Annotated in this window: 114 protein-coding genes (1 of these 114 running past the window's edge); 51 read left to right on the plus strand and 63 right to left on the minus strand. The window is 58.2% G+C overall.

All coding sequences use genetic code 11. From position 1 onward, the window contains the following. The first annotated feature begins 6 nt into the window (after positions 1-6). The 4 genes from ACR0AU_RS15660 (at position 7) to aat (ending at position 3,227) form a co-directional block, all read left to right on the plus strand. Complete coding sequence (locus tag ACR0AU_RS15660; RefSeq protein WP_170397176.1) at positions 7-543, plus strand: helix-turn-helix domain-containing protein; 537 nt, start codon at positions 7-9, stop codon at positions 541-543. Positions 544-692: 149 nt separating this feature from the next. Then, complete coding sequence (gene accB, locus ACR0AU_RS15665; RefSeq protein ID WP_170397178.1) at positions 693-1,187, plus strand: acetyl-CoA carboxylase biotin carboxyl carrier protein; 495 nt, start codon at positions 693-695, stop codon at positions 1,185-1,187. A 9-nt stretch (positions 1,188-1,196) separates the two neighbouring features. Then, positions 1,197-2,543, plus strand: coding sequence for an acetyl-CoA carboxylase biotin carboxylase subunit (gene accC, locus ACR0AU_RS15670; RefSeq protein ID WP_170397180.1), 1,347 nt, complete (start codon positions 1,197-1,199; stop codon positions 2,541-2,543). 51 nt (positions 2,544-2,594) lie between these two features. Next, a complete protein-coding gene (aat, locus tag ACR0AU_RS15675; protein WP_170733223.1) occupies positions 2,595-3,227 on the plus strand; it encodes a leucyl/phenylalanyl-tRNA--protein transferase in 633 nt (210 codons plus the stop codon). Here the strand turns inward: aat and ACR0AU_RS15680 are convergent. The 6 genes from ACR0AU_RS15680 to ACR0AU_RS15705 all read right to left on the minus strand — a co-directional run bounded on the left by ACR0AU_RS15680 (position 3,191) and on the right by ACR0AU_RS15705 (position 6,932). Continuing rightward, entirely contained in the window at positions 3,191-3,550 is a 360-nt protein-coding gene (locus ACR0AU_RS15680; RefSeq protein ID WP_170397184.1) for a DUF2155 domain-containing protein, read from the minus strand. The genes aat and ACR0AU_RS15680 overlap by 37 nt on opposite strands. Then, a complete protein-coding gene (mlaD, locus tag ACR0AU_RS15685; protein WP_170597024.1) occupies positions 3,547-3,999 on the minus strand; it encodes an outer membrane lipid asymmetry maintenance protein MlaD in 453 nt (150 codons plus the stop codon). Before mlaD ends, ACR0AU_RS15680 begins: the two co-directional genes overlap by 4 nt. Positions 4,000-4,009: 10 nt before the next feature. After that, a complete protein-coding gene (locus ACR0AU_RS15690) occupies positions 4,010-4,393 on the minus strand; it encodes an NADH:ubiquinone oxidoreductase subunit NDUFA12 (RefSeq protein ID WP_170597023.1) in 384 nt (127 codons plus the stop codon). Between the two features lie 79 nt (positions 4,394-4,472). Beyond that, a complete protein-coding gene (locus ACR0AU_RS15695) occupies positions 4,473-4,835 on the minus strand; it encodes a RidA family protein (protein ID WP_170397754.1) in 363 nt (120 codons plus the stop codon). Between the two features lie 62 nt (positions 4,836-4,897). Then, positions 4,898-6,163, minus strand: a complete 1,266-nt coding sequence (gene clpX, locus ACR0AU_RS15700) for an ATP-dependent Clp protease ATP-binding subunit ClpX (protein ID WP_170397188.1) — start codon at positions 6,161-6,163, stop codon at positions 4,898-4,900. Between the two features lie 136 nt (positions 6,164-6,299). Then, entirely contained in the window at positions 6,300-6,932 is a 633-nt protein-coding gene (locus ACR0AU_RS15705; protein ID WP_039970058.1) for an ATP-dependent Clp protease proteolytic subunit, read from the minus strand. 309 nt (positions 6,933-7,241) lie between these two features. Here ACR0AU_RS15705 and ACR0AU_RS15710 point away from each other — a divergent pair, with 309 nt between their 5' ends. The 3 genes from ACR0AU_RS15710 (at position 7,242) to ACR0AU_RS15720 (ending at position 9,077) form a co-directional block, all read left to right on the plus strand. Further along, on the plus strand, positions 7,242-7,583 hold the full coding sequence (locus tag ACR0AU_RS15710; RefSeq protein ID WP_170397190.1) for an ArsR/SmtB family transcription factor: 342 nt from the start codon (positions 7,242-7,244) through the stop codon (positions 7,581-7,583). A gap of 99 nt (positions 7,584-7,682) precedes the next feature. Beyond that, entirely contained in the window at positions 7,683-7,820 is a 138-nt protein-coding gene (locus tag ACR0AU_RS15715) for an entericidin A/B family lipoprotein (RefSeq protein WP_010443271.1), read from the plus strand. Positions 7,821-8,648: 828 nt separating this feature from the next. Further along, positions 8,649-9,077, plus strand: coding sequence for a type II toxin-antitoxin system Phd/YefM family antitoxin (locus tag ACR0AU_RS15720; RefSeq protein WP_170397191.1), 429 nt, complete (start codon positions 8,649-8,651; stop codon positions 9,075-9,077). Positions 9,078-9,159: 82 nt separating this feature from the next. Here the strand turns inward: ACR0AU_RS15720 and ACR0AU_RS15725 are convergent, their stop codons facing one another. Beyond that, positions 9,160-9,609: a hypothetical protein gene (locus ACR0AU_RS15725; RefSeq protein ID WP_170404170.1), complete on the minus strand. Its 450-nt coding sequence runs from the start codon at positions 9,607-9,609 to the stop codon at positions 9,160-9,162. Positions 9,610-9,739: 130 nt separating this feature from the next. Then, positions 9,740-10,060, minus strand: coding sequence for a hypothetical protein (locus ACR0AU_RS15730; RefSeq protein ID WP_170424197.1), 321 nt, complete (start codon positions 10,058-10,060; stop codon positions 9,740-9,742). Between the two features lie 187 nt (positions 10,061-10,247). Here ACR0AU_RS15730 and ACR0AU_RS15735 point away from each other — a divergent pair, with 187 nt between their 5' ends. Further along, the gene (locus tag ACR0AU_RS15735; RefSeq protein ID WP_480795927.1) at positions 10,248-11,195 is read left to right on the plus strand and encodes an aldo/keto reductase; all 948 of its coding nucleotides are present in this window, start codon (positions 10,248-10,250) and stop codon (positions 11,193-11,195) included. A 28-nt stretch (positions 11,196-11,223) separates the two neighbouring features. Here ACR0AU_RS15735 and lepA read toward each other — a convergent pair whose 3' ends face one another. Next, the gene (gene lepA / locus ACR0AU_RS15740; protein WP_480795928.1) at positions 11,224-13,023 is read right to left on the minus strand and encodes a translation elongation factor 4; all 1,800 of its coding nucleotides are present in this window, start codon (positions 13,021-13,023) and stop codon (positions 11,224-11,226) included. Positions 13,024-13,110: 87 nt separating this feature from the next. Next, the gene (locus ACR0AU_RS15745; RefSeq protein WP_170733227.1) at positions 13,111-13,734 is read right to left on the minus strand and encodes an RNA ligase family protein; all 624 of its coding nucleotides are present in this window, start codon (positions 13,732-13,734) and stop codon (positions 13,111-13,113) included. Between the two features lie 176 nt (positions 13,735-13,910). Here ACR0AU_RS15745 and ACR0AU_RS15750 point away from each other — a divergent pair, with 176 nt between their 5' ends. Next, a complete protein-coding gene (locus ACR0AU_RS15750) occupies positions 13,911-14,219 on the plus strand; it encodes a hypothetical protein (RefSeq protein WP_170404173.1) in 309 nt (102 codons plus the stop codon). A 65-nt stretch (positions 14,220-14,284) separates the two neighbouring features. Then, entirely contained in the window at positions 14,285-15,226 is a 942-nt protein-coding gene (locus ACR0AU_RS15755) for a LysR family transcriptional regulator (protein WP_170733334.1), read from the plus strand. A 106-nt stretch (positions 15,227-15,332) separates the two neighbouring features. On the opposite strand, the gene ACR0AU_RS15760 is transcribed toward ACR0AU_RS15755, so the two are convergent. Further along, positions 15,333-16,136 (minus strand): FkbM family methyltransferase, encoded by an 804-nt coding sequence (locus tag ACR0AU_RS15760; protein WP_170404176.1) that lies wholly within the window; start codon positions 16,134-16,136, stop codon positions 15,333-15,335. A 420-nt stretch (positions 16,137-16,556) separates the two neighbouring features. Continuing rightward, a complete protein-coding gene (locus ACR0AU_RS15765) occupies positions 16,557-17,006 on the minus strand; it encodes a low molecular weight protein-tyrosine-phosphatase (protein ID WP_170511306.1) in 450 nt (149 codons plus the stop codon). A gap of 27 nt (positions 17,007-17,033) precedes the next feature. Here ACR0AU_RS15765 and ACR0AU_RS15770 point away from each other — a divergent pair, with 27 nt between their 5' ends. Continuing rightward, on the plus strand, positions 17,034-17,732 hold the full coding sequence (locus ACR0AU_RS15770) for an NAD-dependent deacylase (protein ID WP_480795929.1): 699 nt from the start codon (positions 17,034-17,036) through the stop codon (positions 17,730-17,732). 61 nt (positions 17,733-17,793) lie between these two features. After that, complete coding sequence (locus ACR0AU_RS15775) at positions 17,794-18,402, plus strand: HdeD family acid-resistance protein (protein ID WP_170397206.1); 609 nt, start codon at positions 17,794-17,796, stop codon at positions 18,400-18,402. Positions 18,403-18,470: 68 nt separating this feature from the next. Here the strand turns inward: ACR0AU_RS15775 and ACR0AU_RS15780 are convergent, their stop codons facing one another. The 5 genes from ACR0AU_RS15780 to meaB all read right to left on the minus strand — a co-directional run bounded on the left by ACR0AU_RS15780 (position 18,471) and on the right by meaB (position 22,484). Continuing rightward, positions 18,471-18,935 (minus strand): copper chaperone PCu(A)C, encoded by a 465-nt coding sequence (locus tag ACR0AU_RS15780; protein WP_170397208.1) that lies wholly within the window; start codon positions 18,933-18,935, stop codon positions 18,471-18,473. Positions 18,936-18,980: 45 nt separating this feature from the next. Then, positions 18,981-19,331, minus strand: coding sequence for a glycosyltransferase family protein (locus ACR0AU_RS15785; protein ID WP_170733230.1), 351 nt, complete (start codon positions 19,329-19,331; stop codon positions 18,981-18,983). 405 nt (positions 19,332-19,736) lie between these two features. Then, positions 19,737-20,024 (minus strand): 50S ribosomal protein L28, encoded by a 288-nt coding sequence (rpmB, locus tag ACR0AU_RS15790; RefSeq protein WP_008756960.1) that lies wholly within the window; start codon positions 20,022-20,024, stop codon positions 19,737-19,739. Between the two features lie 169 nt (positions 20,025-20,193). Beyond that, entirely contained in the window at positions 20,194-21,336 is a 1,143-nt protein-coding gene (locus ACR0AU_RS15795) for a Hint domain-containing protein (RefSeq protein WP_170733231.1), read from the minus strand. 170 nt (positions 21,337-21,506) lie between these two features. Next, the gene (gene meaB / locus ACR0AU_RS15800; RefSeq protein ID WP_170733232.1) at positions 21,507-22,484 is read right to left on the minus strand and encodes a methylmalonyl Co-A mutase-associated GTPase MeaB; all 978 of its coding nucleotides are present in this window, start codon (positions 22,482-22,484) and stop codon (positions 21,507-21,509) included. A 120-nt stretch (positions 22,485-22,604) separates the two neighbouring features. Between meaB and hrpB the strand changes: the two genes are divergently transcribed. From hrpB to ACR0AU_RS15815, 3 genes are all read left to right on the plus strand, one after another. Further along, entirely contained in the window at positions 22,605-25,043 is a 2,439-nt protein-coding gene (gene hrpB, locus ACR0AU_RS15805; RefSeq protein ID WP_480795930.1) for an ATP-dependent helicase HrpB, read from the plus strand. A gap of 194 nt (positions 25,044-25,237) precedes the next feature. Next, positions 25,238-25,696, plus strand: a complete 459-nt coding sequence (locus ACR0AU_RS15810; protein WP_170511319.1) for an NUDIX hydrolase — start codon at positions 25,238-25,240, stop codon at positions 25,694-25,696. An 89-nt stretch (positions 25,697-25,785) separates the two neighbouring features. Beyond that, entirely contained in the window at positions 25,786-27,264 is a 1,479-nt protein-coding gene (locus ACR0AU_RS15815) for an inorganic phosphate transporter (protein ID WP_170397220.1), read from the plus strand. 61 nt (positions 27,265-27,325) lie between these two features. On the opposite strand, the gene ACR0AU_RS15820 is transcribed toward ACR0AU_RS15815, so the two are convergent. Then, positions 27,326-28,300: a 2-dehydropantoate 2-reductase gene (locus ACR0AU_RS15820; protein WP_480795931.1), complete on the minus strand. Its 975-nt coding sequence runs from the start codon at positions 28,298-28,300 to the stop codon at positions 27,326-27,328. A gap of 65 nt (positions 28,301-28,365) precedes the next feature. Continuing rightward, positions 28,366-29,331, minus strand: a complete 966-nt coding sequence (locus ACR0AU_RS15825) for a pirin family protein (RefSeq protein ID WP_170424227.1) — start codon at positions 29,329-29,331, stop codon at positions 28,366-28,368. A 256-nt stretch (positions 29,332-29,587) separates the two neighbouring features. Between ACR0AU_RS15825 and ACR0AU_RS15830 the strand changes: the two genes are divergently transcribed. Both ACR0AU_RS15830 and ACR0AU_RS15835 read left to right on the plus strand, forming a co-directional pair. Beyond that, positions 29,588-30,076, plus strand: coding sequence for a peptidase associated/transthyretin-like domain-containing protein (locus ACR0AU_RS15830; protein WP_170397223.1), 489 nt, complete (start codon positions 29,588-29,590; stop codon positions 30,074-30,076). Between the two features lie 6 nt (positions 30,077-30,082). Continuing rightward, positions 30,083-30,679: a ferric reductase-like transmembrane domain-containing protein gene (locus ACR0AU_RS15835; RefSeq protein WP_480795932.1), complete on the plus strand. Its 597-nt coding sequence runs from the start codon at positions 30,083-30,085 to the stop codon at positions 30,677-30,679. Positions 30,680-30,706: 27 nt separating this feature from the next. Here ACR0AU_RS15835 and ACR0AU_RS15840 read toward each other — a convergent pair whose 3' ends face one another. The 3 genes from ACR0AU_RS15840 to ACR0AU_RS15850 are packed head-to-tail and all read right to left on the minus strand — an operon-like array spanning position 30,707 to position 33,249. Beyond that, positions 30,707-31,051: a tautomerase family protein gene (locus tag ACR0AU_RS15840; RefSeq protein WP_170397231.1), complete on the minus strand. Its 345-nt coding sequence runs from the start codon at positions 31,049-31,051 to the stop codon at positions 30,707-30,709. 56 nt (positions 31,052-31,107) lie between these two features. Further along, a complete protein-coding gene (argF, locus tag ACR0AU_RS15845; protein WP_170564776.1) occupies positions 31,108-32,034 on the minus strand; it encodes an ornithine carbamoyltransferase in 927 nt (308 codons plus the stop codon). Positions 32,035-32,061: 27 nt separating this feature from the next. Then, positions 32,062-33,249, minus strand: coding sequence for an aspartate aminotransferase family protein (locus ACR0AU_RS15850; RefSeq protein ID WP_170404221.1), 1,188 nt, complete (start codon positions 33,247-33,249; stop codon positions 32,062-32,064). Positions 33,250-33,543: 294 nt separating this feature from the next. Between ACR0AU_RS15850 and ACR0AU_RS15855 the strand changes: the two genes are divergently transcribed. Then, on the plus strand, positions 33,544-34,434 hold the full coding sequence (locus tag ACR0AU_RS15855) for a DMT family transporter (protein ID WP_170424239.1): 891 nt from the start codon (positions 33,544-33,546) through the stop codon (positions 34,432-34,434). Here the strand turns inward: ACR0AU_RS15855 and ACR0AU_RS15860 are convergent. Next, positions 34,416-35,219, minus strand: coding sequence for an ABC transporter permease (locus ACR0AU_RS15860; protein ID WP_170397238.1), 804 nt, complete (start codon positions 35,217-35,219; stop codon positions 34,416-34,418). The two genes, ACR0AU_RS15855 and ACR0AU_RS15860, sit on opposite strands and share 19 nt — an antisense overlap. A 126-nt stretch (positions 35,220-35,345) precedes the next feature. Between ACR0AU_RS15860 and ACR0AU_RS15865 the strand changes: the two genes are divergently transcribed. Further along, positions 35,346-35,915, plus strand: a complete 570-nt coding sequence (locus tag ACR0AU_RS15865) for a GcrA family cell cycle regulator (protein WP_170397240.1) — start codon at positions 35,346-35,348, stop codon at positions 35,913-35,915. A 214-nt stretch (positions 35,916-36,129) separates the two neighbouring features. Here ACR0AU_RS15865 and ACR0AU_RS15870 read toward each other — a convergent pair whose 3' ends face one another. The 3 genes from ACR0AU_RS15870 to ACR0AU_RS15880 form a co-directional block, all read right to left on the minus strand. Continuing rightward, positions 36,130-37,050, minus strand: a complete 921-nt coding sequence (locus tag ACR0AU_RS15870) for a hypothetical protein (protein ID WP_170776362.1) — start codon at positions 37,048-37,050, stop codon at positions 36,130-36,132. A gap of 154 nt (positions 37,051-37,204) precedes the next feature. Beyond that, positions 37,205-38,281: a T6SS phospholipase effector Tle1-like catalytic domain-containing protein gene (locus ACR0AU_RS15875; protein ID WP_170733240.1), complete on the minus strand. Its 1,077-nt coding sequence runs from the start codon at positions 38,279-38,281 to the stop codon at positions 37,205-37,207. Continuing rightward, positions 38,259-40,550: a xanthine dehydrogenase family protein molybdopterin-binding subunit gene (locus tag ACR0AU_RS15880; protein ID WP_480795933.1), complete on the minus strand. Its 2,292-nt coding sequence runs from the start codon at positions 40,548-40,550 to the stop codon at positions 38,259-38,261. Before ACR0AU_RS15880 ends, ACR0AU_RS15875 begins: the two co-directional genes overlap by 23 nt. Before the next feature lie 177 nt (positions 40,551-40,727). On the opposite strand from ACR0AU_RS15880, the gene ACR0AU_RS15885 reads away from it, so the two are divergent. The 4 genes from ACR0AU_RS15885 to ACR0AU_RS15900 all read left to right on the plus strand — a co-directional run bounded on the left by ACR0AU_RS15885 (position 40,728) and on the right by ACR0AU_RS15900 (position 46,561). Then, the gene (locus tag ACR0AU_RS15885) at positions 40,728-41,627 is read left to right on the plus strand and encodes a phytanoyl-CoA dioxygenase family protein (RefSeq protein WP_480795934.1); all 900 of its coding nucleotides are present in this window, start codon (positions 40,728-40,730) and stop codon (positions 41,625-41,627) included. A 93-nt stretch (positions 41,628-41,720) separates the two neighbouring features. Further along, positions 41,721-44,882 carry a valine--tRNA ligase gene (locus ACR0AU_RS15890; RefSeq protein WP_170733243.1) on the plus strand — a complete coding sequence of 1,054 codons (3,162 nt, stop codon included), beginning with the start codon at positions 41,721-41,723 and terminating at the stop codon, positions 44,880-44,882. Positions 44,883-45,028: 146 nt separating this feature from the next. Continuing rightward, complete coding sequence (locus ACR0AU_RS15895; protein WP_170424251.1) at positions 45,029-46,189, plus strand: benzoate/H(+) symporter BenE family transporter; 1,161 nt, start codon at positions 45,029-45,031, stop codon at positions 46,187-46,189. A 39-nt stretch (positions 46,190-46,228) separates the two neighbouring features. Continuing rightward, positions 46,229-46,561: a DnaJ family domain-containing protein gene (locus ACR0AU_RS15900; protein ID WP_170511344.1), complete on the plus strand. Its 333-nt coding sequence runs from the start codon at positions 46,229-46,231 to the stop codon at positions 46,559-46,561. On the opposite strand, the gene ACR0AU_RS15905 is transcribed toward ACR0AU_RS15900, so the two are convergent. Then, positions 46,562-47,344, minus strand: coding sequence for a crotonase/enoyl-CoA hydratase family protein (locus tag ACR0AU_RS15905; RefSeq protein ID WP_170733244.1), 783 nt, complete (start codon positions 47,342-47,344; stop codon positions 46,562-46,564). It lies immediately after the preceding gene. 149 nt (positions 47,345-47,493) lie between these two features. Here ACR0AU_RS15905 and ACR0AU_RS15910 point away from each other — a divergent pair, with 149 nt between their 5' ends. After that, positions 47,494-48,603: a pyridoxal phosphate-dependent aminotransferase gene (locus tag ACR0AU_RS15910; protein WP_480795935.1), complete on the plus strand. Its 1,110-nt coding sequence runs from the start codon at positions 47,494-47,496 to the stop codon at positions 48,601-48,603. A gap of 81 nt (positions 48,604-48,684) precedes the next feature. Here ACR0AU_RS15910 and ACR0AU_RS15915 read toward each other — a convergent pair whose 3' ends face one another. The 6 genes from ACR0AU_RS15915 to ACR0AU_RS15940 all read right to left on the minus strand — a co-directional run bounded on the left by ACR0AU_RS15915 (position 48,685) and on the right by ACR0AU_RS15940 (position 57,510). After that, positions 48,685-49,875: an aminotransferase class V-fold PLP-dependent enzyme gene (locus ACR0AU_RS15915; RefSeq protein ID WP_170733246.1), complete on the minus strand. Its 1,191-nt coding sequence runs from the start codon at positions 49,873-49,875 to the stop codon at positions 48,685-48,687. Between the two features lie 51 nt (positions 49,876-49,926). Then, positions 49,927-50,559, minus strand: coding sequence for a bifunctional 4-hydroxy-2-oxoglutarate aldolase/2-dehydro-3-deoxy-phosphogluconate aldolase (locus tag ACR0AU_RS15920; RefSeq protein ID WP_170733247.1), 633 nt, complete (start codon positions 50,557-50,559; stop codon positions 49,927-49,929). Between the two features lie 4 nt (positions 50,560-50,563). Continuing rightward, positions 50,564-52,369 carry a phosphogluconate dehydratase gene (gene edd, locus ACR0AU_RS15925; RefSeq protein WP_480795936.1) on the minus strand — a complete coding sequence of 602 codons (1,806 nt, stop codon included), beginning with the start codon at positions 52,367-52,369 and terminating at the stop codon, positions 50,564-50,566. 2 nt (positions 52,370-52,371) lie between these two features. Continuing rightward, positions 52,372-53,817, minus strand: a complete 1,446-nt coding sequence (gene zwf, locus ACR0AU_RS15930; RefSeq protein WP_170466131.1) for a glucose-6-phosphate dehydrogenase — start codon at positions 53,815-53,817, stop codon at positions 52,372-52,374. Between the two features lie 165 nt (positions 53,818-53,982). Next, the gene (gene ptsP, locus ACR0AU_RS15935; protein ID WP_170397273.1) at positions 53,983-56,226 is read right to left on the minus strand and encodes a phosphoenolpyruvate--protein phosphotransferase; all 2,244 of its coding nucleotides are present in this window, start codon (positions 56,224-56,226) and stop codon (positions 53,983-53,985) included. A 45-nt stretch (positions 56,227-56,271) separates the two neighbouring features. Further along, a complete protein-coding gene (locus tag ACR0AU_RS15940) occupies positions 56,272-57,510 on the minus strand; it encodes an aspartate kinase (protein ID WP_170397275.1) in 1,239 nt (412 codons plus the stop codon). 155 nt (positions 57,511-57,665) lie between these two features. On the opposite strand from ACR0AU_RS15940, the gene ACR0AU_RS15945 reads away from it, so the two are divergent. Beyond that, positions 57,666-58,022 (plus strand): hypothetical protein, encoded by a 357-nt coding sequence (locus ACR0AU_RS15945; RefSeq protein WP_170733248.1) that lies wholly within the window; start codon positions 57,666-57,668, stop codon positions 58,020-58,022. Here ACR0AU_RS15945 and ACR0AU_RS15950 read toward each other — a convergent pair. The 5 genes from ACR0AU_RS15950 to ACR0AU_RS15970 form a co-directional block, all read right to left on the minus strand. Beyond that, the gene (locus ACR0AU_RS15950) at positions 58,016-58,654 is read right to left on the minus strand and encodes an SDR family NAD(P)-dependent oxidoreductase (RefSeq protein WP_170397279.1); all 639 of its coding nucleotides are present in this window, start codon (positions 58,652-58,654) and stop codon (positions 58,016-58,018) included. The genes ACR0AU_RS15945 and ACR0AU_RS15950 overlap by 7 nt on opposite strands. Before the next feature lie 3 nt (positions 58,655-58,657). Further along, the gene (locus ACR0AU_RS15955; RefSeq protein ID WP_170397281.1) at positions 58,658-59,113 is read right to left on the minus strand and encodes a DUF1178 family protein; all 456 of its coding nucleotides are present in this window, start codon (positions 59,111-59,113) and stop codon (positions 58,658-58,660) included. A gap of 71 nt (positions 59,114-59,184) precedes the next feature. Then, a complete protein-coding gene (locus ACR0AU_RS15960; protein ID WP_170733249.1) occupies positions 59,185-59,670 on the minus strand; it encodes an NUDIX hydrolase in 486 nt (161 codons plus the stop codon). 80 nt (positions 59,671-59,750) lie between these two features. Continuing rightward, positions 59,751-60,518: an EcsC family protein gene (locus ACR0AU_RS15965; protein WP_170404266.1), complete on the minus strand. Its 768-nt coding sequence runs from the start codon at positions 60,516-60,518 to the stop codon at positions 59,751-59,753. Between the two features lie 53 nt (positions 60,519-60,571). Continuing rightward, positions 60,572-61,066: a GNAT family N-acetyltransferase gene (locus tag ACR0AU_RS15970; RefSeq protein WP_170397287.1), complete on the minus strand. Its 495-nt coding sequence runs from the start codon at positions 61,064-61,066 to the stop codon at positions 60,572-60,574. 72 nt (positions 61,067-61,138) lie between these two features. On the opposite strand from ACR0AU_RS15970, the gene ACR0AU_RS15975 reads away from it, so the two are divergent. Together ACR0AU_RS15975 and ACR0AU_RS15980 are read left to right on the plus strand one after the other, a co-directional pair. Next, positions 61,139-61,744 carry a flavin reductase family protein gene (locus tag ACR0AU_RS15975; RefSeq protein WP_170511439.1) on the plus strand — a complete coding sequence of 202 codons (606 nt, stop codon included), beginning with the start codon at positions 61,139-61,141 and terminating at the stop codon, positions 61,742-61,744. Next, positions 61,744-62,388: a CatB-related O-acetyltransferase gene (locus ACR0AU_RS15980; RefSeq protein ID WP_480795937.1), complete on the plus strand. Its 645-nt coding sequence runs from the start codon at positions 61,744-61,746 to the stop codon at positions 62,386-62,388. The genes ACR0AU_RS15975 and ACR0AU_RS15980 overlap by 1 nt, the downstream gene beginning before the upstream one ends. A 30-nt stretch (positions 62,389-62,418) precedes the next feature. On the opposite strand, the gene ACR0AU_RS15985 is transcribed toward ACR0AU_RS15980, so the two are convergent. Beyond that, positions 62,419-64,053 carry a SulP family inorganic anion transporter gene (locus ACR0AU_RS15985; protein WP_170404268.1) on the minus strand — a complete coding sequence of 545 codons (1,635 nt, stop codon included), beginning with the start codon at positions 64,051-64,053 and terminating at the stop codon, positions 62,419-62,421. A gap of 205 nt (positions 64,054-64,258) precedes the next feature. Here ACR0AU_RS15985 and ACR0AU_RS15990 point away from each other — a divergent pair, with 205 nt between their 5' ends. Then, entirely contained in the window at positions 64,259-65,131 is an 873-nt protein-coding gene (locus ACR0AU_RS15990; protein WP_480795938.1) for an S-methyl-5'-thioadenosine phosphorylase, read from the plus strand. Between the two features lie 2 nt (positions 65,132-65,133). Here the strand turns inward: ACR0AU_RS15990 and ACR0AU_RS15995 are convergent, their stop codons facing one another. After that, complete coding sequence (locus ACR0AU_RS15995) at positions 65,134-65,991, minus strand: alpha/beta hydrolase (protein ID WP_170733253.1); 858 nt, start codon at positions 65,989-65,991, stop codon at positions 65,134-65,136. A gap of 284 nt (positions 65,992-66,275) precedes the next feature. Here ACR0AU_RS15995 and ACR0AU_RS16000 point away from each other — a divergent pair, with 284 nt between their 5' ends. After that, complete coding sequence (locus ACR0AU_RS16000; RefSeq protein WP_170397298.1) at positions 66,276-66,905, plus strand: LysE family translocator; 630 nt, start codon at positions 66,276-66,278, stop codon at positions 66,903-66,905. Between the two features lie 2 nt (positions 66,906-66,907). Here ACR0AU_RS16000 and ACR0AU_RS16005 read toward each other — a convergent pair whose 3' ends face one another. Beyond that, positions 66,908-67,081, minus strand: a complete 174-nt coding sequence (locus ACR0AU_RS16005) for a hypothetical protein (protein WP_170397300.1) — start codon at positions 67,079-67,081, stop codon at positions 66,908-66,910. A 107-nt stretch (positions 67,082-67,188) separates the two neighbouring features. Between ACR0AU_RS16005 and ACR0AU_RS16010 the strand changes: the two genes are divergently transcribed. From ACR0AU_RS16010 to ACR0AU_RS16020, 3 genes are all read left to right on the plus strand, one after another. Then, positions 67,189-67,323, plus strand: a complete 135-nt coding sequence (locus ACR0AU_RS16010) for a hypothetical protein (protein WP_255612018.1) — start codon at positions 67,189-67,191, stop codon at positions 67,321-67,323. Between the two features lie 82 nt (positions 67,324-67,405). Then, positions 67,406-67,945: an adenine phosphoribosyltransferase gene (locus ACR0AU_RS16015; protein ID WP_010441681.1), complete on the plus strand. Its 540-nt coding sequence runs from the start codon at positions 67,406-67,408 to the stop codon at positions 67,943-67,945. Positions 67,946-68,116: 171 nt separating this feature from the next. Further along, the gene (locus tag ACR0AU_RS16020) at positions 68,117-68,599 is read left to right on the plus strand and encodes a fasciclin domain-containing protein (RefSeq protein WP_170424274.1); all 483 of its coding nucleotides are present in this window, start codon (positions 68,117-68,119) and stop codon (positions 68,597-68,599) included. A gap of 36 nt (positions 68,600-68,635) precedes the next feature. On the opposite strand, the gene ACR0AU_RS16025 is transcribed toward ACR0AU_RS16020, so the two are convergent. From ACR0AU_RS16025 to coxB, 11 genes are all read right to left on the minus strand, one after another. Continuing rightward, positions 68,636-70,051: an FAD-binding oxidoreductase gene (locus ACR0AU_RS16025; protein ID WP_480795939.1), complete on the minus strand. Its 1,416-nt coding sequence runs from the start codon at positions 70,049-70,051 to the stop codon at positions 68,636-68,638. Positions 70,052-70,089: 38 nt separating this feature from the next. Next, complete coding sequence (locus tag ACR0AU_RS16030) at positions 70,090-70,881, minus strand: MBL fold metallo-hydrolase (protein ID WP_480776495.1); 792 nt, start codon at positions 70,879-70,881, stop codon at positions 70,090-70,092. A 128-nt stretch (positions 70,882-71,009) separates the two neighbouring features. Then, a complete protein-coding gene (locus ACR0AU_RS16035; protein ID WP_170397308.1) occupies positions 71,010-71,594 on the minus strand; it encodes a GNAT family N-acetyltransferase in 585 nt (194 codons plus the stop codon). Continuing rightward, positions 71,594-72,856, minus strand: a complete 1,263-nt coding sequence (locus ACR0AU_RS16040; RefSeq protein WP_170397310.1) for a M16 family metallopeptidase — start codon at positions 72,854-72,856, stop codon at positions 71,594-71,596. The genes ACR0AU_RS16035 and ACR0AU_RS16040 overlap by 1 nt, the downstream gene beginning before the upstream one ends. Then, complete coding sequence (thrC, locus tag ACR0AU_RS16045; RefSeq protein WP_170397312.1) at positions 72,853-74,241, minus strand: threonine synthase; 1,389 nt, start codon at positions 74,239-74,241, stop codon at positions 72,853-72,855. The genes ACR0AU_RS16040 and thrC overlap by 4 nt, the downstream gene beginning before the upstream one ends. Then, positions 74,238-74,915: an SURF1 family protein gene (locus tag ACR0AU_RS16050; RefSeq protein ID WP_170733259.1), complete on the minus strand. Its 678-nt coding sequence runs from the start codon at positions 74,913-74,915 to the stop codon at positions 74,238-74,240. The genes thrC and ACR0AU_RS16050 overlap by 4 nt, the downstream gene beginning before the upstream one ends. Positions 74,916-75,071: 156 nt before the next feature. Continuing rightward, the gene (locus ACR0AU_RS16055; RefSeq protein ID WP_170511428.1) at positions 75,072-75,887 is read right to left on the minus strand and encodes a cytochrome c oxidase subunit 3; all 816 of its coding nucleotides are present in this window, start codon (positions 75,885-75,887) and stop codon (positions 75,072-75,074) included. A 22-nt stretch (positions 75,888-75,909) separates the two neighbouring features. Continuing rightward, complete coding sequence (locus ACR0AU_RS16060) at positions 75,910-76,485, minus strand: cytochrome c oxidase assembly protein (protein WP_170404304.1); 576 nt, start codon at positions 76,483-76,485, stop codon at positions 75,910-75,912. Further along, entirely contained in the window at positions 76,485-76,646 is a 162-nt protein-coding gene (locus tag ACR0AU_RS16065) for a hypothetical protein (protein WP_010441671.1), read from the minus strand. The genes ACR0AU_RS16060 and ACR0AU_RS16065 overlap by 1 nt, the downstream gene beginning before the upstream one ends. Continuing rightward, positions 76,643-77,599: a heme o synthase gene (gene cyoE, locus ACR0AU_RS16070; protein WP_480795940.1), complete on the minus strand. Its 957-nt coding sequence runs from the start codon at positions 77,597-77,599 to the stop codon at positions 76,643-76,645. Before cyoE ends, ACR0AU_RS16065 begins: the two co-directional genes overlap by 4 nt. 74 nt (positions 77,600-77,673) lie before the next feature. After that, a complete protein-coding gene (gene coxB, locus ACR0AU_RS16075) occupies positions 77,674-78,585 on the minus strand; it encodes a cytochrome c oxidase subunit II (protein ID WP_170397324.1) in 912 nt (303 codons plus the stop codon). Positions 78,586-78,761: 176 nt separating this feature from the next. Here coxB and tldD point away from each other — a divergent pair, with 176 nt between their 5' ends. The 5 genes from tldD (at position 78,762) to ACR0AU_RS16100 (ending at position 85,777) form a co-directional block, all read left to right on the plus strand. Then, a complete protein-coding gene (gene tldD / locus ACR0AU_RS16080) occupies positions 78,762-80,183 on the plus strand; it encodes a metalloprotease TldD (protein WP_480795941.1) in 1,422 nt (473 codons plus the stop codon). Positions 80,184-80,423: 240 nt separating this feature from the next. Then, entirely contained in the window at positions 80,424-81,560 is a 1,137-nt protein-coding gene (gene dprA, locus ACR0AU_RS16085) for a DNA-processing protein DprA (RefSeq protein ID WP_480795942.1), read from the plus strand. Between the two features lie 169 nt (positions 81,561-81,729). Beyond that, on the plus strand, positions 81,730-84,354 hold the full coding sequence (topA, locus tag ACR0AU_RS16090) for a type I DNA topoisomerase (protein WP_480795943.1): 2,625 nt from the start codon (positions 81,730-81,732) through the stop codon (positions 84,352-84,354). Positions 84,355-84,446: 92 nt separating this feature from the next. Next, complete coding sequence (locus ACR0AU_RS16095; RefSeq protein ID WP_170397331.1) at positions 84,447-85,151, plus strand: CoA transferase subunit A; 705 nt, start codon at positions 84,447-84,449, stop codon at positions 85,149-85,151. Next, entirely contained in the window at positions 85,151-85,777 is a 627-nt protein-coding gene (locus ACR0AU_RS16100) for a 3-oxoacid CoA-transferase subunit B (RefSeq protein WP_170397333.1), read from the plus strand. Before ACR0AU_RS16095 ends, ACR0AU_RS16100 begins: the two co-directional genes overlap by 1 nt. Before the next feature lie 45 nt (positions 85,778-85,822). On the opposite strand, the gene ACR0AU_RS16105 is transcribed toward ACR0AU_RS16100, so the two are convergent. Continuing rightward, the gene (locus ACR0AU_RS16105; RefSeq protein ID WP_170511416.1) at positions 85,823-86,689 is read right to left on the minus strand and encodes a transglycosylase SLT domain-containing protein; all 867 of its coding nucleotides are present in this window, start codon (positions 86,687-86,689) and stop codon (positions 85,823-85,825) included. Between the two features lie 352 nt (positions 86,690-87,041). Between ACR0AU_RS16105 and ACR0AU_RS16110 the strand changes: the two genes are divergently transcribed. From ACR0AU_RS16110 to pdeM, 14 genes are all read left to right on the plus strand, one after another. After that, on the plus strand, positions 87,042-87,236 hold the full coding sequence (locus tag ACR0AU_RS16110) for a hypothetical protein (RefSeq protein ID WP_170511390.1): 195 nt from the start codon (positions 87,042-87,044) through the stop codon (positions 87,234-87,236). A gap of 445 nt (positions 87,237-87,681) precedes the next feature. Next, the gene (gene cpaB / locus ACR0AU_RS16115; protein WP_170397341.1) at positions 87,682-88,563 is read left to right on the plus strand and encodes a Flp pilus assembly protein CpaB; all 882 of its coding nucleotides are present in this window, start codon (positions 87,682-87,684) and stop codon (positions 88,561-88,563) included. Between the two features lie 196 nt (positions 88,564-88,759). Beyond that, complete coding sequence (locus tag ACR0AU_RS16120) at positions 88,760-90,166, plus strand: type II and III secretion system protein family protein (RefSeq protein ID WP_170397343.1); 1,407 nt, start codon at positions 88,760-88,762, stop codon at positions 90,164-90,166. A gap of 17 nt (positions 90,167-90,183) precedes the next feature. Further along, positions 90,184-90,810 (plus strand): OmpA family protein, encoded by a 627-nt coding sequence (locus tag ACR0AU_RS16125; protein ID WP_170397345.1) that lies wholly within the window; start codon positions 90,184-90,186, stop codon positions 90,808-90,810. Positions 90,811-91,011: 201 nt separating this feature from the next. Continuing rightward, the gene (locus ACR0AU_RS16130; RefSeq protein ID WP_170424297.1) at positions 91,012-92,244 is read left to right on the plus strand and encodes a CpaE/TadZ family protein; all 1,233 of its coding nucleotides are present in this window, start codon (positions 91,012-91,014) and stop codon (positions 92,242-92,244) included. 17 nt (positions 92,245-92,261) lie between these two features. Next, a complete protein-coding gene (locus ACR0AU_RS16135; protein WP_170397349.1) occupies positions 92,262-93,701 on the plus strand; it encodes a TadA family conjugal transfer-associated ATPase in 1,440 nt (479 codons plus the stop codon). A gap of 12 nt (positions 93,702-93,713) precedes the next feature. Beyond that, on the plus strand, positions 93,714-94,682 hold the full coding sequence (locus ACR0AU_RS16140; protein WP_170397358.1) for a type II secretion system F family protein: 969 nt from the start codon (positions 93,714-93,716) through the stop codon (positions 94,680-94,682). Positions 94,683-94,693: 11 nt separating this feature from the next. Next, entirely contained in the window at positions 94,694-95,671 is a 978-nt protein-coding gene (locus ACR0AU_RS16145) for a type II secretion system F family protein (protein WP_170397360.1), read from the plus strand. Positions 95,672-95,723: 52 nt separating this feature from the next. Beyond that, on the plus strand, positions 95,724-96,266 hold the full coding sequence (locus ACR0AU_RS16150; protein WP_370644360.1) for a tetratricopeptide repeat protein: 543 nt from the start codon (positions 95,724-95,726) through the stop codon (positions 96,264-96,266). Between the two features lie 30 nt (positions 96,267-96,296). Next, the gene (locus tag ACR0AU_RS16155) at positions 96,297-97,148 is read left to right on the plus strand and encodes a tetratricopeptide repeat protein (protein ID WP_170397362.1); all 852 of its coding nucleotides are present in this window, start codon (positions 96,297-96,299) and stop codon (positions 97,146-97,148) included. Positions 97,149-97,151: 3 nt separating this feature from the next. Then, positions 97,152-97,697, plus strand: a complete 546-nt coding sequence (locus ACR0AU_RS16160; RefSeq protein WP_170733262.1) for a prepilin peptidase — start codon at positions 97,152-97,154, stop codon at positions 97,695-97,697. Positions 97,698-97,813: 116 nt separating this feature from the next. Then, on the plus strand, positions 97,814-99,121 hold the full coding sequence (locus tag ACR0AU_RS16165; protein WP_170397365.1) for an ATPase: 1,308 nt from the start codon (positions 97,814-97,816) through the stop codon (positions 99,119-99,121). Between the two features lie 49 nt (positions 99,122-99,170). Then, a complete protein-coding gene (locus ACR0AU_RS16170; RefSeq protein ID WP_170733263.1) occupies positions 99,171-101,582 on the plus strand; it encodes a ligase-associated DNA damage response DEXH box helicase in 2,412 nt (803 codons plus the stop codon). 40 nt (positions 101,583-101,622) lie between these two features. Further along, the gene (gene pdeM / locus ACR0AU_RS16175) at positions 101,623-102,285 is read left to right on the plus strand and encodes a ligase-associated DNA damage response endonuclease PdeM (protein ID WP_170733264.1); all 663 of its coding nucleotides are present in this window, start codon (positions 101,623-101,625) and stop codon (positions 102,283-102,285) included. Between the two features lie 3 nt (positions 102,286-102,288). On the opposite strand, the gene ACR0AU_RS16180 is transcribed toward pdeM, so the two are convergent. From ACR0AU_RS16180 to tolB, 10 genes are all read right to left on the minus strand, one after another. Beyond that, positions 102,289-102,873, minus strand: coding sequence for a LytTR family DNA-binding domain-containing protein (locus tag ACR0AU_RS16180; protein WP_480795944.1), 585 nt, complete (start codon positions 102,871-102,873; stop codon positions 102,289-102,291). A 374-nt stretch (positions 102,874-103,247) separates the two neighbouring features. Beyond that, complete coding sequence (gene folD / locus ACR0AU_RS16185; RefSeq protein ID WP_170397373.1) at positions 103,248-104,138, minus strand: bifunctional methylenetetrahydrofolate dehydrogenase/methenyltetrahydrofolate cyclohydrolase FolD; 891 nt, start codon at positions 104,136-104,138, stop codon at positions 103,248-103,250. 53 nt (positions 104,139-104,191) lie between these two features. Then, positions 104,192-104,497, minus strand: a complete 306-nt coding sequence (locus tag ACR0AU_RS16190) for a chorismate mutase (RefSeq protein ID WP_170397374.1) — start codon at positions 104,495-104,497, stop codon at positions 104,192-104,194. 57 nt (positions 104,498-104,554) lie between these two features. After that, on the minus strand, positions 104,555-106,231 hold the full coding sequence (locus ACR0AU_RS16195) for a formate--tetrahydrofolate ligase (protein WP_170404366.1): 1,677 nt from the start codon (positions 106,229-106,231) through the stop codon (positions 104,555-104,557). A gap of 166 nt (positions 106,232-106,397) precedes the next feature. Continuing rightward, entirely contained in the window at positions 106,398-106,973 is a 576-nt protein-coding gene (locus tag ACR0AU_RS16200; protein ID WP_480592125.1) for an MOSC domain-containing protein, read from the minus strand. Between the two features lie 95 nt (positions 106,974-107,068). Then, the gene (gene ftsH, locus ACR0AU_RS16205; protein WP_170424311.1) at positions 107,069-108,985 is read right to left on the minus strand and encodes an ATP-dependent zinc metalloprotease FtsH; all 1,917 of its coding nucleotides are present in this window, start codon (positions 108,983-108,985) and stop codon (positions 107,069-107,071) included. A 77-nt stretch (positions 108,986-109,062) separates the two neighbouring features. Beyond that, positions 109,063-110,316 carry a tRNA lysidine(34) synthetase TilS gene (gene tilS, locus ACR0AU_RS16210; RefSeq protein WP_480795945.1) on the minus strand — a complete coding sequence of 418 codons (1,254 nt, stop codon included), beginning with the start codon at positions 110,314-110,316 and terminating at the stop codon, positions 109,063-109,065. Continuing rightward, positions 110,313-111,143: a tol-pal system protein YbgF gene (gene ybgF, locus ACR0AU_RS16215; RefSeq protein WP_170404791.1), complete on the minus strand. Its 831-nt coding sequence runs from the start codon at positions 111,141-111,143 to the stop codon at positions 110,313-110,315. Before ybgF ends, tilS begins: the two co-directional genes overlap by 4 nt. Before the next feature lie 4 nt (positions 111,144-111,147). Further along, positions 111,148-111,651, minus strand: coding sequence for a peptidoglycan-associated lipoprotein Pal (pal, locus tag ACR0AU_RS16220; RefSeq protein WP_170397385.1), 504 nt, complete (start codon positions 111,649-111,651; stop codon positions 111,148-111,150). A gap of 86 nt (positions 111,652-111,737) precedes the next feature. Further along, on the minus strand, positions 111,738-111,806 hold the 3' portion of the coding sequence (gene tolB / locus ACR0AU_RS16225; RefSeq protein WP_170466163.1) for a Tol-Pal system beta propeller repeat protein TolB. The gene runs 1,251 nt beyond the window's last position; 69 of the gene's 1,320 nt are visible here — the last part of the coding sequence; its start codon lies off the right edge, out of view — the gene reads right to left on this strand; the stop codon is at positions 111,738-111,740.

The raw sequence follows: 111,806 nt of genomic DNA on the forward strand, positions 1-111,806 counted from the left end.
AAGAACATGAGCGATCCCGCCTTTGAATACGCCCCCATCGGCCTTGTTGAGCTTGAGAACCGGATCATCCGACGGTGCAATCTGCAATTTGCGCGGACCTTTGGCGGGGATGAGGTTGACTATCGCAACATGCCCCTGCTGCATCTTTATCCTTCGGTCGCCGATTGGGAACGGATCGGCGCGCGTAGTCTGCAGGTGATGCGCGATACAGGCTATTACACAGACGAACGGGTGATGCGGCGACGCGACGGTGACCTGTTCTGGTGCCGCGCGCGGGGGCGTTCGCTGACGCCAGACGATCCGTTCCGGCACGGGATATGGAGCTTTTCGGACATCTCGGAAGAGCGCCCCTTGGTGCAATTGACAACCCGCGAACGCGAAGTGGCCATCCTGTCATGCCGGGGTTTATCCGCGAAGGAAATTGGCGTTGAACTTGGGCTAAGTTACCGCACGATCGAGGCCTATCGCGCCCGACTTTTGGAAAAATACGGAGCCCGCAAGCTACCAGAACTGGTCGCAAAATTGTCTGGAACGCCGCTGTAATCGCGACAGCCCTCGTAATTCGCGCAAAAACCCCCATTTGGCAGGCTTAGACGGCGCTTTTCATGGCCGTCTGCATGGCTTATAACCCTGCGTAATCAAACCAAGCCCGCAGCAAACAGACGGGCATAGGGGAACCTTCGAGGACACTCATGACAGATACCAAACACGAAGCGGATGTCGCGTTTATCAAGGCACTGGCCGAACTGCTGCGCGAGAATGACCTGACCGAATTGCAGGTCAAGCGCGAATATGGCGAGGAAGACAGCCTGAATGTCCGTGTCAGCCGCATGTCGCAGACCGTGGCCGCTCCGGTTCAGGTTGCGGTTCCTGCGGCTGCACCGGTTGCCGCACCTGCTGCCGCGCCGGCCGCTGCCGAAGCACCCGCTGCCGTGGATGATCCCGCCAGCCATCCAGGCGCTGTGACCTCGCCCATGGTGGGTACGGTTTACATGCAACCGGAACCGGGCGCGCCTGCGTTTATCTCGGTCGGTGCATCGGTCTCGGAAGGTGACACGCTATTGATTGTCGAAGCCATGAAGACAATGAACCACATCCACGCACCCAAGTCGGGCACCATCAAACGCATTCTGGTCGGCGATGGTGATGCTGTGGAATTCGGCACGCCTCTGGTCATCGTTGAGTAAGGCGGGCCCATGTTCGACAAAATCCTGATTGCCAACCGAGGCGAGATCGCCCTGCGTGTGATCCGTGCTGCGCGCGAGATGGGGATCAAGACGGTTGCCGTGCACTCCACCGCCGACAGCGATGCGATGCATGTGCGCATGGCGGACGAATCGGTCTGCATCGGCCCCCCGCCCAGCCCGCAAAGCTATCTGTCCGTGCCCGCGATCATCTCGGCCTGTGAAATCACCGGCGCGCAGGCGATCCATCCCGGCTATGGCTTCCTGTCCGAGAATGCCGAGTTCGTGCAGATCGTCGAAGATCACGGCATTACCTTCATCGGACCCACCGCCGAGCATATTCGTGTCATGGGTGACAAGATCACCGCCAAGGACACGATGAAGGAACTGGGTGTACCTTGCGTTCCCGGTTCGGACGGCGGCGTTCCCACGCTGGCCGACGCCAAGCGTATCGGCGAGGAATTCGGCTATCCCGTGATCATCAAGGCCACCGCCGGCGGCGGCGGTCGCGGCATGAAGGTGGCACAAAACGCCGATGAGATGGAAAGCGCCTTCATGACCGCACGCGCCGAGGGCAAGGCCGCCTTTGGCAATGATGAGGTCTATATCGAGAAATATCTGACCACCCCCCGCCATATCGAGATTCAGGTCTTCGGCGATGGCAAGGGAAAGGCAGTGCATTTGGGCGAACGCGACTGTTCGCTGCAGCGTCGCCACCAGAAGGTGTTCGAAGAAGCCCCCGGCCCCAGTATCACGCCGGAAGAACGTGCGAAGATCGGTAAGATCTGCGCCGACGCGGTCGCCAAGATCAACTATATCGGCGCGGGCACCATCGAGTTCCTTTATGAAAATGGCGAGTTCTACTTCATTGAAATGAACACGCGTCTACAAGTGGAACACCCCGTGACCGAAGGCATCTTCGGCGTCGATCTGGTGCGCGAACAAATCCGCGTCGCCGCTGGTGAGGACATGTCGTTCGGTCAGGACGATCTCGAGATCAATGGCCACGCCATCGAGGTTCGCATCAACGCGGAAAAACTGCCGAACTTCTCGCCCTGCCCGGGCAAGATTACGGCCTATCACGCGCCAGGTGGTCTGGGCGTGCGGATGGATTCCGCGCTCTATGACGGCTATTCGATCCCGCCGTATTACGACTCGTTGATCGCCAAACTGATCGTTCAGGGCCGTGACCGGGCTGAAGCTTTGGCCCGTCTGGAACGTGCTTTGGGCGAGTTGATCGTCGACGGTATCGACACCACCGTGCCGCTGTTCCACGCCCTGCTGCAGGAACCTGACCTGCACAGCGGCGAGTACAACATCCACTGGCTGGAGCACTGGCTTGCGGAGAACATGGCCTAATCTGACCAAAGGGCCGAAGGATAACCCCCCTTCGGCCCCGAGGCACCCGGCATGAGCCTTTCCCCTGAACTTCTGCTCCATGGCTATTCCATCGGCATTTTTCCGATGGCCGAGCATCGCGACGACCCCGAGTTGTTCTGGGTCGACCCGAAGTTTCGCGGCGTGTTCCCTCTGGATGGGTTCCACATCTCCCGCAGCCTAGCGCGGCGTATCCGGACCTGTGGGTTTTCGGTAAGCATCAATCGCGATTTTGCGGGCGTCGTGGATGGCTGCGCCGACCGATCGGATACCTGGATCAATCCCGAACTGCGCCGTCTGTATCAGGAACTAAACCGGACCGGCCGCGCGCATTCCCTCGAAGTCTGGGACGGCGCTTCACTGATTGGCGGCGTTTACGGCGTAGTCCTCGGCGCGGCCTTTTTTGGCGAAAGCATGTTCTCGCGTCGCACGGACGCATCGAAGATTGCACTTGCCTATCTGGTGGATCGACTGCGCCAAACCGGGTTCACGCTGTTCGATACGCAGTTTCTGACGGCGCATCTGGCCTCGTTAGGCGCGATCGAGATCCCGCGTGCGGTTTATCATAGCGAATTGAAACAAGCGCTTGACCTGAAAGCAGATTTCACCGCTGATCTGCAGCAGACCCCTCAGGGTGTGATACAACGGATCACCCAGACATCGTAGCGGGCGTGATCCAACGCGTTCAGCGCGGGTGAGGTCGCAATCATCCAGCCATCAAACAGCTGCTGCGCCTTGCCCTGTTCCCAGATAGTCAAATAGGCAAAGGCGTCACCTGTCGGGTTTTCGGCTGGATAGCGACAATCACCCAGCGCGACATCCAGACCAAAGACCGACGTGGTCTCGCCGTTCTGCATTTCGATGTCCACCGTCTGCCCGCTGACCTTGTCCAACCCGCGCAACATGGCGCCGGGGCCGGATTCGACCTTTTGCTGCGCAGCAGCTCCGGTTGCGGTGACTATCAGAGCCACCAGTGCAGCGCGGATCATTCGCTTCCGTCCCCGGCCACGAATTTGACCAGCAACGAGATCAGGCTGACCGCGCCTTGCGTATCGGTAATCTCATCACCCGCCTCAAAATAGAACGGGGAACCGCCCGGCATAACCTCAACAAAGTTGCCACCCAGCAAGCCTTCGGAAGAAATCACAGCGGCGCTATCGTCTGGAATAAGAACACCATCTGCCACGGAAAATCGGGTGTCCGCGCGGTACGTATCAGAGTTTAGCGTAACGCCAGTCACCGTCCCGATCTTGACCCCGGCAAGGCGTACATCCGTGCCGACGCCCACACCTTCGAGCGAGCGGAAAGACGCGCCCAGCTCGTATCCTGCGCCGGATTGAGACAGGCCTGTGGATTGGCTGGCGTAAACACCGAACGCAATGGCGCAGGCCAGCACGGCACCGCCGACGATAACTTCGGTCTTCGTATGATTAGACATCTGGCCTCGCTTATTCCGGGCTCCACGCCTCGTAATCGCTACGTTCAACCGGATCGGCACGACGCAGAGAACCGGCAGGTGCATAGGCCAGCACGGTGCCGGTCAGATTCTCCTGATGCGGTTTTTCCCAGGACTTGTGCGCCAGAGGTTTATCGGTTGGCGGTTCATCCCATGTGCGGTGCAGCCAGCCATGCCAATCGGGATCGATCCGGCTGGCCTCGGCTTCGCCATTGAAAATCACCCAGCGCTTGCTGTCGTCAGCATTGCGATAGAACACGTTGCCCTCGTCGTCCTCACCGACCTTGATCCCCTTGCGCGCAGTGTAGAACTGCGTGTTCAGGGTGGCCCCGTTCCACCAGGTCACGGCCCGCAAAAGACTGTTTAGGATTCCCATCGGCTGCCTCCGGCATTTCTGTCCCCGAAGATATGGACCAAAGGCACGCTAAGGTCCAGTACTGCCAGCGCTACCTGCGTCATTCCGGCAGGATAGCGGTGACTTCAATTTCAATCCGGTATTTCGGATCGATCAATCCGCATTCGATCATCGTCGCTGCAGGAGGGTTCGCACCAAAGGTTTCGGCCAGAATGGGCCAGCAAGGTTCAAATTCGGTTCGATCCGGCAGCATATAAGTGATGCGCACGACATCAGAGAATGAAGCACCCGCCTCGGCCAGCGCGTTTTCGATGATAGACAGCGCCGAGCGGCATTGCTCCACGACCGTTTCACCTTGCCCAACAGTTCCCGCAACATGAACCCAACCACCCGCGACAACCGCGCGGCAATAGCCAACCTTGGCTTCAAACTCACCACCCGAAGAGATACGTCTTACTGTCATCGTGTCCTCAAACGAAAACGGCGCGGACATTGCCGCGCCGTGTGTGCATTGATCTATGCGGTTCAACCCGCCGAAGCCGATTCCGCCGCGTCTGCGTAGATGATCAATGGCTGAGAGTCCGACGTCACAGCCTCTTCGTTGACCACAACTTCGGTCACGTTCTTCATGCCTGGCAGTTCGAACATTGTATCCAGCAGGATGTCTTCCAGAATAGAACGCAGACCACGTGCACCGGTTTTACGCTCGATCGCTTTCTTGGCGATCGCCTTCAGCGCATCATCGGTAAAGGCCAGTTCCGCATCTTCCAACTCAAACAACCGCTGGTATTGCTTGACCAGAGCGTTCTTCGGGCTGGTCAGGATGGTGACCAAAGCGTCTTCGTCCAGATCTTCCAGCGTCGCCAGAACCGGCAGACGGCCGACGAATTCGGGGATCAGGCCAAATTTCAGCAGGTCTTCGGGTTCCAGATCCTTGAAGATCTCGCCCACGCCGCGCTCGTCATTGTCACGCACGTCGGCACCAAAGCCCATGGCCGAGCCTTTGCCACGCTGTGCAATGATCTTGTCTAGTCCGGCGAATGCACCGCCACAGATGAACAGGATGTTCGTGGTATCCACCTGCAGGAATTCCTGCTGCGGATGTTTGCGCCCACCCTGCGGCGGAACGCTGGCCACGGTGCCTTCCATCAGTTTCAGCAGGGCCTGCTGAACGCCCTCGCCCGATACATCGCGGGTGATCGAAGGGTTTTCAGACTTGCGGGTGATCTTATCGACCTCGTCAATATAGACGATGCCGCGCTGTGCGCGTTCGACATTGTATTCGCTGGCCTGCAACAGTTTGAGGATGATGTTTTCAACATCTTCACCCACATAACCGGCTTCGGTAAGCGTGGTCGCGTCCGCCATCGTAAACGGCACGTCAAGAATCCGCGCCAGCGTTTGCGCCAGCAGGGTTTTGCCGCAGCCGGTGGGGCCAATCAGCAAGATGTTGGATTTTGCCAGTTCTATATCGCTGCCCGCTTTCTGGGCATGATTGAGACGCTTGTAGTGGTTATGTACCGCAACCGACAGCACCCGCTTGGCGGTGGCCTGACCGATCACATAGTCATCCAGCACTTCGCAGATATCCTTGGGTGTTGGCACACCGTCCGAGGATTTCAGACCGCTGGCCTTGGTTTCCTCGCGAATGATATCCATGCACAGCTCGACACACTCATCGCAGATGAACACGGTCGGGCCTGCGATCAGCTTACGCACCTCATGCTGGCTTTTGCCGCAAAAGCTGCAATAGAGCGTGTTCTTGCCGTCACCGCCTGAATTCGTCGCCATGCTTTACCCCTCGGGCTCCGTCTCAGCGGCCCCTCTCAAGGGCCGCGCTTGCCGTATATGCCTGCAGCTTAGGCCAGCGTTCTGGCAGCTACAATCTCAAAATCATCCCTCACGCCGGACGCGCGCGGATTTGAACCTAGGCCTCGTCACCATCCATCTTGGCGCGGTTCTCGACGATCTCGTCGATATGGCCCCAATCCTTGGCCTCTTCCGGGCTCATGAAATTGTCACGATCCAGCGCCTTTTCAACCGCCTTTTTGGTCTGCCCGGTATGGCGCACATAGATGTCATACAGGCGATCTTTCAGCTTTTGCGTCTCGGCCGCGTGGATCATGATGTCGCTCGCCTGGCCCTGATAACCGCCGCTGGGCTGGTGCACCATGATCCGGCTGTTAGGCAGCGAAAAGCGCATCCCCTTCTCGCCCCCGGCCAGCAGAACCGAACCCATCGACGCCGCCTGACCGATCACCAATGTGGAACATTTCGGCTTGATATACTGCATTGTGTCGTAAATCGACAAACCACTGGTGACCACGCCACCGGGAGAGTTGATGTAGATCGAGATTTCCTTGTTCGGATTTTCCGCCTCAAGGTGCAGCAGCTGAGCGACCACCAAATGGCTCATACCGTCATGGATGGGGCCGTTGATGAAAATGATCCGCTCTTTCAGAAGGCGCGAGAAGATGTCGTATGCGCGCTCGCCCCGGCTGGTCTGCTCGACGACCATGGGGACGAGTGTGTTCATATATGTATCAACTGGATCGAACATTCGGAACCTGCCTGTTTTGCGATGGATCGGGACATTACCCGAAGAGTAGTTACCCGAGTCTTAGTGCCGCCACAGGGGGGCTGCAAGGGGGGCCGAACGTTCCCACGAATTCCGTCTACCTGCACGACCCGAATGCACACGCCGCTACAGGTCGGTTGACGGATTGCGCGGAAACGTGCTGGTTACATCACGCTATTTTGATCCATGCATATGGAAATACATGCCTGGAAATTGTACCAAGAGTTCTCGCTGCGGATGCGGCGCCGGTCAGGCGCCGGGATTCGGCGGCACTAACGAGGGAATACGATCATGGCTTTTCCGCAAATGACCGAGGATATGTCACCCGGCGACCTTGACCGGATGGTTGAAAACGCGACGCGCGCATCGAACTTTCTGAAAGCCATAAGCCACGAAGGGCGTTTGATGATCCTGTGTCACCTCGTCTCGGGCGAGAAATCCGTTACTGAACTGGAACAATTGCTATCGGCCCGCCAAGCCGCCGTTTCTCAGCAACTGTCGCGGCTCAGACTTGAGGGGCTGGTTGTTCCTCGTCGCGAAGGCAAGGCGATATATTACCGGCTGGCAGATGATCGACCAGCCCGAATACTGGAAGTGGTGTACGAACTGTTTTGCGCTCAGGATGCGACCTGAGCCTAGTATTTAGCCCTTCGAAATCGGCCATGCAAAACCTGTAGCTATGGCCCGGGAAAGCTGCTAGTCAATTCGAAACAAGCACTTATGGAGCAACCGATGATCCGCGCAATTCTGATTGGCCTGGCCCTGTTCACCTTGACCGCATGCGAAACCGCAAAGGGCGCTGGCAAAGATATCGAAAACGCCGGAGATGCCATCCAGAACGCGGCCGAGGACGTGCAGGAAAACATCTGATCGTGACGGGATGTTGCGTTCAGGCAACGCTTACCCGCAATATGTAGTTGCCACACCGACTCAACCCGAGTAGTGTGCCGGTACAGGTGCATAGACGCGGCATTGCATTTCTGACACTTTGACGGGGTTCTTTTGCGCAAGCGAAAGAACCCCGTTCTGGTCCGGAGGGTGGTGCGTGATAGCCTGTATGAACCTTGGGTTCTCAAAAAGGAAAAGGCGTCAGGTGCTCAGACGCGGTCTTTGCATGCATCCTTGCGGACACTCCTGACGCCTTGCCGGTCCGTTCCGCCCGAGGGGCTTCTCGGTCCAGTTGCCTCGGCCCCCGAAGGGACTTTGGCCACTGCCACACGCGCTATGTCGCGTCGCAGTCCGCACGGACCTTCTGAGAGGCTGAGCATCTAACCCGAACCGAAGCCCAGACCACCTGCTCCACCACCGGTAAGCCATTGCAACTAAAAACAAATCCTAAAATCCGCCTTAGCTGCCGTGGCCCCCTTGGCCCTTGCGTCCCGCCCCTGTTCCGAAGATCAGAAGCAGTAACCAGACTGTTACATCAGCGTCATGATCCGGCAAGAAAATAGCACTGCAGCATAAAAATTAGACGGGGATAAGCTGTTGATATCCGCCGGGAGAGCCATGTGGATAACCCGAGAATTCGCGTCATCGCGCAGGCTTGGGGATGGAAAAAGTCAAATATGGATCTCGGGCCAGAATTCGCTTGGTTTCTGCACCTGCGAAGGTCCCGCGCGCTGAATTAGGGGGGTATTGTCCGAGTTGTACAACACTCAAGCCCCCAATCTTTCGAATCGTACAACCGGAGATTCGTCTATGCGCCTGACCATTTCTCAAGCTCGCGCCCGTTTGGGCGAACTGGCCACCTTGTCGCAAGACCCCCGGCAAGTGATCGTGCTGACCCGTTATGGCAAACCGATCGCCGCACTGGTGTCGATGAACGAGGCGCAGCGGATTTGGGAGTTAATGGATGATGACACCATCGGACGCAAACACCCGCTCAGCGGGGTGCGCGGGTGGTGGTCGAAGGGGCGTGGTATTCCGGGGATGGAACCTGGGCCGGACGGTTCTTACCTCACCGCGCGCGACGCCGCGCTGAAGGTCCGCGAGATCCAGATGACCCGTGCCGAGGAACGCCGCATTCTCAAACGCGGGGGTCTGGACCCTGTCGCGGGCGGCGAGATCGCCGCCCGGCCCGTCGCCTCCCTGTGGAGACTGTTGTTTATGAGAAGCGCTCCGACCTGACCGGGGTACCTACTACTCCTGCCGCAGTCACAAATCTCAGCGGCATTAACCCCCTTTAACATCCGATCGGGCCGGAAACGCTTCAGTTCACCTGACGTTCCAGAACTGTGCTGTAGGTCGTTCCGTTCCGCAGGCTACGGAAATCGGCAAAGATCTTGCCATCCTCGTACCGCGCATCGATCAACGCATTGGCGCCAATCACCAGCGGGGAAGTTTCAACGATGCCGATCGAGCCAGACCCATCGAGGCTGATGGTTCCGGTGGCCTCGTATTCATTCCATTCAGTGTCGCCCTCACGGCGCCATTTGCTGGGGCCCCAGAAGACATTGTCTTCCTGCATCTGGACGTCGAGCATCCATTCGGCCTGATTAAAGCGGGGCTGATCCCCCTTGTAATAATGGCTGGGCTGCACGGTCGTATAACTTCCCAACCACGTGCCGCGCAGATCCGGTGTGGTATCGGCCAGTGCTGCGGTTCCGAGGGCGAGGGACGTGGCCAGAGCGGCGGCTCCGGCGGTCATATATCTGGTCATGGGGATCTCCTCCTGAAAGCGACCCTTTGGAGTTCAAAAGCGAACATCCTTGCTGTGGCATACAGATTGGGCGGAGGTGCGCCGGTTACAACTTACCTAAGGGAAACTTCATGAACCGGTAATGTTTGCGTCAGGCCCAGGCCAGCGCGGTGCCGAGGATGACCAGACCGATACCTGCCGCCTCGCGATACGAGAAGTTCTCGCCGAACAGAAAGAATGAGGCGATGGCGATCAGAACAACCTCGGCCCCAAGAATGCCGGTATAGATGATGCCCAGCCGTTCCTCGCGCAGGGCGGCGAGTTCGAGCGTGGCCCCGGCCAGCAGGGTTGCGACGATCAGCAGGCTGAGGCCGATACCGGGGATTTTCCACCAGAACTTCATCGCGATCATGGCAACGGAATAAAGGCCTGCTGATCCAAAAGCGATAAGGGGAACAAGCGATGTAGACATAAGGGCCTCCTGCAAAGGTTGCCGTTAGGTCAACTGTAGCAGATGGGCTGATTTAGGGCTGTGAGGTGGGTCACAGTTTCAGGTTCCATTCTCGCTTTTCTTCTTGTGTTTTTTTGCCCCCGAACTTGCAGTGATGGGTCGACCTGTTCAAAATTCAATTATTCATATGCGACTGGGGAGGGGTGCAATGACAACACTTTGCGAAATAGGTCAAACCGGAGTGCGAATCCCACGAATTGGCTTTGGATCAACCGGTATAGGCAACATTCCACAGATTTACGGTTACGAAGTTGATGAGAATAGGGCGCGCGAGACCATACGTGCCATACTTGCCCGGCCCGACGGGTTTATCGACACCGCCCGAGGCTATGCGTTGGGGCGTAGCGAGGAGCGCATCGGGAGTGTCATCCGTGAACTCGGTGGCTGGCCGAAAGGCCGCGTTCTGTCCACAAAAGTAGACCGTGACATGGAAACGAATGTTTTCGACGCCGCCCAAGCGCGGCGGTCCTTTGAACAAAGCCTCAAGGCTCTTGAGGTAGATCGCGTGGACATCCTTCATCTGCACGACCCGGAATACGCTGGTGACGTAACTGAGATTACCCGCAGCGGAGGTGCGCTGGACGAATTATTCAAAATTAAAGAGGAAGGATTGGCAACTGCAGTTGGTCTGGCGGGCGGGCAGTTGGATGTGTTGATGCCAATGCTGCGCGAACGGGATTTCGACGTGGTGATGACTCACAACCGGCACACGCTTGTAAACATAAATGCGGCGCCGCTGATCGAACTGGCCAACTCGAAGGACGTTACGGTATTGAACGCAGCGCCTTACGCCGGCGGAATCTTGGCCAGAGGCAGCGCAATCCATCATTTCTACGTCTATCGGCCAGCAACAGAAGAAACGCTCGCACCCGTGCGCGCGGTTGAGGAAATCTGTGCCCGCTATGACGTGCCCTTAGGCGCCTTAGCGCTGCAATTCTCGATGCGGGACGCAAAAATTGCGTCAACGGTGTGTGGAGTGACTTGGCCACAGCATATGAGACAAACACTCGAATGGGCGGATTGGGATATCCCAAGAGCGGTTTGGAGTGAACTCGCGGAACTTGGTCAGAGTGACGCTGATCCTGAGGCCGTATAGAACCGATCAACGGAGAGGAAGGACAGCTTTAGCTGTCCATCTTCAACGCTGAAATAAACGCCTCCTGCGGGATATCGACCTTCCCGAACTGGCGCATCTTTTTCTTACCCGCCTTCTGCTTGTCCAGCAGTTTGCGTTTCCGCGTGGCGTCGCCTCCGTAGCATTTGGCGGTCACGTCCTTGCGCAAGGCCGAGAGGGTCTCGCGGGCGATGACCTTGCCTCCGATGGCGGCCTGGATCGGGATTTTGAACATGTGGCGCGGGATCAGGTCCTTGAGCTTTTCGCACATTGCACGGCCCCGCATCTCGGCCCGGTCGCGGTGAACCATGGTCGACAGCGCGTCGACCGGTTCGTCATTCACCAGCACCGACATCTTGACCAGATTGTCCTCGGTGTAGCCGGTCATCTGGTAGTCGAACGAGGCATAGCCCTTGGTCACCGATTTCAGGCGGTCGTAGAAGTCAAAGACGACCTCGTTCAGCGGCAGGTCATAGACGACCATGGCGCGGGTGCCCGCATATGTCAGGTCCAGCTGGATGCCACGGCGGTCTTGGCAGAGTTTCAGCACGTCGCCGAGGTATTCATCCGGCACCAGAATGGTCGCCTTGATGCGCGGCTCCTCGATATGGTCGACCTTGGACGGATCGGGCATGTCGGCGGGGTTGTGCAGCTCGATCATCTCGCCGTCTTTCATGTAGACGTGATAGATCACCGACGGCGCGGTGGTGATGAGCTCGATATCATATTCGCGTTCGATGCGGTCGCGGATGACCTCTAGGTGCAGAAGGCCGAGGAAGCCGCAGCGGAAGCCAAAGCCAAGCGCGGCCGAGGTCTCCATTTCAAAGCTGAAGCTGGCGTCGTTCAGCGCCAGCTTGTCGATCGCATCGCGCAGGTCTTCGAACTCGGAACTGTCGACGGGGAAGAGGCCACAGAACACCACCGGCTGCGCGGGTTTGAATCCCGTCAGGGCCTCTTCAGTGCCGTTGCGGTCATTGGTGATGGTGTCACCAACGCGGGTGTCGCGGACCTGTTTGATCGAAGCGGTGAGGAAGCCGATCTCACCGGGGCCGAGGCTGTCGACCATCTCCATCTCGGGGCGGAAGACGCCAACGCGGTCGACGTGGTGCAGGGTGTTGTTCGACATGAACTTGACCCGCATGCCCTTTTTCAGCGTGCCGTCCATGATGCGGACCAGAACAATGACGCCGAGATAGGCGTCGTACCACGAATCCACCAGCATCGCCTTGAGCGGCGCATCCAGATTGCCCTGCGGCGCGGGCAGTTGCTGCACGATTGCCTCAAGCGTTTCGTGAATGCCCTGCCCCGTCTTGGCACTGACCTGAATGGCATCGGTCGCTTCGATGCCGATCACATCCTCGATCTGTTCGGCCACGCGGTCACAATCGGACGCGGGCAGGTCGATCTTGTTGAGCACCGGCACGATCTCATGATCGGCGTCGATGGCCTGATAGACATTCGCCAGCGTCTGAGCCTCAACCCCTTGGGTCGAGTCCACGACCAGCAGTGAGCCCTCGACCGCGCGCATGGACCGGCTGACCTCATAGGCAAAGTCCACGTGGCCGGGGGTGTCGATCAGGTTCAGCACGTATGCTTCGCCGTTGTCGGCGGTATAGTCGATGCGAACCGTGTTGGCCTTGATGGTGATGCCACGCTCGCGCTCGATATCCATGCTGTCGAGCAGCTGTTCCTTCATGTCGCGATCCTTAACCGTTCCGGTCTCTTGGATGAGCCGGTCAGCAAGGGTGGATTTGCCATGGTCGATATGCGCGACGATGGAGAAATTGCGGATATGAGCGAGGTCTGTCATGGGTTGGGGATATGCGTCGGAAATGGGCTGTGGTCAAGGTGGGACGAAGCCCCAGCGAAACCCTTTGATTGCGAGGCCTCTGACCGTTCAGAGCAACCTGTTTTTGACCAACTCCGCGTTCATCCAATGCGTATCACTTTGCACGTGACCCTCGCGCACGTATTTCGCGAGGTGAGTGGGCATGTCTTCTTCGTTAAACGCTGCAGTTGTGCGAACGACAAAACCCTCCTGAGTATCCAGATCCAGGCCCGCGATCACATCTGCCACAACCTTAACAGAGAACCGTCCGCGATAGAGTTCGGGAACGGCAGTAATCCCCAGCTCGAGAAAGCGTGAAAGCGTCGCGTCCCACGATTGCACGCGCATTGCCTTGATCCAGGCGAAGCCCAGGAAATAAGTCGGCAACGCCGAGTACGCTATCGAGTGGCGCGCAAACAGATATTCACCGACTATGCGCTCATCTTCGTCAAGCTGTGGCGAAATTCCGGTAGCGAAGGCCTTCATCCAATCTCGGGACGGGTGATATCGCGCGTCAATACTGCGAGGGTGGCAGCCCTGACTATGAATCGTTGTATTCTCACCGTCCAGTTTTTCGGTGAAGACGACCTCATCAGCCGAAGCCAGTTTATCAACGCTGGACATGATCTTATCATCGCTGGTGGCCCCGGGAGACTCCGGCAGATGGAACGTGCGCCCGTATTTCTTAAGCATAGTGGTCTCATGAAAGAGATTTAAACAATGTCTGGCCAGAAAACGCGACATCCCAGCCGCGTGCAATCACTTTTTCGAACCACCCAATTGATCCCGAATCCACTTTGATTCATACTCCGCCGCAGACCGAGAGGGGCATAAGACCCGTCCGGGCAGGCAAAAAACGAGGCTCGAGTATGAAACAGTTCCTCTTAATCGCATTTTGTGCGGCATCGCTGACGTCGGTGGCCCACACGGTGGACGCGGCGCAGATCAAGCGGGCGTGTCTGGCATCTGACCGTGAGGCAGCGACGCGGGCGCGGTGCCGGTGTATTCAGCGCGTGGCGGATCAGGCGCTGACGCGTAGTGATCAGAAGACCGTCGCCAAGTGGTTCACCAACCCGCATCAGGCGCAGGAGTTGAAGATGTCGCAGACCGCGCGCGATGATGCGCTGTGGGATCGGTATCAGAACTTTGGCCAGATGGCGCAAGCGATCTGCAACTGAGCCCTGTCAATCCTTGACCTGATGCCTGCTGCGCCTCAGAAATGGCGCAGCGAAAGGTATGTGCGATGGTGATGAAAGGGCTGACCCTGCGGGGCCTTGAGGTGTTCGAGGCGCTGGCGCGGACCGGATCGGTAGCGCAGGCGGCCGAGATCACGGGGCTCAGCCAGCCCTCGGTGTCCCAGCAGTTGCGCAATCTGGAAAAGGCTTTGGGCACCGATCTGGTGGATCACGGGCGGCGACCGATGCGACTGACGCAGGCCGGCCGCAGTTTCCTGGCGCGGGCCGAGGCAGTGCTGGCCGAGTTGCAGATGGCGCAAGGCGAACTGGCGGTGATGGATCTGGGGCATCTGACCACCCTGTCCATCGGCTTGATCGACGATTTCGACAACGACCTGACGCCGCGATTGGCGACGTTGCTGGCCGACAGTCTGACCCGGTCGAAATTCAAGCTGATCACGCTGCCCAGCCTGGACCTGTTTGCCGAGCTGGAAGCGCAGCGCCTGCACATGGCGGTCTCGGCCCATTCTGGCGAGGTGCTGGAGGGCGTGGTCGAATATCCGCTGGTGCAGGATCCGTTCATTCTGGTCGCGCCTAAGAGCGTTGCGCAACCAGTGCAGGATCTGCCCTTTCTGCGCTATGCCCGCGAGCAGTTGATCAGCCGTCAGATCGAAAGCCATCTGGCCCGGCAGCAGCTGGAGTTCGAGGAACGGTTCGAAATCGGCTCACACCTCGCGCTGATGGCGATGGTTGCGCGCGGCCTCGGCTGGGCGATTACCACGCCGCTGGGCTATATGCGCGCCGCCCGCTTCCACGACGGGATGGAGGCGCACCCTGCCCCGTTCGGTGAATTCGCGCGCACCATTTCCTTGTTTACACGGACCGACTGGTCCGATCAGGTACCGCAGGAGGTGGCCGACATGATCCGACGCCTGATGCGCAGCCAGATCGTTGATCCAGCGATTGCGCAATTGCCGTGGTTAGCTGGTCAGTTGAAGGTGGTGGGGTGAACCGGAAAGTGAGCATCCAGGCTCTTTTATTTGAGCCATGCGTGATCCGTCCTGCAAACCAAAAGACGTTTAATGAGCGTTAGTATGTCCGGAATAAAGGCTGTTCTTACCTGCTGAATTCAGCTTCTACTAACGCCTCGTAGGCGTCCAGTTCAGCCTCTTTGACAACGTCGCGATCAGCCAGCACTTCCAGAGCCATAAGTGCGACATCGGGGCTTTGAAACACTGCGTCCGCCAGGATCGCAAGATGTTTCAAGCTTTCTGTCGGTGAGTCCTCCAGTGCGAAGAACCTTTTCAGGAACACGGCGTCGCCATCGATGGCCTGATTGCGCATAGCGCGCATCTTCAGGCGGGACGAGGCACGGGTCTTGACCGCCATCGATTTTAGAAAAAGAAACTTGTGGAAATGAAATCCCTGCGCAGACAACTCGCTCATTTGTGAGTCAAGCAGTGGCTGACCTTTGTAAAGCGGCACCATTGCGATTTCGGATATCACAGCAACCGCATTCTTGAGTTTTTCGCGCGCATTCCTGAATACGTCCAATTCTCCGCCCTGCACGTCAATCTTCAGCAGATCGAACTCTGGCAGCTCTTTCAGGTCGTCCAGCCGATGGGTGGTTATTGGCACAACTTCTTCGACCCGCATTTGCCTGGGCCACCTTCCCATAACTCTGATGAAGTCGGGGTTGGGCTCGAATAGCGAAGTGAAGCCGCTTCCCTTGCAAACATGAAGGCGCTCACTTCCTCCTCTGCCGATCGCATAAGGAAGATAGGTTTCATTTTCTCCTCCCTCTTCAGAGAGCCGTGCAAATGCATCTTGCTGTGGTTCGAAACCCCAGACATCGCATATGCGGTTCTTCAGGAGGGTTGAATATGGGGTAGCGCCAAGAGGATTGGCACCCACATCCACCACTCGCGTTAGCCTTTCCGGTGACAGAATTTCGTGCAGGAACAGCGCGCGCTCGTCGTTCATTTTTTGTCACTAACCTTTGGGGTATTCAGCTGGTTAAACGTGCCTGTGATCATATGTCTAACTCATTTGGATTAGCTGGCTGCAGTCGCTCTTGGAGCTTGGAGATTTATGTGTGCTGATGACAGCCTCGTGCGTGCATCAGGAATTTGTATCATTCCATCAAATGACCATTGGGGATCGGAATACTATTCCATGCACTTAATGCGACTATCTGCATAGGCACAAGGGTATGCGCTTAGAAGGCGGATGGTTTGACCCCTGTCGCTGATTGCGATGCAGCCTGCGGAGGCCAAATAAACGTTGGTTTTGGGCTCAAACATGCTGTCGCTCTGGATTGATTGAATACGCAAGGCAAAACTACCACTGAGCCCGTACATGCGCATCCAGCCCCGCCACGGCCTGTTCGATCAGGTCCAGAACGCCGTCGAAATCCCGGGTGTAGTACGGGTCAGGCACATGGTCGGCACCGGTATGGGGGGCGAAATCGGTCAACAGGCGGACCGGGGTGTCGTTGCCGTCCGGGCGCAAATCTTCGATGTTCGCGATGTTTTCTGCGTCCATTCCGATGATCAGGTCGAAGTGGTTGAAATCCTCGGCCACGAACTGGCGCGCGCGTAGGTCGCTGAGGTCGATATCACGCGCGCGGGCGGCCTTTTGCATTGGGCCGTAGGGCGGGTCTCCGATATGCCAGCCCGAGGTTCCGGCGCTGTCGGTCTGGTGATGCGGGGCGCGGGCGCGAAAAGCACCCTCGGCGGCGGGGGACCGGCAGATATTGCCCAGGCAGACGAAAAGGATACGGTGTGACATAAGAGAGGTTTAGCGCGTGGGGCAGGTATGGAAAAGATCGTCATTCTGACCGGGGCCGGGATTTCCGCCGAAAGCGGGTTGGGCACGTTCCGCGATGAAGGGGGCCTGTGGGCGCAGCACCGGATCGAGGATGTGGCCACGCCCGAGGGCTTTGCCCGCAATCCGTCGCTGGTGCATCAGTTTTACAATGCCCGCCGAGTACAGGCCGCCAAGGCGCAGCCCAACGCGGCGCATCAGGCGCTGGCCCGGCTGCAGCAGGGCTGGCCTGGAGAGGTGATCCTTGTCACCCAGAATGTCGACAGCCTGCACGAGGCAGGAGGGGCCGCGCATGTGATCCATATGCATGGCACCTTGGCTGGGGCTTTGTGTGCGGCGTGCGGATATCGTTGGGCTTCGCCACCCGAAATGGATGTGGGTGAGCCCTGCCCGTCCTGTCACCAGCCCTCGGCCCGGCCCGACGTGGTATGGTTCGGCGAGATGACATATTTCATGGATGAGATCTACGACCATCTGATGGAAGCATCGCTGTTCGCCTCGATCGGCACCTCAGGGCAGGTTTATCCGGCGGCAGGGTTTGTACAAGAGGCGCGGGCCGTGGGCGCGCGGACGATCGAATTGAACCTTGAGCCATCCGCCGGAATTTTTGATGAAACCCGGCTGGGGCCAGCCTCAGAGGCAGTACCGCGCTGGGTCGAAGAGCTGTTGGCGCGAGGCAGCACGCGATAGGGGCAGACAGCGGCGCGTCTTCCCGTCTATGGTGCAGAAAACGCAAACCCGAGTGAGTGACATGACCGATCTACCGCCCAAAGACGGAGAAATCCTTGACGACAGCAGTATCGACGCGCGCGATACGTTAAGTACCAATCTGGCCAGCCTGTGGTGGACCTTTCTGCTGCGTGGAATTCTCGCGGGTCTGATCGGGATTGCAGCGCTGTTCTGGCCGACCAGCAGCATCTCATTACTGCTGCGATTGGTAGGGGCGCTGCTGATTCTGGATGGCGCGCTGACCTGGCTGGGTTTTGGGCGGCGCGGGCTGATCGGAGGCGTCGGTATCGGTGCCGCGCTGATCGGATTGGTGTTGCTGATCTGGCCACAGGGCGTGGCCTGGCTGGCGTTCACCCTCATGGGGGCGATGGCGCTGTTCGTTGCGATCGGCTCGTTCATGGCGCTGCCGCAAATGCATCCACAAGACCCCGAGCGCGCAACGGTGCGTAATTCAGGTATCTTCGCACTCATCGTCGGGCTGGTGCTGATCTTCTGGCCCGGCAGCGGCATGGTGGCGTTGGGCTGGGCAATTGCCTTCTTCGCGCTGACCTCGGCGGTGGTGATGTTCTTTCTGGCGGCACGGTTCAAAAAAGCGGGCGATCGATTGGAGATGAAAACCGTCAACAGATGACGCAACAGGCCGGGCATTGCCCGGCCTGACGTATGGATGATGGCTGTACCACAGCCTGAAGACAGGCGTTAGTTCGAATGGCCGCCTTTGTCCTGGCGCTCAAGATCGACCGGGATCTCGACCGCGACCTCTCCGGCGTTTTCGAAGATCAGTGTGACGGGAACGCTCCCTCCCTGTTCGAAGGGCGCTGTCAGGCCCATGAACATGACGTGATCACCGCCGCGTTTCAGCATGTGGGTTTCGCCCGCCGGAATGGCGAAGCCTTCCTTCACATGCACCATCTTGGCGACACCGTTTTCGTCAACCTTATGAGTGTGCAGTTCCACTCGGGCAGCCGCATCCGAGGTCACGCCGATCAGGCGGTCATCGGTATCGCCTTGATTCTGGATCATCATGAAGGCGGCACCCGCCTTCGCGGTTTTGCCCGAAGACCGTGCATAAGGGTCTTCGACCGAGATGGTATCGGCAGCCAGCGCCGCACCGGTCAGCGAAAAGGTAGTCAGGACTGCAAGCAGGCTGGATTTGAGGGTCATTATGCCTCTCCTTGGTAACTGTCTGATAGAGTTTGGAAACTGGAATCAGGCAGAAACCGGCGGGGCACGAGCTGGGTGTCGCGGCAGCGGCGCGGCAATCAGATGCTGGGAAAGGAGCGACGGCGCGGGGAGCGCGCGCGGCGGGGCCGGAGGTACGGCAACCGAGGCTTCATGGATCGCGCCCAGCAGGTTGAGCGCGTAGTCAGGGCAGTATTGCGGTGCGCGGGTCGGTTGGCCGTCTTCGTCCATATAGACGACGACCGGCCCGCTGCCGGTGCACAAAACCATCTGCCCGACCGCGCGCTCCATACCCCGCGACACGGCCAGTCCCTGCCCGGTAAGGATCACCATCAAGGACAGCGCATAAGGCAGAAATGTGCGGAAAAAGCCTGTCATGTCAGCTTGGTATATACGCCGCCCGCTGAACCGGCTTCAAGCGCAAAGCAGTGGCTGAGACAGTATGGCCTAGCTCAGCTTTTCGGCGGCCTGAACGCCTCGGCATTCATCCCCGTATGCAGTCGGTTTACCCGGCGCTGCATCCGGGTGCAGCGGATCACAGCTTTTGCAATTGATCGTGGCAGTAAAAACAGAAAATTCTTTGCTTTGAGTGACATGGTAACCCCCTCAACATGAATATGCATAAACATATGCGATATTCAGCAGGCGTTCTGTGAACAACGTCACGAAGCGGGGCGTTTTATTACCATTTCAGAGACAATTATTCGCACAGGGGCAGCGAATGCAAAAAAGAAAAGCCCCACACCGCAGGGTGCAGGGCTGAATTCTTGCGTGAGAAAGCGCTTAGGCCGAGGCTTGTGCCTTGGCGATTTCTTTCTTCACTTTCAGGGCGTTCGCCGACAGCTCGTCATCCTTGGCTTTGGCCAGGAACGCGTCCAGACCACCGCGGTGGTCGACCGAGCGCAGGGCAGCTGCCGAGATGCGCAGCTTGACGCCACGACCCAGAGTTTCCGACTGCAGGGTAACGTCGTTCAGGTTGGGCAGAAAACGGCGACGAGTTCTGTTTTTGGCGTGGCTGACATTGTTGCCAGTCATCGGGCCTTTTCCGGTCAGTTCGCAACGGCGCGACATGGTTTCTTCCTTTGTTTCTGGAGGCCGGGTACAAGACCCGCGGCCAAATCACAAGGGGCGCAACCCGAAGTCGCGCCCGAAAACTGGTTGGATGCGTTTAGTGGGAATCGCGCGGAGGGTCAAGACGGCTGCGGCGAAATCTTTGCCCCTTCTTGAATTCCTTGGCAGTTCAGATCCGAGGCATCCGCAACAGTGGCTTATTATTCTTCAAATGCCGCGTGATCAACTGCGCTTGCAGCCGCCCGCCGGGGATCATGCGGGCCGGGTCGGCGCGATAGTCAAGGTCTGTCAGTTCGGGAAAAATCTCGAATATCTCGCGACGCGACGCGGCGCTCAGCATTTTCAGCGCTTCGGGGCCGGTATAGAGGCTTTCGGTTGGCGCATCCTCGGCAAAGATCACCTGATGGCGGTCGAACAGCAGGTGGTAATACTCGACGCTTTCCACGCTTTCATCAACGTAGATATCCGGCATTGCGGTGAGTTTGATGGCCGGAATCAGAACCTCGGTCGTGCCGAACATGCGTTGGGCGATCTTTGAGTGCGCCAGCATCCGATGCTGGCGCGAGACCAGCAGATCGCGATGCGGCAGCCCCTCGCCCAATGCCCCTGCAAGGATACGCACAGGCCAGAGTCTGGGGTTGGCTTCAAGCTGGAAGCGATCAAATTCGCGCCGCCCGATCCAACGGATCGGGTGTAGGCCCTGCCCAAGAGTGTGGACCAGATCACCAGTGCGCAACGACTGGATCAGGGATCGCCCATCCTGTGTCGTGATCAATGTATCGCGCGTGAAACAGGGCATACCCGACCCGTTCTCGAACGCTGAATACGTGACGGTGATGCCTGAAGGCAGGGTAAATGTGCCGCTAGAGACTGAATAACCAACCCCGTCTTCGACCGTAATCACCCCGAAAGTATCATCCGTGATAACAGTGCCCTCAGGGAGGTTCAGCGTGTCGGTTCCGCTGCCGCCGCGAATGTCACCCGACACCGTGGTGCTGGTGAAATTCAGCGTGTCATTACCGGCACCAAGCCGGATATCGCCGACGGTTGACCCGCTGATATCAACCGTATCCGCATCGGACCCGCTAGCGATGCGCCCGCCAACCGTACTGTTGGTGACAATGATCGTGTCGGTGCCTGCATTGCCCAGGACATTGTTGGCAATGGTGCTATTGGTGATGGTGATATCGTCATCGCCGCCACGGCCGCGGATACCGGTCACCGGAGGCGTCGCCGGGTTTCCGTTCAGAGTACCGTTGTCATTTGTGACATCGATATCGTCGTCGCCGTTGGTACCATTGATATTGGGCATTCTGACGTGTCCCGTTCCTCGGAGAATCCGGGCACGATCCGAGCTGACCAAGCCCTTTCTCAACCCGGTTCAAACGCAGTGACTTACACTCAAACACAACAATATATGTAGCTTTAATACACGATTAGCGGTCAGCGCACCAGCCGCGCACGCATCATACCGCCAGAGTGTTACGCGTCGGACAGCCCGGAGAGGATTTGTTCGGCCGCCGCCGATGGGCTGAGGTGGCCCGCACTGACCTGAGCGCCAAGATCGCTCATCCGACTGCGCATCTGTGGCGTTTCGAGACGCGCAAGCAATGCGTGGCGTACCTCTTGCTCGAACCAGTATTGTGCCTGTGTGGCGCGGTTCGATACCCAATGCCCGGCTTCGCGCCGCCAGGTTGTCAGGGCCTGCATCTCGTCCCAGGCCTGTTCCAGCCCATGCTCTTCAACCGCTGAAACGGTCATGGCCTTGGGAAACCCTTCGGGATCCTGCGGGCGTTTGCGCAGCAGACGCAGCGCGCCCGCGTAATCGGCGCAGGTGCGGGTGGCAGTCGCTTTCAGGTCGCCATCCGCCTTGTTGATCAGGATCATGTCAGCCATCTCCATGATGCCGCGCTTGACGCCCTGCAACTCATCGCCGCCCGCCGGGGCCAGCAGCAGCAGGAACAGGTCAGACATCTCGGCCACAACGGTTTCCGATTGGCCCACACCCACGGTTTCAATCAGCACGACGTCAAAACCAGCCGCCTCACAAAGTGCAATCGCTTCGCGTGTGCGTCGCGCCACGCCACCAAGATGGCTCTGGCTGGGGGACGGGCGGATAAAGGCGTTTTTCTCGCGGCTCAGCCTTTCCATGCGAGTCTTGTCGCCCAGGATCGAGCCCCCCGAACGGGCCGAGCTAGGGTCAACTGCAAGAACCGCAACGCGCAGCCCCAGCCCCGTCAGCATCATGCCGAAGCTTTCGATAAAGGTCGATTTGCCTACACCCGGCGTGCCCGACAGGCCGATCCGCAACGCCTGGCGTCCGGCGCCGCTCAATTGATCCAGCAGCGCGGTTGCCTGCGCTCGATGATCTTCACGCCCGCTTTCGACCAGTGTGATCGCACGGGCCAATGCCCTGCGCTCTCCGTTCAAGATCCTGTCGCCAAGCTCGGCAATGTTCATCGGTAAGTCCCCGGCTGGAATTTGCCCTAGATGAGGGGGGATGACCCGGTTTGTCCAGCCCCAACCGGAGCTGAGTTTGGCGACGCTGGACCTTGGCCGAGGCTTTGGCGATAAGGCGATATGACCCGGTTGCCCATTGATGACGCCATTCCCGATCTTCTGAACGCCTTGCGAACGCATGGGCGCGCGGTGCTGCAGGCGCCGCCGGGTGCGGGCAAGACAACCCGCGTGCCGCTTGAGATGCTGCAGGCCGGTCTGTGCGAGGGCCGGATCGTCATGCTGGAACCCCGGCGGCTGGCCGCCCGCGCCGCCGCCGAACGCATGGCTGAGACGCTGGGTGAGCCCGTGGGCCAGACCGTGGGCTATCGTGTCCGTGGAGACGTGAAAGTTTCAAAGGCGACGCACATCGAGGTTGTGACCGAAGGTATCCTGACACGGATGCTGCAATCCGAACCTGACCTGCCCGGCGTAGGTGCTGTGATATTCGATGAATTCCACGAACGGTCCCTGAACGCCGATCTTGGGCTTGCACTGTGCCTTGAGGTGACTGGAGCGTTGCGCGATGACCTGATCTTGCTGGCGATGTCCGCGACGCTGGATGCTGAACCGGTGGGCCAGCTGATGAACGCGCCTCTGGTGACATCCGAAGGGCACAGCTATCCGGTCGAGACCCGCTGGTTGGACCGGCCTTTGGCGCCGCAGGCGCGGCGACTGGACGCGCTGATCGATCTGGTGGTGCGAGCCGAACGGGAAACCAAAGGGGGCATGCTGGTGTTCCTGCCCGGTGAAGGTGAAATTCGGCGGGCCGAGGCGGCTTTGGCCAGCCGTCTACCCGACACCTGTTCAGTGCGGCCTTTGTTCGGAGCACTGCCCTTTGCCGCCCAGCGCGCGGCGATTGCGCCGGTTAAGCAAGGTCGCAAGGTGGTTCTGGCGACGTCGATTGCCGAAACCTCGCTGACTATTCCCGATATCCGCGTGGTGGTCGATATGGGGCAAGCCCGGCGGGCACGGTTCGATCCCGGATCAGGCATGTCGCAGCTGGTGACCGAGCGGGTGACGCGGGCCGAAGCGACGCAGCGCGCAGGCCGTGCGGGGCGTGTGGCCGAAGGTGTCTGCTATCGGTTGTGGTCCAAGGGCGAAGAAGGTGCACTAGCCGCCTACCCGCCTGCCGAGATCGAGGCAGCCGATCTGACCGGGCTGGCGTTGGAATTGTCGCTCTGGGGCGCAGAACCGGGTGATCTTGCGTTTCTGACCGCGCCGCCCGAAGGCACGCTGGCCGAGGCGCGCGCGTTGCTGGCGATGCTGGGTGCCCTGGATGGCAAAGGTAGGATCACCGAACATGGGCGGGCGCTGGCGGCGCTGCCGCTGCATCCTCGGCTGGGGCACATGCTGCTGCACGCGGGACCTGAGGCCGCGACACTGGCGGCGCTGATGGCGGAACGCGATCCGCTGCGGGGCGCGCCGGTCGATCTGTCTTTGAGGCTTGAGGTGCTGCTGGACGTGCGCGCGTTTCAGCGCAATCGGGTCTGGCAGGTCAACATGGGCGCGCTGGATCGGATCAAGGGCGAAGCAAAACGGTTGCGCGCGCAATCTAAGGATGTGGGCGGTCTGAGCCCGGCAGCGATGGCGGCGCTGGCCTATCCCGATCGCATCGGACAGCGACGCAAGGGAGATGTCCCGCGTTATGTCCTGTCGGGTGGCAAAGGCGTCGTGCTGGAAGCCGGTGATACGTTGGCGGGTGCACCCTATCTTGTGGTGACGGATACGGATGGGAACCCGCGTGAAGCGCGCGTGCGCATGGCAGCGCAGATTTCCGAGGGGGAAATTCGCGATCTATTCGGCGATCAGATCGCGTGGGTCGACAGCTGCGACTGGTCGAAACGCGAACGCCGTGTGGTGGCGCGCAGGCAAGAGCGGTTCGGAGCGATCACGCTGGACGACCGCATCTGGAAAGATGTCCCCGGGGATGCATTGGCGCAGGCGATGTTGGACGGGGTGCGCGATCTGGGTGTGCGGCTGACCGGGGCCGCAGCGCGATTGGCCGCTCGGGTCGAGTTGATCCGCGCGGAAGGCGCTGATCTGCCGGACTTCTCGGAAACCGGGCTGATGGAAACGCTGGAAGACTGGCTGCTGCCGATGCTCTCGGGCGTGCGCAATGCCGATGACTGGAAGCGGTTCGACCTGCTGCCCGCGCTGCGCGCCCGGCTGGACTGGGACCAGATGCAGGAACTGGATCGGCGGGCGCCGGGCTCGTTTGTGACTCCGTTGGGCCGCAAGCTGCCAATTGACTATGGCGGTGCTGTGCCCGAAATCTCGGTTAGGCTGCAAGAGGTATTCGGCGTTACGCAACATCCGGTGGTTGGGGGCGAGCCTTTGAAGATCACGCTGCTGTCACCGGCCCAGCGACCGATCCAGATCACCCGTGATCTGCCCGGATTCTGGGCCGGGTCATATGCCGATGTGCGCAAGGACATGCGGGCGCAGTACCCAAAACATCCCTGGCCCGAAGATCCAACTCAGGCGGATCCAACGCTGCGCGCGAAGCGGCGCAAAGGCTAAGTTGATCAGGTGGGCGTTGATAAGCCTCATTGGCGGAAACGGCGGAAAGCGCACAAATTGCTGCAAAAATACACGAAACACTGAAAGTTCAGGCCATATTTTGCGGTTATCCGAGGGCGGTATTGTTAACTCAGCAATACATGATTATGTAACTTCTTCGAATTACAAAAAGAACACGCCCGAGCAGGCCTTACATGACGACATGGATACGCAACATCTGGGAAGAGGTCGCGCGACCGCTGATCCAGCGCCCAAGCCGGGTGCAGGTTGCTGCGTTGTGTACCCGCAAGGCAGGTCCCGGTGACGACGTTTTGTTAATCACCAGTCGGGGCACCGGACGCTGGATTATCCCCAAAGGCTGGCCCATTGATGGGCTCAACGGGCCGGAAACCGCATTGCGGGAAGCCTGGGAAGAGGCTGGCGTGCGTGCAACGGAGGTGCAGAAAGATCCCGTTGGTCATTACTCTTACGACAAAAGGTTGGATGACGGCACGGCGTTGCCGGTTATCACCAGCGTTTATCGGATCGAGGTGACCGGACTGGCGGATGTATTCCCGGAATCCGATCAGCGTAAGCGCTGCTGGGTGTCCCCGAAGGTGGCCGCCGAACGCGTGCAAGAGCCGGAATTGCGCGACTTGCTACTGCAATTGTAACAATATTGTAAAAAACTGATGACAAAGGTTGCCGCGCCCATTGGAACCGTTTAGCGGCGGGCATCATTCAAAACAGCCGTTGTGAACCGATGTCAGACCACCCCACCAAAGCCCGTTGGCACGCACTGGACCGTGACCTACAGCGTATCTCGCGCGTTGAGCACGCCAATGCCCAAGTATCGCGTCCTCTGTTGGCCCCCGGAATTGCACTGGCCTTTATCGCGCTGGCAGGTTTGGCTGCAGCGCTTCTGTTCGGACGGGCCGATGGTGGCGTGATCGTTGTCGCAGCTGCGGCATTCGGCGCTTACATGGCGATCAATATCGGTGCCAACGACGTGGCCAACAATATGGGCCCGGCCGTGGGGGCCAATGCTCTGACCATGGGCGGAGCCATCCTAATTGCCGCCATCGCAGAAAGCGCCGGCGCGTTGCTGGCAGGGGGGGATGTGGTTTCGACCATCTCCAAGGGCATCATCGATCCGATGTCGGTGCAGAACAGCAATGTGTTCATCTGGGCGATGATGGCGGCTCTGATATCGTCGGCACTGTGGGTCAATCTGGCTACCTGGGTCGGGGCACCGGTTTCGACCACGCATTCGGTGGTCGGCGGCGTGATGGGTGCCGGCATTGCTGCGGCAGGCCTAAGTGCGGTGAGCTGGGGCACGATGAGCGCGATTGCCGCCAGCTGGGTGATCTCACCCGTTTTGGGCGGGATGATTGCAGCCGCCTTTCTGGCATTGATCAAACACAAGATCCAGTATCAGGACGACAAGATCGCGGCAGCGCGGCGCTGGGTGCCCATTCTGGTTGCCGTGATGGCAGGGGCGTTTGCCACCTACTTGTCGGTCAAAGGCCTGAAGCGGATCGTCAAAATTGATCTTCAATTTGCCCTTTTGATCGGTCTGACCTTTGGCGGCCTGGTCTGGGCTGCGACGGTACCGTGGGTCAAGCGCAAGTCTGAAGGGTTGGAGAACCGGACCCGGTCGTTGAAGACATTGTTTGGTCTGCCTCTGGTGATTTCGGCCACATTTCTGAGCTTTGCGCATGGGGCCAATGATGTGGCCAATGCGGTGGGTCCATTGGCGGCGATCGTGCATGCGGCCGAGTTCGGAGATTTTGCCACGAAAGTCTCGATCCCGACATGGGTCATGGTGATCGGCGCGTTTGGCATCTCGTTCGGCCTATTCCTGTTCGGTCCCAAGCTGATCCGTATGGTCGGCAGCCAGATCACCAAGCTGAACCCGATGCGGGCGTTCTGTGTCGCGCTATCGGCGGCGATCACGGTTATCGTCGCCAGTTGGCTGGGTCTGCCGGTCAGTTCGACTCATATCGCGGTTGGGGCCGTCTTTGGTGTTGGCTTCTATCGGGAGTGGCATGCAGAACGGCGGTGGAAATACTCGAACCGCCAGCGACCGGCAGAGCTGCGACTGGCGCGCGAGGAACGGCGGCGGCGCAAGCTGGTGCGGCGGTCGCATTTCATGACCATCGTGGCGGCCTGGGTGATCACGGTACCGGCAGCGGCGGTGATGTCGGCGCTAATTTTCTGGGTTTTGACTGCGTTCGCTTGATCGGAATTTGCGAGGCTCTGCCTCGCGCTCCGAGGTATTTTAGACCAGATGAAGAGACGGATCAGGTTATGATCTGGTCGACTGTTAGCGGCGTGTCAGGTGATTGATGGATGAGTTGAGAGACTCGGCTATTGATCGGGGTTGGGATCGCGTACTGTTGGCCGAGTTTGATGATTTCGCCCTGTAGACTGTCGATTTCGGTCGGGCGACCCGCCGTCAGATCATAAGCCATCGAGGTGCGCGCATTGGGGTCGATGGTCAGCATTTTTGCCGCAATTCGTGTAAAAATTGGCGTTGGCAGACGTAGAATGTGCGGTGTCATCCATGCGGGTAGTGGCGTTGTGGAGGTGGCCTCGATCTCGGCGACTTTCAAAACACGCTGCGCCTCGGCCATCTGATCAGCCATCAGGCGACGCCAGTTTCGGTCGAGCAGTTGGTTTTGCAAGGTCAGGCCGGACAATGCGTTCAATGCATTGTTGAGGTTGATCACCAGCTTACCCCATTGCACTGCCTCGATCTGGTCGCTTTCGCTGACGGGTAGATCTGGGGCGCTTAGGCGTTCAGCCAGAGACCGGGAGCCACGCTCGATGACGATCTCGCCCGATGTGGCGCGGTGATAGGTTGCCGGGCCCGTCGGCACCACGTTGAAGGGCACCATTCCAGCCCGAACGTCGCGTCCGGGAAGAGCGGTGCGCAGGGTGCGGGCGTTCTCGAGCCCATTCTGCCAAGACAGAACCGGGGCCGTTTCCGTGGCGTGTGCGGCGATCAGCGTTGCCATCTCGGCGGTCGCGCCGGTTTTTACCGTGACGATGACCAACTCGGCATCCCCGAGACAGGCAGGGTCTTCGCTGAGCGTGAGTTGTGCGGCGGCGACGTGACGATGCAGGTTCGAGAAATCTGTCACCGTCAGCCCCTGTCCCCGGATGGCGTTCAGCACCCGCGCGCGACCCAGCAGTGTCACGCTGTGTCCCGCTGCGGCCAGCAATGCGCCGCAAAAGCAGCCAATGCTGCCTGCACCGGCGATGACAATATTCATGGCTTACCTCCGCTGTGCCTCCAAGGATCGCCGGGATCGTTCAACGGAGCCAGCGTGACGTGAGGTCAGACGCGGGCGCGTCTGGGTCGGGTGCGTTCGAGGTCTTCCGAGATCGGAATGAACTCCTGATCATCACCGGGCGGCAGGTGGAAGGCGCCGTTCGCCCAGTCGGCAGTTTTCCATTCGCGTGTAGCGGTTTCTATCTTCTCCTTCGAGGAGGAGACGAAGTTCCACCAGATGTAGCGATCTTCGTTCAAGGTCGCGCCGCCCAGCAGCAACAGCCGCGCACCCAGTGGTCCGGCCTTCACGGACAGGTGATCGCCGGGGCGGAAGACCATCATGCGACCCGCCTCAAAGCTGTCGCCTGCGATCTCGACCGAGCCTGTGGTGACATAGACACCGCGATCCTCGTGATTGTCGGGCAGCGGGAAGGAGGCACCCGGTTCGAGCTGGACGTCGAGATAAAAGGTCTCGGACAGCATGGTGACCGGGCTGGTTTCGCCATAGGCGGAACCAAGGATCAGGCGGGCGCTGACGCCTGCATCCTGAATATGGGGCAACGCGCCCTGTTTGTGGTGTTCGAAATCGGGGGCCATATCTTCGTGAGTTTCGGGCAGGGCGATCCAAGTCTGGATGCCAAACAGGCTGTGTTTCTTGCCGCGTGTTTGGTCACTGGTACGTTCGGAATGGGTCACACCACGCCCAGCGACCATCCAGTTGACCTCGCCGGGATAGATCATCTGATGCGTGCCGAGACTGTCGCGGTGTTCAAACTCGCCCTGATATAAATAGGTCACGGTACCCAGTCCGATATGGGGATGCGGCCGTACGTCAATACCGCCTTCGGTGATGAATTCGGCCGGACCCATTTGGTCGAAGAAGATGAAGGGGCCGACCAGTTGCCGTTTGACCGAGGGTAGCGCGCGGCGCACCTCGAACCCGCCCAGATCACGGGCACGGGGGATGATCAGGCTGTCCAGCGCCGGGTTCTCGGACCGGCAGTCGGGTGTATGGGTCGGATTCCAGCTCATTCTCGCTCTCCCTTAGGTCAGGATCTGGCTTGGGCTTCAATATGTTTGATAATGTGGAATATAGTATGATTTATTGTCGGGCATAGCGCATGAGTGCACATATACAGTGCACGATGGGCGGAAACGGCGGCAACGCTCACGTGACGGTGATGAAATGACCCGATCTTCAGACCAGCTTAACTCGGCTTTCGCAACAAACGTGCTAGATTGAGTATCAGGCCAGACAACATGCCCGTTATCGAAAGGAGCCCTCTCGATGTCGCACGTTCTTCTTACCCGCCGCAGCGCGTTGGTTACGGCGGGCTGTTTTGCAGCGCTAGGCACGGCCGGGCTGACCACGCCCGCGCGGGCGCAGGGCGTTGCACCGACCCCGTCCATGCGGGGCGGATCGAACAACTATCGCCCCGGCGCCCCTATTGTGCAGCGCATCGGCGGCGGAGGTTTCTGGATGACCGGCACCGTGCGCCGCGCAGGCGACGGAGCCCCCTTGCCCGGCCAGCGTATCCAGATCTGGGCGCATACGACCGAAGGGCACGAGCGCGACCAGCGCAGCCATGGGGCGACGCTGACGGATGCGAACGGTGAATTTCGGCTTGAGATGCCACAAATCGTGCCCGCCTTTGGCCAACCGCACGGGCATCTCGCCTATGACAGCGGCGAATTTGAGACGGTTTTCCTACGCCCGGTGATGTCGAGCGCGAAGGATAAAACGCTTGCCGCGCATTTCGTCTTGCAGCCTGCCTGATACGTGTTGAGGCGCATACTGATCTGGGCAGCGTTGATTGTCGCCCTTCTGGTGCCGGTTATCGCGGCAGCATTCAGCCCTTATCTGGCGTGGCGCGAGCCGATCTACATCCTAGCCGGGTTTGCGGGCATCGTCGGGATGTGCCTTCTGCTGATGCAACCCTTGCTGGCCGGACGATGGTTGCCTGGGCTTTCACCTGTGCGCAGCCGCTTATGGCACAAGCGGTGCGGTCTGGCCCTTGTCGCAGCGATCGTAATCCATGTGGGCGGTTTGTGGATCACGAGCCCGCCGGATGTCGTGGACGCGCTTCTATTCGTATCAGCCACACCCTTTTCCGTCTGGGGTGTGATCGCGATGTGGACGGGTTTTGCTGCAGCAACAATGGGTGTTTTGCGGCTACGCCTGAACCTGCGATTTCGGCTCTGGCGTCTGGGTCACGCCGGACTGGCAGTGGTGACCATACTGGGCAGTGTCGTACACGCCCTGATGATTGAGGGCACAATGGAGATCATGACCAAGATCGCATTGTGTGTGCTGGTAGTTCTGGCGTGCGTCGCTACGCTCGCCAGACTACGGGTCTGGGATGTGACCCGACGCGTTTAGTCATCCCATACGCATGCCGGGGCCGCGTCAGGCTGATAGGCGTTTGGCATAGGTCGCGCGATCTATTTCAACATCCCGCACGGTGATGCTGCCGACCGTGGGCGCAGACGCAGCCAGAACATTCAGAATGATCGCGTTCAACTCGGCGCGCGTTGCCTCATCACGGCCCTGCAGCAACAAGAGCGTGGCATGAATGAACGTCTGCGGTTCGGTCCCGATGCGGAAATACGGAAACGAGGTGGCACGGATTTTGAGTGTTGGGGCATCGAATTCTTCATGCGCGGCGAGCTCGGAATAGAGCTGCTCACAGATGGCTTGAAAATCATGAGTTTTTTCGAGCCCGGCAGAGAATTCCAGAGTGATGTGTGGCATTGGTTGCTCCGAGATTTAAGAGAGCCATCTATGGCTCTCCCAGATTGCTGTCGGCCTCAGACGCCCAGACACCAGCGCATCACGGCTTTTTGCGCATGCAGGCGGTTTTCGGCCTCGTCAAAGATCACCGAGTTCGGGCCGTCCATGACCTCGGATGTGGCCTCTTCTTCGCGGTGCGCAGGCAGGCAGTGCATGAACAACGCATCTGGCTTGGCATGCGACATCAGCTCGGCGTTGACCTGATAGGGCCGCAGCATGTTGTGGCGGCGCTCCTTCGCGGATTGGGAATCGTGCATCGAGACCCAGGTGTCGGCGACTACAAGGTCGGCCCCTTCAACAGCTTTGTGCGGGTCCCGTTCGATCACGATTTTCGAGCCCTTCTGGCGTGCAAGCCCCATGAATTCTTCTTCCGGGTCCAGCTGCGCCGGGCCAGTGAATGTCAGGTCGAAACCGAATTGACCGGCGGCATGCAGAAATGAAGCGCAGACATTGTTGCCATCGCCGGTCCAGACGACCTTTTTTCCTGCGATGGGGCCGCGATGCTCTTCATAGGTCAGCACATCGGCCATGATTTGGCAGGGATGTGTGCGATCGGTCAGACCATTGATGACGGGAACGTCCGAGTATTCGGACATCTCGGTCAGGATGGTTTCATCAAAGGTTCGGATCATGATCATGTCGACATAGCGCGACAGGACCCGGGCGGTGTCGGCGATGGTCTCGCCATGGCCCAGCTGCATGTCCTTGCCGGACAGCACCATGGTCTGCCCGCCCATTTGGCGCACGCCAACATCGAAGGACACGCGGGTCCGCGTTGATGGCTTTTCAAAGATCAGCGCAACCATGCGGCCTGCCAGAGGCTGCTCGTCGTCGGGGGCGGCTTTGGGACGCCCATGGCGCGCCTGTTTCATCGCGCTGGCCTGATCGATCATGTTCCGCAGATCACCTGCGTCAGTTTTGTGGATATCAAGGAAGTGGTTCATTTTAATTCACTTTTCAATCAGGCGAGTTCAGGCCGAAGCCATTGCGTTTTCGACTTGTGCCGCAGTTTTCTCGAGGCGGATCAGGGCTTGTGCGATGTCATCCTCGGTGAGGGTCAGCGGCGGCAGCAGGCGGATCACGTTATCTGCGGCGGGGACCGTTATGACCTCGTTGTCATAGCCAGCGTTGACCACGTCGATATTGGCGGGTTTGCATTTCAGGCCTAGCATCAAGCCTGAGCCGCGCACCTCCTCGAATACTTCGGGGTGGTCCGCGATCAGGCCTTCGAGCTTCTGACGCAGCAGGCCCGCCTTGCGATTCACACCTTCGAGGAAGGCCGGAGTGGCGACCTGATCGATCACCGCGCAGCCTACAGCGCAGCCCAAGGGGTTGCCGCCATAGGTCGAGCCGTGGGTGCCTGCCGTCATGCCGCTGGCGGCCTCTTCGGTGGCCAGAACCGCACCCAGAGGAAAGCCGCCGCCAATGCCTTTGGCGACCATCATGATATCCGGCGTGATGCCGGCCCATTCATGGGCAAAGAGTTTGCCGGTCCGCCCAACGCCGCATTGGACCTCATCGAGGATCAGCAAAAGGCCGTTATCATCGCAAATCTGGCGCAAGGCTTTCAGCTCTGCATCCGGAACGGGGCGGATGCCGCCTTCGCCCTGAACCGGTTCGATCAGGATGGCTGCCGTGGTGTCGGTGATGGCGTTGGTGACGCCGTCGAGGTCTCCGAATGTCAGATGCACAAAGCCGGGAAGCAGCGGTCCAAAGCCTTTGGTCATCTTCTCGGACCCGGCGGCGGCGATACCCGCCGATGACCGGCCATGGAATGAGCCGTCGAAAGTGATGATCTCGACCTTCTCGGGCTGACCTTTGTCATAAAAATACTTGCGGGCCATTTTGACGGCCAATTCGCAGGATTCGGTGCCCGAATTGGTGAAGAACACCGTATCGGCAAAGGTGTGTTCCACCAGCTTGTCCGCCAGTGCCTGCTGTTGCGGGATGTTATAGAGGTTTGAAACATGCCACAGCGCATGCGCCTGTTCCGTCAGGGCCGCCACCAGCGCCGGATGCGCATGACCCAGCGCGTTTACCGCTATGCCCGCGCCCAGATCCAGAAAACGTCGGCCATCCGCCTCGGTCAGCCAGGCGCCTTCGCCCTTCACGAATGTCAGGGGCGCGCGGTTATAGGTCGGCAGAACGGACGGGATCATCGGATCATCCTTTTCGAATAGCTTGAGCCCTGTGAGTGATACACTGGGGCCATGGTCGTCAACTGATTTGGTGGGGTTTGCGCGGATTTGGACAGCGCAAATGGATCAAACGGGCCGATTATGCGGTCAGGCGTCGGCGTCGGAGGCGCAGGATATGTGCGGTATTGATCATGTGAGGCCGTATAGCGGGGTGCACCGGGTCTGAAAACCCCGTTTTTGCGATCGGGGCAAAAATCATTCTGAGACTGGGATTTACCGCTTGTCATTTACCCGACGCTGGCGCACGGCTGAACCATGACACCGATACGTCAGAATCCTGCCCTTGCGGCCCTGCTGATCCTTGCGGCCAGCGCCCTTCTCGCAGGGACCACATTGCTGGCGAAAGCACTGGGGACGGATGTGCTTGGCCCCGCCCTGCATCCGATGCAGATCAGCCATGGACGGTTTCTGTTTGCCTTTCTGGTAATCGTGACAGCCGTCGGCATCATGCGCCCCCGCCTGAGCCGCCCGCATTGGGGTCTGCATATCGGACGGACAAGCTTCGGCTGGCTAGGGATCACGCTGATGTTTGCATCCGTTGCTTTCATACCGATTGCGGATGCGACGGCGATCTCGTTCCTGAACCCGGTCTTTGCCATGATGTTGGCGATCCCGCTGCTGAAAGAAGGTGTCGGCCCGTGGCGCTGGTTGGCCGCCATCGTGGCCTTGATCGGTGCTTTGGTTCTGTTGCGTCCAACGCCCGCTAGCTTTCAACCCGCTGCATTACTGGCCCTGACCGCAGCAGTAATAATTGGGATGGAACTGATCTTTATCAAAAAGCTCTCGGGCCGAGAAATACCGATCCAGATTCTGCTGATCAACAATGCGATGGGTCTGACCATTGCGACAGTCGCGGTAAGTTTCGTTTTCCAGATGCCGACGCCTCAGCAATGGGCGGCGCTGGCCTCGATTGGTGTGCTAATGGCCTGTGCGCAGGCTTGTTTCGTCAACGGAATGGCGCGGGCGGATGCCTCTTTTGTGGCTCCGATCAGCTACGCTACGCTGATCTTCGCTGCCGTCTACGATTTCGCGGTATTCAAGGTGATACCGGATGGGATCAGCCTGATCGGCTCGGCCATCATCCTGACCGGAGGTCTGATTCTGGTCTGGCGCGAGGCGATACACCGTCAGGCCTTGAGCCGGTAGCCGGTGCGCAACATCTGCCAGGTCAATCCTCCAACCAACAATGTCGCGCTGGCGCAGATCGCCATGCCCAACCAAGGAGAGCTGTCGGACACGCCGATCATCCCATAGCGCAACCCGTCAATCAGATAGAAGACCGGGTTCGCATGGCTTAGCCGATTGAGCACTGGCGGTAGCGCCTGCACAGAATAGAAAGTGCCGGACAAGAAAGCCAAAGGCGTGACGATGAAGTTGGTGATCGCCGCCATCTGGTCAAACTTGTTGGCAAAAATCCCGGCAAAAAGCCCAAGCGCGCCCATGAACGCGCCACCTAAAACCACGAATATCAGTGCGATCAGCGGGTTCTGCGGCACGATGCCCAGAACCAACGCCAGAGCGATTGCGACAACAAGGGCGATCAGGATTCCGCGGGCGATGCCTCCGGCCAGATAACCCAACAGGATTTCCAGCGGCGATAGCGGCGGCATCAGCGTATCGACGATATTGCCCTGAACCTTGGCGATCACCATCGATGACGATGTATTGGCAAAGGCGTTCTGAATCACGGTCATCATCATGATGCCCGGTGCCAGAAAGGTCAGAAACGGCACCCCCATCACATCCGGTCGGCTGGGACCAATGGCAATGTTGAAGATCAGCAGGAACAGGCCTGCCGTCACCAGCGGTGCCAGCAGGGTCTGCGTCCACACGGCCAGAAAGCGCAGGGTTTCGCGCTGCGCCAGTGTATAGAGGCCCATCCAATTCACCGCGCCAAAGCGGCGTGCGTCGTGATCCATGAGATTATGCATGCTCTGCCCCATACCTGATTCGAAGACCGCTTGTAACTCGGGCCGCAGTGTTTAGAATAGGGCGCTGAGATGATTTCCCAAGGCGGCCCGAATCCGGGGCCGCTTTCCGCTTTTGAAAGGCAAATGATGTCCTGGACTGACGAGCGTGTAGAGCTGCTGAAAAAGATGTGGGGCGAGGGCCAGTCGGCCAGCCAGATCGCCAAGGAACTGGGCGGCGTGACCCGCAATGCGGTGATCGGCAAGGTGCACCGTCTGGGTCTGTCGAATCGCGCCACCGGTGCAAGCCCGGCAAAGGCCGAGCCTAAGGAAAAACCGGCCCCCGCGCCCAAGGCCGAGGCCAAACCGAAACCGACACCCAAGACTGAACCGGCCCGTCCGGTGCCAGCCCCCGAGGCCAAACCGGTCACCCCGGCCCGTCGCCAGATCATACCCGCCGGCCAGCCGCTGCCTCCGCAACCGTCGGCCAATGAGATCAGCCCCGAGGCTTTGGCCAAGGTCAACGAGATTGAAAAGAAGGCCAAGAAGCTGTCTTTGATGGAGCTGACCGAAAAGACCTGCAAATGGCCTGTCGGCGACCCCGCGACCGAGGATTTCTGGTTCTGCGGCCTGCCCGTCGAGGCAGGCAAACCCTATTGCGAAGCGCATGTGGGCGTGGCGTTCCAGCCAATGAGCTCGCGCCGCGACCGTCGGCGGTGATTGAGAACACAAGAACCTAAATCATTACTATAGAACGTGAAAAGGGCGCAGGCGTTTCGCCACGCCTCTTACCGGAAGCGCTGCATAGTCGGGCTCGACACAAGGCGTAACGAGCTCTTGCAAAGAAAACACCCTCGCTGAAAACTGCGAGGGTGTTTTAGACTGGAACGCCGGCTGTGCGGGACAAACCGGCCGATTTATGCGCACAGCGCGTTCAACGTGTATTGACGACAGGCGGATTTTTGCAACGGCCCAGACAGTAGTGAACTCCCTCGGCCGCGCCAGAAGCAAGCTTTTCAGGCACAATTGGTCCCGGGAACATCATGTCGACACAGGCATCTGGATTGGACCTAAAGTAATCCCTAATGCGCCGAGGACCACCCGAGGCTTTCGTATAAGCCGTCCATTCAATAGGGTCCTTGGCTTCTTTCTCGTTGGCTTCCCAGTAATTAACGATTTCGATATTTGCACCATGCGCATATAGTTTGCGGTCAAACCCGTCTGCCATTCCTTTCGAAACTTCGAGGCCGGTGGCCTTCGCCGCATCTGGGAACACGTTGTCCTCGTTGGTTAAGTCCTTTTCATCGACCGTCGCGGAGGTGGCCTCGATATGGAAATATTGGTATCGGACCTTCTCATTGTCGTTCTGAGGATTGGCTATGATTGTACGCATGATCACGCATAGGCGCAAATTGCCATCTTTGTAGTGATAGCCCGGAATATTCGCATGGAGGCATTCATCTAGGATCTGACCCTTTACCTTTACATCCCATTTGTTTTGTGTGTTTCTACCTCCTTGCGCGGTTCGAAGAAGAGCTCTGCCGGTGATACCGGACAAACTATCTTTGAACGCACGGCCGCCAAAAAAAATACTCCCGCGGCGCTTAGCACAATTCGCGATGTTCTCTCTCGCGCCACAGTTCATTACAGTTTTGAATTGCTGATCCGTCAGATCGCGTACCGACACCATTTTGGGATTTCCGGCCCCAAGTCCGCCAACCATGAATTTCTGATCTGGTACATTTTTGAAATCGATTGATCTGGTTGTCTTCGGGGGCTTTACCGTTGGTGTACAAGCGCCTAGGAGAATTGCAGCAGAAATGGTCGCGGTCATGATCGAAAGGAATTTTCGCACCTTTGGCTCCAAATAATTGTATCCAATGTGGCACAATAACATGGAAATGGCGCGCAAACGAAGTTTTTCTTGGAAAGCGCGAATGGCGCAAAAGGGCTCGAACCTGACATTGTAGTGTCGGTGATCTTGGAACCGCTGGTATATGATTAGCCTTTCACTGCGCTGGATGTGACGGCAAATCCGGCATCGGCACCCAGCCGGGCAGCTCATCCGGTGAGACCGAGACATGCAGCTTCTCTGACCGGTCACGTCCCACTTTGCGATGCTTGCGCAGCAGGAAGATCTTTCCCCAGCCGCGCCATGTGCCAACCGAGCGGGCGTGGGGGTCGGTGGGGAAACGGTCGCGCCAACCTTCGGGCAGGGGCAGGCCGTGCAACTCGGCCTTGTCCAGCATCCAGATCAACGAGATGTTGCTGAGGGGGCGGGCCTCTTCGAACCCGTTTAACTGGCCGCCAACATCGCCGTGGGTGCCGCGGAACCAAACCTGCTCGATATGGCCTTTGAAGTCAGGCGTGCATTTCCACAGCACCGGCTCGAACACCTCGCGGGTCTCGTCCAGCGCCATGGCGTGATAGCCGTGGCGGGTGGCCGGGCCAAGCTGGTGGTTGTGGAAGGCATGGCGTTCCTCGGCCCAGCGCCACAGCAGCGGCAGGCGCAGGCCCAGCGCCTTGACCGTGTCCCAGACGCCGACCATCTCGATGGCGACATCCTCGTGACAGAACTCCCGACGAAAGACCGCCGCCGCTTCGCCATTGGCGTTACATTCATAGTGTCGATAGGCCTGTTTGATGTTGCGGACGGTGGCGTGTTCGGCCTTGAGCAACCCGATAGCATCGATCACGCCTGCAAGGCTGCGGACCCCGTATGCGCCGCGTGAATAGCCGATGAAAAAGATCTTATCACCGGGTTTGTAACGCGAAGCCAAATAACCATAGGCCCGCCGAATCTGACGGTTGATACCCCGCCCCATCATCACGTCCATAGTCGACTTCCAGCTTTCCCACTGCACGCCGGATTCGTAGAAAACCGAAACCTGGCTGCCCATCTCGCAGCACAGGCGCAGGGTCTGGCCCGCGTGGGTTTCCCGCCCTGCTTCCAGAGTCGACATGGTGCCGTCAAGAATGATGACATGGCTGACAGGTTCGCGGTGGCGCGTTTCGGCCGAGTGCTCGGACCGCAGAGGCCGTCCGAGCCATCCCAGTACCTTTCTACTCAGCCGCGACAGAACCATGCGTCAACAATTCCCAAACTTTGTGAGGTGTGAAAGGCATATCCGCCTGCCGCACCCCGTGATCCCAGAGCGCATCCTGTACCGCGTTCGCCACTGCGGCCAGTGCGCCCACGGTGCCTGCCTCGCCACAGCCTTTCATCCCCATCGGGTTGGCGGTTGACGGAACCGGCGCCGAGGTAAACTCTATCATGGGTATCTCAGCAGCGCGGGGCAAGGCGTAGTCCATGAACGAAGCCGTGAGCAGTTGCCCCTCGGCATCATGAACAACATGCTCGGTCAGTGCTTGGCCGATACCCTGAACCACGCCGCCATGTACCTGCCCCTCGGCCAGCATCGGGTTGATAAGATTGCCGAAATCATCCACCACCGTGTAGCGGTCGACCCATGTTTCACCAGTGAAAGAATCGATAACGACTTCGGCAACATGTGCACCATTGGGATAGCTGCGTGCATCTAGCGTGGCGCGGGCTTCGTGCTGCAACAGATCGGTGCGCCCGTCTGCGCGCGCCATCTCGGCCGCCTCGGTCAGCGTGGGGGTCAGGTTGGACCCCGGCGCGCGGAAGGTTTCATGGTCGAAGGTCACATCGCTTTCCTCGACCCCCATCTTATCCGCAAGATAGGGCGTGAATGCGGCGATCATCGTATCAACTGCGACCAGTGTTGCGTTGCTTTGGGTCGTTACCGAGCGTGATCCGCCGGTTCCGCCGCCCTGCGCCAGCCTGTCCGTGTCGCCTTGCACAACATTGATCAGGTGCGAAGGAATCCCTGTCTGGTCCGAAAGGAACTGGGCGTAGACGGTCTCGTGCCCTTGCCCATTGGACTGAGTGCCGACATAGAGGTTCACCGTTCTGTCCTCGCAAAACTCGATCTTCGCGCCTTCGGAAGGGTCTCCCAAAATACTTTCGATATAGTAACAAAGCCCCTGACCCCGGATCAGGCCGTTTTCCGCATCCGCCGCCTTGCGGGCCTCGAAGCCCGTAGTCTGTTCGGCGGCGCGGCTGAGGACCATGTTGAACTCACCCACATCATAGGTTTCGCCGGTTGCGGTCTTATAGGGGAAAGCTTCGGGTCGGATGAAATTCTTGCGCCGCAACTCCCACGGATCAATCCCCAACTCACGCGCAGCACGGTCCATGACGCGTTCCAGCACATAGATCGCCTCGGGTCGCCCGGCACCGCGATAGGCGTCGACCTGCGTGGTGTTGGTGAAGAATCCTTCGACCCGCAAGTAGGTGGTCTGAACATCGTAGACACCCATCAAAACCTTACTGAACAGGCTGGTCTGGATCGCCTGCGCGAAATGGCTGTTATAGGCACCAAGGTTGATCTTGCTGTGAACCCGATAGGCGGTGATCTTGTGATCGGCATCAAAGGCAAGTTCCGCCAGCGACGTCAGGTCACGGCCGTGGTGATCTGACAACATCGCTTCGGACCGGTCCGACATCCAGTGCACGGGCTGGCCCAGTTTCATGGCAGCAACAGCAACGGTGAAATATTCGGGGTAAGGCATCGCCTTCATACCAAATCCGCCGCCGACATCTGGCGTAGTAACACGGATCGCCTCGGGGTCCAGTTTCAGCTTTTGTGCCAGTTGCGCTTTCATCCCCCAGACACCCTGCCCGCCATATGAGAAATGCATACGGCCACCCGACCAATCGGCCTGACAGCCACGCGGTTCGATCGAGCTCACGATGACCCGGTTGTCATGCACGTTCAGCGCGACGGTGCGCGCCGCTGCATGAAAGGCGGCATTGGTCGCCTTCTCATCACCCAAGCCCCAGTCAAAGGCGCGGTTGTCGGGGGCTTGTGGATGCAAAGGTTCCCCACCCGCAGCGACATCCGTCTTGACCGGCAGGTCCTCGGTTTCCATCCAGATCAATTCGGCTGCATCGCGGGCCTGTAACAACGAGTCGGCAATGACGACCGCAACGGGTTCTCCGACGAAACGCACGCGGTCCTTGGCCAGCATGTTCCGCTCGGACGCAGCGCCTTGACTGCCGTCGCGGTTGGCGACTGTAGTCGCGTTCATCACCGTATCGATCCCGGCAGCAGTCAGATCTTCCAGCGTCATGACCAAGCGCACCCCATCCGCTGTACGTGCATCTTCAAGGTCCAGCGACGTGATCGTGGCATGCGCCACCGGGCTGCGAAAGAATGCTGCGAACAGCGCATTCTCGGGCACAGAATCGTCCATGTATTGCCCCTGCCCGGTCAGAAACCGCTGGTCCTCGGTTCGTTTGACGGGCTGGCTTTTGCCGAATTTTTCCATGGGATGATCCTCTGGCTGCCTGAATGCGCGACCCTAGCGTGAAGCAGGACCTTGTCCAGTGGCTGAGAAAATTAACTCCGCACGGTCTGAAAGCGACATTCATGTCTGGAAACAGCGTTGCGCGCCGATCTGGGCCGCGCCTAGGCTGAACCTAAATTCAGTCGAGTGGAGGTTTCCATGCCCAAAGAAATCAAGCTGACGAATGGCCGATTGGACAGCCAAAGTGCCAAGGCCTATTGGGATGATGGGTTTATATTTCCGATCCCCGTGTTCTCTGCCGCAGAAGCCGCCGGGTACCGTGCCGAGTTGGAGGATGTCGAGGCCAGCTGGCGCGAGGCTGACCTGCCGCTACCCCTGAACATGTACAAACGCATCAACGCGCATGTGGTGATGCCATTTGCCACTCGCATCGCGTTGGATCCGCGCGTTTTGGACGTTGTCGAAGGTGTTTTGGGCCCAGACCTGCTGCTGTGGTCAGCTGAGCTGTTCATCAAGGAACCGCGTACGACGCAAGTGGTGGGCATGCATCAGGACCTGACATATTGGGGTATGGGTGAAACCTCGGACCAGTTGACCGCCTGGATCGCCCTGTCCCCTGCGACGGTTGAAAGTGGCTGCATGGATTTCGTGAAGGCCAGCCACAAGAACCCGATCCTGCCGCATAATGATACCTTCTCCGACAACAACCTGCTGTCGCGTGGGCAAGAGGTGGCAGTCGATGTCGCGGAGGAAGACAAAACCCATATCGAGTTGCAGCCCGGCCAGATGTCGCTGCACCATGGGCTGACCATTCATGGGTCAGGGCCGAACGTATCTGATGATCGTCGAATTGGCCTGGCTATCCGTTATCTCAACCCCAATGCGCAGCAAAAAGTGGCGGATCGCGACTATGCCATTCTGGCGCGGGGCGAGGACCGGGTGGGGAATTTCATCCATATCCCTGAGCCGACCGAGCTGTTTGCTCCTGAGGCGCTGGACCTGCACGCGCGCATCCGCAGCGATCAGGCCAAGGCGATGGGGCAAGGGGCCAGCGAAAAGCTGGATCTTTATGCGCCCGCCCCATCAAATCCCGGCTGATCATTGCAGGACCGCCGCGCAGACCCTTCCCCTTCCCTTACGCATTCGCTATTGCAGGCGCTGACCCGAGATTGATGACGCAGGACGCACCCCATGGCGATGGAAAAGACATTCAACGCGGCCGAAGCCGAGGCCCGCATCTACAAGGCCTGGGAAGAGGCCGGAGCCTTCAAGGCAGGCGCGAACAAATCGCGCGACGAGAGCTTTACCATCATGATCCCACCGCCGAACGTGACGGGTGCGCTGCATGTGGGCCACGCGTTCAACAACACGCTGCAGGATGTTCTGACCCGCTGGCACCGGATGCGCGGGTTCGACACGCTATGGCAGCCCGGTCAGGACCACGCTGGTATCGCCACGCAGATGCAGGTGGAAAAGATGTTGGCCAACACCCAGCAGCCGGGACGTCGTGAGCTGGGACGTGAGGCGTTTCTGGACAAGGTCTGGGAATGGAAGGGAGAATACGGCGGCACGATCATCGAGCAGCTCAAGCGCCTGGGCTCGTCCTGCGATTGGTCGCGCAACGCCTTCACCATGGCGGGTGCGCCGCGTGACCCGCGCACCGGGCACGAAAATTCTGCGAATTTTCACGACGCGGTGATCAAGGTCTTTGTCGACATGTACGAAAAGGGTCTGATCTATCGCGGCAAGCGGTTGGTCAACTGGGACCCGCATTTCGAGACCGCGATTTCGGACCTTGAGGTCGAGAATATCGAAGTTGCGGGCCATATGTGGCACTTCAAGTATCCGCTGGCGGGCGGTGAGACCTATACCTACGTCGAGAAAGATGAGGACGGGAATATCGTGCTGGAGGAAGAGCGCGACTATATCTCGATCGCCACGACCCGCCCCGAAACCATGCTCGGCGACGGCGCAGTTGCGGTTCACCCATCCGATGAGCGCTATGCGCCCATTGTCGGGAAACTCTGCGAAATCCCGGTTGGGCCGAAAGAGCATCGCCGTCAGATCCCCATCATCACCGATGACTATCCCGATCCCGATTTCGGCTCGGGCGCGGTGAAGATCACCGGCGCGCATGACTTCAATGACAACATGGTTGCCAAGCGCGGCGGCATTCCGATGTACCGCCTGATGGACACCAAGGGTGCGATGCGGGCAGACGGCGCGCCTTACGCCGAAGCGGCCGATTTGGCGCAGGAATATGCGCGGGGCCGCGAGTTCACCGAGAATGAGATCGACGCGATCAACCTGATCCCGGATCACCTGCGCGGGCTCGACCGGTTCGAGGCCCGCGCGAAGGTGGTTGAGGAGATCACTGCAGACGGTCTGGCTGTCATGACTCGCGCGGATGATCAACGTCTGGGTTCGACCGCTTTAAAGCCGGAACACGAAGGCGCGGACAAGCTGGTGCCGCTGGTCGAAAGCAAACCGATCATGCAGCCCTTCGGCGACCGCTCGAAAGTCGTCATCGAGCCGATGTTCACCGACCAATGGTTCGTCGACGCCGCCAAGGTCGTCGGCCCTGCGCTGGACGCGGTCAAGGACGGCACTGTCAAGATCATCCCCGAGTCGGGCGAGAAGACCTATTACCACTGGCTGGAAAACATCGAGCCGTGGTGCATCTCGCGCCAGCTATGGTGGGGGCATCAGATACCGGTTTGGTATGGTCTCGATCTCTCGGCTGAGAATTTCAAGGACGACGAAAACGACGGCGACCTTGATTTGGTCGAATTGGGTCGTTTGCTCAACGAAGGCGGCATGCTGCATCGTGGCAATGTCATGGAATGCGCGGCAAGCCTTGAGGCCGTTACAGAGAAATTCCTCGACGACAATGCCAATATACCCAGCCCGCTGAGCCACGCGACGGTCATCGAAGTTGCCGATAAGCAGGAAGCGATCCATCAGTTCGCCGAAAGCCTTGCTCAATACGCAGTCGAACAAGATCCGACTAAGCTGGTCTACCCGGTTTGGCGCGACCCCGACGTACTCGACACATGGTTCTCTTCCGGCCTCTGGCCTATCGGCACGCTGGGCTGGCCCGAAAAGACCGAAGAGTTAGAGCGCTATTTCCCAACCGATGTGTTGATCACCGGCTTTGACATCCTGTTCTTCTGGGTCGCGCGGATGATGATGATGCAACTGGCGGTGGTGAAAGAAATCCCGTTCCACACCGTGTATCTGCACCAGCTCGTCCGCGACGAGAAGGGCAAGAAGATGTCCAAAACCACCGGCAACGTGATCGACCCGTTGGAGATCGTGGACGAATTCGGTGCTGACGCGCTGCGCTTTACCAATGCCTCAATGGCGGCTATTGGCGGGGTACTGAAACTGTCGCGCGAGCGCATCACAGGTTACCGAAACTTCGGCACCAAACTGTGGAACGCCGTCCGCTTTGCCGAGATGAATGAGGTCTTCACCGACGCTGTCCCGCAACTGGACGTGACTGACCTGAAACCCAAAGCCGCCGTGAACCGCTGGATCATCGGTGAAACCGCCCGTGTGCGGGAAGAGGTCGACGCGGCGCTGGAAAGCTATCGTTTCAACGACGCGGCCAACGGGCTCTACGCCTTTGTCTGGGGCAAGGTCTGCGACTGGTACGTGGAACTCTCTAAACCCTTGCTGCAAGGCGACGACACCGAGGCACAGGCCGAGACCCGCGCCACCATGCGCTGGGTTCTGGATCAGTGCATGGTTCTGCTGCACCCGATCATGCCTTTCATCACCGAAGAGCTGTGGGGCCTGACTGGTAAGCGTGCCAAAATGGTTGTACACGCAGATTGGCCGACCTATGCGGCTGCCGACCTGATCGACGCGGATGCGGATCGAGAAATGAACTGGGTGATCTCGGTGATCGAAAACACCCGCTCGGCCCGCGCACAGATGCGGGTTCCTGCTGGCCTCTACGTGCCGATGCTGGTGACGGAGATTGACGCGCACGGCCAAGCGGCATGGGACCGCAACGAAGCGCTGATCAAACGTCTGGCGCGGATCGACAGCCTGACCAAGGCGGATGAACTGCCCAAGGGCACGATCTCGATTGCCGCCCCCGGTGCCTCCTTTGGCCTGCCACTGGCGGACATCATCGACATTGGTGCGGAAAAGGAACGGCTGGAAAAAGCCAAAGGCAAGTTGGCCAAGGAACTCGGCGGTCTGCGCGGACGCCTGAACAACCCGAAATTCGTGGCATCGGCCCCGGAAGAGGTTGTTGCGGAAGCCAAAGCTAACCTTGCCGCCCGCGAAGAAGAAGAAGCCAAGCTAAACGAAGCTCTCGCCCGTTTGGCTGAAATCGCCTGATCTTTTTCCTGCTGCTGATATATTGAAATCGAACCTCACCACCCAATCGGCGGTGAGGTTTTTCTTTACCCTCAGAGCTTTCCCCTTGTTCACGCCACGCCCCGCTTGTTAGCACTTCGACGACACAACCTGGCGAGGCACTGACGATGCGATCTTTCCCTCCGATGCAGACCGTCTCAACCGGGTTGGTTGTGGCCATTGTCGGGTTCTTCAGCTCGTTTCCCATCGTACTGCAGGGGTTGGGCGCGATGGGAGCTTCATCGCAGGAAGCCGCCTCGGGTCTGATGAGTGCGGCGATTGCCATGGGGCTTGCAGCCATCGTCCTCAGCCTGCGGTACAAAATGCCGATCAGCGTTGCGTGGTCGACTCCGGGGGCCGCTCTGTTAGCCGTCTCGGCCACCCCGGTCGAGGGATTTTCAGGCGCGATTGGTGCGTTCCTGTGCGCCGGAGCATTAACGGTTCTGGCAGGGCTGTGGAAGCCGCTGGGACGATTGGCAGCAGCAATTCCCACAACACTGGCGCAAGCAATGCTGGCAGGCGTGCTCTTGCCACTATGCCTTGTGCCCTTCAAGGCGGCGATCGAGATTCCATGGCAGGCGTTGCCGGTGATCCTGACGTGGTTTGTCGCGGGCCGTTTCAATCGATTGATCGCGGTTCCGGCAGCTGTGGTCGCGGCGGCTATCATTGTGTCGCTGAACGCAGGAGATGCCCAATTGATGCCGGATCGTTTGATCGCGGCTCCGATCTGGACCATGCCATCATTCTCGGTCGCGTCGGCCATCGGGATCGGCGTACCGCTGTTTATCGTCACGATGGCGACACAGAATATCCCCGGCGTCGCGGTGATGCGCAGCTTTGGCTTTGATCCTGTTCCCGGCCGGTTGTTTTCATCCGTCGGTGGCGCAAGCATGCTTTCGGCCCCTTTCGGGGCGCCCGCAACCTGCCTGGCCGCAATCACCGCAGCGATGTGTTCCAACGAGGAAAGCCACCCCGATCCGGCGCAGCGTTATTGGTCGGCAATCATGGGTGGCGTGTTCTACTGCCTCTTCGGTATCTTTGCCGTGGCGATCACCAGTTTTGCCGCCCATGCCGACCCGCTGCTTATGGGCACTCTGGCAGGTGTGGCCCTGATCGGGGTCCTGGCCAATGCCATGCATGCCGCGCTGGACGTCCCTGTCGAGCGCGAAGCGGCTATTTTGACACTGGCCATTACGGCCTCTGGAATAACGGTTTTTGGGTTGGGCGCGGCAGTCTGGGGGCTGTTGGCTGGGGGTATCGCATATCTGGCAACAAACCGAGTGCGCTGAGCCCTTTCATCAGAACCCCTCAGGCGGTAAAATGAGCGCATGTTCGGATCGCTTGGAAAACTGATTGAACGCCAGATCAAAAAGGCGCAGGCCGAAGGCCAACTGCAGGGTCTTGAAGGCGAAGGTGCCCCGTTACCCGACCGCTCGGGCGAGGCACAAGGCGATCCCGCCATTGCTGCGGGTCATCGGATCATGGCGCAGGCCGGAGTTCTGCCCGAGGAGTTCGACATCAAGAAACAGCTCGACGCCGCCCGCAAGGAGTTTGCAGCGCTGACTGACAATCAGGACCGCAGGGCCGCAATGGCAAAGATTGCTGATCTTGAGATGCGATACAACATGGCCCGTGATGCACGGCGCGCATTCATGCGGTGATCATTTGAACTCGGGCTTTCGGCCCTGCATCTGTGCCATGACAACTTCCATTTGATCCGACTTACCGATCAGGTCGACCTGTTCGGTAGATTCGGCCAACAGCACATCAGCACGGTCACGGGTTTCGGCCACATCAATCAACCGTTTGGCGGCGCGGATGGCGGACGGGCTTTTACCCGCGATGTCCTCGGCCAGCGCCAGCGCTTCGGTCAGGGGATCATCCGACAGTTTGGTAACAAGCCCCCAATCTGCCGCCTGTGGCGCACCGATAGGGCGGGCGGTATAGGTCAGCAGGCGCAGCACGTCCGAGCGCACGAGCTCTGGCAGCAGAACCATGCCGCCCATGTCGGGGATAATGCCCCATTTCATCTCCATCACTGCCAGCTTGGCTTCGGGATGCGCGATGCGGATGTCGGCACCCAGCGCGATCTGTAGCCCACCGCCATAGGCGACGCCTTGAATAGCGCAGATCACCGGCACCGGGACGCGCCGCCAGATCAAGGCAAGTTCCTGCATTTCGTTGGCATCTTCGTGGCTGCGGGTCATCAGCCATTCGGTTGGGTCTGTGTGTGCCATGCTGGCAAAGCTGGCCATATCGAGCCCTGCGCAAAAGCTCTTGCCCTCTCCCGATAGCACCACGGCGCGGATATCGGCTGCGGCGACTTCTTGGCCGGCCGAAAGGATCGCCTTGATCATCGCATCGTCCAGCGCGTTCATCTTGTCGCCGCGAGTCAGCGTGACATGGGCGATGTGGTCTTTGTATTCGACGGATACGCGGGACATGGGACCTCCGGGGCGTGATTTGCTGTATAAACATGCCAGCAAGACGCCAGCAGCGCCACAGCGACGTCAGGGCAAACCGCGCATCCGAAGCCTCCTTTGAACTTCTGGCAAGGCTTGCCCCGCCTGATCGGTTGCGCTTATCTGCGGCCATGACTGGTCCTCGTTATACCCCGCTTGCCCTCACGCTGCCCGCGACCGTGCCTTTTGTCGGCCCCGAAACGCAGGAGCGCCAACGTGGCGCGCCCTTCGTGGCCCGGATCGGTGCGAATGAAAGCGTGTTTGGCCCGTCCCCGCGCGCCATCGATGCAATGCAACGGGCCGCAGGCGAGATATGGATGTATGGCGATCCCGAGAATTACGAACTACGCCATGCGCTGGCGGTACATCATGGGGTTGCGCCTGAAAACATCGTGGTTGGCGAAGGCATTGACGGGTTGCTGGGCTATCTGGTGCGCCTGCTGGTTGGTCACGGCGATGCAGTTGTGACTTCGGATGGAGCTTATCCGACTTTCAATTACCACGTGGCCGGGTTTGGTGGGGTATTGCACAAGGTCCCCTACCACGACGATCACGAGGACCCGACGGCGCTGTTCGCCAAAGCGGCGGAGGTAGACGCCAAGTTGGTCTATCTGGCCAACCCGGACAACCCGATGGGAACATGGCATTCAGGTGAGGATATCGTGTCCGCTCTGGAGGCTTTGCCAGAGGGCTGTTTAGTGGTTCTTGACGAGGCATATGTCGAATGCGCGCCCGAAGGGACCGCTGCACCTGTCGCTGCTGATGATTCACGTGTGATCCGGATGCGAACGTTTTCCAAGGTTTATGGCATGGCCGGGGCGCGGGTAGGCTACGCTATCGGCTCGCCCGAGTTGATTGCGAGCTTCAACAAAGTGCGCAACCATTTCGGCATGAACCGAGCCGCGCAGGCAGGGGCATTGGCCGCGCTAAAAGATGAAGATTGGCTGACGCATGTGCAGCAAAGGATTGCCGGGTCCCGGAACCACATCGAAGAGATTTCACGGTCGAATGGTCTGGTGCCTTTGCCTTCTGCGACAAACTTTGTGGCGATTGATTGTGGGCGCGATGGGGTGTTTGCCAAGGCCGTGTTGGACACGCTCGTTGAACAAGGCGTGTTCGTGCGGATGCCATTTGCCGCGCCCCAGAACCGGTGCATTCGGGTCAGCTGCGGAGGTGAGGCGGAAATGACGGCGTTTGAAGCTGCTCTGCCCACGGCCTTGGCAAAAGCCCGAGCCTCGTAAAGGGGGCTGTCTGCCCCCGATCGCGCCCAAGCGCGATTTCCCCCGAAGGTATTTTGGGCCAGATGAAGAGGCGGATCGGGCTTATCCGGCCAGCGTCGCGGCGGCGGCTTCGAGCGCACCCTGACCACGGGGGATATCGAGCGCAGCCATAGCGGTTTCGACGCCACCCAGCATGGCCATGACCATTTGAGCGTTTACGTGCCCCATGTGGCCAAGGCGGAAGCAGCCGTCCCAATCCTCCATTCCCAGACCGATGCCCAGCGTCAGACCCAGTTGGGTTTCGGTATAGCTGCGCAGCGGCGTGCCGCGCCCCTCGGTCAGGCGGAGGGCAGTGACCGCGTGGCTGCGATGGGCCGGGTCGGCGACGTTGAAATGCAGCGCGCCACCTTGCGCCCAGATTTCACAGGCGGCCCAGATGGCCGTTGCCAGGTGTTCGTGGCGGGCCCAGACCTGTTCGATCCCTTCGCCATGGATCAGGTCGAGCGCGGCGCGCAGGCCATACAGGTGGTGGGTTGGCGCGGTGCCGTTAAAATACTGATAGAACAGATCTGGATTGGCGCGTGGTTGCCAGTCCCAATAATGCGAGACGCGGGGCATTGTGGCGCGCTTGGCTTGCGCCTTGTCGTTGAAGAAGACAAAGCCGGTGCCCGCCGGGGTCATAAGCCCCTTTTGGCAAGCCGTGACAGTGACGTCGACGCCCCAGGCGTCCATCTCAAACCGGTCGCAGCCCATGGATGCGATACAATCGGCCATCAGCAAAGCAGGGTGGCCGAGGTCGTCGAGCAAGGCGCGCAGGGCCGGGATATCGTTGCGGATCGAAGTGGAGGTATCGACGTGGACCGCAAGGACCGCTTTGATCTTGTGGCTGGTATCGTTACGCAGGGCCTCGGCGATGCGGTCAAGATCCCAGGGCGAGGACATTCCGAAATCGATCAGGTCAACCTTGGCGCCGATTCCTTCGGCCATCTCGGCCCAACCGTGGGTGAATCGGCCAGAGGCCGGGGCAAGCACGGTTTCACCGGGTGCAATGACGTTGGAAAGCGCAGCCTCCCATGTACCGTGACCATTAGCGATATAGATGGCGACGTTGTGCTGAGTTCCGGCAACGCGTTTCAGATCTCGGGTGAGCGCGGGCATCATCTCGATCAATTCACCGTCATAGATATTGGGCGACGGACGGTGCATCGCTTGCAGCACCGTATCGGGCATGACCGAAGGGCCGGGGATGGCCAGATACTCGCGCCCATGCGCGAGGGAGGTTTGGTTTGTCATGAGGGCAACCTGTTTGAATTGAGGCCTACCCTAGCGTCTTGCCCTGCGGCGTCAATCCAGCAGACTGGCGGCCTCGCGGGCAAGTGTTTCGATCCCGGACCAATCACCGTTTTGAACCATCTGCTTCGGCGCGACCCAGCTGCCGCCGGCGCAGACAACATTCGACAGTGACAGGTAATCGAGGGCATTTGACGGCGATACGCCACCAGTTGGGCAGAAGGTGATCTGCGGTAGCGGTGCGCCGATCGCTTTTAGGGCGGGAGCCCCTCCTGAGGCCTCGGCGGGGAAGAATTTCAGCATGTCATAGCCCTTTTCCAGCAGAGCCATGGCTTCGCTTGCAGTAGCCGCACCGGGGAGAAGGGGCAGACCTTCGGCTTCGCAGGCGGCGATCAGGGCATCGGTTGCACCGGGCGAGACGCCGAACTGAGCGCCAGCCTCTTTGACAGCGCGGACATCTTCGGGTGTGACCAGTGTACCCGCCCCAACAACACCGCCGGGGACGTCGGCCATGGCGCGGATCGCGTCGAGCGCGGCGGGAGTGCGCAAGGTGACTTCAAGCGCCGGGAGGCCACCGGCGACCAAAGCTTCGGCCAACGGGCGCGCATGGGCCACGTCGTCGACGACCAGGACTGGAACAATCGGGGCCAGCGCGCAGATCTCGCGGGTGCGTTGGGTTTTGGACATTGGGTTACACTCCGAAAATGCTGGCGCCGGTGTCGGCTGAGCCGACATTCTGACGGAAGGCGCCGAAGAGGTCACGGCCAACGCCGTATTGGTTTGCCGTAAGGTCGGCGGTGGCCGGATTGCGGTCGAGAACACCAGGGGTCAGGATTTCCAACTCGCCCTTGACCGCATCAACGCGCAACTGGTCGCCGTCTTGCAGATAGGCGATCGGTCCACCATCCAGCGCCTCGGGGCAGACATGGATGGCGGCGGGCACTTTGCCGGATGCGCCCGACATACGGCCATCGGTGACCAGAGCCACCTTCTGCCCCCTGCCCTGCAGGATCGACAGGATCGGCGTCAGCGAATGAAGTTCAGGCATACCGTTGGCTTTTGGCCCTTGGAAGCGAACAACAACGATGACGTCATCGGTGAATTCTCCGGCTTTGAAAGCGGCTTTAACGGCGTTCTGGTCGTGGAATACACGCACGGGCGCTTCGACCACTTGGTGTTCAGGTGCTACAGCCGACACCTTCATGACCCCTGTGCCCAGATTGCCTGTCAAGCGAGAGAGCCCGCCCGTGGGTTGGAACGGATTTTTGGCCGGGCGGACGATCTTTTCGTTCAGACTGTGGCCCGCGCCCTCTTCCCAGACCAACTCGCCGTCTTTCAGCTTGGGTTCTTTGGTGTAGTTGTGCAGGCCCTGCCCCGCGACAGTCAGCGTATCGGGGTGCAGCAAGCCATCTTCCAGCAGCGTGCCAATGGCAAAGCCCAGGCCACCCGCAGCGTGGAAGTGGTTCACGTCTGCCAGACCGTTGGGATAGACGCGCGCGACCAAAGGCACGACAGCGGAGATGTCGGAAAAATCCTCCCAGTCCAGCACGATACCACCGGCACGCGCCATGGCGATCAGGTGGATAAGTAGGTTGGTGGAGCCACCGGTGGCCATCAGGCCGACGATGCCATTGACGAAAGCGCGCTCATCAAGGATCTGGCAGACCGGTGTGTAGTGATTGCCCAGCGCGCTGAGAGACAGGGCGCGGCGCGCGCCTTCCTCGGTCAGGGCATCGCGCAGGGGGGTGTTGGGGTTGATGAAGCTGGACCCTGGCAGGTGCAGGCCCATGAATTCCATCAGCATCTGGTTGGTGTTGGCAGTTCCGTAGAAGGTGCAGGTGCCGGGGCCGTGATATGCGGCCATTTCGGCCTTCATCAGCTCTTCGCGGCCCACCTCTCCGGCGGCGAATTTCTGGCGGACCTTGGCCTTTTCGTCATTCGGCAGGCCACTGGTCATCGGACCTGCAGGCAGGAAGACGGCAGGAAGATGCCCAAAGGCTTGCGCGCCGATGATCAGGCCGGGCACGATCTTGTCACAGACGCCCAGGAAAACGGCGGCGTCATAAGTGTTGTGGCTTAGCGCCACTCCGGTCGCCAGCGCGATCACATCGCGCGAGAACAGCGAGAGTTCCATCCCCGCCTCGCCTTGCGTGACGCCGTCGCACATGGCTGGCACGCCGCCTGCAACCTGCGCTGTGCCGCCTGCTGCGCGGATCGCATCGCGGATCAGGGCCGGGTAGCGTTCGAAAGGCTGATGGGCCGAGAGCATATCGTTATAGGCGGTAACGATCCCCAGATTGCCAGCCGTGCCGGTGGCCATAGAGTCCTGATCTTCGCCCGCCCCGGCATAGGCGTGGGCCTGCCCGCTGCAGGACAGGTGCGCACGCGCAGGGCCCTTGGATTTGGCCTGCTCCATTCGTTCAAGATGCGGGCCACGCAGATCGGCGCTGCGGTCGATGATGCGTTTGGTGACGTCGGATATAACTGTATTGACCATGATTACCCTCCGATCTGACGCCAGCGGCGTCCATCGCGATGCATCAGCATCAATGCTTCTTCAGGCCCCGAACTGCCCTGATCGTATTTCGCGGGCTTATCTCCACGCTCTTCCCAGCCGTGAATGATGGGATCGACCCAGGCCCATGCGGCCTCGGCTTCATCCCCGCGCATGAACAAAGTCTGGTCGCCGCGGATGACATCCATGATCAAGCGTTCATAGGCATCCGGGGATTGGCCGTCATCGCCCAGCGCATCAGCGAAACTCATATCGAGTGCAACGTCGGACAGGCGGAACCCGCCCTGCCCCGGTTCCTTGATGGTGGTGCGGAGCGTGATGCCTTCATCCGGTTGCAGGCGGATCACCAGCACGTTGCCATGCAATGGTCCGACATTCGGAAAAATCGTATGCGGCGGGTCGCGGAAGAACACTGCAATCTCGGATTCACGTGCGCGCAGGCGCTTGCCGGTCCGCAGATAAAACGGGACACCGGCCCAGCGCCAGTTGCCGATATGCGCCTTCAGCGCAATGAAGCTTTCGGTACGGCTGGCGGGGTTGCCGACGTGATCCAGATAGCCATCGCCCCCTTTTTCGGTGCGGTACTGACCACGAGCGATATCCTTTGGTTCCACCGGCTCCAGCGCTTCGATCACTTTGACTTTCTCATCGCGCACCGCGTTGGGTGAGAATTTCGAAGGCGGTTCCATCGCTGTCAGGCACAGCAATTGAACCAGATGGTTCTGGATCATGTCCCGCATCGCGCCGGACTGATCATAATAAGCACCGCGCCCTTCGACGCCCACGGTTTCGGCCACGGTGATCTGGACGTTATCAACATGAGTGGCGTTCCAGAGCGGTTCGAAAAGCGAATTGGCAAAGCGCAGCGCCATCAGGTTCTGCACGGTTTCCTTGCCCAGATAATGATCGATCCGGTAAATCTGATGTTCTTCAAAACAGGCCCGCAGCCCTTCGTTCAACGCTTTGGCTGATGCCAGATCGTGACCAAAGGGTTTCTCGACCACGATACGACTGTCAGGTGTGGACAGGCCGTGCTCGTTCAGACGTTGGGCGATGCCCGAGAAAAGGCTTGGGCCTACTGACAGATAGAAAGCGCGTACCACATCCGGTCGCAGCGTTTTCGCAAGGTCAGACCAACCCGCATCGCCAAGCGCATCTACCGGAACATACTCGACGCGGGACAGAAAGCGATCAAGCGTATCCTTTTTAAAACCCGGCGCAAACTCTTGCATCGACGCACGCAGCTGTTCACGGAACCCGTCGCTGTCCATGTCGGATCGGGCGGTTCCAATGATGCGCGCATTCTCAGGCATCTGGCCGACTTCGAAGCGATGATAGAGGCCCGGCAGGATTTTACGCTGCGCCAAATCGCCCGTCGCGCCGAACAACACAAGGTCGAACGGATCTACCGGAATTACGCGTGAGACCATTGCAAGGCTCCTTTCGAATTCCCCGCCAGCATAAGCGAGGTTTCAGCCCGGGATTAAAACGCATGTGCGTCATTAGCTATGTTATCGCTAACATTCACCGGCTGAATAGAAAACCTGAGCGCAAAAATCAAGCGCGGATTTGCAGCTGGCATCGCGGAAGATCAGTCAGGACTGCGTCCGCAGCCAGTCCATCACCGCCGGACGCACGGATTGTTCCCCACGATGGCGGGCATCGGCGATAATTTTACGCACATCCTGAAGGTTCGACCGCAACAACAGGCTTTTGACCGGCCCGATTGAGGCCGGGCGCATCGAAAGGGTACGGATGCCCATGGCCGCGAGACACAGCGCCTCGACCGGGCGACCGGCATCTTCGCCACAGAAGCTGAGCGGTGTGTCCGAGATCGAGCATCTCTCAACGATACGTTCAATGAAACTCAGAAAGCTGACATTCAGCGTATCGTAGCGACGGCGAACCAGTTCATTTTCGCGGTCGGCGGCGAAGAAAAACTGTTTCAGGTCGTTCCCACCGATCGAGATAAAGCCGACTTCGTCAAAGAACTTCTGCGGCGCAAAGGCAAGTGAAGGCGTTTCCAGCATCGCCCCCACTTCGAGCGATTCAGGCAGAACATGGCCCAGACGCCGTTCACGCTCGATCGTTTTCTTGACCTCCCAGCGCGCCTCACGGAATTCGTCAGCCTGCGCGACAAACGGGAACATGATCGTCAGGGGGCGGCCATCGGCGGCCCGGATCAGCGCCTGCAACTGCATCCGCATCACGCCGCGCTTGTCCAGACCCACCCGGATCGCCCGCCAGCCCAGCGCAGGGTTCGGTTCTTCCACATGCTTCATATAGGGCAGAACTTTGTCTGACCCGATATCGAGGGTACGGAACACCACACGCTTTTCGCCCGCAGCATCCAGAACCCGTTTGTATTGCGTTACCAGCTCGGATCGCTTGGGCATCTGATTGCGGATCAGAAACTGCAGTTCGGTGCGGAACAGGCCCACGCCCTCGGCACCAGAATTGCTAAGTGAGGGCAGATCGGCCATCAGGCCCGCATTCATCACCATGTTGATTCGCGCACCATCCTGAGTAACGGTGGGCGTTTCACGGATCGAGGCGTAGCGCTCCTGCGCTTTGGCCTCCATCGCGATCTTGTCACGGAATGCACTAACAACGGTGTCTTCGGGGCGCAGATGAACGACACCGCTATCGCCATCAACCAGAATGTGATCGCCGTTCAGGGCTTCGGTGGTGATGCGACCTACATGCACCACCAGTGGGATCGCCAACGCGCGCGCCACGATAGTGGCATGGCTTCCGACCGAGCCTTCTTCCAATACGATCCCTTTGAGAGAACGGCCATATTCCAGCAGATCACCGGGGCCGATATTTCGCGCAATTAGGATCGGATCGGGCGGCAGGTCAGCCCCATTTCCGTTACCCTGTCCAGTCAAAATTCGCAGCAACCGATTGCTGAGGTCGTCCAGATCGGCCAACCGTTCACGTAAATACGGATCGGTGACCTGCCCCATGCGAGCCCGCGCCTGAGATTGTTCTTTCTCGACCGCCGCCTCTGCGCTGAGACCAAGAGCGATGTCCTCCTCCATCCGGCGCATCCAACCCTTGGAGTTGGCGAACATCCGGTAGGCTTCCAGAACCTGCAACTGCTCTTTGTCGCCGCCCTGAGAAATCTCAAGCATCTTGTCGACGCCGACGCGTAGCTCTTCAACGGCCTCGGTCAGCCGCTCACGCTCACGATGCGGGTCTTCGGCAATGGGATTGGTGACAACAACACGAGGTTCATGCAGCCAGACATGGCCTTCAGCAGATCCCTCCTGCGCCGGGCCACCGGTAAGTTGCACCGATTGCTGGTGCAGCGGTGACAAGGCCGCGCCTTCGCCGACGAACGCGCCCAGTTCGGCCATTTCGGCCAGAACCATCGCGACAACTTCCAGCGCATAAACCTCATCCGCCGAAAACTCGCGCGCGTCCCGGGACTGAACCACCAGCACGCCCAGTTTCTGACCCAGACGCTGTACCGGCACACCAAGAAAGGACGAATACCGTTCCTCGCCAGTTTCCGGCATGTACCGAAAGCCCTTGGCCGAGGGCGCGTCCGCCGTATTCACCACCTTGCCAGATTTGGCGACGCGACCGACCAGCCCTTCGCCCATACGCATCCGCGTCTTGTGCACCGCTTCTGGGGACAGACCTTCGGTGGCGCACAGTTCAAGCGTATCCTCATCCCGAAACAGGTAGATCGAGCAAACTTCGCGACCGGTACTGTCGGCGATCAGGTGCGTGATCCGGTCAAGACGTTCCTGACCGGCGGCTTCGCTCGCCATTTCTTCGCGCAGCCGTCCCAGCAGCTTGCGAGATTCTGTTTCCGTGCCTTCCGCCATGGCCCACCCACGTTACGGTTTCAGACAGGACACTTGGCTGAAAGCTCAGGCCGCCTTGTCCAGTTCAAAGGCATCATGCAGTGCCTGAACCGCAAGTTCCATGTATTTCCTGTCGATCAGGACGGAAATTTTAATCTCGGAGGTTGTAATGACCTTGATGTTAATCCCCTCATCCGAGAGAATCTTGAACATCTTGGCCGCAACACCGGATTGCGAGCGCATACCGATCCCAACAACTGAGACCTTGCAAACATCCTCATCCGCAACCAGTTCGGCGTAGTTCAGCTCACCCTGATCCTTGATCGCCAGCAATGCCTTTTCGGCGCGGGAGACCTGATTGGTCGGACAGGAGAAGGTCATGTCGGTGCGCCCTTCGTCCGAGATATTCTGGACGATCATGTCCACGTTCACGCCCTCGTCGCTGAGCGCGGTAAAGATGATCGAGGCGATGCCGGGACGGTCCGCCACGGAAACGACGGTCATCTTGGCTTCGTCGCGGGAATAGGCCACACCGGCCACAACATTGGATTCCATGATATCCTCCTCGTCGCAGACCAGTGTACCGGCCTCGTCGGATTGTTCCTCAAAGCTTGAGAGAACGCGCAGTTTCACCTTGTAGCGCATCGCCAGCTCGACCGAGCGGGTTTGAAGCACTTTGGCCCCCAGCGAGGCCAGTTCGAGCATTTCCTCGAACGATATTTTGTCCAGCTTGCGCGCCTTTTCACAGATGCGCGGGTCGGTCGTATAGACACCGTCCACATCCGTATAGATGTCGCAGCGCTCGGCTTCGAAAGCGGCAGCAAAAGCCACGGCAGTGGTGTCCGAACCGCCCCGACCCAGCGTGGTGATGCGACCTTCGGGGCTGATGCCCTGGAAGCCCGCGACCACCGCAACGCGCATCCCTTCGCCGAATTTCTGGTTAATATTCTCGGGCGGGATTTCTTCGATCCGGGCCGCTGAATGGGCACCGTTGGTGATCAGCGGCACCTGCCAACCCTGCCAGCTGCGCGCCGGGATGTCCATTTCCTGCAGGGTCAGCGCCATCAGGCCAGCTGTAACGTTTTCACCAGAGGAGACAACGGCATCATATTCGCGCGCGTCATAGAGCGGAGAGATTTCATCGACCCAGCCCACCAGCTCGTTGGTCTTGCCGGACATCGCCGAAACGATGACGATGACGTCATAGCCTTTGGCTACCTCGACACCAACCCGTTTGGCAGCACGGCGGATCCGGTCCAGATTGGCGACCGATGTGCCGCCGAATTTCATCACGAGTACGGGCATGGGGGCTAGTGTCTCCGCGCCTTGAATTTCTGATCCCGTGCCTCTTATGCGAGGGGGGGCGCAAGGGCAAGTGGGCAAAGTCTGCACCGCAGTGCTTTACTTTGGTCGTGCGTGGTGTAAGCGTTCGGTCAAAGTCTTATTCCACGAGGATTTCAATGTTCCGCTTTGCCCTTGCCCTAAGCCTGGTTTCGACTGCCGCAAATGCCCAAGTGGCAACCTTATCGGGAACGGATGGCGAGAACTCATTAGGCACCGTTCCATGCGCTGCATTGGCAGGTGATACACTGGCCAGTTGTCCGGCCGAATTGCGGAAGCGCGAAGATGGAACGGCGACGTTGGCGGTTCAGTTGAACACTGGCGAGGTCCGGCGGATTTACTTCACCAAAGGCGTGCCGGATTCCAGCAGTTCGACATCGAAACTGACCTATGAGAAACGCGGTGATATCATGGTGATCTTCATTGATCCCGGTGAAGTCTACGAAATCCCCAAGGCGGCCCTGAACTCTCAGTAAGGGTGCGCCCGACCATCCCAGGTTTCAAAACAACCGGTAGTATCGAGCGAGAGAGCCGCAAATCGCTCGATCAAGCCGTTTGCCGCCTGATCGACCGTGATCTCTGCCGCAGCTCCGCCCATGTCCGTCTGCACCCAGCCCGGATGGTAGATTCCCACCGCAATGCCATCCGCCTGTAGGTCAGTCGCTAGGTTGCGGCCCAAATTCAGCGCCGCCGCCTTTGACGCACGGTAGATATAGCTGCCACCCGGCGCGCGCGTATGTGACGCCATCTGAGACGAAACGATGGCGATCCGGCCCCGCGCGGTTCGCAGGTTCGGCAACAAGGACTGGATGGTAAGAAACACGCCTGTCACGTTGGCGGCGAAGCTTTGCGCCCACATCTCGGCGGGATAGCCACTAATGTCGTGTCCTTTGTCCAGATAAACGCCCGCATTGCAGATCAGCAGGTCAATCTGGCGGCCTCGCAGTTGCTCGGCCATTGCAGCGTGCTGTTCTGGGTCCGAGACATCCAGCACGATATCTGCGCTACCGTCTCGGGCAGTTCCGGTCACTTCATGACCTTCTGCACGGTATTGATCCGCAACGGTTTTCCCGATCCCTCGGTTCGCGCCCGTAACAACGATGTGCATGGGTCAGTTGGTCTTGCGGCTAGGAACAAACGGCAACGGTGCGACCGGCACGCCGTCTTCAATCAGCGATTGCGCCTCTTCGGGCTTGGCCTCACCATAGATCGCGCGCTCGGGCGCATCCCCCAGATGGATTTTGCGGGCTTCTTTGGCGAAATCCTTGCCCACATAGTCCGAGTTTTCCTCGACCTTTCGACGCAGTTCGCTAAGGACCTCAGCGATCTCGGGCGAAGGTGTTGCCATGCTGATCTCATCCGCAGAAGGCTGCGCTGGTGCAACCTCGGTCACCGCCTTGCGCGCAGGCCGGACACGCGGTGTCATCACCGCCTTTTCCACCTTGTCGCAGCCGCATACCGCGCAGGTTACCAACCCGGCCGCTGACAGTTTGTCAAAGGCGGCTGCGGATTGAAACCAACTGTCAAAGCTGTGGTCATTGCTGCATTTCAATGCGTATTGAATCATATCACATCCAAAATCCGGTTGGCGAATAGATACCGACCAACATGGCAATATCAAGTCTTGATCTTGTCGCGCTACTGCCGGTGCAGCCCGAATCCACCCAAAAGCGCGGCGAGATCAGGCGACGCCACTTTCGATGACGCCTTTTTGGGCGAAACCCATTTGCGCCTGCGCTCACCCGCTTCGGGAAAATGCGCCTCGGATCGCTGCACATGCAGCGGAAACACATCAACCAGACACAGCGCCGATGACTTGCCAGGCCGGTTCTTGATATAGGCAAACCGACCAAGGCTTTCGCTTCCGCACTGCCCCAAAACACCAGCCTCTTCCCAGGCCTCGCGGGCGGCTGTTTCAGACGGGGTCAGCCCGTTGATCAACCACCCCTTCGGGATGATCCAGCGCCGCGCCCTGCGCGTTGTGATCAACAAAATCTCGGGCAGGCCGTCATTGGTTCGATAGCAAAGCGCAGCGGATTGAGAATAAACAGGCAGCGCCCCGGAAAGGGAGAGGTTTTCTGCCGAAAGCCCGGCAATCGCACCATTACTGCGCCCGTCAAACACGGTTCATATCCACTGCTCGCTCCGCTTATGTTGCGGTTTATAAAGTGATATTTATCATATCCGGCAGAGTCTGCCAAGCTTTACGGGAAAGCCCCCTTGTTCAGAGCCATCCGCCCCGACAAACGCCGCACCAGCTCGTCATGAGGGATGTCGGCATCAATCGCCAATCGACGCAGCCCAAAATGCACATGCGCGATCTGCTGGTAGTAGCGGGTATAGACAAAATTTGTACCGCCCCCAGCAAGCGCCCCAAGCAACGGTACAGACTGCGCCGCCAGCTTCTGGCCCAGCACTACGGACAGGCGCGGCGCCACCATCGCAATGAGGCGTTGCATGGTCGGTCCGGTCAGGGTCATGCGCATTGAGAAAAAGCCCAGATCAGCCCCGTCATCCTCGGCCAAAGGACCTGCGGCTGACAACACTCGGATCGAGTCGAATTTCACGTTCTCGGCGGTCGGATCAAATCCTTCCCGCATCGCTGCGCCTTGGATCGCGCGCAGCATCATGGCGGTTGTCGCGGGCAGCTCGACAAGTGCTGTGGACACTCCACCCAGACCTCCGGCTGCGCCCATGGCAGTAGTCAAGGCTGTGTTGACCCATGGTTTCTGGTCCGGCACGGCACGCCGAGAGCCTTCGGCCGCATGCATGGCAAGCCAAAGCGCCTGTTCGGTTGCTTCGGTCAGACCTTCTCGCACCGGCTTAGGTAACTGATCCAACAAGGATTCCGCCGAACCACCAAGCTTGTTCAGCAGATTCACTCCTGCGCCACCTGCCGCACCGTACAGCTGCGCAAGCCGATCAAGCTCGGCCTCAGGATCGAGTTTTTCGACAAGAACCACGTCCTGCATCTGTGCCCTCCTGTCCTGAAAACATCGGGACTTTGCAGCGGGTTTTCAATGGGTCAACGGGTCCAGCGACTAACAAGCCCCTGAATTTCGGACCAAACTCCGGGGGTCAGTTCCAAACCCAGTATGCGATCAGGGTTGGTGGGCGGGGGCATTTCGACACCCGTCAGCGGGGTGAACCCGAACCGGGCATAATAGGGCGCATCGCCCACAAGCATGACGCGATCCCACCCTTTGGCGCGCCCGGCCTCTACCCCCTGATGGATCAGATATCCGCCCAACCCTTCGCCTTGATGGGTCGGGTGGACCGCCACTGGACCTAGCAGCAGCGCGTCATGTTCACCCACATGCACGGGCCAAAACCGGATTGCACCAGCCAGAATGCCCTGCCCATCGCGCGCGACCTGCGACAGGCCAGCGACAGGCGGCACGTCATCGCGCAGACGATAAGACGACAACGCCTCGCGCCCCGGAGCAAAGCACAGGTCATAGAGCGCTTCGACCTCCCACCAGTCTTCCGGCTCTTCCGGCCTGATCTTGAATTGCTGCACGCGCGCCCTCTTATCCTTGCTGGAAATCGCCCTAGCACTTCGATAGGCCTTGGGCAAACGCTTGGAGTCCATATGTTCTATCGCCCCGAAGACGGCCACGGCCTGCCGCACAACCCCTTCAACGCCATCATAACCCCACGCCCGATCGGCTGGATTTCGACGCGCGATGCTGACGGGATCAACAACCTGGCCCCGTATTCCTTCTTCAATGGTGTCGCTTATACACCGCCTCAGGTGATGTTCGCCTCAACCGGCTCCAAACACGATCAGGATGGCGGCAAGGACAGCATCGCCAATATCGAGGCCACGAAGGTATTCTGCGTCAACGTGGTGGCCCATGCGCATCGCGACGCAATGAATGCCAGCTCAGAGGGTTTGGAAAAGCACGTCGACGAGTTCACTCATGCTGGGCTAACACCAGTTGAATGCGAAACCATCAATTGCTCTCGGGTCGAGGGAGCGCCCGCAGCGCTGGAATGCAAACTTACCCAGATCGTAACTCTGCCGGGTGAGTCCAATCGGGTGGTGTTCGGAGAGGTCACTGGTGTGCACCTGCACGATGACCACATCCGTGACGGCAAATTTGACGTGACCTCATTCAACCCGCTCGCGCGGTTGGGTTATCGGGACTATTCTGTGGTGACAGAATTGTTCAGCCTTTCACGCCCGGATGACTAATGCCACTGCCTGATCCTACACGCAGATATCCGATTGTTCTGCCCGACGGCTCTAGCCACAACGGAACAGTGTTTCTGTCTCAGGTCATCGATCATCCCCGCTTTGAGGCAGGAGCTTACACTTATGCTTCGGATTTCGATGCACCGAAGGACTGGGCGCAGCGGCTTGCACCGTATCTGTTTCCCTTTTCAGAAGAAAAGCTGATGCTGGGCAAGTTCTGCCAAATCGCTCATGGAGTAAGGTTTATCACTGCCTCCGCAAATCACGCGACCGATGGCTTGACCTGCTTTCCATTTCCAATCTTCGATCCGGATCGCATGTCAGGCTACCAGCCTGATACACGTGATACCGTTATCGGGCACGATGTCTGGATCGGTTACGGAGCTTTGATTTTACCCGGAGCGCAGATCGGAAATGGCGCGATTGTTGGCGCAGGCTCGGTCGTGCGGGGTCAGGTTCCAGCCTATGCAGTCGTTACCGGAAATCCGGCAAAAGTCCGGCGCTATCGTTTTGATCGCGATGTGATTGAAAGGCTGCAAGACTTGCGATGGTGGGATTGGCCCGCAGAAACAATCACTCGGGCCGAAGATGCCTTGCTTTCAGGCAATATCGATGCGTTGGAGCGCATTGCTTCTGAAATATAAGGAGGCCAATCCGGCCGCCCTTTCGCGTATTCAGTGCCCGCCCAGAATACCGGTGCGGACCGAATAATCCACAGCCAGTTCGTAATCCGGGTCATCATCGCTGTCGACCATCAGATGGCCGGCCTTGTTCAGCAGTGTATGACAGTCACGGCTCAGGTGCCGCAGCATGACGCGTTTGCCAGCCGCTTCGTATTTGGCGGCGATGTTTTCGATAGCCTGCAGCGCGGATTGGTCCACCACACGGCTGGCTGCAAAGTCGATGATGACGGTCTCGGGGTCGTTTCTTACGTCGAACAGCTCCACGAAGCCCTCGGACGAGCCAAAGAACAGCGGGCCCTGAATTTCATAGACCTTCGCCCCTTCTTCCGTTTCCGAGTCGCGCGTAACCGCGTGGATGCGTTTGGCGTTATTCCATGCATAAGCCAGGGCAGAGACAATCACACCTACCACAACAGCCACCGCAAGGTCTTCCATCACGGTGACGACTGTCACCAGTACGATCACGAACGCATCCATCAAAGGCACCTTCCGCATGATCTTCAGCGAATTCCAGGCGAAGGTTCCGATCACCACCATGAACATCACACCGACAAGTGCGGCCAGTGGAATCTGCTCGATCAGAGGCGAACCCACCAGGATGAAGAGCAACAGAAATAGCGCTGCAGCGATACCTGCGATACGCGTGCGCCCGCCTGACTTCACGTTGATCATCGACTGACCGATCATCGCACAACCGCCCATACCACCAAAGAAACCGGTGACTACGTTCGCTGTGCCCTGCGCGATACATTCCTGCGAAGCACCACCGCGCTTGCCGGTGATCTCACCCACAAGGTTTAGCGTCAGCAGGGATTCAATCAGACCGATTGCGGCAAGGATCAGGGCATAGGGCAGGATGATTTCAAAGGTCTCCCAGTTCAGCGGCACCATAGGTATATGGAAGCTGGGCAGGCCGCCTTCGATCGAAGCCAGATCACCGACACGCGGGACGTCCAGCCCAATGCCAATGACCAAAGCAGCGACAACAAAAATCCCGGCCAGAGGCGCTGGGATGACGCGGGTGATGCGGGGCATGATCCAGATCACAGCCATGGTCAGAGCAACCAGACCCAGCATTGTGTAGAGCTGTAGGCCTGAGAGCCACTCGCCACCGCCCATGCCGTGGCCGGTGTTTTCCATGGTGCCAGGCACTTTGAATTGCCCCAGCTGCGCCAGAAAGATCACAATCGCCAAGCCGTTCACAAAGCCCAGCATCACCGGATGCGGCACAAGTCGGATGAACCGGCCCCAATGCATCGCACCTGCGATGATCTGCATAATCCCCATCAGCACCACCGTTGCGAACAGGTATTCGACCCCGTGTTGTGCGACCAGTGCGACCATTACAACCGCAAGCGCCCCGGTCGCGCCCGAGATCATGCCGGGGCGACCACCGATCAACGCAGTGATCAGACCGACCAGAAACGCCGCGTAAAGCCCGACCAGAGGGTGCACCCCGGCGACAAAGGCAAAGGCCACGGCTTCGGGGACCAGCGCCAAGGCGACGGTGAGACCGGACAGCAACTCGATCCGCAGGCGGGAAAAGGTCAATCCCTCATCCGGGACCCAGCGCAAATCGGGTTTGGCTATACGATTGGCAAAGCTTGCCAGCATGGCTCGGGGCATGGATCGGTCCTGTTGGTCGGTTTTGTTCGCGCGAAAGGGGCCTTCTAGCGGTCAAACCGGTCTTGAGATACCGCGCCAGGCGGGACCCTGATATGCGCCGTGCGCATAGCTTGACCCAAGCGCACACAAACCGTTGAACCCACTTGTCAAATGAAGCTGTGGCCCGCAGAACTCACACAGCAGGAATTTTCAATGGAGAGCACTCGTGACCCAAACAAAAATCGCCGTCATTGGAGGATCGGGCATTTATGACATCGATGGTCTAGAGAATGCCGAGTGGGTCACAGTAGAAACGCGATGGGGCGATCCGTCGGATCAGATCCTGACCGGGTCGCTGGATGGGGTCGAAATGGCCTTCTTGCCGCGTCACGGTCGCGGACATGTGCACTCGCCGACCGAGGTGCCCTATCGCGCCAATATCGACGCGTTGAAACGGCTTGGCGTAACGGATGTGATCTCGGTCTCGGCCTGCGGGTCGTTCCGCGAACATATGGCGCCGGGTGATTTCGTGATCGTGGATCAGTTCATCGATCGAACATTTGCCCGTGAAAAGAGCTTTTTCGGGACTGGCTGCGTCGCCCATGTCAGTGTTGCGCATCCGACCTGCCCGCGCCTGTCGGACGCTTGTGAGACTGCTGGCAAGACGGCTGGCATCACCATCCACCGAGGTGGAACCTATCTGGCGATGGAAGGACCGCAATTCTCGTCATTGGCGGAATCCAAATTATATCGCGAACAATGGGGGTGCGACGTGATCGGCATGACCAACATGCCCGAAGCGAAACTCGCCCGCGAGGCCGAGCTTTGTTATGCCTCAATTGCCATGGTCACCGACTATGACAGCTGGCACCCTGATCACGGTGAAGTCGACGTGGCCGCCATCATCGCCACGCTGACCGGTAATGCGGAAAAAGGCCGGGCATTGGTCAAAGGTCTGCCCGCTATGCTGGGGACCGACCGTGCGCCCTGCCCGCATGGCTGCGACCGGGCGCTGGAGTATGCCATCCTGACCGCGCCTGAAAAGCGCGATCCGGAATTGTTGGCCAAGCTGGATGCTGTGGCTGGGCGGGTGTTATAAACTCAGTACTGCGACAGTTTCTTTTGCACCTCGTCCCATAGGCCACGCGACCACAAATCGTTGTGGGTGCCGTCGGGGATCACGTAAATCTGCGCGGTATCGGACATCTCGGCCAGAGCTTTTCCGTGATGCAGTGGAATAGTTTCATCCTCGGTGCCGTGAAAAATCAACGTCGGCACCGAGATCTGTTCGATAAGATCACGTGTGGCGAACTGATCCCTCATCAAGGCTGAGACCGGCAGGAAAGGATAGCGTTCCGCCGCGACATCAACGGTTGCAGTGAACGGGGCCTCAAGCACCAGAAGTTCTGCATCGGGACGCTCGGCAGCAACAGCGGCGGCAATGCCGGTGCCGAGGCTCTGACCGTGCAGCACCACAGCTTTGCCCTGACCCGCCAGCCTGTCATAGAGCTGAACTCCATCAGAGATCAGCGCCAGTTCCGAGGGCTCGCCTTCGCTGCCCGGAAAGCCGCGATAGCTGGGGGCAAGCAGCCCGTAGCCCGAGTTTAGGATTTCGCGCAGCCGTTCAGCACGGTCCCCCAGATTGCCGCTTTGGCCGTGGAAGAATAGGACGGTCGGTGCATCCGGGATTGCAGCGGGTGCTGCCCAGACCGTCAGGGCAGTACCATCAGCCATTGTCAGCGATAGCGCATCAACATCCGCCAACCCCACCGAAGCCGGATCCGGTAACGTACCTTCGGGTTTGTACAGCAGAGATTGCTGGTTGAAAAACATGTATCCGAGGACGCCCGCATACAAGATCGCCGCGGCCAACAGCAGTCCTACCAAGATGCTTTTGAGGCGCTCGACACCGGATCTGGCGCGGCCGGTATCGGCCTCAGCGTGTTGGGTTTGAACCATGGCTCCCTCCTTTGGGTCGCATTGCGAGAGTGGGGTACATTGGAGGCGTTTCAAGATGCATAAGCCAAGCTTCATCCAATCTTAAACCTGTTGCGGCAATCCCAGATCGCATTGCACGCCTGAATTCCCTGCCCCATGTCCTCGGTATTTAGGCGACCCCGGCTTCGCAAATCCGAACGCCAACCCGTTGGAGTCGGTGTTTCACCACGAGAATGCGCCCGCAAAGCCTTGACCAATACGTCGCGCCAAGGCTTGGTGTGGGAAACACTTTAATAGGATACTCCATGTCCATTGAAATCTGGCTGGCCTTTGTGGCCGCTTCGACCGCGCTGCTACTGATCCCAGGCCCGACCGTGTTGCTGGTGCTTAGCTATGCGCTGTCGAAAGGACGCAGTGTGGCGGTTGCCTCGGCCACTGGGGTCGCATTGGGGGATTTGGTGGCGATGACCGCGTCGCTGCTGGGGCTGGGGGCGCTGGTGCTGGCCTCTGCCACACTGTTTACCGTGCTGAAATGGGTTGGGGCAGCCTATCTGGTCTGGCTGGGTGTCAAACTCCTGCGCAGCGCGCCGTCGGGCGGGCTGCAAGCAATTGAAACCGAACGTGACGTGACCGCCCGCAGTGTTTTTGGCCATGCCGCTGCAGTCACCGCGCTGAACCCGAAGTCCATTGCCTTCTTCATCGCTTTCGTACCGCAATTCTTGCGTCCAGCCGAGCCTTTGGGTCCGCAATTCGCGATCCTGATCGCAACATTTGTGGGTCTCGCGGGGTTGAACGCGCTGGCCTACGCGCTGCTGGCGGACAAGCTGCGCCGGATGATCGGACGCGCGAATGTCATCACGACCATGACCCGGTTCGGAGGGTTGACCCTGATCGGAATGGGCATCGCCACAGCGGTTCTGCGCCGCCCGGCGTGATTTCAGTTTTCAGCGTTTTCCTTCATGAACCCCCGGATAAACCGGCGGATTTCGCGGGCGGCAGAGGTGTCCAGATCCCTGCACAGCTCGACGAATGCATCGCGCTCATCCTTGTCGAGGCGCAAAACCAACTGACTGTTTTTCTTGGTAGATTTCTTTCCATCTTTCTTGGTCACACGTCCAGTCCCCGTCCTGCCCTTGATTCTAAGTGCGATGCATTGTATATACATAGAATATAAAATGTAGATATCGCGCACATAACAGCAAAAGTGAGATTAAAGCAATGAACCTTCATGTCGCGCAAGCCATTCTTCTTCGGGATCAACGCAACTGGCGCAAGCCGCACTTGTCCTGGCTTCCGAACGCGCTGTATCGCTACTACGGTCTGCCTAACGCCATGCGCGGCCGCAGCAAGTAGCCGCAGGGGCCAGAGTTTTCTTGCATGACCGCACCTTATGGGCGAAATACCCCGCGCGTGTTTGATGCCAAAGGGGTGGCCCATGTCCAGAAACAAAACGGTCAAGGATTACATTCGGACCATCGTCGATTTCCCGCATGAGGGGATCATGTTCCGCGATGTCACCACCCTGTTTGCCGACCCGCGTGGGTTCCGCATGGCAATCGACCAGATGTTGCACCCTTACGCCGGTGAGCGAATCGACAAGGTTGTGGGCCTTGAGGCGCGCGGCTTTATTCTGGGCGGTGCGATTGCCCACCAGCTGAGCGTTGGATTCGTGCCGATCCGCAAAAAGGGCAAACTGCCCGGCACCACGATCAGCCAAGACTACAAGCTGGAATATGGCGAGGCGATCGTCGAAATTCACGATGACGCCATCCAACCGGGTGAGAAGATCCTGGTCGTTGATGATCTTCTGGCTACCGGAGGCACCGCCGCCGCGGGGATCAAGCTGATCGAACGGCTGGGCGGCGAGATCATCTCATGCGCGTTCATCATCGATCTGCCCGAATTGGGTGGTCGCAAAGCGCTGGAAGATTTGGGCATGGACGTGCACGTTCTGTGCGAGTTCGAAGGGCTCTGATCTCCACAAACTTCACAAACTCGTGACTGGAAATCGCGTGCGCCGCAGGCTTAGCGCGATTGGGGTTACATTCAAGAAACAGTTGCCTCTGGATTCTGTGATCTTGTCGCGACCTGACTGCGTACCCCGAATGATGCCACCTAAGGCATTCTCAACAAGGGAAATCATGTCATGTTGCGCAAATTCGCTGTTGCTGGAGTTGCCAGTCTTCTGTTGACCACCTCTGCTTTGGCAGATGGGCACGCCAAGGATATCGTTGATACTGCGGTGGGCGCGGGCAGTTTTGAAACGCTCGTCGCTGCCGTTCAGGCCGCCGAACTGGTTGAAACGCTGAAAGGCGAAGGGCCGTTCACCGTTTTCGCCCCAACGGATGAGGCTTTTGCAGCGCTGCCCGAGGGCACGGTCGAAAATCTGCTGAAGCCCGAAAACAAGGACCAGTTGGTCGCAGTGCTGACCTATCACGTTGTCCCGGGCAAAGTGATGTCGGGTGATCTGTCCGATGACATGACCGCCGCCACCGTGCAGGGCGGAGATATCACCATCGATCTCGACAATGGCGTCATGGTGAATGATGCTAACGTTGTGCAAGCCGATATCGAAGCCGAGAACGGCGTGATCCATGTGATCGACAAGGTCATTCTGCCCGCTTCGTAAAGAACCGCAGCGCCCCGGTATACGTCCGGGGCGCGGCTATTGGGCCAGAACCGCCCCGGGGTTCATAATCCCCTGAGGATCAAGCGCTGTTTTGATCGCCCTCATGGCCTGCAACTTGACCGGATCGCCATAGCGTTCCAGATCATCTGTCTTGAGCCGACCGACACCGTGTTCGGCGCTGACCGATCCACCAAATTCATGAACCAGATCATGTACCGCGCGTTTGACCGCGCCCCGCTGTGCGACAAACTCCGCCTTATCCTGCCCGGCGGGTGGAAACACGTTATAGTGCAGATTACCGTCGCCCAGATGTCCAAAGCAGTTCACGCGAAACGGCCCCTGCCCGGCCACCACATCCGCGCCGCGCCGAATGAACTCTGGAATGCGGGAAATCGGGACCGAGATATCATGGCTGGAAACTGATCCGATCAGCCGGTTGGCCTCGGGGATGCGCTCGCGCACGGCCCAGAGATCTGACCGCTGTGCTTCGCTCTGCGCGATGACCGCATCGCGGACCAGATCGCGCTCATCAGCGGCGACATAAATCGCCTCAAGCATGTCCGAAGGGTCTTGGCCGACCGACAAGCCCAGCTCGATCAACACACTCCATTCTGGTGTTGCCGCAAAGGGTTGCCGCACGTCGGGCAAAACCTCGGTCAGGAATTTGAGTCCCTGCCCATGGATCAACTCAAACGTACTGACCGCTTCCCCCACTTGATCCCGCGCCACTGACAACAGATCAATGGCAGCCTCGGGTGAGGAGACCTGAAACATTGCGGTTCCAACGCCCCTGGGTCGCGGGAACAGCTTCAACGCCGCCGCCGTAATTATGCCAAGTGTCCCTTCGGACCCGATCATCAGGTTACGCAGGTCATAACCGGTGTTGTCCTTACGCAACCGGCTAAGCCCATGCCAGATCTCACCACTGGGCAATACCACCTCAAGCCCCAGGCACAGATCGCGCGCATTGCCATAGCGCAGCACATTCACGCCACCCGCATTGGTGGCCAGATTGCCGCCAATCCGGCAAGAACCCTGCGCAGCCAGCGACAGGGGAAATAGACGGTCCGCGTCTTCAGCGGCAGTCTGGACGTCGGCCAGAATGGCACCGGCCTCGGCCACAAGTATGTTCTCGGTGGGGTAAGTCGCCCGTATCGCCGTCATCCGTTCCAGGGAAACGATCAAAGGGACAGGACCATCCGGAACAACCTGCCCTCCTACCAGACCGGTGCCGCCGCCATAAGGGACAACAGGCACCCGAGCGTCTGCGGCCAATTGCACCAAAGCCGACACATCTTCCACGGTGCGCGGCAATGCAAGCAAACCGGGCTGCCCGACGAACCGCTGACGCGGCTCTTCAAGGTAACGATCTGCAATCTGGCGCAAGACGTCAGCACCCAATCGGGCTCTGATTGCTTCGGCAAGGCGGCTGTCTGCAGGGTTCAGTTTCATGGCTCTTCCCTGCCAAAGGCCACGGGCCGCGACAAGCCCTATTCCAGCTCAATCAGGTACTGAGGCTCCAGCACCACAACCGTCGGCCTGTCGGGCAGCGTGCGCAACGAGACGACAATCTCGGACACCCCATCCCGTTCAACCGGGAATTCATCCCGAATATCCACCAAAAACCGCTCAAGCGAAAAGTCCGAGAACCAATGCATCGGGATAATGACCGAGCTTTTGAGGCGTTTCAGAACCTGAACCATCTCGGGCAAGGGCATCGTGGTGCCTCCGTCCACCGCCGCCATGACCACATCCAGCCGACCCAGTGCAGCGAATTGTTCATCCGACGGAATGTGATGCAGATGCCCCAGATGGCCGATGCACAACCCTTCGACCTCGAACACAAAGATCGAGTTTCCGCGATCTTCAATACCGCCATAGGCCGAACGGATATCGGTCGACACATTGCGAATCAGCATCTCACCCAGATCAAGATGGTGCTTGATGCCTTCGCCGAACTCGCCCCAGCCCGGCAAGACATACGGGATGGCCGGATCGGGATGGGCAGTCCAGTGGGTGCTGTGCGCATGGTTCATTGTGACCACGTCAGGAATTAGCGCAGCGCCGCCGATAAAACCGGTGAAATCGGTCACCGCGTTCAGCCCGCCCTGTGTCTGGATCAGAAACGATGCATGCGCGACATAGCTGATACGAACCGAAAACTCGGGCACGGGATCCTGCCACGCCGCTTTGTGAAGATATTCAATCCCCGGTGCCGCATCTGCGATGGCGATACAGTGACTAGGCCGCCGCTCCTGCGCCACAGCCCCGCCTGCAATCATCATCAGTCCCGCAACAAACCGCCACATAGCGCAAGTGTAGCGCAATGGGCGAACAAGTCATGCCCTTGTTGATCTGGCCACGGATATCTCCATGATAGGAGGCTTGCCATGCCTGGCGGCAGAGCCCTCTAGCCTGCCTCAGTCTTGCCCCGACGATCGGACCTTAAGCTGGCATACAGAACATGTGTTCGCCAGCGCCCATTGATCTGCAGATAAGACTGCGCCACGCCTTCGTATTTGAAGCCTGAGCTTTCCAGCAGACCGCGAGAGGCCTTGTTCTCAGGCAAACACGCGGCCTCGATCCGGCTTAAATCCAGACGGGTGAAGGCGTGATGAACAACGGCGCCAATTGCTTCGCGCATGAACCCCTGACGCGCAAAGGCCTGCCCGGTCCAATAGCCCAAGGTGCCAGCCTGCGCCGGACCACGGCGAACATTGTCCAACGTGATCGCCCCCAGCAGAATATTGTCTGTGCGACGAAACAGGAACAGAGGTATCGCCGTTCCACTCGCGACTGAGCGCTGGGCCCAATAGACCCGGTTGGTAAACGACTTGCGGCTCAGATGGTCCTTGGCCCAAACCGGCTCCCACGGCACCAGATAGTCCTTTGAAGCACGCCGCAAGGCGGTCCAGTCGTTGAAGTCGGAATGCATGGGCGGGCGCAGCGTCAAGCGCTCGGTTTCGAGTTTTAGCTTGCGTCTGCCTAACAGCATCACGCCGCACGCCTCTCCTGCAGATCCACCAGCGTCGGTGCGCCCGAGACCGGCCCATATAGCGCCAGCGCTGCAGGGGCTTTGACTGCCATGTCTTCGGCAAAAGCACGCACGTCCTCGGTGCTGACCGCATCGATCTTGGCCACGGTGTCCTCAAGCGAGGGCACACGTCCCCAGATCTGCACCAGCCGCGCCAGCCGTTCGGCCCGGTTCGACGGGCTTTCCAGCCCCATCAGCATCCCGGCCTTCATCTGGGCCCGCGCGCGGGCAACCTCTTCTGCGCTCATGTCTTCGGCAGCGCGCTTCATCTCGTCGATGGTAATCGTCGCCAATTCGCCCACCTGATCGGCCGAGGTGCCTGCGTAAATCGTTGTCGTACCGGTATCCGCATAAGCACCGGTCTGAGCAAAGATCGTATAGCAAAGCCCGCGCGTCTCGCGCACTTCCTGAAACAGGCGCGAGGACATGCCTCCACCCAGAGCGGTCGAGTAAATCTGGGCCGTATAGATCGCATCATCGCGATAGCCCGGACTTTCCAGCGCCAGCGCGAAATGCGCCTGCTCCAGTTCTTTCTCCTGCCGCGCCTCACCACCAGTGAACCGCGCAGCGTCGGGGATCAGACCCTTGCGCGGCTGCAGGTGGCCGAACATCTCTTCGGCCAGTTTCATCAGCGCATCGTGGTCCACAGCTCCAGCTGCAGACAGGATCATCTGTTCCGGCCCATAGTGCTCAGCCACAAAACCCGACAAGTCCTCACGGGAAAACGCACTGACGCGCTCGGTCGGGCCCAGAATGGTGCGGCCAAGGGGCTGGTCGTGATAGCTCTGCTCTTGCAGCCAGTCAAAGATCACATCGTCAGGTGTGTCATAGGCCTGACCGATTTCCTGCAGGATCACGCCGCGCTCGACCTCGATCTCGCGCGGGTCGAACACCGGGTTCAGGACGATGTCGCCGATGACATCCATGGCCAGCGCCACATCGTCCTTCAATACGCGTGCATAATAGGCCGTAACTTCGCGCGAGGTATAGGCGTTGATGTACCCGCCCACATCCTCGATCGCTTCGGCAATTTGCAGCGCAGAACGCCGCTGGGTTCCCTTGAACGCCATATGCTCAAGGAAATGCGCGATACCGTTCTGCTCGATCCGCTCGTGCCGCCCACCGGCGGTTACCCAGATGCCGATGGCCGCAGATTGCAGCCCCGGCATATGTTCACTGACGACACGAAATCCGTTCTTCAGTTGGTCCTGTCTGACTGTCACTCAGCAATATGCCTTCTGATATGATCCTCAAGGGCACCCAGATCGTTCGCAACGCGGGTCACCCGTTCCGGACGTTCATACAGATCAGACATGCGGGATGGAAGAGGCGGATGTTCGCCGCTTGCCTTCTCGACGGCTGCCGGGAACTTCGCGGGATGCGCGGTTGCGAGCGTGATCATGGGCACATCGGCAGCGCGGTGGTCTTCAGCCACTTTGATCCCAACGGCGGTGTGCGGACAAACCAACTCGGCGCTGTGGACCATCGTGCGCCTTATCGTCTCAAGCGTCTCGTCCTCAGAAACGCGGCCCGAGTCAAAGCTTTCTCGCAGAGCCTCCATCGCGCCTTGGCTGACATTGAAACCTCCGCTCTTGAGTTCGTCCATCAATTGAGCGACTGCGCCGCCATCTTCGCCATAGGCGTAGTACAGTGCGCGCTCAAAGTTCGAGCTAACCTGAATATCCATTGAAGGGCTGATTGAGGGGATTGTATCGCCCTTGAAATATCCCTCGCCCGAGAGACAGCGATGCAGAATATCGTTCTGGTTCGTCGCCACCACCAGACGATCGATGGGCAGCCCCATGCGTTTGGCCAGATAGCCTGCGAAGATATCGCCGAAATTCCCTGTCGGCACGGTGAAGCTGACCTTGCGATGTGGCGCGCCGAGGCTGACGGCGGCGGAGAAATAGTAAACGATCTGTGCCAACACGCGGGCGAAGTTGATCGAATTGACGCCTGCAAGTTTCACACCGTCGCGGAAATCAAAGTCGTTGAACATGTCTTTGAGCGCGGCCTGACAGTCATCGAAATCGCCGTCTACCGCCAAAGCGTGCACATTACTGTCTGCAGGCGTAGTCATCTGACGGCGCTGCACTTCTGAAACACGGCCATGTGGGAACAGGATGAACACATCCACCGCATCCAGCCCACGGAACGCTTCGATTGCGGCTGAACCGGTGTCACCGCTCGTCGCGCCGACAATGGTCACGCGATCTTCGCGCCGTTTGAGCGCGACCTGGAACAGCTGGCCGATTAGCTGCATGGCGAAGTCTTTGAAAGCCAGTGTGGGTCCGTGAAACAGCTCCAGTAGAAAATGGTTCTCGTTCAGCTGCTTCAAGGGCGCGCGGGCGTCATGGCCGAAGCCCTCATAAGCGCGCGCAATGATCTTTTTGAACTCATCATCGGAGAACGAGCCACTCACATAGGGCCACATCACGCGGAATGCGATTTCTTCGTAGGACAGGCCAGCCAACGCAGCAATTTCGTCCTGCGACATCACCGGAATTTCAGCGGGCAAGTACAGACCACCATCACGGGCCAGTCCGGTCAGCATCGCCTCTTCAAAGGTCAGTTCGGGCGCCTGCCCGCGGGTCGAGATGTATTTCATGTCGCGTCACTTTCGGAATTGGCACGGCTGCGCCACAGGAAGTATCCGGTCATTGCGGCCCAGACCAGAGCAAGACCAAACCAGATGATTGCATATTGCAAATGATCGTTGGGGATGCCCGCCGTATCCACCGGCATTGGCGTTACATTCGGATCGGTTTCCGAGCGGGCAATCAGCAACACAGGCTCAGCCCCCAGCACGGCAGCCAGATTGGGCACATCGCGGGCGAACCAGATGTTGCCGTCAATATCTGCGTCAGGCGTGTAGCCATCGACTTCATCGGGCCAGTGCAGGTTGCCGGTGATTTCCATCGGGCCAGTCAGTCGATCAGCCTGCTTGGCTGTGGTCGGCACAAAACCGCGATCCACCAGAATAGTCCGGTTGTCGGTGGCAAAGGACTGGATGATCCGATACCCCGGCCCCACCTGCTTGACCGAAACCAAAACGTGGATCTCGCCCGGTTCGATCTCGCCTGCGACCGTCACCGGAAGGTATTTGTCCACATCCTCGGAGACTTGCTCTGGCAAGGCGACAGGATCGGCAGCGATGCGGCTTTCGATCTCGGCCAGCACCTCCTGTTTCCAGGTCAGCCGCTGCAATTGCCAAATGCCCAGCGACAGCAGCAGGCCCAGACCGGCAAGACCGAAGATCAGCAGAAACAGAAAGCTGCGCATGGTGGGATCAGACCTTATTGCGGGAACCGGCGCCTTGTTAAGGGGCACGTGAACCGAAGTGCAACCATGTAATTGTATCGGGCGCAATCTTGCGCCCCTGATTGAGAAAAAGCCGCCCCGTGGGGCGGCTTTTGCAATTGGATCACCTGCGTGGTGTTACATCAGCGGGGCCTGACCCCAGATGTAGACGGCGAAAAACAGGAACAGCCAGACGACGTCAACGAAGTGCCAATACCATGCGGCAGCCTCGAAACCGACGTGTTTCTCGGGCGTAAAGTCCCCCTTCAGGGCGCGGATCAGACAGACCGACAGGAAGATGGTGCCGATAATCACATGCGCGCCGTGGAAACCGGTTGCCATGAAGAAGTTCGAATAGAACTGATCGCCACCGAACTCCCAACCCTCATGGGCCAGTAACTCATAGTATTCAAACGCCTGAAGCGCAGTAAAGGCGATGCCCAGAACGATACCAATGGCCAGACCATTGATCAGCGCCTTGCGGTCATTGTCATGAACAAGCGCGTGGTGGGCCCAAGTAATCGCACAACCTGACAGCAACAGGACCAAAGTGTTGATCAGTGGCAGGTGGAACGGATCAACGGCGTGGATATCCGGCTGGATGTATTCAGTACCGGCATAGTCGTACATCGGATACATGCGATGTTTGAAGAACGACCAGAACCAGGCGAAGAAGAACATCACCTCGGACATCACGAAGAGAATGAAGCCATAACGCAGACCGATACGCACAACCGGCGTATGGTCACCCTGACGGCTTTCAACCACCACTTCGGACCACCATGCGAACATGGTGTACAGAACGCCGATCAGGCCCATCCAGAAGATCCACGGCGTAATCCCGTGCATCCACAGAACAGCCCCGAACAACATCACAAAGCCAGATACCGCGCCGATCAATGGCCAGATCGACGGGTTCAGAATGTGATAATCATGGTCTTTTGCGTGTGCCATCAGCGTCCCTCACCTACAGGCGTTAGTTCTTGTTTGTCTCAGCCTGCACGTCAAGGGCGGCAAAGCCCTCTGGCAGGTCAATTTCGTAGAATGTATACGACAGAGTGATCGTATGCACATACTTGGCTTCCAGATCTTCGACCATTTCCGGGTCGACGAAGAAAGTAACCGGCATCTCAACCCGCTCTCCGGGTTGCAGAACCTGCTCTTCAAAGCAGAAACAGGCAATTTTCTGGAAATATCCGCCGGCCGAATACGGGGCGACATTGTATGATGCTTGTCCCGCAATCGGGCGGTCGGTTGGATTATAGGCTTCATAGAAGGCCAGGCCAGTCTCACCAATGCGGACTTCCATCTCGCGCTCGACCGGCTTGAATTCCCAGGCCATGTCTTTGGCTTTTGAGGCGTCAAAGCGCACGGTGATGGTGCGGTCCAGAATCTCGTCAGGAGCAACTTCGGCCACGCCGGTGGTCCCACCAAACCCGGTGACCCGGCAGAACCAGTCATAAAAAGGCACAGCTGCCCAAGCGAGGCTGCCCATCAGGACAACCACGCCAACCGTTTGTGCAACGGTTTTTTGAGGACCGGTCAGCGCCATCAGTTCTGCACCTCCTGTGGTGCCATATTGAAATCAGTGCCCGAGACCTTCACGATCGTCAGACCAAAGATGATCACGATGAACGCGGCCAGTGTCAGGCCCACGCCCAGGTTGCGGCTGAACCGGCGCTGATGCAGTTCGTGGCTTTTACGCAAGCTCATGACCAGCCCCCCAGCCCATAGGGTTTCAGCAGCGCTTCGGCCAGAATCGCGCCAAAATGCAGAAACAGGTACAGCAGCGACAGTTTGAAGAAACTGCGTTCGACCTTGAAGTTGTCGGCCTCCGAATCGTCTTCGTTTCGACGAGAAATCTGCCAGGCCCCCCGCAGAAACAAGCCATTCAGAACCAGCGCAACAACTAGATAAATCGGGCCTCCGATATCCGAGAACGCAGTCCCCACCGCCAGCAACGCCAGCAACGCGGTATAAACCAGAATATGCCAGCGCGTCGCGCGTCGACCATGGGTGACGGTCAACATCGGCACCCCGGCATCGTCATAGTCCGAGCGCATGAACAAGGCCAACGCCCAGAAATGCGGAGGTGTCCACATGAATGTCAGGGCAAACATCAACCACGGTTCGAGCGTCATCGAGCCAGTGGCCGCGACCCATCCGATGACCGGCGGGAACGCCCCCGCGGCACCACCAATGACGATGTTCTGAGGCGTCGAGCGTTTAAGCCACATCGTGTAGACGACAACATAGAAGAAAATAGTGAAGCCCAGAAACGCCCCTGCAAACCAGTTGGTTGCCAAACCCAGCATAATCACGGACAGGCCAGACAGAGCCAGACCCAGCGCCAATGCCTCGCCTTCTTCAACTTTGCCAGAGGGGATTGGACGGCCTTTGGTGCGCTTCATCACGCGGTCGATATCCGCGTCCCACCACATGTTCAGCGCGCCGGATGCACCGCCACCAATAGCGATGAACAGGATGGCGCAGAAGCCAACAAACGGATGTATCGGAACAGGAGCCGCAAGTAGTCCGACCAAAGCCGTGAATACGACCAGCGACATCACGCGCGGCTTCAGCAGGGCGAAATAATCACCAAAGCTGGCCTCGTCCGCGCGGGTCTGCGCAGAGACGGTGCTGGCATTGAAGCTTGCGTCGCTCATATCCGGTCCTTTTCGGGGCAAAAGCTGCGCGATTTCCGCGCAGCCCGCATGTGTTTACCTAGGCCGCAAAGGGCTTAGTTCGAGGCCACTTGGTAGGAAGCAGGCTGACCTGCATATTCTTCAAGCGCGCCCTGCAGCCACTGTTCATATGCCTCTTCGCTGACCACTTTGACAGTGATTGGCATATAGGCATGGTCTTTACCGCACAGCTCAGAGCACTGTCCGAAATAGACGCCTTCCTTGTCTGCTTCGAACCACAGTTCGGCCAGACGACCAGGAACGCCGTCCTGCTTCACGCCGAACGAAGGAATGGTCCAGGAATGGATCACGTCCGATGCGGTAACCTGCATCACGACAATCTTGCCAACCGGAACAACGACGGCGGTATCGGTGGCGAGAAGCCATTCGTCTTCGCCATAGCCTGCATCGGCCAGCTTCGCCCGCATCGCATCGTCCAGAACAAACGGTGTTACGTCGGCATCAGCCGGGCGCGCGCCCTCGTCGAGGGTGGCCGGGTGGCCCAGGAGATAGCTGTCGAAGGCAAAGTCATGATCGACATATTCGTAGGTCCAGTACCACTGGTTCCCCACGACTTTGATGGTGATGTCGCCTTCGGGAATCTCTTGTTGCTTGAAAAGAACCGGCAGCGAGAAAGCCCCGATGAAGACCAGAATCAGGATCGGGCCCAAAGTCCATGCAATCTCAACCGGAGTGTAATGCGAGAACCGAGCCGGGTTCGGGTTTACGCGCTGGTTATAGCGTACGATGCAATAAACCAGCAAACCCGCAACAAACACACAAATCGCGGTGATGATCACCAGAATCATGTTGTCCAGCGACTGAATCCCTTCAGCAAGGCTGGTGGCAGCAGGCTGGAACCCCATGCCGCCGTCAACCGGCTTGCCAATAATCTCAAGCTCCTGAGCCATGGCGGGAAGGCTGGAGAGGGCCGTAGCAAGCCCGGAAAGCATCAAAGCATTCTTCATTTTCTGTCCTGATCGTTTGATCTTTGCGTCTCTCGCGAAAAGGTGTGAATCGGTCGCACCTCTCCCGTTGTCTTTGGCCGCGTTAAAAACCATATTCCGTCGGGTAGATAAAGCAAAATGCTTGCGTCAAACAGACGCTATTTTTGATCTGGATCAAACCCGAAAGGTCACAACTGATGACTCAGGCCCCGTTTCGCCCGTTTGAAAGCGTTCTTCCCAAGGATGAAGCGCTTGCTGTACTGAAGGCTGCAACTGATGGCGCCGAGGATGGGGAACTGTTCGTAGAACGGCGCAAATCCGAATCTTTGGTGTTTGATGACGGCCGATTGCGCACGGCTTCTTACGACGCTTCCGAGGGATTCGGTCTTCGCGCGGTGCAGGGTGAAGTGGCTGGATACGCGCATTCAACGGATGTTTCGATTCCCTCTCTGAAGCGTGCAGCCGAAACCGCGCGGTTGGCGGTCGGCGATGGTGGTGGGACGCTGGCCGGGCCACCACGTGCCACCAATACCAGGTTATATACCGATGAAGACCCGATCGAATCCGCCGCCTTCCCGGTCAAAATCGAGACACTGCGCGAGATAGACGCTTTTACCCGTGGTCTGGATTCCCGGGTTGTGCAAGTCAGCGCCACGATTGCCGCTGCAGTGCAGGAGGTCGAGATTCTTCGCCCCGATGGTGTGCAGGTGCGCGATATACGCCCGATGACCCGCCTGAACATCTCGGTTATAGTAGAACAGAACGGCAGACGCGAAAGCGGTTCTGCCGGAGGTGGCGGTCGCGTGGGGCTGGATGGCTTGATGGATCCCTCAGACTGGCAAGATAAGGCGCGTGAGGCTCTGCGGATCGCGATGGTCAATCTGGATGCCGTCCCTGCACCTGCCGGCGTGATGGAAGTCGCGTTGGGCCCCGGATGGCCCGGCATTCTGTTGCACGAGGCCATCGGCCACGGGCTTGAAGGTGATTTCAACCGCAAGGGCAGTTCCGCTTTTGCCGGGCTGATGGGGCAGCAGATCGCTTCGAAAGGTGTAACAGTCGTGGATGATGGGACGATTGCAGACCGACGCGGTTCGATATCAATGGATGACGAAGGTACACCCAGTTCGCGTACAGTTCTGATCGAGGATGGAATCCTCACCGGATATATGCAGGACCGACAGAACGCACGCCTGATGGGCGTTTCTCCAACCGGGAACGGCCGGCGTCAAAGCTATGCCCATAAACCGATGCCGCGCATGACCAACACAATCATGTTGGGTGGCGATGCCGATCCGGCCTCGTTGGTGGCAGATATCAAAGACGGTATCTGGGCTGTGGGCTTCGGCGGTGGCCAGGTCGACATCACCAACGGCAAGTTCGTGTTCTCCTGCACCGAGGCATATCGTGTCGAGAACGGCAAGATCGGCGCTCCGGTCAAAGGCGCGACGCTGATTGGCGACGGCCCCTCGGCGCTAAAACGCATTCGGGGACTGGGCAATGACATGGCGCTGGATCCCGGCATGGGCACATGTGGCAAGGATGGGCAATGGGTGCCGGTCGGTGTCGGCCAACCTACCGTTTTGATGGATGGGCTGACTGTGGGCGGCTCTGCCACCTGAGTCGGCCCAAAATGAGAATCGAGGCGCGAAGGGTTAACACACTACCCTTCGCGTCAAATCAAAAACTCATCCATGGATATGTGAGCCAAGATAATTCGCACGAATTTTCTTCCTTTCTTTCAATGACATAATCATCTCTCCGAGGGATGGGTTCGAAAAATACTGATCTAATTTTCTAAGATTCACAGGCTGTTAACCCGCTGCACCATAAACCAGTTTTGCAATCAGGCGGAGCATCGGATGACCGAAGAGCAGCTTTCTTCCAATCACCCCCCACTCCCACCCACCACGGAAGAGGACCGGTTTTCCTGGCTCCGTCTGTTGCGCTCACGCAAAGTAGGGCCGGCAACATTCCGGCGCTTATTGCGCGAACATGGCTCGGCGCAGAACGCGCTGGCCGCGTTGCCGGAAATGGCGCGCGCTGCCGGGATCGAGGATTATGAAATCTGCCCGCCCGGCGTAATTGAGGCGGAGCTCAAGGCCGCAAAGGTCTCCAAAGCGCGGCTTTTGTGCCTTGGGGCCGCCGATTACCCTTACGCGTTATGTGACCTTTCGGATGCGCCCCCGATGCTTTGGGCAATCGGCGATCCGTCGATCTTGAAACGCCGGGCAATTGCCATGGTCGGGGCACGGAACTGTTCTTCGCTGGGCGCGCGCATGGCGCGGGCGTTGGCGACGGATCTGGGTAAGCAAGACTATGTCGTGGTCTCGGGGCTTGCCCGCGGCATTGACACCTCGGCGCACTTCGCCGCATTGGCGACCGGTACTGTGGCAGTGTTGGCAGGTGGGGTTGATGTGATCTATCCGGCCGAAAATGCCGATCTGGCGCGAGATATCGCAGACACTGGACTTCGCCTGTCTGAACAACCGATGGGCACAACGCCTCAGGCACGACATTTTCCACGCCGCAATCGCATTATCTCGGGTCTGGCGCAGGCAGTGGTCGTTGTCGAGGCCGCGGCGAAATCCGGCAGCTTGATCACCGCGCGGGACGCCCTGGACCAAGGGCGCGAGGTTCTGGCCGTGCCCGGCCATCCCTTTGACGCCCGCGCGGCAGGATGCAATCTGCTGATCCGAGACGGGGCGACACTCGTCCGCAATGCAGAAGACGTGATTGATGCTTTGCCCAAGCAACAGCTACAATCTTCTGCCCAACAAATCCTACCCCTTGGACCCGAGGCAGACTCAGCCGAAATCACGCCCCAAGCCTTGCACGAGACGATTCTGACTCGACTTGGCCCATCTCCGATCGCGGAAGACCAGTTGATCCGAGACATCGCTGCATCTGCGGGCGAAGTCGGCCCTGTGTTGGTCGATCTGGAGCTTGAGGGCAAGATTCAGCGGCAACCAGGCGGCCTGCTGTCACTTTGCGCCTAAGCTATCGAATGGATTCGGCACCTGATTCCGCGAGCGGCACGACCAGATCAGGCTTTAATACAAAGTATTTTTGGTGGTGAAAACGAACGCATTGACAATTCGATCTTGCCCCACACATTTTGCACGGTCATACAAAGCGCAAAATCCGTCGAGCGAGGATTCCTCTTAAATGCCCGTAGTTGTTGTAGAATCTCCGGCCAAAGCAAAAACAATCAATAAATATCTTGGCCCCGACTACACCGTTTTGGCCTCATATGGCCATGTGCGGGACCTGCCGCCAAAGGATGGGTCGGTCGATCCCGAGCATGAATTTTCAATGAAATGGGAGGTCGGCAATGACAGCCGTAAGCATGTCAAGGCGATCGCCGACGCTCTGAAAGAAGACAACGCACTGATCCTCGCGACTGACCCTGATCGCGAAGGCGAGGCAATCAGCTGGCACCTGCAAGAAGCGCTGACCAAGCGGCGTTCGATCAAGAAGGACACGCCAGTCAGCCGCGTGACGTTCAACGCGATCACCAAGGACGCCGTGACCGAGGCGATGCAGAACCCGCGTAAGGTCGATATGCCGCTGGTCGAGGCCTATCTGGCCCGCCGCGCGCTGGACTATCTGGTAGGGTTCAACCTGTCGCCCGTTCTGTGGCGCAAGTTGCCGGGTGCCCGTTCAGCGGGGCGCGTGCAATCGGTCTGCCTGCGCCTCATCGTCGAACGCGAGATGGAGATCGAAGCCTTCAAGCCGGTCGAATACTGGTCGGTCAAGGCTGTGTTCGAGACGCCTCGGGGCCAGACCTACGAGGCGCGTCTAGTCACGCTGGTAGGCAAGAAACTGGACAAGCACGATCTAGCGAATGCAACGCAAGCCGAACTGGCGGTTCAGGCGATCACCAGCCGTGATCTGAGCGTGACATCGGTCGAGGCCAAGCCTGCCGCGCGCAACCCCTCTGCCCCGTTCATGACGTCGACCTTACAGCAAGAAGCCAGCCGCAAGTTCGGCATGGGCGCACGCCATGCGATGCAGGTGGCCCAGCGGCTGTATGAGGCCGGATACATTACCTACATGCGAACCGACGGTATCGACATGGCCCCCGAGGCCGTGGCGGCAGCGCGCGATGCAATCGCCGACCGTTATGGTGCGGAATACGTGCCAGACAGCCCGCGCATGTACAAAAACAAGGCCAAGAACGCTCAGGAAGCACACGAGTGTATTCGCCCGACAGATATGTCGCGCGATGCCAAGGCGCTGAAGGTGACCGATGAGGATCAGCGCAAGCTTTATGATCTGATCTGGAAACGCACCATTGCCTGTCAGATGGCTGCCGCACGGCTTGAACGCACGACTGTCGAGATTACCAGCACGGACGGTCAGGTTGGCCTGCGCGCCACCGGTCAGGTGGTGCTGTTCGATGGCTTCATGCGCGTTTACGAAGAAGGTCGCGATGACGTGGTCGACGATGACGACAAGCGCTTGCCACAGATCATGCAGGGCGATCCCGCACGTTTTGCCAAGACCTCGCTGCGTGATCAGTTTGCCAAGGCCACCGCCGACTCGGAAAAGGCCGCCATTCTGGCCGAGAACGAATCCGTTCTGGCGCTGCAGCATCACACCCAACCGCCCCCGCGCTATACAGAGGCCACGCTGGTCAAACGGATGGAAGAGCTGGGGATCGGGCGTCCGTCGACCTATGCCTCGATTGTCACCACGATTCAGGATCGTGAATATGTACGTAAAGACAAGAATCGGCTGATCCCCGAAGAAAAGGGCCGAATCGTCACCATCTTCCTGCTGAATTTCTTTCGCCAGTATGTGGGCTACGAGTTCACCGCCAATCTGGAAGAAGAGCTTGACGACGTCAGCGCAGGTGAACGTGACTACAAGGATCTGCTCGGCAAGTTCTGGCGCGATTTCTCTGCCGCAATTGGTGAGACATCGGAGCTGCGTATCTCGGAAGTGCTGGACAAGCTGGACGAAGCGCTGGCACCGCAGCTGTATCCGCCGCGTGAAGATGGCTCTGACCCGCGCATTTGCCCGAAATGCGGTGTTGGCCAGTTACATCTGAAAACTTCGCGCACCGGCGGGTTTGTCGGTTGTGGCAACTATCCTGAGTGCACTTATACCCGCCCGATCGCTGGTGAGGGCGCGGAAGGTGACGAGCGTTTGCTGGGCGAAGATGCGGGCGATGAGATCTGGCTGAAATCCGGTCGATTTGGGCCATATGTCCAGCGCGGAGAGCCCACGCCTGAGAACAAGAAGCCTCCTCGTGCGTCCCTGCCCCGTGGCTGGAGCAAAGACGACATGGATCTGGAGAAAGCTCTGACTCTTCTGTCCTTGCCCCGTCAGATCGGCGAGCACCCCGAAGGTGGCATGATCAGTTCGAACTTTGGTCGCTTTGGACCTTATCTAATGCATCAGTTGGCCGACGAGGCAAAGCCTGTCTACGCCAACCTCAAAGACCCGAACGATGTGTTTGAGATCGGCATGAACCGCGCCGTCGAACTGTTGGCCGAAAAACGCGCCAATCCAGGTCGCGGACGTCGGGCGGCCGCGAAGCCGCTGAAAGAGCTGGGCGACCATCCCGATGGCGGCGCGATGCAGGTACTGGACGGGCGCTATGGACCGTATGTGAAATGGGAAAAGGTCAACGCGACGATCCCCAAAGACATCAAACCCGAGGATGTGACCCAGGAAATGGCCATCGAACTGGTCAATGAACGCGCGGCCAAGAAAGGCACAAAGAAAAAGGCAGCCCCCAAGAAGAAAGCTGCTGCCAAGAAGACCACCAAGAAAGCAAGTTAGGTAGAAATACCACCTGCCCCTTGGATTCGTTGACTTCCCCGTGACGTGACGGCACAACTCGGCCCAACACCATGTCATTGGGGGAGTTTTCCATGAAGAAAATCTATGACAATGCCGATGAGGCGCTCGATGGGGTGATCTCGGACGGCATGCTCATCGCGGCGGGCGGCTTTGGGCTGTGCGGTATCCCAGAGATGCTGCTTGAGGCAATCAAGGCCTCGGGTGCCAAGGATCTGACGTTTGCCTCAAACAACGCAGGTGTGGATGATTTTGGCATCGGCATCCTGCTGCAGACCAAGCAGGTCAAAAAGATGATCAGCTCCTACGTCGGGGAAAACGCCGAATTCATGCGCCAGTATCTGAGTGGAGAACTGGAGCTGGAATTCAACCCGCAAGGCACGCTGGCCGAGCGGATGCGTGCCGGTGGTGCTGGCATCCCCGGTTTCTACACCAAGACAGGTGTAGGCACGGTGATTGCGGAGGGCAAAGAGCACAAGGACTTTAACGGCGAGACTTATATCATGGAGGAAGGCATCTTCGCCGACCTCGCCATCGTGAAGGCCTGGAAAGCCGATGACACCGGGAACCTCGTGTTCCGCAAGACCGCTCGTAACTTCAACGTGCCCGCCGCGACCTGCGGTAAAATCTGTGTGGCCGAGGTCGAAGAGATCGTCCCGCGCGGCTCGCTTGACCCGGATTCGATCCACCTGCCCGGCATCTATGTGCATCGCATCATTCAGGGCAGCCACGAAAAGCGTATCGAACAGCGCACCACCCGCAAGAAGGAGGACGCATAATGCCCTGGGATCGCAATCAGATGGCCGCGCGCGCGGCAGAAGAGCTGGAAGACGGCATGTATGTAAACCTCGGCATCGGGATTCCGACGCTGGTGGCGAACTATGTGGGTGACAAGGATATTACGCTGCAATCCGAGAACGGCATGCTGGGCATGGGCCCCTTCCCGTTCGAAGGCGAGGAAGACGCGGACCTGATCAACGCAGGGAAACAGACAATCACCGAACTGTCCCGCACGTCCTATTTCGATAGCGCGACTTCGTTTGCCATGATCCGAGGCGGTAAAATCGCCGCTGCGATTCTGGGTGCGATGGAAGTGGACGAGAAAGGCGATCTGGCGAACTGGATGATTCCCGGCAAGTTGGTCAAAGGCATGGGCGGTGCGATGGATCTGGTCGCTGGCGTTGGTCGCGTGATTGTAGTGATGGATCACACCAACAAGCATGGTGATTCAAAAGTGCTGAAGGAATGTACGCTGCCTCTAACTGGCCAGGGCGTTGTGGATCGCATCATCACCAATCTGGGTGTTCTGGATGTCGTCGAAGGTGGCCTGAAGATCGTCGAACTGGCCGATGGCGTCAGCGAGGACGAGATGCGAGGAGCGACTCAGGCAACAATCGTAGATTGACCTCAGGCCAATGATTCATAAGGCCCGCTGCGACGCGGGCCTTTTTTAGTTCGAAGTCTGAAAAATGCAGGGGTCCGAAACGAACTGCGGTGTTGTTGTACAAAGAGCACTCGCGACCTGAAACGCGGCCAGAACCTTGGGCACGTAGTCTCTGGTCTCGGCATAAGGTGGCACACCACTATGCTTGCGCACGGCCCCTTCGCCGGCATTGTAACCTGCCAATACAAGAATCGGGTCATTGTCGAACTCGTTCATGAGCCAATGCAGGTATTTGACCCCACCTTCGATATTCTGTTCAGGTTTCAGGCTGTCCTCTACCCCAAAACGTTCGGCGGTAGCTGGCATCAATTGCATCAAGCCCTGCGCCCCGGCAGAACTGACAGCCTGTGTGCGGCCCGCAGATTCTACCGAGATAACGGCTAGGACAAGTGCGGGTGAGACATTGGTCCCTACGGTCGAACGTAGAATATCCACCCCTCGCTTTTCTGCGATGTCTTGCAAGGTCTGCAGACGCGGCGCCGCGACACCCGTGGCAGTGAGCGCTTGAACGGCCTCTCTCAGCCTACCTGCGCTGGCCTGCGCCAGATCGGGGGATACCCGGCTCCAGAATGCTTTATAAGAGCCAACTGGCTTGGTCGCCCCCGCAATCTTCTGAGGAACCGATGGGGGCGGCTTTGCGATAGCGGCAATCTCAGGCACTTCCAGCTTGGCGCCAGTGCTGGGGGCTGATGGTGATGCTGCATGTTGTTCGGGCGTGATCTGAATCGTCACGCGCGGACGTGTCCCCGGTTTCGGGGCCTTTATGCGCTTATAGACGCCGCGCGGCTCGGTTTCGGTTGCAGTGACAGGAATCGCACCCGCCATCAGAAACACCGCTGCACCGGCGCATAATACTGCGTCCCGGAAATACATTTGCCTGCCTCGATTTCTTATCTTTTGAAGCATTTTGAACATCATAACGGCCCGCAACACCAGAAAAACCAAGCGAATTGGGGCAATTTCGCCTCAATTGCCGCCATTTTGCATCGCCCACACAACGGAAGTACAAAAAAGGTGTGATTTTTTATATTTATTTTCAATTAGTTACTAAATTCACCAACAAAAAATTAAGCTTTGAGCAAAAAAATATTGGTTTGGCCCAATTCCTGCCACGCACAGGGGGCAAACATATATCCATACCGAGACGATCGGGAGCGGACTGAGAGAGAAAGCTCTGAAAGACGCCGAGGTTAATTAATTTTTGATCCTTTAGGAGGGACATAACATGATCAAGTTCATCAAGAACTTCCGCAAAGACGAAGACGGCGCCGTAACTGTAGACTGGGTCGTTCTGACCGCAGCTGTTGTTGGCCTGGCAGCCGTTGCTTACAACCAGATCCACAATGGTGCCAGCAGCCTGGCAGGCAACATCGATGACGCTCTGGGTTCGGTAACTGTGACAGTTCCGGATACCGACTAATCTGTTATCGGTCTAGCATAACAACTTGGGGCCATGTCTTTACTCAAAGGCGTGGCCCCTTTGTTTTCAGAAGAAAGCGACCCGGTATAGTCCAATGTTAAAAAGAGTACATAGTTTCCGAACCGATGAGACCGGCGCGATAACCGTAGACTGGGTGGTTTTAACTGCTGCAATCGCAGGTCTCGCCGCAATAATCTATTTCATCCTGAGCCAAGGACTTCTAACAGCGGGACAGCCGATCGCAAATGTAGAAGTAGAAGAGATGGTCTTTGAGTAGCGCGGGCCCATTCCCATTTACTAGCGAGACGGCAACCCTGCGAATAAACGTATTTTCTACCAAAAATTACCGGGATTGTCCGCTTTTTCGACACAATTGAAAAATATCTTGGATCCTGAATCGATGTGACTTCAAGAGTCGCGGTCTACGGAAAATAAAGAGGGACAAATGCGAGCTGTTTTTGGACTTGTTCTTATCATCGGGGTCGCGTTGGCCGGTGGTGCTGTCTATATGGCACGCGAATACATCACGGACAATCAGGCCAAACTTGCTCAGGAACGCAAGTTGCGCGAAGAGGCGCTTGCCAATGCGCAGGCGGGCATTGTCCCGACAGTAGGCGTTTTGGTTTCGAATCGCTCCTTCAAATACGGCGAACGTTTGAACCAGGAAGATATCCGCGTCGTTCAGTGGCCAGAGGATGCGATTCCCGAGGGTGCCTTCGTGGACATGACAGCCCTATTCCCGGAAATCAAAAACAATGAACGATTCGTTCTCCGCGCGATGGAGAAAGACGAAGCGATTATGGAAGTCAAAGTCACCAATCCAGGCGAGACTGCGGGCCTCAGATCACAATTGCCCAAGGGAATGCGCGCATTTGCGATAAGCGTTGATGTGGCATCTGGCGTATCAGGCTTCTTGCGCCCAGGCGATACGGTGGATGTGTATTGGACCGGCTCATTGCGTGGCACCAGTGATTCTGGCCGCGGTGAGATTACTCGTTTGGTACTGACGAACATCGAATTGGTCGCTGTTGATCAATCGGCGGGACTGGATGTAACCGGCACAACCATTGCTCGCACGGTCACAGTTGCAGCGACGCCACAACAGATCGCCGCTTTGGCGCAGGCTCAGAACACGGGTCGCATGTCGCTGGCACTGGTTGGCGCTCAAGATGACAAGGTGGCAGAGGTGGTTGAAGTCGATCAGCAGTCTTTGCTTGGCATTGAAGAGAGGGCCCCGGCCCCCGTCGCGGCTCCGGAGAAGGTCTGCACAATCCGCACCCGTCGTGGCGGCGAGACGGTAGAGACCCCAATTCCCTGCACAAACTAACTAAGTTTCAGACCTTTACGAGACAAAGACCGCGCATTTTGCGCGGTCTCTTTCTTTGTGTTGTTGCGCATAATCCACATAAGGAACTTTCCAGAAACCATTGATTATTGCAATAAATCTGGTTCTGTCGCAGGGTTTCATAGCATAGGGCATAAGACCCAAAAAAAATCGAGTGGTGATCGGAGAGGCAGGTCACATGACAATACGTTCCTGGATCAGCGCAACCCTGCTGGGGTTGTCGCTAGTTGTGAGCCCAATCGGCGATGCCGCTTGGGCCCAAAATCTTCGCGTGGTTAAAAAGGGTACAGCGGAAACGCTGGATGTCCCCGTAAATCGCGCAATCGTGGTGGAAAGCGAACAACCGTTCGCAGACATCAGCATTGCCAATGCAGGCATAGCGGATATTTCGACCCTGTCGGACCGCACTATCTATGTTCTCGGTCGGGCACCGGGTACAACCACCCTGACAATGTTCGACGGCGCGGGTAATCTGATTACCAACGTGCGTGTGCGTGTTTCCCCTGATGTTTCGGAATTCAAAGAACGCTTACGTCAGATTCTTCCCAGTGAGCGAATCGAGGTTCGGACCGCCAATGATGGGATCGTCTTGTCGGGAACAGTTTCCAGCAGTGCCAAACTGGCGCGTGCGCTTGAGTTGGCAGAACGGTATGCCCCTGAACGTGTATCGAACCTGATGAATGTCGGCGGCGTGCAGCAGGTCATGCTGAAAGTGCGCTTTGCGGAAATGAACCGCTCTGTAGCCAAAAACTTGTCGGCATCGTTGGGCTTTGGCGGTGGCGACACCACTGCGGGCTTCAATTCCTTGAATAACCAGGGCGCACTGAACAACGCACTGGCGAACAACATCCCGTTTGTTCAGACAAATTCCGGTGCCATTCTGTTCGGTTTCGGCGCGGGTTCAACGCAGGTTAGACTGCTTTTGGAAGCCCTTGAAACCAAGGGTTTGGTTCGCAGCTTGGCAGAACCGAATCTTTCTGCACTGTCTGGCCAAGAGGCGGAGTTCCTTGCCGGTGGTGAGGTGCCAATCCCAGTACCCCAAGGCGACGGTGTCGTTGCGATCGAGTATCGTCAGTTTGGCGTACAGCTGCTGTTTGTTCCGCGCGTCGTCGATGGCAACCTGATCAACCTGGAACTGGGTGCATCAGTATCGAGCATCGACCAGAGTGCGAACTTCACGATCAACGGCGACAATGTTCCTAGCTTCATCACGCGTCAAACACGGACAACCATCGAGTTGCGCGACGGTGAGAGCTTTGCCATTGCAGGCCTAATCCAGGATGATTTCACTGATCTGAACAGCCAGGTTCCCTGGCTTGGCGATGTGCCTGTATTGGGCGCGTTGTTCAGGAGCGCTCAGTATCAGCGTGAGCAGAGTGAATTGATCATCATCATTACCGCGCATCTGGTGTCGCCCACTCGTGGCGAGGCGCTTGCCCTGCCGACCGATCGCGTGAAACCGCCCAGCGAGTTCGATCTGTTCGTAAACGGCAAGATCTCTCGGACTGAACGCGCCGGAAATGGTGCAGCCTCTGAAGTTGCCAATCAGGATTTTGGCACCTCTTACGGCTACGTGCTGGACTGATAGAGAGGATAGAACCAATGGAAAAGTGGATCATCACACTGGGTCTTTCGGTTGCTGTCGCCGGTTGTACACGCGAGGCCGGGTACGAAATCGATCAGGGCACGTTTGGTAACGCTACACTGAACAACATTCAGGTCATGAATGGTGAGTTGACGTATGGCCAAATCCTCGCGCGGCGTTTCGCTGCCGAGGTGCCAACACAGATCAACTTTGCATTCGATAGCGCGCAATTGGACGCTTCGGCGCAACGAATCCTGTTGCAGCAGGCGGCCTGGATCAAACAGTTCCCCGAGGCGCGGTTCCGTGTCTATGGGCACACGGATGCCGTTGGCTCTGAGGCATATAACAAGCGATTGGGCCAGCGCCGCGCCAATGCCGCCGTTGCATTCCTGACACGACAAGGAATATCGCGCTCACGGTTGGAAGCCGTTGTTTCCTTTGGTAAATCCAGGCCGTTGGTTGCCACCCAAGATCGGGATCGACGCAATCGGCGGACAGTGACCGAGGTATCGGGCTTCTTCGACCGGCATCCAAATATTCTGGATGGAAAATATGCGGACGTGATCTATCGCGAATACATCTCAAGCGCGATCCCGATAAGCGATATCCAACGGCAAGAAGACGCCGGTGGTACCAGCGACTAATAAATAGGAAATGGGCGGCATTGTCGCCCATTTCCCTACAATTGGTTCTTTTGCGCCCAATTCTTGCCTAACTTCCAAGCCACTTTGTGAACAATTGGGTGACCTGCGGCCAAAATCGACCGCATCGGGCGACAGCATACCAGAACTGAATCTTCTCGCGTTCAAATGGTTTGCTCAGCCCTCTCGATGAGGATTGTGTTAATGACAAGCGCGACGCCGCAAGACGATAATAACGCCATTTTGGCCTGCACCATCAGCCGTGATGTCCAGAACTTCGACCTTTTGATCGAGGATATGGAAGCTGCGCTGGGCGAACGCTGGGGTGATCTTGGATTTGCCGAAGCGCTTGCGTTCTTTAGCCAACCCGAAGCCAAGACGCTTCAATTTGTAGCGCTGGCGCTGGACGGCGATGACGAAGACAACCTGACACTGATGGGTGAGATCATCACTCAGGCCAAGGAAAAAGGCATCAAGGTTGTCTTGATCGCCGAGGATGTCACCCCTGCCGCATTGCATCAGCTGCTACGCAGAGGTGCGGACGAGTTTGTCCCCTACCCGCTTCCCGAAAATGAACTTCAGGAAGCCATCGATCGTATGCAACAACCCGATCCGGTTGTGGCACCACAGGCAGCGCCCACTGCGACGAACGGCTCCTCGAAAGAAGGGGCGCTTTTTGTCGTGCAGGGCCTGGCAGGTGGTGTCGGTTCTACAACCATGGCGGTCAATCTGGCATGGGAACTTGCAACGGTTTCAGCCAAAGAAGCCCCGAAAGTGTGCCTGATCGATCTAGATCTGCAATACGGCACAGTTTCGACCTATTTGGATCTGCCTCGTCATGAAGCCGTGTTCGAAATGCTCTCAGACACGGATTCGATGGACGAAGACTCTTTCGGACAAGCGCTCCAGACGTTTGAAGAGAAGCTGCAAGTTCTAACGGCACCATCTGACATGGTGCCGCTGGACATCATCACGCCTGAGGACATTCAGCGTGTGATCGACACCGCACGCGCGAATTTTGATTATGTCGTCATAGACATGCCAAAAACACTTGTTCACTGGTCAGAAACGGTTCTGCAGGCCGCCCATGTCTATTTTGCCTTGCTCGAGCTGGATATGCGCTCGGCCCAGAATGCATTGCGTCTGAAACGGGCACTGCAGGCCGAGGAATTACCCTTCAACAAACTGCGGTTTGCTATGAATCGGGCTCCGAAATTTACCGATCTCAACGGTAAAAGCCGGGTTAAACGTATGGGCGAAAGTCTGGGTATTTCCATTGATCTGCTTCTGCCCGATGGCGGCAAACCCGTCATGCAAAGCGGCGACCACGGTTTACCGCTGGCAAATTCAGCGGCCAAGAACCCACTGCGCCGGGAAATCGCCAAATTGGCTCAATCGCTTCATAGCCTTGGCAGCAGTGACGCCGAAGCCGCATAACTCAAAGGGGAGCTGCCGTGTTTTCAAGATACAAAAAACAGCCTTCGGCGCAGCCGGTTGAAACCCAGGCGTCGAAAGTCGAGGCCCCGGCAGCGGCAGCTGCGGCACCAGCTGCCAACGCAATTGCGCGCAAGCCGGTCAAGAAAAAGGCAGCAGAAGTTGTTGGAAACGACAAGGAACGCAAACGCAAGGAACGGCTGGGCGAAATCAAGCTTGAGCTGCACCGCGAGCTTCTTGAAAACCTGAACCTCGCAGCCCTTGAAAAAGCTGAAGAATCCGAGCTGCGGACAGAAATCAGCGCGATTGCCAGCGAAGTTCTGGAAGCCCGCAACATCGTTCTGAACCGTGAAGACCGCAGCCAGCTGAACAAAGAGCTTTATGACGAGGTCACCGGTCTCGGGCCGCTGGAAGCGCTGCTACAAGACGACTCGGTCAACGATATTCTGGTCAACGGCCCCCAGCAGATTTTTGTCGAACGGGCCGGTAAGCTTGAGATCAGCGACATCACGTTCAAAGACGAAAAGCACCTGATGCGGATCATCGACAAGATCGTTTCTGCCGTTGGTCGCCGTGTCGATGAATCCAACCCGTATGTTGACGCCCGCTTGGCTGATGGCTCACGTTTCAATGCGATGGTGCCGCCGATCGCGGTGGATGGTTCGCTTGTTTCCATTCGTAAGTTTAAGAAAGACAAGCTCGGCATCGACGATCTGGTCAATTTCGGTGCGTTTACCGAAGAAATGGCAGCCTATCTGCAAGCCGCCGTGTCGACTCGTCTGAATATCATTGTTTCGGGCGGTACCGGTTCCGGTAAAACGACAACGCTGAACGCGCTGTCGAGCTTTATCGACGACGCCGAGCGCATTCTGACCATTGAGGATACGGCGGAACTTCAGCTGCAGCAGACACATGTTGGCCGGATGGAAAGCCGCCCGCCCAACGTTGAAGGCAAAGGTGAGGTCAGCCCTCGCGATTGTTTGAAGAACGCCCTGCGTATGCGCCCCGACCGCATCATCGTTGGTGAGACGCGTGGCGCCGAGGTGATCGACATGCTTCAGGCCATGAACACAGGCCACGATGGTTCGATGACCACGATCCACGCCAACTCGGCCCGCGATGGCATCTCGCGTCTTGAAAACATGATCGCCATGGCGGGGATCGAAATGCCGATCAAAGCGGTCCGCAGCCAGATCTCGTCGGCTGTGAATCTGATCGTTCAGGCCAGCCGTCTGCAGGATGGTTCGCGCCGGATGACATCAATCACCGAAATTACCGGCATGGAAGGTGACGTCATCTCGATGCAGGAAATATTTAAATTTCAACGCGTTGGCCTGACCCCCGACAACAAGATCATCGGTCATTTCACCGCCACAGGTGTGCGCAGCCACTATTCCGAGCGCTTCCGTCTGTGGGGCTTCGATCTGCCCGCCTCGATCTACGATCCAACCACGATGTAGGAGAACCAAGATATGCAACTGCCTGTCGAGGCGCTCATCTACATCGTGATTTTCGTCGGGGTCTTTGCCCTGGTCGAAGGTATATATCTCGTCGCATTCGGAAAATCGATCAGCCTGAACAGCCGCGTCAATCGCAGGCTGGACATGATCGATAAGGGCGTCGGGCGCGAGCAAGTACTGGAGCAGCTGCGCAAGGAAATGCAGCAGCACATGAAGTCGCAGAGCATACCGCTCTACTCGCTATTGGCAGACAAGGCGCAGAAGGCGGCGATCGCCTTCTCTCCTCGGCAGTTGATTGTGATCATGGCGCTGGTTTCAGGGCTAGCTTTTGTAGGTTTGAGCGTAGGAACAGCGACCGAACCGACGCTTCGGGCGGCTCTATCGGTCGCGATCGGGGTCGGAGCGGTGTACGCTTGGGTCAATAACAAAGCCAATAAACGTATGGCCTTGATTGAAGAACAATTGCCCGATGCGGTGGAACTGATGGTTCGGTCACTTCGCGTCGGAAACCCATTTGTTTCCTCGATCCAAATCGTTGCTAACGAGGTCGAGGACCCCCTTGCGACAGAGTTCGGTGTTATCTCGGATGAATCCGCTTATGGCCGGGATGTCGGTGAAGCACTCAAGGATATGGCAGAGCGGCTGGACATGCAGGATTTACGGTTTTTGGCCGTCGCCGTTTCGATCCAGCAGCAATCGGGGGGTAACCTTGCCGATATTTTGGCCGGTTTGGCCAAGGTGATCCGCGCACGTTTCCGACTGTTCCGCCGGGTGAACGCTATCACCGCCGAAGCCAAATGGTCGGGCAAATTCCTGTCGGGTTTCCCGGTCGCCTGTCTTCTGTTCATCATGGTTAAGGACCCGAACTACTACGACGCCGTAATCGACGATCCGCTTTTCATTCCGGCATGTTTCTTTGTCGGTATCACGCTGACCCTGAACCTGATCGTCATGCGTATCCTGACCGACATTAAGGTTTAAGAGGCCCAAAGATGGAATTTTTGAACCAGATCAATGAACTGTTGAAGCAGAACTTGGGTGAATTCGGTCCGCTGATTGTCGTGGGCGTTTTGGGATTGTTCATGATCCTGGTCACGATCCCGCTGATGCTGAACCAGCCGGAAGACCCACTAAAGAAGTTGCAGCGGTCAAATTCACCGCCAAAAAACAACAAGAAAGAAAAGAAAGAACGTCTCAGAACAGCCAGCCGGAACGAACAGCTTGAGAAGTTCGCCAACTTTCTCGAACCCAAGAACGAAGAAGAGTATACCGCCGTTCAACTCAAGTTGAGGCAAGCCGGCTATCAGTCCAAGGACGCGGTTCGTTTCTATCACTTCGCTCAGTTCGCATTGGGCATAATCGGGATCCTGATCGGCGTCTCGCTGGTTACCGTGTTTGCGGGCGATCAGGAATTTGACTCGACGCAAATCCTCATTCGCGTTCTGGGACCTGGTATTGCGGGTTACTTCGTGCCCAAATACTGGATCACGCGGCGCGTAGAGGAACGCAAGGAAGCGATCGTAAATGGTTTCCCTGATACGCTCGATCTGATGTTGGTATGCGTCGAGGCCGGGCAGTCCTTGGATCAGGCCATTGTACGGGTCGCGTCTGAGATGAAAGCATCTTACCCAGACATCGCGCTTGAGTTCGAGGTTGTCGCCTACGAAATGAAAGCCGGTAAAGAAAAGGACACCGTTTTGCGCGACTTCGCGACGCGATGCGGCGTTCAGGACGTTAGCGCGTTCGTCACCGTGATGATCCAATCAGCGACATTCGGGACATCCATTGCCGAAGCGTTGCGGGTTTATGCCGATGAAATGCGTGACAAACGCGTGATGCGCGCCGAAGAGGCAGCGAATAAGTTGCCAACCAAAATGACCCTTGCGACAATGATGTTGACCGTCCCTCCTCTGCTGGTCATCCTTGTTGGACCTTCGGCAAAAGGTATTATGGAGTTTGGAAACCGATAACGCCTTCCCGCTTCTTCGCTGGGTTGCCAAATCAGGTTGTTGGCACCTTCGTATGACAATTCAGGCCGCCATGGTTTTCACCATGGTGGCCTCTTGCACTGAAACAGGCGCGACAGACGATCCGTTTGCCCCTGGCGTCGACCCAGATGGGCCTGCGGTAGATGAGGTGACCGTCGGAAACCGATTGATGGCGGCGGGCGAATATGAGCTTGCACTTGAATCCTTCACCCGTGCCGCGTTGCAACAGGGTATGACCCCGCAAATCCTGACTTCGCTTGGGACAGCTAATTTGGGATTGCGCCGGATTGGCCAAGCTGAACCGCTATTGCGTCGTGCTGTCGAGGACGATCCCGAGTGGCCTGTGGCATGGAACAACCTGGGTGTCTTCTTGGTGGAAACGGGCGAATATGCCGAAGCCGCGCAGATGTTCCGCAGAGCCTATGCGCTGGACAATGGCGAAAGTGACGCAATCCGCGACAATCTGCGGTTAGCACTCGCAAAAATGGAAAATCCTGTTAATAATACCCCACAAGAACAAGAATTTGAACTGGAGCAGCGCGGCAACGGGCAATTTGTTCTGCGTAAAATCCAGTAATAGAGGCAGAGCAGTAAAGGACGCACAAAAATGCGCCAACCCTTCTTGATTCCGACGATGCTGGCGTGCGGGCTGGTTTTGGCCGCCTGCGCAAAGGAAACCGAAGAGGAAAAGGTTGAACGTACTTTTCAGGAAGTGAACGTCATCGACGAGACCAACCTGAATGACGTGATGCTGAATGCGGCCGATCCCAATGAGGCGGTGACCTATTTCCAAAGTGCGGCCGCCAAGAACCCCGACCGCATCGACCTGCAACGAGGACTAGCAATCACGCTGACCCGTGCCAAGCGCAGCACTGAAGCTTCCGCCGCGTGGAAACGAGTGCTGAGCATGAAAGGGGCCAACAACGCCGACCGTGTCGAATACGCTGATGCGCAGATTCGCAGCGGCAACTGGGATGGCGCAAAGGCGACATTGGACAAAATCCCTCCTACATATGAAACCTTTAAACGGTATCGGCTTGAAGCGCTGGTGGCAGATGCCAAAAAAGACTGGAATCGCGCCGATCATTACTACGAAACCGCAGTGGGCCTGACGACCCGCCCTGCTGGCGTCATGAACAACTGGGGCTATTCCAAACTGACGCGCGGGCAATATGCGGAAGCCGAGCGGCTGTTTACCGACGCCATTAGGCAGGACAATTCTATGTTCACCGCCAAGAACAACCTTGTTCTGGCGCGCAGCGCGCAAGGCAACTACAGCGTTCCTGTTGTCCCAATGACGCAGACCGAACGGGCGAAACTGTTGAACACCATGGCCATTTCAGCCGTGAAACAGGGGAATATCAACCTGGCCAAGAACCTCTATCGCGAGGCGATTTCCACCCACCCGCAGCATTATGACGAGGCGGTCCGCTCGCTTCGGGCCCTTGAGGACGCCTGATCCATGATCATACCAGCGGCAGCGGCGGCGTGGTTTCTACCTTTTGTTCTGCCGATCTGTTTCTACGTTGCCTTTACGGATATGCGTGAGATGCGGATCAAGAACCACGCGGTCATCGCGCTGGCGGTTGTTTATCTCATCGTCGGGCTTATCGCATTGCCACCGTGGTCCGGTCCGTGGATCCCCGGCAACATCGGGCCGTTAACCCTGACCCTGCCTGCCTACGGATGGCAGCTGCTTCACATGGTTGTCGTTCTTGTTATCGGCATCGTGCTAAATGCAGCTGGGGTGATGGGGGCCGGAGACGCGAAGTTCTGTGCCGCAGCCGCAGCGTTTGTCTGGGTCGGTGACCTGATGTGGGTCATGGTGATTCTGACGGCAACTCTGCTGGGAGCGTTCTTTGCCCACCGGTTGGCGAAATACACCCGGCTGCGCCAGATCGCGCCACATTGGGAAAGCTGGGATCGCGGCAAACAGTTCCCTATGGGTCTGACGCTGGCTGGCAGCCTCGTTGTTTATTTGATTTTGGGCATAATCCACGGATCGTGAACAATCATCAGCGCGCCTTGCCCGCGCCTTTGTCCTGCCACAAATCCGCGCCAAATTCTTCCAAAGCGGCCCCGCAAGGGCCTTTTGCGTGATTTTTGGATGGACGAGCCCCGCTCATGAATATGCAGACCTCCTCTGTGATTGCCCCCCCTGCCCCTAAAGGCCTGGGAGAAATGCAACTTCCGCTGGTGATGATGCGGGACATTCTGTTGAAGACCGTCTTTCGCAAGAACGTGGATACGGTCAGCGAAATCGCGGGTGCCATCTGTTTGCCCGGGTCCGTGACACAGGAACTAGTTGATATCGCACGCGAGCAGAAACTGCTTGAAGCGACCGGGACTCTGAACGCCAACTCCGGCAATGAAATGGGCTATCAGCTGACCGATGCAGGCAAAGCGCGGGCGTTGGATGCGTTGAGCCAGTCTGAATATTTCGGTGCGATGCCGGTGCCGCTCGATGTTTACCGCGAGCAGGTCAAGCGCCAGTCGATCCGCAACATTCAAGTCACCCGCGACCAGCTAACCGGCGCGATGGGCCATCTTGTTCTGCCCGACAGCCTGCTGGATCATCTGGGCCCGGCGGTCAGCGCCGGTCGCTCAATTCTGATGTATGGCCCTCCGGGCAATGGTAAATCCTCGATCTCGAACGGCATTCGCGATGCTTTGGGGGACAACGTCTATGTTCCGCGCGCAATCGAATATGCCGGTCAGGTGATTACGGTCTACGACCCGATCGTGCACACCGCGATCGAGCAAGAAGAGGACGATCCCAACAGTCTGCGCCGCCGCAAGCGGTTCGACACTCGCTATGTTCAATGCGAACGCCCCACCGTTGTGACTGGTGGTGAACTGTCACTGAGCATGCTGGATTTGGTCTACAACCCCACTGCGCGTACTTATCAGGCGCCTCTGCAGCTGAAATCCACCGGCGGCATCTTCATCGTGGACGACCTTGGACGTCAGGCAGAGCCCCCTCAGGCCCTGATCAACCGCTGGATTGTTCCGCTTGAAGAAAGCAAGGATATCCTTGGCCTGCAATCGGGTGAGAAGTTCGAAGTACCATTCGACACGCTGGTTATATTTTCGACCAACTTCCACCCGAATGAGATTTTCGACCAAGCGGCCCTGCGCCGGATTTTCTTCAAGATCAAAATCGACGGCCCGAACCAAGAGAACTTCCTGAAGATCTTTGCCATGGTCGCCCGCAAGCGCGGTATGCCACTAGACGAGGCGGCGCTAGTGCATTTGCTGAAGGTCAAATACCCGACCATCAACAACATCTACGCCAACTATCAGCCGATCTTCCTGATCGACCAGATGATCTCAATCTGCGAGTTTGAGGGTATCCCTTATCAGATGAGTCCTGACCTGATCGACCGAGCCTGGGCCAACATGTTCGTTAAGGAAGAAAAGATCATTCACTGATCCCCTTGTCCTGGTTTCCATGGCCTGAGGGCTGCGCTAGGTTTGCCGGATGGTGCAGATTCCCCCGGCAATCCAAAACTGGTTTTCGAACAAAGGCTGGTCGATTCATCCACATCAGCAAGACATGTTTGAGCGGGCGAATGATCCCGCGGCCCTACTTATCGCTCCAACTGGTGGCGGCAAAACCATGGCCGGGTTTCTGCCTTCCTTGGCCGAGTTGGCGCTGGGGCAGCATGACGGATTGCACACGCTTTATGTGTCTCCTCTCAAGGCGCTGGCAGCGGACATCAGGCGCAATCTGCGCGTTCCCGTCGAGGAAATCGGCCTACCAATTCGGATCGAAGATCGCACCGGCGACACATCGGCCACGCAGAAGAAACGCCAGCGCGCCGATCCTCCACATATCCTTCTGACCACGCCCGAGAGTCTGGCGTTACTTACTTCATACGAAGATGCTCCGCGCATGTTTGCTGGGGTCCAGCGCATTGTTGTCGACGAAATACATGCACTGGCAGAAAGCAAACGGGGGGATCAATTGATGCTGGCGCTGGCACGATTGCAGACACTCTGCCCCGATCTGCGCCGCGTAGGCTTGTCCGCCACGGTTGAAGACCCCGAAGGCATCGCACGATTTCTAGCCCGCAATCCCGATCCTTGCCGAGTTATTCAGGCTGATCCCGGCCCTGACCCCGATATCTCGATGCTGCAAACACAAGAGATGCCGCCATGGTCGGGCGGTGGCGCAGCCTATTCCATCCCCGCTGTGATGGAGCAGATCAAAAAGCACAAGACGACACTTATCTTTCACAATACTCGGGCGCAGGCCGAGATTTTCTTTCACAACCTCTGGCTCGCCAACGACGACGCTCTGCCCATCGGCATTCACCACGGCAGCCTGGATCGGCAACAACGCGAACGGGTCGAGGCCGCGATGGTCAGGGGTGATCTGAGGGCAATTGTCTGTACCGGCAGCCTCGATCTGGGGATCGACTGGGGCGATGTGGATCTGGTGATCCAGATCGGCGCGCCGAAGAACGTCAAGCGGCTGGTGCAGCGGATCGGGCGCGCAAATCACCGCTACAATGCCCCTTCCAAAGCTATTCTCGTCCCAGCCAACCGGTTCGAAGTGGTCGAATGTGTTGCTGCACTGGAAGCTGTGCAAGAACATGATCTGGATGGCGACCCCCGCGGGCCAGGACCCAGGGACGTTTTGTGCCAGCATATTCTGATCGCCGCCGCAGCGGGACCGTTTGATGCAGATGCACTCTACGCCGAAATGACGGCTGCCGGGCCTTATGCGCAGATCACCCGTGCTGAATTCGATGCCTGTTTGGAATTCTGCGCCACCGGTGGATATGCCCTGCGAGCCTATGATCGGTGGCAGAGGCTACAGCAGCGCCCGGATGGAGCCTGGCAATTGCGCGACCCGAGGGCGGCACAGCGTATCCGCATGAACCTTGGCACGATTCAGGACACCGACACGCTGAAGGTTCGGCTTAAGCGCAATCGCGGGGGCAAGCCTCTGGGTGAGGTAGAGGAGGGATTCGCGGCCTCGCTAACCCCTGGTGATACCTTTCTGATCGGTGGTCAGATCGTCCGCTATGAGGGTCTGCGAGAGATGGTGGTCGAGGTCAGCCGCCGCGCTGACCGCAAGCCCAAGATTGCGACCTTTTCGGGCACCAAGTTCGCCACGTCTACCCAACTGAGCGACCGAATCCTGCGGATGTTCGCACAGCCGGATTGGCCTCAGTTGCCAGGCCACACTGCCGAATGGCTGGGTCTTCAGCGCGAGATATCACGCCTGCCGCAAAGTGACCGCCTGTTGATTGAAAGCTTCCCTGACAGGGGGCGCGAGCATCTATGCGTCTACGGATTTGCCGGCCGCAATGCGCAACAGACGCTGGGCTTGCTGTTGACCAAACGCATGGAGGAAACCGGCCTTGCGCCGCTGGGATTTGTAGCCACTGACTATGCCACCTTAATCTGGGGGCTGGATGCGGTGACCGATCCGCGCCCACTGTTTCAGTTGGACGCGCTACGAGAAGGATTGGAGACTTGGCTGGCGGGTAACGCCGTGATGAAACGCACATTTCGTGCTTCGGCCACAATCGCGGGGTTGATCGAACGCAACACTGGTGGGCAGCGCAAGAGTGGTCGGCAGGCGACATTTTCGTCAGATATCCTCTATGACACCTTGCTGAAATACGATCCTGAACATCTGCTGATGCAAATCACCCGCGAAGAGGCCATGCGCGGGTTGGTCGATTTCGGACGGATCGAAGCCATGGTCGCCCGGATCGGAGACCGCATTGACCTGCTGCGGCTAGACCGCGTCTCACCCCTGGCGGCGCCTCTGTTCCTCGAAGTTGGCAAAGTCCCCGTCAAGGGTGAAGCCGAGGAACGCCTGCTTGCGGAAGAAAGTGCCCGGTTACTGCAGGCCGCCGGATTGCAACCGGCATAAACCACTTGCGCAATCCGCAAAATCGTATGAAGAACGGATCATGAACAAGATCGCGTTTTCATTTTCTGGCCAAGACCTGGCTGCGCTTGGGTCGGGCGCACTATGGTGGCCGGAACAGGGCTTGCTCTGTGTTTCCGATCTGCATTTAGGCAAATCCGAACGGATCGCCCGCAGGGGCGGCCCGACATTGCCGCCGTATGACAGCCGCGAAACATTGACCCGATTGGCAAGTGATCTTGCCAGTACCGGTGCCACGACGGTCATCTGTTTAGGGGACAGCTTTGACGATCTCGATGCCTCGGGCGCGTTGGCTGCTGAGGATAGGCAACAGATCACCGCAATGCAGGCTGGTCGACGTTGGATCTGGATCGAGGGGAACCATGACCCCGGCCCGGTAGAAATGGGCGGCACACATCTGTCCGAGTGGGCTTGCCACGATCTGATTTTTCGCCATATCGCCCAGCAAAACAGTCCAGGTGAAGTCTCGGGCCACTACCACCCCAAAGTTAACCTCAATGCCCGAGGGCGCTCGATCACCCGCCCAGCTTTTTTGTTGGATCAATCACGTCTGATCCTTCCAGCTTATGGCGCTTACACCGGGGGGTTGCGCAGTTCAGCAGAGGCTCTGAGCGGCATCATGGCACCGGATGCGCGGGCAATTCTGACCGGCGCGCAGCCACAACTCATTCCGATGCCCAGATAGGTTCTAGAGCAACCCGTCGTCCACGAGCTGTTGCTTGTATTTCCTGCTGACAGGAACCTGATCGCCGTTGCTTAGGTGCAAAAAGGATTTTCCCTTTTCTTTTTCGACCCCAACAATCGCCGAATCCACGACCCAGTGTGAACGGTGCGTACAATGGCCTTGTACCGGCTCCATCTCGGCAATCGCGTCGGTAAAGCGCGAGCGGATTGTAAACGTACCATCGGACGTGACCACGTCGACATAGTGATCGCGCACGGTTAACCGATAAACCTGCCCCTCGAAAGTGGCGGGCAAACGATTGAAAAGACGTGGTCTGGGTTCGTATAGCGGTGCTGCGGTTTCTTCCCGCTGACGCACCAGCAAAAGTCCGGTGGCGAAGAGAAGACCATAAGGGGCGACTTTCAAAATGCCCGGTGCCATCAATCCATTTAGCGTGAACAGAATCCAGGTCAGAAACCACAGTGATGGTGCAAACAATGTCAGGATCAACAGGACGAAGGCAAAATCACGGACCAGCAATCCGGATCGATTTAGCCGTTCGCGTACCAGCTTTCCAGCCGACCAAGTCGCTGCAAGCGCGAGCAGCATAACACCTGTCCAGAACACCATCCGCTGACTGAATGGCAGTGTCATATCCCGAAAGGGGGCAAAGGAATACGCCAATAAAGGAATAAAAACGAGACCTGCCACTACCCGTTGAAGACTTATTAACGAGAAGATCGGACTCAGCTTCATCATACCAGGTAACGCACCTCGCCAATGGTAAAACCATGAAACACCAACTGACAGGATTATTATCCCTTAAACGGCTGGAATAGAAGGATTATCACCGACCGACGCAAGGTCAAGTCAAGATGTAGTTATATAAATATCCTAATCTAATGAAAAAGGCCGGAGAGCTTTTCGCTCTCCGGCCAATTCAATCATGGACGTTGCGCCCGGATTGAACACCGAGGCTGCTATTAAGCAGTCAGACCTTCAGGTTCAGGCAAGCCGTTTGCGCGGCAAGCCGCGGTGAGCGTGTTCGCAAGGAGGCAGGCGATCGTCATAGGGCCAACTCCGCCGGGAACAGGGGTAATCGCACCAGCGCGTTCTGCCGCAGTGGCGTAGTCAACGTCGCCAACCAGCTTGTTCTTGCCGTCGCGTTCGATCCGGTTGATGCCGACATCGATCACAGTTGCGCCTTCCTTGATCCAGTCACCCGGAACCATCTCGGGGCGACCAACTGCGGCGACCACAATATCAGCACGGCGTACAACATCGGGAAGATCTTTGGTGCGGCTATGCGCGATGGTCACGGTGCAACTGTCGCCCAGAAGCAACTGCGCCATCGGCTTACCCACGATGTTAGACCGACCGATCACTACAGCATCCATGCCGGACAAAGAGCCGTGGTGATCGCGCAACATCATCAGACAGCCCAGCGGAGTGCACGGCACCATTGACTTCTGACCTGTTCCCAGCAGGCCCACATTCGAGATGTGGAACCCGTCGACATCCTTTGCCGGATCGATCGAGTTGATCACCAGATCTTCGTTCAGATGCTTGGGCAGCGGCAGTTGCACCAGAATGCCGTGCACCGCAGGGTCATTGTTCAGTTTGTCAATCAGCGCTAGCAGGTCCGCCTCGGACGTGTCCACATCCAGCTTGTGCTCGTACGAGTTCATGCCGACCTCGACGGTCATCTTGCCCTTTGAACGGACATAGACCTGGCTGGCCGGGTCTTCGCCCACCAGAACCACCGCCAGACCGGGGGTGATGCCGTTCTCTTCTTTCAGCTTTGCAACCTGGTCAGCCACCTGCGCGCGCACTTTGGCGGCAAAGGCCTTTCCGTCGATAACCTGCGCTACCATTCTTTGATCCCTTCTTTCACAAAACGGATCGGGCGCACTAGGCGCCCGTTTCTTCAGTCTGGGCCGAGCACGCGTTCTTCGCGGGCAATCGACCAATCAATCAGTATACGCCAGAGCTTTTCGGCAAGATCGGGGTCCATACCCAACTCATCCGAGCTCTTGCGGACGCGCTGCACCACATCTTCGACACGTTCCGGGATGCGGGCTGGCAGGCCCTCGCCGGGTTTCAGCTGCGACGCGCGGTCGATATAGGTTGCGCGCTTTACCAGCAATCCAATCAATTGGCGGTCTAGCTTGTCGATCTGAGGCCGCAATTCCTGCATCGAATGACAGTCTTGCGGAGGAATCAGAGTGGGCATTTTGGTCTCCTGCGGCCCGGGGATATCCCCGGACCACGAGATGTCTTATTTGAGCGCTTAGAACAAGCCCTCGATCTCACCTGCGTCGTTAAGGCAGATGGTTTCGGCGGCCGGTTTGCGCGGCAGACCGGGCATGGTCATGATCTCACCGCAGACAACGACGATGAAACCGGCACCAGCGGAAAGGCGCACCTCACGCACCGGAACCGAGTGTCCGGTAGGCGCGCCGCGCAGGGTTGGGTCGGTCGAGAACGAATACTGGGTTTTCGCCATGCAGACCGGCAGATTGCCATAGCCTGCTTCTTCCCATTCGCGCAGCTGGTTGCGGATCTTGTTGTCGGCCAGAACTTCGTCGGCGCGATAGATACGCTTGGCGATGGTTTCGATCTTCTCGAACAGCGGCATGTCGTCTGGGTAGATCGGTGAGAAGTTCGCGGCACCATTTTCGACGATTTCGACAACTTTTTCAGCCAAAGGCGCAGAGCCGTCTGAACCCAGTTCCCAGTGACGCGACAGGATCGCTTCTACACCATGCTCGCCACAGTAGTCCTTGACCGCCTGAACTTCGTCATCGGTATCGGTGACGAAGTGGTTGATCGCGACGACAACCGGAACACCGAAGGATTTGACGTTTTCGATGTGGCGACCCAGGTTGGCGCAACCTGATTTCACAGCGTCGACGTTTTCCGCACCCAAGTCAGCCTTGGCCACGCCGCCATTCATTTTCATCGCGCGCACGGTGGCAACCAGTACCACTGCCGACGGAGCAATACCCGCCTTGCGGCATTTAATGTTCATGAACTTCTCGGCACCGAGGTCAGCACCAAAGCCCGCTTCGGTGACAACATAGTCGGCCACTTTCAGAGCGGTCTTGGTTGCGATGACCGAGTTGCAGCCATGCGCGATGTTTGCGAAGGGACCACCGTGAACGAAGGCCGGGTTGTTTTCCAGCGTCTGCACCAGGTTCGGCTGCATCGCGTCTTTCAACAGAACGGTCATTGCACCTTCTGCCTTGATATCGCGGCAGTAAACCGGGGTCTTGTCGCGGCGGTAAGCAACAATAATGTCGCCCAGACGCTTCTCCAGATCTTTCAAGTCGTTTGCCAAGCAAAGGATCGCCATGACTTCGGACGCCACGGTGATGTCAAAGCCTGCTTCACGCGGGAAACCATTCGACACGCCGCCCAGAGACGCCGTGATCTGACGCAGAGCACGGTCATTCATGTCGACGACGCGGCGCCATGCAACGCGGCGGGTGTCGATTTCCTGCTCGTTGCCCCAGTAGATGTGGTTGTCGATCATCGCCGACAGCAGCGAGTGGGCCGAGGTGATGGCGTGGAAGTCACCTGTGAAGTGCAGGTTCATTTCTTCCATCGGAACAACCTGCGCGTAACCACCACCTGCGGCGCCGCCCTTCATGCCGAAGTTCGGGCCAAGCGAAGCTTCGCGGATACAGATCATCGCGTTCTTGCCGATGCGGTTCAAGCCGTCGCCCAGACCTACGGTGGTGGTGGTCTTGCCTTCACCTGCGGGGGTTGGGTTGATCGCGGTCACCAGGATCAGCTTGCCGTCTTCGCGGTCCTGTACCGAGTTGATGAAGTCCTGGCTGACTTTGGCCTTGTCATGGCCGTAAGGCAGCAGATCATCGCTGGAGATACCCAGCTTCGCGCCGATTTCCTGAATCGGCTTTTTGTTCGCCTCGCGGGCAATCTCAATGTCGGATTTGTAGCTCATTGGGCAGGGTCCCTGATTGAATTCCGTGCAAAACCGACGCACGGGCGTCGGCGCTGCGCAACATATACTGACGTACACAACTCTGATGGCTAAGGATTCCGACATTTTCATGCCGCGAAACGGCGTTGCGAGAAATCGTAATGCGCAAATCGGAAACGGATTGAACCTATGGGTTCCAAAGGGGCTGATCCGGCACAAACAATTGCATCTTGTCGCCGCGTTTCAGAGCCCCCGGGCGTTCGACCCAAGCCGTTATCCCGCGTCGCCCTTTGGCCGCAGGTTTGAATGCCGCCCCGTAACCGGTATGATCCGCCTCGATCTCGCGGCCCGGAAGAACGCAGGGGGCGTTTTCCATGTCCACAGTGATCGTCAAACCGCTCTCGGCCTTCAACCGCGACGACGGAGGGATATGAGAGAAATCGGGAATGCCCTTCAGGACAATCGAAGCCCCAAGGTAAGACGGATCAAGCGTTGCCAACTCCATCTCAGCCGCGACATCACCCAATTCCTCTGCCGACAGCACTGACAGTTGCCGCACATTCCGGATCTCGGTGCCCTTTGGATAGAGATTCGCTACCCGAACACAGGACGCTCTATTGAGCCCCTGATGCCGTTCCCCCTGAACGCCATCAAAATTCAGGTCCAAAGCATTGACAGGCTTGGCCCGCAAAGACTGGCCTGCTGGAACATAGCCCAGCCATACCACGTCGGCTGAATATTCTGTTTCACGTAAGAACGGCATGAGATGCCCCCATTCATCTGCAGGTTTGTAGGCATAATGCCCGGCAACGCCCTGATGAAAAGAGAAAACCCGGAGACTGGCTCCGGGTTTTGTTGTTATGCGGTGGGTTCTGGTTCCATCCCGCCATCTGGCGGCGATTTCTTGGACTTGGTCTTCGGGATGGCAGTCACGCTGGGGGCGTTGCCCTCATCGGGGCTGTCACCCTCATCATCGCTTTCGGTGGGCGGTTCGCCATTCATGACGCGCTTGATCTCATCGCCGGTCAGGGTCTCATACTCAAGCAGGCCTTGCGCCAGTCGCTCCCATTCCTCGTTCTTGTCGGTCAGGATCTTGTGCGCGCGTTCATAGCCTTGCTGGATCAGGCGCTTTACCTCTTCTTCAATCAGCTCTTTGGTATGGGCCGATACCGAGAACCCGGCGGTGTTGCCCTGATAGCCTTCATGCGCCTCGGCATAGTCGATGTTGCCGACCTTGTCGGACATGCCCCAGCGCATCACCATGGCGCGCGCCAACTGGCTGGCCTGCATGATATCGCCCGCAGGGCCGTTCGACACGTGATCTTCGCCGTATTTAATCACCTCGGCGGCCTTGCCTGCCATAGTCATGGCCAGCTTCTGCTCACACTCATCGCGGTGATAGTTCAGACGATCCATTTCGGGCAGTGACACAACCATACCCAGCGCACCACCGCGCGGAATGATGGTCGCCTTATAGACCGGATCGCACAGCGGCAGTTCCAGACCTACAACGGCATGGCCGGCCTCGTGATAGGCGGTTTTTTCCTTCTGGTCCTGCGTCAGCACCATCGAACGGCGCTCGGCCCCCATCATCACCTTGTCTTTGGCGTTCTCAAAGTCCTCCATGGTGACAAAGCGACGACCGACGCGGGCGGCCATCAATGCGGCCTCGTTCACGAGGTTCGCCAGATCAGCACCCGAAAAGCCCGGCGTGCCGCGCGCGATAATGCGCAGGTCGACATCGGGACCCAGAGGCGTCTTGCGCGCGTGCACGCCCAGAATCTTTTCGCGGCCTTTGATGTCGGGGTTGCCAACAGTCACGTTGCGGTCAAACCGGCCCGGACGCAGCAGCGCAGGGTCCAGAACGTCCTTCCGGTTGGTGGCCGCCAGAATGATCACGCCTTCATTGGCCTCGAAACCGTCCATCTCAACCAGCAGCTGGTTGAGAGTCTGTTCGCGTTCGTCGTTACCGCCGCCATAGCCAGCACCACGATGGCGCCCCACGGCGTCAATTTCGTCGATGAACACGATACAAGGCGCGTTCTTCTTGGCTTGCTCGAACATGTCACGCACACGCGATGCACCAACACCAACGAACATTTCAACGAAATCGGAACCCGAGATCGTAAAGAACGGCACACCTGCCTCGCCCGCAATCGCACGGGCAAGCAGCGTCTTACCAGTGCCCGGAGGGCCAACCAGCAGCGCGCCTTTGGGAATCTTACCGCCCAAACGCGAAAATTTCTGCGGATTGCGCAGGAATTCCACGATCTCTTCCAGCTCTTCCTTGGCCTCGTCGATGCCCGCAACGTCGTCGAACGTTACCCGGCCATGCTTTTCGGTCAGCATCTTGGCCTTGGACTTGCCAAAACCCATCGCGCCACCTTTGCCACCACCTTGCATCCGGTTCATGAAATAGACCCAGACGCCAATCAACAGCAGGAAGGGCAGCAGCGTGATCAGGAACGACTGGAAACCCGATTGCTGTTGTTTTTCAGCACGTACGGGGATGTTCTTGTCGATCAGCAACTTCGTCACCTCGGCATCGGTGGGTTTGATGGTGACAAAGTCCTGATTCTCATTCGTGCGATAGCGGATCTGTTCGCCATCCAGCGTCACGCTGGTGACGTCTCCGGCGTCCACGGCGCTGACGAATTCGGAATAGGTGCGTTCATTGTTCTGAAGCGACCCGCTGGGTCCACTGAACAGGTTGAACAGTGCCAGGATCAGCAGAAACAGAACGACCCAGAAGGCGATGTTGCGAGCGTTGCCCAAGGAAAATCTCCCGAAAGGTTTCGGCAGGTGGGGACCTGCCGGGGTTGTTCCTTAAAATAGAGAGGATTGTGGCAGGTTCAATGAGATAAAATCACCGCATCGAAGTCGGACCTTTCTGGAAGCAGTTCGGCGCGCCATTCGTTTGCGAAACCGACCAGGGGTGCAGCCAATAGAGTGCCTTCGGCCCAAACCGAGGGCGTCGACAACACTGCAGCGCGAGGTTTGCCCACAGAGCGCCAGTTTTCCAGCTGCAATATACCATCCTCACCAAGCGCCCGGATTTCCGCAACTTCAGTTTTTGGCCCGGACATAATCCAACGCCTGTCCCAAGGTTCTGAGGGGCGCGCGTGCTGATTGCTGACGGCGTTTAGCTCTCTGCAAATCCAAGTTTTTTTGCCTTCCGGGGTAAAAATACAGCCCCCAAGGGTGGCCGTCTGAGCAGACGATATCGAATCCAACACTTGATCCACCGCTTTGTGTCGTGGCGGATACTCTCCCCCTGCGATCCATGAAACAGACGCGGTCACAAGCCGACGACGGATTTCTTCGGGCAGAGTTTCGAAACCTTCGCGATCAATGCAAAGATCGCCATCCGCCACCGTGATGAACCGGAGAGCGGATTCCTGCGCGTATTGCGCCAATGCTTCACGCGCTTGTGCCATATTTTCAGCGACCCGTGATAATGACTCTGCCGTGATCCCGATTTGATTTAATCCGGAAAGTGCCTGGCGGGCTTTGATCCGGTCAAAACGAGGGTCCTGATTCGACGGATCATCAATCCACGAAATACCTAGCACAGTCAGATATTCCCGAAGATCGGAGCGTGTCGTGGACAGCAATGGGCGCAGCAATGTGACCAGACCTTCTTTTCGCGATACAGCCATGGCCGAAAGCCCCGAAACGCCCGAAGCACGGGCCAGCCGCATCAGTACCGTTTCAGCCTGATCATCCTCCGTGTGGCCCAGCGCAACTGCCTCTAGGCCCTTCGATTCGGCCCACGCGACCAGCAACCGGTATCTCGCACGCCGCGCCTGATCCTGCAGATTTCCGGATCCATCCCACCCCTGCCATTTCAGCGTTTCATGAGGAATGCCTAAGCGCTGCACCAGTGTCGCGACGGCCAAGGCCTCTGACGCAGATTCAGCTCGCAGGCCGTGATCAACGGTCGCCGCAAACAGCTCGATCTGCTCTTGTCGCGCGATATCAACAAGTAATCGCAACAGGGCAGTCGAATCACTGCCCCCTGAAACCGCCACCCCCAGACGGCGCGGCAGTGGATCGGGCAGACCTGCCCGCAAATTGGCCCGAAGCGTATCGGCGTCAGAGGTCAAGAACAGCCCAGCGTTGCCATTTCCTGTGTGGCCGAAGCAGCTGGTGCCGATGCCGGAAATCGTACGCCAACTTCGCCGAGTGTGATGCAAGCCTGATCGGTTTGGCCCAGCTGTCCAAGCGCTGCGCCCAACTCAAACAACGCCTCGGGTGCCAGAGGTCCTTCGGAGTCGCCCGTGAAGCTGGCCAGAAAGGCGCGCGCCGCTTCGCGTGTATCGCCTACCCCTTTCAGCGCCTGCCCGCGCCGCAGGTTGGCTTGGCTCGCCAGCGGGCTGCCCGGATAGGACTGGTCGAATTGCGCAAACAGATCGGCCGCGGTCTGGAAATCTCCATCCACCAGGGCCTGCGAAGCGGCATCAAAATCCGCTTGTTCACCGACTGCAAGCTCCCCCTGATCAGTGACCGTGGGTTGCGTAGGGTTGGGGGTGGGTGCCACAGCCACATCGGTCGATGTCTCACCACCCAGCGTTGAGGTTTCGCCTAGCGCGCTCAGATCACCGCCTTCAAGTTCAACCAGACGAAACTCCAAATCACCGATACGGTTGGTGCCATCGGTCACGACATTCTGCACCCGTTGGTTCAACTGCTCGGTCTGACGAGTCAGGCGCTGTAGTTCGGCCTCGATCGCATCAACGCGCTCAAGCACGGAACTGCCGGACAGGTTTGGCGCAGGGGAACCAGTGGTTGAAAACTCGCGCTTGAGACGCTGAATTTCCACATGCAGCACGGTTAATTCCTGACGGATATCCGCCAGCGTCTGCTGATCCTGTGCCTGTGCCATACCAGCGACGGTCACGACCGCCGCCAGAACCAAACCTGCAATTCGCATCATCTTACCCCAAGGTTGAACCGGTCAGCACCGTCACCGCGCGGCGGTTTTTCGAATAGCAATCCTCGGTGCTGCAAATTTCGATCGGGCGTTCCTTGCCATAGCTGACGGTGGTCAACCGGTTGCCTGCCACCCCGCGCGAGATCAGATACTCCCGCGCCGCATTGGCCCGGCGAGCTCCAAGCGCAAGGTTGTATTCGCGCGTGCCCTGCTCGTCCGCATGGCCTTCGATATTGGCGACAAAATCCGGATTGGCGAGCAGCCAATCGGCCTGCCCTTGCAGAATCGTCTGCGCCTGCGGGCTGAGCGTGGACTGATCGACCGCGAACAGAACCCGGTCACCAACTGTTTGCTGGAAATAGGCTGGCGAACGCGGATCACTGGGTGAGCCCGGAACCAGTGCGCCGCTGCCACCAGCGCCGCCACCCAGAGCCGACGGATCATTATTGGAACAGGCCGCAATCAGGGTCAGCGCCCCAATTGCCGCGACTTTGCTCAACAGTTTCATCTCAAGTGCCTCGTGTTTCGTTGTTTATTGCCGCGCTTCTATCACATTGCGGGTTTGTTGTGAACTTTACCTGCGGTCTGTTCCGATCAATTCTGCAGTGGCCCCCAAGACGGGTCGCTACCGCCATCCGGCGTTCTAACAGGACGCAAGTTACG

This window comes from Ruegeria sp. CG1 (genome assembly GCF_056537265.1).

What these genes read in the sequence shown, in the direction of transcription:
- ACR0AU_RS15660 (WP_170397176.1), top strand. Translation starts at nt 7, where the DNA reads ATGAGCGATCCCGCCTTTGAATACGCCCCCATCGGCCTTGTTGAGCTT.
- accB (WP_170397178.1), top strand. Translation starts at nt 693, where the DNA reads ATGACAGATACCAAACACGAAGCGGATGTCGCGTTTATCAAGGCACTG.
- accC (WP_170397180.1), top strand. Translation starts at nt 1,197, where the DNA reads ATGTTCGACAAAATCCTGATTGCCAACCGAGGCGAGATCGCCCTGCGT.
- aat (WP_170733223.1), top strand. Translation starts at nt 2,595, where the DNA reads ATGAGCCTTTCCCCTGAACTTCTGCTCCATGGCTATTCCATCGGCATT.
- ACR0AU_RS15680 (WP_170397184.1), bottom strand. Translation starts at nt 3,550, where the DNA reads ATGATCCGCGCTGCACTGGTGGCTCTGATAGTCACCGCAACCGGAGCT.
- mlaD (WP_170597024.1), bottom strand. Translation starts at nt 3,999, where the DNA reads ATGTCTAATCATACGAAGACCGAAGTTATCGTCGGCGGTGCCGTGCTG.
- ACR0AU_RS15690 (WP_170597023.1), bottom strand. Translation starts at nt 4,393, where the DNA reads ATGGGAATCCTAAACAGTCTTTTGCGGGCCGTGACCTGGTGGAACGGG.
- ACR0AU_RS15695 (WP_170397754.1), bottom strand. Translation starts at nt 4,835, where the DNA reads ATGACAGTAAGACGTATCTCTTCGGGTGGTGAGTTTGAAGCCAAGGTT.
- clpX (WP_170397188.1), bottom strand. Translation starts at nt 6,163, where the DNA reads ATGGCGACGAATTCAGGCGGTGACGGCAAGAACACGCTCTATTGCAGC.
- ACR0AU_RS15705 (WP_039970058.1), bottom strand. Translation starts at nt 6,932, where the DNA reads ATGTTCGATCCAGTTGATACATATATGAACACACTCGTCCCCATGGTC.
- ACR0AU_RS15710 (WP_170397190.1), top strand. Translation starts at nt 7,242, where the DNA reads ATGGCTTTTCCGCAAATGACCGAGGATATGTCACCCGGCGACCTTGAC.
- ACR0AU_RS15715 (WP_010443271.1), top strand. Translation starts at nt 7,683, where the DNA reads ATGATCCGCGCAATTCTGATTGGCCTGGCCCTGTTCACCTTGACCGCA.
- ACR0AU_RS15720 (WP_170397191.1), top strand. Translation starts at nt 8,649, where the DNA reads ATGCGCCTGACCATTTCTCAAGCTCGCGCCCGTTTGGGCGAACTGGCC.
- ACR0AU_RS15725 (WP_170404170.1), bottom strand. Translation starts at nt 9,609, where the DNA reads ATGACCAGATATATGACCGCCGGAGCCGCCGCTCTGGCCACGTCCCTC.
- ACR0AU_RS15730 (WP_170424197.1), bottom strand. Translation starts at nt 10,060, where the DNA reads ATGTCTACATCGCTTGTTCCCCTTATCGCTTTTGGATCAGCAGGCCTT.
- ACR0AU_RS15735 (WP_480795927.1), top strand. Translation starts at nt 10,248, where the DNA reads ATGACAACACTTTGCGAAATAGGTCAAACCGGAGTGCGAATCCCACGA.
- lepA (WP_480795928.1), bottom strand. Translation starts at nt 13,023, where the DNA reads ATGACAGACCTCGCTCATATCCGCAATTTCTCCATCGTCGCGCATATC.
- ACR0AU_RS15745 (WP_170733227.1), bottom strand. Translation starts at nt 13,734, where the DNA reads ATGCTTAAGAAATACGGGCGCACGTTCCATCTGCCGGAGTCTCCCGGG.
- ACR0AU_RS15750 (WP_170404173.1), top strand. Translation starts at nt 13,911, where the DNA reads ATGAAACAGTTCCTCTTAATCGCATTTTGTGCGGCATCGCTGACGTCG.
- ACR0AU_RS15755 (WP_170733334.1), top strand. Translation starts at nt 14,285, where the DNA reads ATGGTGATGAAAGGGCTGACCCTGCGGGGCCTTGAGGTGTTCGAGGCG.
- ACR0AU_RS15765 (WP_170511306.1), bottom strand. Translation starts at nt 17,006, where the DNA reads ATGTCACACCGTATCCTTTTCGTCTGCCTGGGCAATATCTGCCGGTCC.
- ACR0AU_RS15770 (WP_480795929.1), top strand. Translation starts at nt 17,034, where the DNA reads ATGGAAAAGATCGTCATTCTGACCGGGGCCGGGATTTCCGCCGAAAGC.
- ACR0AU_RS15775 (WP_170397206.1), top strand. Translation starts at nt 17,794, where the DNA reads ATGACCGATCTACCGCCCAAAGACGGAGAAATCCTTGACGACAGCAGT.
- ACR0AU_RS15780 (WP_170397208.1), bottom strand. Translation starts at nt 18,935, where the DNA reads ATGACCCTCAAATCCAGCCTGCTTGCAGTCCTGACTACCTTTTCGCTG.
- ACR0AU_RS15785 (WP_170733230.1), bottom strand. Translation starts at nt 19,331, where the DNA reads ATGACAGGCTTTTTCCGCACATTTCTGCCTTATGCGCTGTCCTTGATG.
- rpmB (WP_008756960.1), bottom strand. Translation starts at nt 20,024, where the DNA reads ATGTCGCGCCGTTGCGAACTGACCGGAAAAGGCCCGATGACTGGCAAC.
- ACR0AU_RS15795 (WP_170733231.1), bottom strand. Translation starts at nt 21,336, where the DNA reads ATGCCCAATATCAATGGTACCAACGGCGACGACGATATCGATGTCACA.
- meaB (WP_170733232.1), bottom strand. Translation starts at nt 22,484, where the DNA reads ATGAACATTGCCGAGCTTGGCGACAGGATCTTGAACGGAGAGCGCAGG.
- hrpB (WP_480795930.1), top strand. Translation starts at nt 22,605, where the DNA reads ATGACCCGGTTGCCCATTGATGACGCCATTCCCGATCTTCTGAACGCC.
- ACR0AU_RS15810 (WP_170511319.1), top strand. Translation starts at nt 25,238, where the DNA reads ATGACGACATGGATACGCAACATCTGGGAAGAGGTCGCGCGACCGCTG.
- ACR0AU_RS15815 (WP_170397220.1), top strand. Translation starts at nt 25,786, where the DNA reads ATGTCAGACCACCCCACCAAAGCCCGTTGGCACGCACTGGACCGTGAC.
- ACR0AU_RS15820 (WP_480795931.1), bottom strand. Translation starts at nt 28,300, where the DNA reads ATGAATATTGTCATCGCCGGTGCAGGCAGCATTGGCTGCTTTTGCGGC.
- ACR0AU_RS15825 (WP_170424227.1), bottom strand. Translation starts at nt 29,331, where the DNA reads ATGAGCTGGAATCCGACCCATACACCCGACTGCCGGTCCGAGAACCCG.
- ACR0AU_RS15830 (WP_170397223.1), top strand. Translation starts at nt 29,588, where the DNA reads ATGTCGCACGTTCTTCTTACCCGCCGCAGCGCGTTGGTTACGGCGGGC.
- ACR0AU_RS15840 (WP_170397231.1), bottom strand. Translation starts at nt 31,051, where the DNA reads ATGCCACACATCACTCTGGAATTCTCTGCCGGGCTCGAAAAAACTCAT.
- argF (WP_170564776.1), bottom strand. Translation starts at nt 32,034, where the DNA reads ATGAACCACTTCCTTGATATCCACAAAACTGACGCAGGTGATCTGCGG.
- ACR0AU_RS15850 (WP_170404221.1), bottom strand. Translation starts at nt 33,249, where the DNA reads ATGATCCCGTCCGTTCTGCCGACCTATAACCGCGCGCCCCTGACATTC.
- ACR0AU_RS15855 (WP_170424239.1), top strand. Translation starts at nt 33,544, where the DNA reads ATGACACCGATACGTCAGAATCCTGCCCTTGCGGCCCTGCTGATCCTT.
- ACR0AU_RS15860 (WP_170397238.1), bottom strand. Translation starts at nt 35,219, where the DNA reads ATGCATAATCTCATGGATCACGACGCACGCCGCTTTGGCGCGGTGAAT.
- ACR0AU_RS15865 (WP_170397240.1), top strand. Translation starts at nt 35,346, where the DNA reads ATGTCCTGGACTGACGAGCGTGTAGAGCTGCTGAAAAAGATGTGGGGC.
- ACR0AU_RS15875 (WP_170733240.1), bottom strand. Translation starts at nt 38,281, where the DNA reads ATGGTTCTGTCGCGGCTGAGTAGAAAGGTACTGGGATGGCTCGGACGG.
- ACR0AU_RS15880 (WP_480795933.1), bottom strand. Translation starts at nt 40,550, where the DNA reads ATGGAAAAATTCGGCAAAAGCCAGCCCGTCAAACGAACCGAGGACCAG.
- ACR0AU_RS15885 (WP_480795934.1), top strand. Translation starts at nt 40,728, where the DNA reads ATGCCCAAAGAAATCAAGCTGACGAATGGCCGATTGGACAGCCAAAGT.
- ACR0AU_RS15890 (WP_170733243.1), top strand. Translation starts at nt 41,721, where the DNA reads ATGGCGATGGAAAAGACATTCAACGCGGCCGAAGCCGAGGCCCGCATC.
- ACR0AU_RS15895 (WP_170424251.1), top strand. Translation starts at nt 45,029, where the DNA reads ATGCGATCTTTCCCTCCGATGCAGACCGTCTCAACCGGGTTGGTTGTG.
- ACR0AU_RS15900 (WP_170511344.1), top strand. Translation starts at nt 46,229, where the DNA reads ATGTTCGGATCGCTTGGAAAACTGATTGAACGCCAGATCAAAAAGGCG.
- ACR0AU_RS15905 (WP_170733244.1), bottom strand. Translation starts at nt 47,344, where the DNA reads ATGTCCCGCGTATCCGTCGAATACAAAGACCACATCGCCCATGTCACG.
- ACR0AU_RS15910 (WP_480795935.1), top strand. Translation starts at nt 47,494, where the DNA reads ATGACTGGTCCTCGTTATACCCCGCTTGCCCTCACGCTGCCCGCGACC.
- ACR0AU_RS15915 (WP_170733246.1), bottom strand. Translation starts at nt 49,875, where the DNA reads ATGACAAACCAAACCTCCCTCGCGCATGGGCGCGAGTATCTGGCCATC.
- ACR0AU_RS15920 (WP_170733247.1), bottom strand. Translation starts at nt 50,559, where the DNA reads ATGTCCAAAACCCAACGCACCCGCGAGATCTGCGCGCTGGCCCCGATT.
- edd (WP_480795936.1), bottom strand. Translation starts at nt 52,369, where the DNA reads ATGGTCAATACAGTTATATCCGACGTCACCAAACGCATCATCGACCGC.
- zwf (WP_170466131.1), bottom strand. Translation starts at nt 53,817, where the DNA reads ATGGTCTCACGCGTAATTCCGGTAGATCCGTTCGACCTTGTGTTGTTC.
- ptsP (WP_170397273.1), bottom strand. Translation starts at nt 56,226, where the DNA reads ATGGCGGAAGGCACGGAAACAGAATCTCGCAAGCTGCTGGGACGGCTG.
- ACR0AU_RS15940 (WP_170397275.1), bottom strand. Translation starts at nt 57,510, where the DNA reads ATGCCCGTACTCGTGATGAAATTCGGCGGCACATCGGTCGCCAATCTG.
- ACR0AU_RS15945 (WP_170733248.1), top strand. Translation starts at nt 57,666, where the DNA reads ATGTTCCGCTTTGCCCTTGCCCTAAGCCTGGTTTCGACTGCCGCAAAT.
- ACR0AU_RS15950 (WP_170397279.1), bottom strand. Translation starts at nt 58,654, where the DNA reads ATGCACATCGTTGTTACGGGCGCGAACCGAGGGATCGGGAAAACCGTT.
- ACR0AU_RS15955 (WP_170397281.1), bottom strand. Translation starts at nt 59,113, where the DNA reads ATGATTCAATACGCATTGAAATGCAGCAATGACCACAGCTTTGACAGT.
- ACR0AU_RS15965 (WP_170404266.1), bottom strand. Translation starts at nt 60,518, where the DNA reads ATGCAGGACGTGGTTCTTGTCGAAAAACTCGATCCTGAGGCCGAGCTT.
- ACR0AU_RS15975 (WP_170511439.1), top strand. Translation starts at nt 61,139, where the DNA reads ATGTTCTATCGCCCCGAAGACGGCCACGGCCTGCCGCACAACCCCTTC.
- ACR0AU_RS15980 (WP_480795937.1), top strand. Translation starts at nt 61,744, where the DNA reads ATGCCACTGCCTGATCCTACACGCAGATATCCGATTGTTCTGCCCGAC.
- ACR0AU_RS15985 (WP_170404268.1), bottom strand. Translation starts at nt 64,053, where the DNA reads ATGCCCCGAGCCATGCTGGCAAGCTTTGCCAATCGTATAGCCAAACCC.
- ACR0AU_RS15995 (WP_170733253.1), bottom strand. Translation starts at nt 65,991, where the DNA reads ATGGTTCAAACCCAACACGCTGAGGCCGATACCGGCCGCGCCAGATCC.
- ACR0AU_RS16000 (WP_170397298.1), top strand. Translation starts at nt 66,276, where the DNA reads ATGTCCATTGAAATCTGGCTGGCCTTTGTGGCCGCTTCGACCGCGCTG.
- ACR0AU_RS16010 (WP_255612018.1), top strand. Translation starts at nt 67,189, where the DNA reads ATGAACCTTCATGTCGCGCAAGCCATTCTTCTTCGGGATCAACGCAAC.
- ACR0AU_RS16015 (WP_010441681.1), top strand. Translation starts at nt 67,406, where the DNA reads ATGTCCAGAAACAAAACGGTCAAGGATTACATTCGGACCATCGTCGAT.
- ACR0AU_RS16020 (WP_170424274.1), top strand. Translation starts at nt 68,117, where the DNA reads ATGTTGCGCAAATTCGCTGTTGCTGGAGTTGCCAGTCTTCTGTTGACC.
- ACR0AU_RS16025 (WP_480795939.1), bottom strand. Translation starts at nt 70,051, where the DNA reads ATGAAACTGAACCCTGCAGACAGCCGCCTTGCCGAAGCAATCAGAGCC.
- ACR0AU_RS16030 (WP_480776495.1), bottom strand. Translation starts at nt 70,881, where the DNA reads ATGATTGCAGGCGGGGCTGTGGCGCAGGAGCGGCGGCCTAGTCACTGT.
- ACR0AU_RS16035 (WP_170397308.1), bottom strand. Translation starts at nt 71,594, where the DNA reads ATGCTGTTAGGCAGACGCAAGCTAAAACTCGAAACCGAGCGCTTGACG.
- thrC (WP_170397312.1), bottom strand. Translation starts at nt 74,241, where the DNA reads ATGAAATACATCTCGACCCGCGGGCAGGCGCCCGAACTGACCTTTGAA.
- ACR0AU_RS16050 (WP_170733259.1), bottom strand. Translation starts at nt 74,915, where the DNA reads ATGCGCAGCTTTCTGTTTCTGCTGATCTTCGGTCTTGCCGGTCTGGGC.
- ACR0AU_RS16055 (WP_170511428.1), bottom strand. Translation starts at nt 75,887, where the DNA reads ATGGCACACGCAAAAGACCATGATTATCACATTCTGAACCCGTCGATC.
- ACR0AU_RS16060 (WP_170404304.1), bottom strand. Translation starts at nt 76,485, where the DNA reads ATGGCGCTGACCGGTCCTCAAAAAACCGTTGCACAAACGGTTGGCGTG.
- ACR0AU_RS16065 (WP_010441671.1), bottom strand. Translation starts at nt 76,646, where the DNA reads ATGAGCTTGCGTAAAAGCCACGAACTGCATCAGCGCCGGTTCAGCCGC.
- cyoE (WP_480795940.1), bottom strand. Translation starts at nt 77,599, where the DNA reads ATGAGCGACGCAAGCTTCAATGCCAGCACCGTCTCTGCGCAGACCCGC.
- coxB (WP_170397324.1), bottom strand. Translation starts at nt 78,585, where the DNA reads ATGAAGAATGCTTTGATGCTTTCCGGGCTTGCTACGGCCCTCTCCAGC.
- tldD (WP_480795941.1), top strand. Translation starts at nt 78,762, where the DNA reads ATGACTCAGGCCCCGTTTCGCCCGTTTGAAAGCGTTCTTCCCAAGGAT.
- dprA (WP_480795942.1), top strand. Translation starts at nt 80,424, where the DNA reads ATGACCGAAGAGCAGCTTTCTTCCAATCACCCCCCACTCCCACCCACC.
- topA (WP_480795943.1), top strand. Translation starts at nt 81,730, where the DNA reads ATGCCCGTAGTTGTTGTAGAATCTCCGGCCAAAGCAAAAACAATCAAT.
- ACR0AU_RS16095 (WP_170397331.1), top strand. Translation starts at nt 84,447, where the DNA reads ATGAAGAAAATCTATGACAATGCCGATGAGGCGCTCGATGGGGTGATC.
- ACR0AU_RS16100 (WP_170397333.1), top strand. Translation starts at nt 85,151, where the DNA reads ATGCCCTGGGATCGCAATCAGATGGCCGCGCGCGCGGCAGAAGAGCTG.
- ACR0AU_RS16105 (WP_170511416.1), bottom strand. Translation starts at nt 86,689, where the DNA reads ATGTATTTCCGGGACGCAGTATTATGCGCCGGTGCAGCGGTGTTTCTG.
- ACR0AU_RS16110 (WP_170511390.1), top strand. Translation starts at nt 87,042, where the DNA reads ATGATCAAGTTCATCAAGAACTTCCGCAAAGACGAAGACGGCGCCGTA.
- cpaB (WP_170397341.1), top strand. Translation starts at nt 87,682, where the DNA reads ATGCGAGCTGTTTTTGGACTTGTTCTTATCATCGGGGTCGCGTTGGCC.
- ACR0AU_RS16120 (WP_170397343.1), top strand. Translation starts at nt 88,760, where the DNA reads ATGACAATACGTTCCTGGATCAGCGCAACCCTGCTGGGGTTGTCGCTA.
- ACR0AU_RS16125 (WP_170397345.1), top strand. Translation starts at nt 90,184, where the DNA reads ATGGAAAAGTGGATCATCACACTGGGTCTTTCGGTTGCTGTCGCCGGT.
- ACR0AU_RS16130 (WP_170424297.1), top strand. Translation starts at nt 91,012, where the DNA reads ATGACAAGCGCGACGCCGCAAGACGATAATAACGCCATTTTGGCCTGC.
- ACR0AU_RS16140 (WP_170397358.1), top strand. Translation starts at nt 93,714, where the DNA reads ATGCAACTGCCTGTCGAGGCGCTCATCTACATCGTGATTTTCGTCGGG.
- ACR0AU_RS16145 (WP_170397360.1), top strand. Translation starts at nt 94,694, where the DNA reads ATGGAATTTTTGAACCAGATCAATGAACTGTTGAAGCAGAACTTGGGT.
- ACR0AU_RS16150 (WP_370644360.1), top strand. Translation starts at nt 95,724, where the DNA reads ATGACAATTCAGGCCGCCATGGTTTTCACCATGGTGGCCTCTTGCACT.
- ACR0AU_RS16155 (WP_170397362.1), top strand. Translation starts at nt 96,297, where the DNA reads ATGCGCCAACCCTTCTTGATTCCGACGATGCTGGCGTGCGGGCTGGTT.
- ACR0AU_RS16160 (WP_170733262.1), top strand. Translation starts at nt 97,152, where the DNA reads ATGATCATACCAGCGGCAGCGGCGGCGTGGTTTCTACCTTTTGTTCTG.
- ACR0AU_RS16165 (WP_170397365.1), top strand. Translation starts at nt 97,814, where the DNA reads ATGAATATGCAGACCTCCTCTGTGATTGCCCCCCCTGCCCCTAAAGGC.
- ACR0AU_RS16170 (WP_170733263.1), top strand. Translation starts at nt 99,171, where the DNA reads ATGGTGCAGATTCCCCCGGCAATCCAAAACTGGTTTTCGAACAAAGGC.
- pdeM (WP_170733264.1), top strand. Translation starts at nt 101,623, where the DNA reads ATGAACAAGATCGCGTTTTCATTTTCTGGCCAAGACCTGGCTGCGCTT.
- ACR0AU_RS16180 (WP_480795944.1), bottom strand. Translation starts at nt 102,873, where the DNA reads ATGCTGCTCGCGCTTGCAGCGACTTGGTCGGCTGGAAAGCTGGTACGC.
- folD (WP_170397373.1), bottom strand. Translation starts at nt 104,138, where the DNA reads ATGGTAGCGCAGGTTATCGACGGAAAGGCCTTTGCCGCCAAAGTGCGC.
- ACR0AU_RS16190 (WP_170397374.1), bottom strand. Translation starts at nt 104,497, where the DNA reads ATGCCCACTCTGATTCCTCCGCAAGACTGTCATTCGATGCAGGAATTG.
- ACR0AU_RS16195 (WP_170404366.1), bottom strand. Translation starts at nt 106,231, where the DNA reads ATGAGCTACAAATCCGACATTGAGATTGCCCGCGAGGCGAACAAAAAG.
- ACR0AU_RS16200 (WP_480592125.1), bottom strand. Translation starts at nt 106,973, where the DNA reads ATGCCGTTCTTACGTGAAACAGAATATTCAGCCGACGTGGTATGGCTG.
- ybgF (WP_170404791.1), bottom strand. Translation starts at nt 111,143, where the DNA reads ATGCGAATTGCAGGTTTGGTTCTGGCGGCGGTCGTGACCGTCGCTGGT.
- pal (WP_170397385.1), bottom strand. Translation starts at nt 111,651, where the DNA reads ATGAAACTGTTGAGCAAAGTCGCGGCAATTGGGGCGCTGACCCTGATT.